Origin of the sequence: Kineococcus terrestris, assembly GCF_041020755.1 — a bacterium.
Taxonomy (GTDB): Bacteria; Actinomycetota; Actinomycetes; order Actinomycetales; family Kineococcaceae; genus Kineococcus; species Kineococcus terrestris.
Genome location: NZ_JBEUEI010000012.1, coordinates 1 through 113,796, shown reverse-complemented (window position 1 = coordinate 113,796; position 113,796 = coordinate 1). Strand labels below are relative to the sequence as shown.

At 77.0% G+C, this 113,796-nt stretch carries 106 protein-coding genes, 4 tRNA genes and 1 riboswitch; of the genes, 72 read left to right on the top strand and 38 right to left on the bottom strand.

The window, feature by feature from the left end:
- Nucleotides 1–1,202 (bottom strand): acyltransferase family protein (locus AB8M62_RS09495; protein WP_369069339.1); only part of this gene is annotated, 1,202 nt, incomplete at its 3' end.
- A 214-nt stretch (nt 1,203–1,416) separates the two neighbouring features.
- On the opposite strand from AB8M62_RS09495, the gene AB8M62_RS09490 reads away from it, so the two are divergent.
- Nucleotides 1,417–2,916: a SulP family inorganic anion transporter gene (locus AB8M62_RS09490; RefSeq protein WP_373694898.1), complete on the top strand. Its 1,500-nt coding sequence runs from the start codon at nt 1,417–1,419 to the stop codon at nt 2,914–2,916.
- A 22-nt stretch (nt 2,917–2,938) separates the two neighbouring features.
- Here the strand turns inward: AB8M62_RS09490 and AB8M62_RS09485 are convergent, their stop codons facing one another.
- Complete coding sequence (locus tag AB8M62_RS09485) at nt 2,939–4,357, bottom strand: hypothetical protein (protein WP_369069337.1); 1,419 nt, start codon at nt 4,355–4,357, stop codon at nt 2,939–2,941.
- A 384-nt stretch (nt 4,358–4,741) separates the two neighbouring features.
- Here AB8M62_RS09485 and AB8M62_RS09480 point away from each other — a divergent pair, with 384 nt between their 5' ends.
- Nucleotides 4,742–6,274: a Wzz/FepE/Etk N-terminal domain-containing protein gene (locus AB8M62_RS09480; protein ID WP_369069336.1), complete on the top strand. Its 1,533-nt coding sequence runs from the start codon at nt 4,742–4,744 to the stop codon at nt 6,272–6,274.
- A 98-nt stretch (nt 6,275–6,372) separates the two neighbouring features.
- Here the strand turns inward: AB8M62_RS09480 and AB8M62_RS09475 are convergent, their stop codons facing one another.
- Nucleotides 6,373–7,212, bottom strand: coding sequence for a glycosyltransferase family protein (locus AB8M62_RS09475; RefSeq protein WP_369054986.1), 840 nt, complete (start codon nt 7,210–7,212; stop codon nt 6,373–6,375).
- Nucleotides 7,213–7,631: 419 nt separating this feature from the next.
- On the opposite strand from AB8M62_RS09475, the gene AB8M62_RS09470 reads away from it, so the two are divergent.
- Both AB8M62_RS09470 and AB8M62_RS09465 read left to right on the top strand, forming a co-directional pair.
- Entirely contained in the window at nt 7,632–9,191 is a 1,560-nt protein-coding gene (locus AB8M62_RS09470) for a malectin domain-containing carbohydrate-binding protein (RefSeq protein WP_369069335.1), read from the top strand.
- Nucleotides 9,192–9,466: 275 nt separating this feature from the next.
- On the top strand, nt 9,467–10,579 hold the full coding sequence (locus AB8M62_RS09465; protein ID WP_369054983.1) for a glycosyltransferase: 1,113 nt from the start codon (nt 9,467–9,469) through the stop codon (nt 10,577–10,579).
- A 55-nt stretch (nt 10,580–10,634) separates the two neighbouring features.
- Here the strand turns inward: AB8M62_RS09465 and AB8M62_RS09460 are convergent, their stop codons facing one another.
- A complete protein-coding gene (locus tag AB8M62_RS09460) occupies nt 10,635–11,666 on the bottom strand; it encodes a glycosyltransferase family 2 protein (protein ID WP_369054981.1) in 1,032 nt (343 codons plus the stop codon).
- A gap of 273 nt (nt 11,667–11,939) precedes the next feature.
- Between AB8M62_RS09460 and AB8M62_RS09455 the strand changes: the two genes are divergently transcribed.
- The 14 genes from AB8M62_RS09455 (at nt 11,940) to AB8M62_RS09390 (ending at nt 26,943) form a co-directional block, all read left to right on the top strand.
- Nucleotides 11,940–13,136 carry a glycosyltransferase family 4 protein gene (locus tag AB8M62_RS09455; RefSeq protein ID WP_369054979.1) on the top strand — a complete coding sequence of 399 codons (1,197 nt, stop codon included), beginning with the start codon at nt 11,940–11,942 and terminating at the stop codon, nt 13,134–13,136.
- 221 nt (nt 13,137–13,357) lie between these two features.
- The gene (gene rfbF / locus AB8M62_RS09450; protein WP_369054978.1) at nt 13,358–14,170 is read left to right on the top strand and encodes a glucose-1-phosphate cytidylyltransferase; all 813 of its coding nucleotides are present in this window, start codon (nt 13,358–13,360) and stop codon (nt 14,168–14,170) included.
- Between the two features lie 25 nt (nt 14,171–14,195).
- Nucleotides 14,196–15,245: an NAD-dependent epimerase/dehydratase family protein gene (locus AB8M62_RS09445; protein WP_369054976.1), complete on the top strand. Its 1,050-nt coding sequence runs from the start codon at nt 14,196–14,198 to the stop codon at nt 15,243–15,245.
- Nucleotides 15,242–15,787 (top strand): dTDP-4-dehydrorhamnose 3,5-epimerase, encoded by a 546-nt coding sequence (rfbC, locus tag AB8M62_RS09440; protein WP_369069334.1) that lies wholly within the window; start codon nt 15,242–15,244, stop codon nt 15,785–15,787. Before AB8M62_RS09445 ends, rfbC begins: the two co-directional genes overlap by 4 nt.
- Complete coding sequence (locus AB8M62_RS09435) at nt 15,784–17,073, top strand: NAD(P)H-dependent oxidoreductase (RefSeq protein ID WP_369069333.1); 1,290 nt, start codon at nt 15,784–15,786, stop codon at nt 17,071–17,073. Before rfbC ends, AB8M62_RS09435 begins: the two co-directional genes overlap by 4 nt.
- Nucleotides 17,074–17,212: 139 nt before the next feature.
- A complete protein-coding gene (locus AB8M62_RS09430; protein ID WP_369069332.1) occupies nt 17,213–18,103 on the top strand; it encodes a Rossmann-like and DUF2520 domain-containing protein in 891 nt (296 codons plus the stop codon).
- Complete coding sequence (panC, locus tag AB8M62_RS09425; RefSeq protein ID WP_369054970.1) at nt 18,100–18,954, top strand: pantoate--beta-alanine ligase; 855 nt, start codon at nt 18,100–18,102, stop codon at nt 18,952–18,954. The genes AB8M62_RS09430 and panC overlap by 4 nt, the downstream gene beginning before the upstream one ends.
- A 117-nt stretch (nt 18,955–19,071) precedes the next feature.
- Complete coding sequence (gene lysS / locus AB8M62_RS09420) at nt 19,072–20,592, top strand: lysine--tRNA ligase (RefSeq protein WP_369055039.1); 1,521 nt, start codon at nt 19,072–19,074, stop codon at nt 20,590–20,592.
- A gap of 71 nt (nt 20,593–20,663) precedes the next feature.
- Complete coding sequence (locus AB8M62_RS09415; RefSeq protein ID WP_369054968.1) at nt 20,664–20,840, top strand: hypothetical protein; 177 nt, start codon at nt 20,664–20,666, stop codon at nt 20,838–20,840.
- Nucleotides 20,841–20,923: 83 nt separating this feature from the next.
- Entirely contained in the window at nt 20,924–21,313 is a 390-nt protein-coding gene (locus tag AB8M62_RS09410) for a histone-like nucleoid-structuring protein Lsr2 (RefSeq protein WP_369054966.1), read from the top strand.
- A 239-nt stretch (nt 21,314–21,552) separates the two neighbouring features.
- Entirely contained in the window at nt 21,553–22,557 is a 1,005-nt protein-coding gene (locus AB8M62_RS09405) for an ATP-binding cassette domain-containing protein (RefSeq protein ID WP_369054964.1), read from the top strand.
- Nucleotides 22,554–23,390 (top strand): ABC transporter permease, encoded by an 837-nt coding sequence (locus AB8M62_RS09400; RefSeq protein ID WP_369069331.1) that lies wholly within the window; start codon nt 22,554–22,556, stop codon nt 23,388–23,390. Before AB8M62_RS09405 ends, AB8M62_RS09400 begins: the two co-directional genes overlap by 4 nt.
- Before the next feature lie 359 nt (nt 23,391–23,749).
- Nucleotides 23,750–26,251: an ATP-dependent Clp protease ATP-binding subunit gene (locus AB8M62_RS09395; RefSeq protein WP_369054962.1), complete on the top strand. Its 2,502-nt coding sequence runs from the start codon at nt 23,750–23,752 to the stop codon at nt 26,249–26,251.
- A 140-nt stretch (nt 26,252–26,391) separates the two neighbouring features.
- Nucleotides 26,392–26,943: an amino-acid N-acetyltransferase gene (locus tag AB8M62_RS09390; RefSeq protein WP_369054961.1), complete on the top strand. Its 552-nt coding sequence runs from the start codon at nt 26,392–26,394 to the stop codon at nt 26,941–26,943.
- A 20-nt stretch (nt 26,944–26,963) separates the two neighbouring features.
- Here AB8M62_RS09390 and AB8M62_RS09385 read toward each other — a convergent pair whose 3' ends face one another.
- Nucleotides 26,964–27,932: an HhH-GPD family protein gene (locus tag AB8M62_RS09385; RefSeq protein ID WP_369054959.1), complete on the bottom strand. Its 969-nt coding sequence runs from the start codon at nt 27,930–27,932 to the stop codon at nt 26,964–26,966.
- A 320-nt stretch (nt 27,933–28,252) separates the two neighbouring features.
- Between AB8M62_RS09385 and AB8M62_RS09380 the strand changes: the two genes are divergently transcribed.
- The gene (locus AB8M62_RS09380; protein WP_369069330.1) at nt 28,253–28,957 is read left to right on the top strand and encodes a hypothetical protein; all 705 of its coding nucleotides are present in this window, start codon (nt 28,253–28,255) and stop codon (nt 28,955–28,957) included.
- Nucleotides 28,958–28,972: 15 nt separating this feature from the next.
- Here the strand turns inward: AB8M62_RS09380 and disA are convergent, their stop codons facing one another.
- From disA to AB8M62_RS09365, 3 genes are all read right to left on the bottom strand, one after another.
- Nucleotides 28,973–30,058, bottom strand: coding sequence for a DNA integrity scanning diadenylate cyclase DisA (disA, locus tag AB8M62_RS09375; RefSeq protein WP_369054955.1), 1,086 nt, complete (start codon nt 30,056–30,058; stop codon nt 28,973–28,975).
- Between the two features lie 97 nt (nt 30,059–30,155).
- On the bottom strand, nt 30,156–31,559 hold the full coding sequence (gene radA, locus AB8M62_RS09370; RefSeq protein WP_369054953.1) for a DNA repair protein RadA: 1,404 nt from the start codon (nt 31,557–31,559) through the stop codon (nt 30,156–30,158).
- 76 nt (nt 31,560–31,635) lie between these two features.
- Nucleotides 31,636–32,001, bottom strand: a complete 366-nt coding sequence (locus AB8M62_RS09365) for a hypothetical protein (protein ID WP_369054952.1) — start codon at nt 31,999–32,001, stop codon at nt 31,636–31,638.
- A 177-nt stretch (nt 32,002–32,178) separates the two neighbouring features.
- Between AB8M62_RS09365 and AB8M62_RS09360 the strand changes: the two genes are divergently transcribed.
- Nucleotides 32,179–33,372, top strand: a complete 1,194-nt coding sequence (locus AB8M62_RS09360) for a GGDEF domain-containing protein (RefSeq protein ID WP_369069329.1) — start codon at nt 32,179–32,181, stop codon at nt 33,370–33,372.
- Entirely contained in the window at nt 33,369–35,234 is a 1,866-nt protein-coding gene (locus AB8M62_RS09355) for a putative bifunctional diguanylate cyclase/phosphodiesterase (RefSeq protein WP_369069327.1), read from the top strand. Before AB8M62_RS09360 ends, AB8M62_RS09355 begins: the two co-directional genes overlap by 4 nt.
- On the opposite strand, the gene AB8M62_RS09350 is transcribed toward AB8M62_RS09355, so the two are convergent.
- Both AB8M62_RS09350 and AB8M62_RS09345 read right to left on the bottom strand, forming a co-directional pair.
- Complete coding sequence (locus AB8M62_RS09350) at nt 35,201–35,887, bottom strand: class I SAM-dependent methyltransferase (RefSeq protein ID WP_369069346.1); 687 nt, start codon at nt 35,885–35,887, stop codon at nt 35,201–35,203. The genes AB8M62_RS09355 and AB8M62_RS09350 overlap by 34 nt on opposite strands.
- A gap of 22 nt (nt 35,888–35,909) precedes the next feature.
- On the bottom strand, nt 35,910–36,785 hold the full coding sequence (locus tag AB8M62_RS09345) for a DUF3109 family protein (RefSeq protein WP_373694897.1): 876 nt from the start codon (nt 36,783–36,785) through the stop codon (nt 35,910–35,912).
- Nucleotides 36,786–36,869: 84 nt separating this feature from the next.
- Here AB8M62_RS09345 and AB8M62_RS09340 point away from each other — a divergent pair, with 84 nt between their 5' ends.
- From AB8M62_RS09340 to AB8M62_RS09315, 6 genes are all read left to right on the top strand, one after another.
- The gene (locus tag AB8M62_RS09340; protein ID WP_369054948.1) at nt 36,870–37,841 is read left to right on the top strand and encodes a Ppx/GppA family phosphatase; all 972 of its coding nucleotides are present in this window, start codon (nt 36,870–36,872) and stop codon (nt 37,839–37,841) included.
- 10 nt (nt 37,842–37,851) lie between these two features.
- Nucleotides 37,852–38,691 carry a sugar phosphate isomerase/epimerase family protein gene (locus AB8M62_RS09335; protein WP_369069326.1) on the top strand — a complete coding sequence of 280 codons (840 nt, stop codon included), beginning with the start codon at nt 37,852–37,854 and terminating at the stop codon, nt 38,689–38,691.
- Nucleotides 38,688–39,536 carry a pyrroline-5-carboxylate reductase gene (proC, locus tag AB8M62_RS09330; protein WP_369054945.1) on the top strand — a complete coding sequence of 283 codons (849 nt, stop codon included), beginning with the start codon at nt 38,688–38,690 and terminating at the stop codon, nt 39,534–39,536. The genes AB8M62_RS09335 and proC overlap by 4 nt, the downstream gene beginning before the upstream one ends.
- A gap of 211 nt (nt 39,537–39,747) precedes the next feature.
- On the top strand, nt 39,748–40,863 hold the full coding sequence (locus tag AB8M62_RS09325) for an acetoin utilization protein AcuC (RefSeq protein ID WP_369055033.1): 1,116 nt from the start codon (nt 39,748–39,750) through the stop codon (nt 40,861–40,863).
- A gap of 215 nt (nt 40,864–41,078) precedes the next feature.
- Entirely contained in the window at nt 41,079–41,279 is a 201-nt protein-coding gene (locus tag AB8M62_RS09320; protein WP_369054943.1) for a helix-turn-helix domain-containing protein, read from the top strand.
- A 144-nt stretch (nt 41,280–41,423) separates the two neighbouring features.
- Nucleotides 41,424–41,522: a 30S ribosomal protein bS22 gene (locus AB8M62_RS09315; protein WP_012085056.1), complete on the top strand. Its 99-nt coding sequence runs from the start codon at nt 41,424–41,426 to the stop codon at nt 41,520–41,522.
- A 95-nt stretch (nt 41,523–41,617) separates the two neighbouring features.
- Here the strand turns inward: AB8M62_RS09315 and AB8M62_RS09310 are convergent, their stop codons facing one another.
- A complete protein-coding gene (locus AB8M62_RS09310; RefSeq protein WP_369054942.1) occupies nt 41,618–42,478 on the bottom strand; it encodes an HAD family hydrolase in 861 nt (286 codons plus the stop codon).
- An 88-nt stretch (nt 42,479–42,566) separates the two neighbouring features.
- On the opposite strand from AB8M62_RS09310, the gene AB8M62_RS09305 reads away from it, so the two are divergent.
- The 6 genes from AB8M62_RS09305 (at nt 42,567) to hemB (ending at nt 49,132) form a co-directional block, all read left to right on the top strand.
- A complete protein-coding gene (locus AB8M62_RS09305; RefSeq protein WP_369054941.1) occupies nt 42,567–42,857 on the top strand; it encodes a glutaredoxin family protein in 291 nt (96 codons plus the stop codon).
- Nucleotides 42,858–43,099: 242 nt separating this feature from the next.
- Entirely contained in the window at nt 43,100–43,864 is a 765-nt protein-coding gene (locus AB8M62_RS09300) for a redox-sensing transcriptional repressor Rex (protein WP_373694900.1), read from the top strand.
- Nucleotides 43,865–45,196 (top strand): glutamyl-tRNA reductase, encoded by a 1,332-nt coding sequence (locus AB8M62_RS09295; RefSeq protein WP_369054939.1) that lies wholly within the window; start codon nt 43,865–43,867, stop codon nt 45,194–45,196. It begins immediately after the preceding gene.
- The gene (gene hemC / locus AB8M62_RS09290) at nt 45,193–46,275 is read left to right on the top strand and encodes a hydroxymethylbilane synthase (RefSeq protein ID WP_369054937.1); all 1,083 of its coding nucleotides are present in this window, start codon (nt 45,193–45,195) and stop codon (nt 46,273–46,275) included. Before AB8M62_RS09295 ends, hemC begins: the two co-directional genes overlap by 4 nt.
- Before the next feature lie 248 nt (nt 46,276–46,523).
- Nucleotides 46,524–48,101, top strand: a complete 1,578-nt coding sequence (locus AB8M62_RS09285; protein ID WP_373694899.1) for a bifunctional uroporphyrinogen-III C-methyltransferase/uroporphyrinogen-III synthase — start codon at nt 46,524–46,526, stop codon at nt 48,099–48,101.
- Nucleotides 48,101–49,132, top strand: a complete 1,032-nt coding sequence (gene hemB / locus AB8M62_RS09280) for a porphobilinogen synthase (RefSeq protein WP_369069325.1) — start codon at nt 48,101–48,103, stop codon at nt 49,130–49,132. The genes AB8M62_RS09285 and hemB overlap by 1 nt, the downstream gene beginning before the upstream one ends.
- A 7-nt stretch (nt 49,133–49,139) precedes the next feature.
- On the opposite strand, the gene AB8M62_RS09275 is transcribed toward hemB, so the two are convergent.
- Nucleotides 49,140–49,781 (bottom strand): TetR/AcrR family transcriptional regulator, encoded by a 642-nt coding sequence (locus AB8M62_RS09275; RefSeq protein WP_369069323.1) that lies wholly within the window; start codon nt 49,779–49,781, stop codon nt 49,140–49,142.
- Nucleotides 49,782–49,932: 151 nt separating this feature from the next.
- Here AB8M62_RS09275 and AB8M62_RS09270 point away from each other — a divergent pair, with 151 nt between their 5' ends.
- The gene (locus tag AB8M62_RS09270; RefSeq protein WP_373694896.1) at nt 49,933–50,862 is read left to right on the top strand and encodes an alpha/beta hydrolase family protein; all 930 of its coding nucleotides are present in this window, start codon (nt 49,933–49,935) and stop codon (nt 50,860–50,862) included.
- 71 nt (nt 50,863–50,933) lie between these two features.
- On the opposite strand, the gene AB8M62_RS09265 is transcribed toward AB8M62_RS09270, so the two are convergent.
- Nucleotides 50,934–51,212: a hypothetical protein gene (locus AB8M62_RS09265; RefSeq protein WP_369054932.1), complete on the bottom strand. Its 279-nt coding sequence runs from the start codon at nt 51,210–51,212 to the stop codon at nt 50,934–50,936.
- Nucleotides 51,213–51,416: 204 nt separating this feature from the next.
- Here AB8M62_RS09265 and hemL point away from each other — a divergent pair, with 204 nt between their 5' ends.
- From hemL to AB8M62_RS09230, 7 genes are read left to right on the top strand one after another with little or no spacing between them, the layout of a single operon-like run.
- Nucleotides 51,417–52,763: a glutamate-1-semialdehyde 2,1-aminomutase gene (hemL, locus tag AB8M62_RS09260; RefSeq protein ID WP_369054931.1), complete on the top strand. Its 1,347-nt coding sequence runs from the start codon at nt 51,417–51,419 to the stop codon at nt 52,761–52,763.
- Complete coding sequence (locus tag AB8M62_RS09255) at nt 52,760–53,401, top strand: histidine phosphatase family protein (protein ID WP_369054930.1); 642 nt, start codon at nt 52,760–52,762, stop codon at nt 53,399–53,401. The genes hemL and AB8M62_RS09255 overlap by 4 nt, the downstream gene beginning before the upstream one ends.
- A gap of 1 nt (nt 53,402) precedes the next feature.
- Entirely contained in the window at nt 53,403–54,020 is a 618-nt protein-coding gene (locus AB8M62_RS09250) for a TlpA disulfide reductase family protein (RefSeq protein WP_369054928.1), read from the top strand.
- Nucleotides 54,017–54,763 carry a cytochrome c biogenesis CcdA family protein gene (locus AB8M62_RS09245; RefSeq protein WP_369054926.1) on the top strand — a complete coding sequence of 249 codons (747 nt, stop codon included), beginning with the start codon at nt 54,017–54,019 and terminating at the stop codon, nt 54,761–54,763. The genes AB8M62_RS09250 and AB8M62_RS09245 overlap by 4 nt, the downstream gene beginning before the upstream one ends.
- Before the next feature lie 14 nt (nt 54,764–54,777).
- Nucleotides 54,778–56,655 (top strand): cytochrome c biogenesis protein ResB, encoded by a 1,878-nt coding sequence (gene resB, locus AB8M62_RS09240; protein WP_369054925.1) that lies wholly within the window; start codon nt 54,778–54,780, stop codon nt 56,653–56,655.
- Entirely contained in the window at nt 56,652–57,686 is a 1,035-nt protein-coding gene (gene ccsB / locus AB8M62_RS09235) for a c-type cytochrome biogenesis protein CcsB (RefSeq protein ID WP_369069322.1), read from the top strand. The genes resB and ccsB overlap by 4 nt, the downstream gene beginning before the upstream one ends.
- Nucleotide 57,687: 1 nt before the next feature.
- Nucleotides 57,688–57,957, top strand: coding sequence for a DUF4229 domain-containing protein (locus AB8M62_RS09230; protein ID WP_369054922.1), 270 nt, complete (start codon nt 57,688–57,690; stop codon nt 57,955–57,957).
- A gap of 9 nt (nt 57,958–57,966) precedes the next feature.
- Here AB8M62_RS09230 and AB8M62_RS09225 read toward each other — a convergent pair whose 3' ends face one another.
- The 4 genes from AB8M62_RS09225 to menE form a co-directional block, all read right to left on the bottom strand.
- The gene (locus tag AB8M62_RS09225) at nt 57,967–58,287 is read right to left on the bottom strand and encodes a hypothetical protein (RefSeq protein WP_369054921.1); all 321 of its coding nucleotides are present in this window, start codon (nt 58,285–58,287) and stop codon (nt 57,967–57,969) included.
- 58 nt (nt 58,288–58,345) lie between these two features.
- Complete coding sequence (locus AB8M62_RS09220; protein WP_369055024.1) at nt 58,346–59,242, bottom strand: 1,4-dihydroxy-2-naphthoate polyprenyltransferase; 897 nt, start codon at nt 59,240–59,242, stop codon at nt 58,346–58,348.
- Between the two features lie 189 nt (nt 59,243–59,431).
- A complete protein-coding gene (locus tag AB8M62_RS09215; protein ID WP_369069321.1) occupies nt 59,432–59,758 on the bottom strand; it encodes a PLD nuclease N-terminal domain-containing protein in 327 nt (108 codons plus the stop codon).
- A 44-nt stretch (nt 59,759–59,802) separates the two neighbouring features.
- Nucleotides 59,803–61,116 (bottom strand): o-succinylbenzoate--CoA ligase, encoded by a 1,314-nt coding sequence (gene menE / locus AB8M62_RS09210; protein WP_369055866.1) that lies wholly within the window; start codon nt 61,114–61,116, stop codon nt 59,803–59,805.
- 221 nt (nt 61,117–61,337) lie between these two features.
- On the opposite strand from menE, the gene AB8M62_RS09205 reads away from it, so the two are divergent.
- Together AB8M62_RS09205 and AB8M62_RS09200 are read left to right on the top strand one after the other, a co-directional pair.
- Entirely contained in the window at nt 61,338–63,716 is a 2,379-nt protein-coding gene (locus tag AB8M62_RS09205) for a putative bifunctional diguanylate cyclase/phosphodiesterase (protein WP_369069320.1), read from the top strand.
- A gap of 159 nt (nt 63,717–63,875) precedes the next feature.
- On the top strand, nt 63,876–65,408 hold the full coding sequence (locus AB8M62_RS09200; protein WP_369069319.1) for a putative bifunctional diguanylate cyclase/phosphodiesterase: 1,533 nt from the start codon (nt 63,876–63,878) through the stop codon (nt 65,406–65,408).
- 24 nt (nt 65,409–65,432) lie between these two features.
- Here the strand turns inward: AB8M62_RS09200 and AB8M62_RS09195 are convergent, their stop codons facing one another.
- Nucleotides 65,433–66,374, bottom strand: a complete 942-nt coding sequence (locus AB8M62_RS09195) for a 1,4-dihydroxy-2-naphthoyl-CoA synthase (protein ID WP_369069318.1) — start codon at nt 66,372–66,374, stop codon at nt 65,433–65,435.
- Nucleotides 66,375–66,509: 135 nt separating this feature from the next.
- On the opposite strand from AB8M62_RS09195, the gene AB8M62_RS09190 reads away from it, so the two are divergent.
- Nucleotides 66,510–68,405 carry an HD domain-containing phosphohydrolase gene (locus AB8M62_RS09190; RefSeq protein ID WP_369069316.1) on the top strand — a complete coding sequence of 632 codons (1,896 nt, stop codon included), beginning with the start codon at nt 66,510–66,512 and terminating at the stop codon, nt 68,403–68,405.
- Nucleotides 68,406–68,458: 53 nt separating this feature from the next.
- Here the strand turns inward: AB8M62_RS09190 and AB8M62_RS09185 are convergent, their stop codons facing one another.
- The 3 genes from AB8M62_RS09185 to AB8M62_RS09175 are packed head-to-tail and all read right to left on the bottom strand — an operon-like array spanning nt 68,459 to nt 72,048.
- Entirely contained in the window at nt 68,459–70,228 is a 1,770-nt protein-coding gene (locus AB8M62_RS09185; protein WP_369055871.1) for a DEAD/DEAH box helicase, read from the bottom strand.
- A gap of 27 nt (nt 70,229–70,255) precedes the next feature.
- On the bottom strand, nt 70,256–71,194 hold the full coding sequence (locus tag AB8M62_RS09180) for an AraC family transcriptional regulator (RefSeq protein WP_369069315.1): 939 nt from the start codon (nt 71,192–71,194) through the stop codon (nt 70,256–70,258).
- A gap of 38 nt (nt 71,195–71,232) precedes the next feature.
- Nucleotides 71,233–72,048 carry a Rossmann-fold NAD(P)-binding domain-containing protein gene (locus AB8M62_RS09175; RefSeq protein ID WP_369055873.1) on the bottom strand — a complete coding sequence of 272 codons (816 nt, stop codon included), beginning with the start codon at nt 72,046–72,048 and terminating at the stop codon, nt 71,233–71,235.
- A 150-nt stretch (nt 72,049–72,198) separates the two neighbouring features.
- On the opposite strand from AB8M62_RS09175, the gene AB8M62_RS09170 reads away from it, so the two are divergent.
- Nucleotides 72,199–72,588 (top strand): tautomerase family protein, encoded by a 390-nt coding sequence (locus tag AB8M62_RS09170; protein ID WP_369069314.1) that lies wholly within the window; start codon nt 72,199–72,201, stop codon nt 72,586–72,588.
- A gap of 47 nt (nt 72,589–72,635) precedes the next feature.
- A complete protein-coding gene (locus AB8M62_RS09165; protein ID WP_369055875.1) occupies nt 72,636–73,652 on the top strand; it encodes an o-succinylbenzoate synthase in 1,017 nt (338 codons plus the stop codon).
- 109 nt (nt 73,653–73,761) lie between these two features.
- On the opposite strand, the gene AB8M62_RS09160 is transcribed toward AB8M62_RS09165, so the two are convergent.
- Nucleotides 73,762–74,226, bottom strand: coding sequence for a PaaI family thioesterase (locus AB8M62_RS09160; protein WP_373694895.1), 465 nt, complete (start codon nt 74,224–74,226; stop codon nt 73,762–73,764).
- A gap of 74 nt (nt 74,227–74,300) precedes the next feature.
- On the opposite strand from AB8M62_RS09160, the gene menD reads away from it, so the two are divergent.
- The 4 genes from menD (at nt 74,301) to AB8M62_RS09140 (ending at nt 79,364) form a co-directional block, all read left to right on the top strand.
- Entirely contained in the window at nt 74,301–76,079 is a 1,779-nt protein-coding gene (menD, locus tag AB8M62_RS09155) for a 2-succinyl-5-enolpyruvyl-6-hydroxy-3-cyclohexene-1-carboxylic-acid synthase (protein ID WP_369069313.1), read from the top strand.
- 99 nt (nt 76,080–76,178) lie between these two features.
- Nucleotides 76,179–76,925, top strand: coding sequence for a demethylmenaquinone methyltransferase (locus AB8M62_RS09150; protein WP_369069312.1), 747 nt, complete (start codon nt 76,179–76,181; stop codon nt 76,923–76,925).
- Between the two features lie 97 nt (nt 76,926–77,022).
- On the top strand, nt 77,023–78,312 hold the full coding sequence (locus AB8M62_RS09145; protein WP_369055878.1) for a geranylgeranyl reductase family protein: 1,290 nt from the start codon (nt 77,023–77,025) through the stop codon (nt 78,310–78,312).
- Nucleotides 78,309–79,364 carry a polyprenyl synthetase family protein gene (locus AB8M62_RS09140; RefSeq protein ID WP_438822265.1) on the top strand — a complete coding sequence of 352 codons (1,056 nt, stop codon included), beginning with the start codon at nt 78,309–78,311 and terminating at the stop codon, nt 79,362–79,364. The genes AB8M62_RS09145 and AB8M62_RS09140 overlap by 4 nt, the downstream gene beginning before the upstream one ends.
- Before the next feature lie 27 nt (nt 79,365–79,391).
- On the opposite strand, the gene AB8M62_RS09135 is transcribed toward AB8M62_RS09140, so the two are convergent.
- The 5 genes from AB8M62_RS09135 to rarD all read right to left on the bottom strand — a co-directional run bounded on the left by AB8M62_RS09135 (nt 79,392) and on the right by rarD (nt 85,121).
- Nucleotides 79,392–80,192: an SDR family NAD(P)-dependent oxidoreductase gene (locus AB8M62_RS09135; protein ID WP_369069311.1), complete on the bottom strand. Its 801-nt coding sequence runs from the start codon at nt 80,190–80,192 to the stop codon at nt 79,392–79,394.
- 77 nt (nt 80,193–80,269) lie between these two features.
- Nucleotides 80,270–81,928: a methyl-accepting chemotaxis protein gene (locus AB8M62_RS09130; protein WP_369069310.1), complete on the bottom strand. Its 1,659-nt coding sequence runs from the start codon at nt 81,926–81,928 to the stop codon at nt 80,270–80,272.
- A 109-nt stretch (nt 81,929–82,037) separates the two neighbouring features.
- Entirely contained in the window at nt 82,038–83,072 is a 1,035-nt protein-coding gene (locus AB8M62_RS09125; RefSeq protein ID WP_369055881.1) for a DNA polymerase domain-containing protein, read from the bottom strand.
- Nucleotides 83,072–84,130, bottom strand: coding sequence for an ATP-dependent DNA ligase (locus AB8M62_RS09120; RefSeq protein ID WP_369069309.1), 1,059 nt, complete (start codon nt 84,128–84,130; stop codon nt 83,072–83,074). Before AB8M62_RS09120 ends, AB8M62_RS09125 begins: the two co-directional genes overlap by 1 nt.
- 4 nt (nt 84,131–84,134) lie before the next feature.
- Nucleotides 84,135–85,121 (bottom strand): EamA family transporter RarD, encoded by a 987-nt coding sequence (gene rarD / locus AB8M62_RS09115; RefSeq protein ID WP_369055883.1) that lies wholly within the window; start codon nt 85,119–85,121, stop codon nt 84,135–84,137.
- 198 nt (nt 85,122–85,319) lie between these two features.
- Between rarD and AB8M62_RS09110 the strand changes: the two genes are divergently transcribed.
- From AB8M62_RS09110 to AB8M62_RS09095, 4 genes are all read left to right on the top strand, one after another.
- The gene (locus tag AB8M62_RS09110) at nt 85,320–86,711 is read left to right on the top strand and encodes an FAD-dependent oxidoreductase (RefSeq protein WP_369055884.1); all 1,392 of its coding nucleotides are present in this window, start codon (nt 85,320–85,322) and stop codon (nt 86,709–86,711) included.
- A gap of 1 nt (nt 86,712) precedes the next feature.
- A complete protein-coding gene (locus tag AB8M62_RS09105) occupies nt 86,713–87,543 on the top strand; it encodes an electron transfer flavoprotein subunit beta/FixA family protein (protein ID WP_369069308.1) in 831 nt (276 codons plus the stop codon).
- Nucleotides 87,543–88,532, top strand: a complete 990-nt coding sequence (locus AB8M62_RS09100) for an electron transfer flavoprotein subunit alpha/FixB family protein (protein WP_369055886.1) — start codon at nt 87,543–87,545, stop codon at nt 88,530–88,532. The genes AB8M62_RS09105 and AB8M62_RS09100 overlap by 1 nt, the downstream gene beginning before the upstream one ends.
- Before the next feature lie 151 nt (nt 88,533–88,683).
- A complete protein-coding gene (locus tag AB8M62_RS09095; RefSeq protein WP_369069307.1) occupies nt 88,684–89,715 on the top strand; it encodes an ANTAR domain-containing protein in 1,032 nt (343 codons plus the stop codon).
- Nucleotides 89,716–89,743: 28 nt separating this feature from the next.
- On the opposite strand, the gene AB8M62_RS09090 is transcribed toward AB8M62_RS09095, so the two are convergent.
- Entirely contained in the window at nt 89,744–92,125 is a 2,382-nt protein-coding gene (locus AB8M62_RS09090) for a SpoIIE family protein phosphatase (RefSeq protein WP_369069306.1), read from the bottom strand.
- Between the two features lie 121 nt (nt 92,126–92,246).
- A riboswitch (SAM riboswitch) is annotated at nt 92,247–92,335 on the top strand.
- Between the two features lie 9 nt (nt 92,336–92,344).
- Between AB8M62_RS09090 and AB8M62_RS09085 the strand changes: the two genes are divergently transcribed.
- The 3 genes from AB8M62_RS09085 to htpX all read left to right on the top strand — a co-directional run bounded on the left by AB8M62_RS09085 (nt 92,345) and on the right by htpX (nt 96,061).
- The gene (locus tag AB8M62_RS09085; protein ID WP_369055889.1) at nt 92,345–93,673 is read left to right on the top strand and encodes an MFS transporter; all 1,329 of its coding nucleotides are present in this window, start codon (nt 92,345–92,347) and stop codon (nt 93,671–93,673) included.
- Nucleotides 93,670–95,052: an LLM class flavin-dependent oxidoreductase gene (locus tag AB8M62_RS09080; protein WP_369055890.1), complete on the top strand. Its 1,383-nt coding sequence runs from the start codon at nt 93,670–93,672 to the stop codon at nt 95,050–95,052. Before AB8M62_RS09085 ends, AB8M62_RS09080 begins: the two co-directional genes overlap by 4 nt.
- A gap of 127 nt (nt 95,053–95,179) precedes the next feature.
- On the top strand, nt 95,180–96,061 hold the full coding sequence (gene htpX / locus AB8M62_RS09075) for a zinc metalloprotease HtpX (RefSeq protein WP_369055891.1): 882 nt from the start codon (nt 95,180–95,182) through the stop codon (nt 96,059–96,061).
- 54 nt (nt 96,062–96,115) lie between these two features.
- On the opposite strand, the gene AB8M62_RS09070 is transcribed toward htpX, so the two are convergent.
- Both AB8M62_RS09070 and AB8M62_RS09065 read right to left on the bottom strand, forming a co-directional pair.
- A complete protein-coding gene (locus tag AB8M62_RS09070) occupies nt 96,116–97,126 on the bottom strand; it encodes an alpha/beta hydrolase family protein (protein ID WP_369069305.1) in 1,011 nt (336 codons plus the stop codon).
- A complete protein-coding gene (locus tag AB8M62_RS09065; RefSeq protein WP_369055893.1) occupies nt 97,123–97,614 on the bottom strand; it encodes a YajQ family cyclic di-GMP-binding protein in 492 nt (163 codons plus the stop codon). Before AB8M62_RS09065 ends, AB8M62_RS09070 begins: the two co-directional genes overlap by 4 nt.
- A gap of 148 nt (nt 97,615–97,762) precedes the next feature.
- Between AB8M62_RS09065 and AB8M62_RS09060 the strand changes: the two genes are divergently transcribed.
- From AB8M62_RS09060 to AB8M62_RS09025, 8 genes are all read left to right on the top strand, one after another.
- Nucleotides 97,763–97,844 (top strand) — tRNA-Tyr (locus tag AB8M62_RS09060).
- 84 nt (nt 97,845–97,928) lie between these two features.
- A tRNA-Thr gene (locus tag AB8M62_RS09055) sits at nt 97,929–98,000 on the top strand.
- A 29-nt stretch (nt 98,001–98,029) separates the two neighbouring features.
- A tRNA-Met gene (locus AB8M62_RS09050) sits at nt 98,030–98,102 on the top strand.
- A gap of 156 nt (nt 98,103–98,258) precedes the next feature.
- The gene (rpmG, locus tag AB8M62_RS09045; RefSeq protein ID WP_369055894.1) at nt 98,259–98,426 is read left to right on the top strand and encodes a 50S ribosomal protein L33; all 168 of its coding nucleotides are present in this window, start codon (nt 98,259–98,261) and stop codon (nt 98,424–98,426) included.
- 23 nt (nt 98,427–98,449) lie between these two features.
- Nucleotides 98,450–98,917 carry an FAS1-like dehydratase domain-containing protein gene (locus AB8M62_RS09040; RefSeq protein ID WP_369055895.1) on the top strand — a complete coding sequence of 156 codons (468 nt, stop codon included), beginning with the start codon at nt 98,450–98,452 and terminating at the stop codon, nt 98,915–98,917.
- Entirely contained in the window at nt 98,914–99,354 is a 441-nt protein-coding gene (locus tag AB8M62_RS09035) for a MaoC/PaaZ C-terminal domain-containing protein (RefSeq protein ID WP_369069303.1), read from the top strand. Before AB8M62_RS09040 ends, AB8M62_RS09035 begins: the two co-directional genes overlap by 4 nt.
- A complete protein-coding gene (locus AB8M62_RS09030; RefSeq protein WP_369055897.1) occupies nt 99,351–100,622 on the top strand; it encodes an MFS transporter in 1,272 nt (423 codons plus the stop codon). The genes AB8M62_RS09035 and AB8M62_RS09030 overlap by 4 nt, the downstream gene beginning before the upstream one ends.
- Before the next feature lie 34 nt (nt 100,623–100,656).
- Nucleotides 100,657–101,754 (top strand): UDP-N-acetylmuramate dehydrogenase, encoded by a 1,098-nt coding sequence (locus AB8M62_RS09025; protein WP_369069302.1) that lies wholly within the window; start codon nt 100,657–100,659, stop codon nt 101,752–101,754.
- On the opposite strand, the gene AB8M62_RS09020 is transcribed toward AB8M62_RS09025, so the two are convergent.
- The 8 genes from AB8M62_RS09020 to AB8M62_RS08985 form a co-directional block, all read right to left on the bottom strand.
- Complete coding sequence (locus tag AB8M62_RS09020; RefSeq protein ID WP_369069301.1) at nt 101,720–102,136, bottom strand: GntR family transcriptional regulator; 417 nt, start codon at nt 102,134–102,136, stop codon at nt 101,720–101,722. The two genes, AB8M62_RS09025 and AB8M62_RS09020, sit on opposite strands and share 35 nt — an antisense overlap.
- Nucleotides 102,133–103,074 (bottom strand): hypothetical protein, encoded by a 942-nt coding sequence (locus AB8M62_RS09015; RefSeq protein WP_369069300.1) that lies wholly within the window; start codon nt 103,072–103,074, stop codon nt 102,133–102,135. The genes AB8M62_RS09020 and AB8M62_RS09015 overlap by 4 nt, the downstream gene beginning before the upstream one ends.
- 109 nt (nt 103,075–103,183) lie before the next feature.
- On the bottom strand, nt 103,184–104,218 hold the full coding sequence (locus AB8M62_RS09010; protein WP_369069299.1) for an adenosine deaminase: 1,035 nt from the start codon (nt 104,216–104,218) through the stop codon (nt 103,184–103,186).
- Between the two features lie 67 nt (nt 104,219–104,285).
- The gene (locus AB8M62_RS09005) at nt 104,286–104,948 is read right to left on the bottom strand and encodes a response regulator transcription factor (protein WP_369055902.1); all 663 of its coding nucleotides are present in this window, start codon (nt 104,946–104,948) and stop codon (nt 104,286–104,288) included.
- Nucleotides 104,945–106,252 carry a sensor histidine kinase gene (locus AB8M62_RS09000; protein WP_369069298.1) on the bottom strand — a complete coding sequence of 436 codons (1,308 nt, stop codon included), beginning with the start codon at nt 106,250–106,252 and terminating at the stop codon, nt 104,945–104,947. The genes AB8M62_RS09005 and AB8M62_RS09000 overlap by 4 nt, the downstream gene beginning before the upstream one ends.
- On the bottom strand, nt 106,249–107,115 hold the full coding sequence (locus AB8M62_RS08995; RefSeq protein WP_369069297.1) for an ABC transporter permease: 867 nt from the start codon (nt 107,113–107,115) through the stop codon (nt 106,249–106,251). Before AB8M62_RS08995 ends, AB8M62_RS09000 begins: the two co-directional genes overlap by 4 nt.
- Nucleotides 107,112–108,059, bottom strand: coding sequence for an ABC transporter ATP-binding protein (locus tag AB8M62_RS08990; protein WP_369069296.1), 948 nt, complete (start codon nt 108,057–108,059; stop codon nt 107,112–107,114). The genes AB8M62_RS08995 and AB8M62_RS08990 overlap by 4 nt, the downstream gene beginning before the upstream one ends.
- Nucleotides 108,060–108,159: 100 nt before the next feature.
- Nucleotides 108,160–109,404, bottom strand: coding sequence for a pyridoxal phosphate-dependent aminotransferase (locus tag AB8M62_RS08985; protein WP_369055906.1), 1,245 nt, complete (start codon nt 109,402–109,404; stop codon nt 108,160–108,162).
- Nucleotides 109,405–109,531: 127 nt separating this feature from the next.
- On the opposite strand from AB8M62_RS08985, the gene AB8M62_RS08980 reads away from it, so the two are divergent.
- From AB8M62_RS08980 to rplL, 7 genes are all read left to right on the top strand, one after another.
- Nucleotides 109,532–109,604 (top strand) — tRNA-Trp (locus AB8M62_RS08980).
- A gap of 72 nt (nt 109,605–109,676) precedes the next feature.
- A complete protein-coding gene (gene secE, locus AB8M62_RS08975; RefSeq protein WP_369055907.1) occupies nt 109,677–109,910 on the top strand; it encodes a preprotein translocase subunit SecE in 234 nt (77 codons plus the stop codon).
- A gap of 64 nt (nt 109,911–109,974) precedes the next feature.
- Nucleotides 109,975–110,904 (top strand): transcription termination/antitermination protein NusG, encoded by a 930-nt coding sequence (gene nusG / locus AB8M62_RS08970; protein ID WP_373694894.1) that lies wholly within the window; start codon nt 109,975–109,977, stop codon nt 110,902–110,904.
- Between the two features lie 159 nt (nt 110,905–111,063).
- Entirely contained in the window at nt 111,064–111,495 is a 432-nt protein-coding gene (gene rplK, locus AB8M62_RS08965; protein ID WP_369055908.1) for a 50S ribosomal protein L11, read from the top strand.
- Nucleotides 111,496–111,610: 115 nt separating this feature from the next.
- Nucleotides 111,611–112,327: a 50S ribosomal protein L1 gene (rplA, locus tag AB8M62_RS08960; protein ID WP_369069294.1), complete on the top strand. Its 717-nt coding sequence runs from the start codon at nt 111,611–111,613 to the stop codon at nt 112,325–112,327.
- Nucleotides 112,328–112,607: 280 nt separating this feature from the next.
- The gene (gene rplJ, locus AB8M62_RS08955; RefSeq protein WP_369055910.1) at nt 112,608–113,177 is read left to right on the top strand and encodes a 50S ribosomal protein L10; all 570 of its coding nucleotides are present in this window, start codon (nt 112,608–112,610) and stop codon (nt 113,175–113,177) included.
- Nucleotides 113,178–113,249: 72 nt separating this feature from the next.
- Complete coding sequence (gene rplL / locus AB8M62_RS08950) at nt 113,250–113,639, top strand: 50S ribosomal protein L7/L12 (RefSeq protein ID WP_369055911.1); 390 nt, start codon at nt 113,250–113,252, stop codon at nt 113,637–113,639.
- Nucleotides 113,640–113,796: the final 157 nt, after the last annotated feature.

Here is a 113,796-nt window from a genome sequence, read left to right as displayed (position 1 = left end):
CCCCCCCCCCCCCCCCCCCCCCCCCCCCCCCCCCCCGCGCCGGGCGCCCCGCCCGCCCCCCCCCCCCCCCCCCCGCGGCCGATCCGGTCCAGGGCGCCCGGCAGCGGCCGGGTGACCCGGGGCGCGGACTTCATCCGCAGCGCCGGGGCCTCCACCAGCCACCAGGAGGCGGCGGCCACGGCGGCCGCGGTGGCCAGGACCACGACGACGACGGCGGCGACCGGCAGGTCCGCGACGGGCGTGCTGACCAGCAGCACGATCACCGGCCAGTGGTAGATGTACACGCCGTAGGACAGGTCCCAGCCCGGGTCCTGGCGCAGCGGCAGCTTCACCACGGCCAGCAGCACGAGGTAGGCGAACCCGAGGGCGCCGACCGCGCGGTAGTCCTCGAACAGCGCCAGCCCGCCGACGAGGGTCGCGGCGGCCGCGAGGGTCCACGGCCACGTCATGACGACGTGCCCGGAGAACAGGTGCGCCGCGGCGCCCAGGAGGAAGACGAACGTCAGGCGCAGCAGCAGCTCCTGGGGCACGAACCCGACCCCGAACTCCTCGGCGATCGTCGCCACCTGCAGCAGCCCCAGCAGCCCCAGGACGAGGACGGGCTTGCGCCGCAGGACCCCGACGACGCCGAGCGCGGCGACGATCCCGTAGCACAGGGCCTCGTAGAACAGCGTCCACAGGGCGCCGTTGGCGGTGCCGTCGCCGGGGGTGCCGGCGGGCAGGGCCTCGATGTCGAACTGGCGGATCAGCAGCGCCACGTTGTCCACGACGTAGTCGAGCGCGGAGCCGTCGCCGCGGTACACGGCCAACGCGCCACCACCGTTGAGGACGGAGGCCAGCGGGGCGAACACGGCGGCCGTCAGGACGAGGCAGACGTAGAACGCGGGCGCGATGCGCAGGAAGCGGTGCCACAGGTAGCGGCGCAGCGAGGCCAGCCGCAGGAAGCTGGCGGTGACGAGGAAGCCGCTGACGACGAAGAACCCGTCGACGGCCAGGTCGCCCAGCAGGGTCTCGCCCAGCTGCGGCTGCCAGCCGCGGGCCAGTTCCGTGGTGTGGGTGACCGCGACGGTGGCGGCCAGCAGCAGCCGCAGCACCGTCAGGCTGTTCGAGCGCGGGTCGAAGAGGTCGGCCAGCGTGCGCCCGCCCCGGCGGGCGACCGCGGCGGCCGTCGTGGTCGCCGTGACCCCGGGACCCGTCCCCACCGGCGCCCCGGTCCCACCGTCGCTTGCGCGCACCACCCGGTGCGCCCGACCGCCTGCCACACGACCCCCCTGGTCCGTCACCCGCCGAACCGTACCCTCACGTGAGGGTAGAGTTCGAGCAGGAGCCGCACGAGGTGGGAACCGGTGGGCGGCCCACCACCCACCCGGCAGGGGTCGCTCAGGGCCCCGAGAGCAGGAACGGCGGACAGCGCCCGTGACCAACCCCGAAGTGCCGACGCTCCTGCGTCCTCCCCGGCCTCGCGACCGGCCGGCGTGGCTGTCGCCGCGCGTGCTGCGCACCGAGGTCCTGGCGGGCCTGGTCGTGGCGCTGGCCCTGATCCCCGAGGCGATCTCCTTCTCGATCATCGCCGGGGTCGACCCGCGGGTGGGGCTGTTCGCCTCCTTCACGATGGCCGTCTCCATCGCCTTCCTGGGCGGGCGCCCGGCCATGATCTCCGCCGCCACCGGGGCCGTCGCGCTCGTCGTGGCCCCCCTGGTGCGCGAGCACGGCCTGCAGCACCTCATCGCCACCGTCCTGCTCGCCGGCGTCCTCCAGATCGCGCTCGGCCTGCTCGGGGTCGCTCGGCTGATGCGGTTCATCCCGCGCAGCGTGATGGTCGGCTTCGTCAACGCCCTGGCCATCCTGATCCTCACCGCGCAGCTGCCCTACCTGCGGGACGTGCCGTGGACGGTCTACGCGATGGTCGCCGCCGGTATCGCGATCATGGTGTTCCTGCCGAAGCTGACGACGGTGGTGCCCGCGCCGCTGGTCGCGATCGTGCTGCTCACGGGCGTGACGGTCCTGGCCGGGCTCGTCCTGCCGGACGTGGCCGACCAGGGCGAGCTGCCCGACAGCCTGCCGGTGCTCGTGTGGCCGGACGTGCCGCTGACGCTGGACACCCTGTCGATCATCGCCCCCTACGCGGTGGGGGTGGCCCTGGTCGGGCTGATGGAGTCGCTGATGACGGCCAAGCTCGTCGACGACATCACCGACACCCGCTCGAGCGGGACCCGCGAGGCGTGGGGGCAGGGCGCGGCCAACGTCATCACCGGCTTCTTCGGCGGGATGGGCGGCTGCGCGATGATCGGCCAGACGATGATCAACGTGCGGTCCGGGGCGCGGACCCGGCTGTCGACTTTCCTGGCCGGCACGTTCCTGCTCGTCCTCGTCGTGGGCCTCGGCGACGTGGTGGGCACCATCCCGATGGCCGCGCTGGTGGCCGTCATGGTGATGGTCTGCGTGGGGACCTTCGACTGGCACTCGGTGCGCCCGGCGACGCTGCGGCGCATGCCCCGCAGCGAGACCGCCGTCATGCTCTCGACGGTCGCGGTGACGGTGTGGACGCACAACCTGGCCTACGGCGTCATCACCGGTGTCCTGGTCGCCGCGCTGCTGTTCGCCCGCCGGGTCGCGCACCTGGTCGAGGTGACCAGCGCGGTCGACGCGGCCGGGGTGAAGACCTACGCGGTGACCGGCTCGCTGTTCTTCGCCTCCAGCAACGACCTCGTGCACCGGTTCGACCACGCCGGCGACCCCGAGCACGTGGTGATCGACCTGAGCGGAGCGCACGTGTGGGACGCCTCCACCGTCGCCGCCCTCGACGCGATCACCACGAAGTACGCGGCCAGGGGCAAGGACGTCCGCATCGAGGGCCTGAACGCCGCGAGCGCCGAGCGCTACGACCGCCTGGCCGGGCACCTGCCCACGCACTGACCCCGCGGCGAGCGGGAGGGCGTCAGGCCCCGCCGCGCCCGTTCGGGTCGGCCGGGGCCACGGTGACGCGCACCTGCGCCGCCTCGGCGACCTCGCGCGCGTGGTCCTCGGCGGCGCTGCGGGCGCTGGCCCGGCGCTCGTCGTCCAGGTCGCGCTCGAAGCGGTACCCGATGAACAGCGAGCACAGCGGCAGCAGCACGTAGAGCACCTGCGGCTGCAGCAGGGCGCCGGTCAACACGGCGTTGGCGAACAGGCCCGACCACGCCAGCGTGGGCGAGGGCGAGCGCCGGGCGATCGCCAGCACCGCGAACGTCGCGAACAGGACCGTGGCCGGGATGCCGTACTCCAGGACGAGCTTGGCGATCCCGGAGAAGTTGATGGGCAGCCCGGTCGCGCCGAAGATCTGGTCGGCCAGCTGGTCGGCCCAGCCGGCGCCGGCGCCCCACAGCGTGGTGAGGGGGTCGGTGGCCCACGTGCCGAGGATCTGCTCGTAGGGCTGGACGAAGCGCAGGCTGCCGCTGGAGTTGTCCACGGACGCCTCGTCGGTGCGCGAGGCGATGATGGCCCCGAACGGCGTGGCCAGCGCCACGAGCCCGCCGACGACGGCGGCCACGACGATGCGCGCGGTCCACACCCCGCCGCGGCGCAGGGCCAGCAGCACCACGCCGAAGGCGACGTACAGCAGCCCGGTGCCGGAGATGCAGCAGATCATCGCGGCGCCCAGGACGACGGCGCGCAGCAGGCTGGCGCGGCGCACGAGGCTGGACAGCAGCGCCAGCGCGAGGAACTGCGCGAAGATCGACGGCTCGAGGAAGACGAAGGCGTTGGCCCGGTAGACCGAGGCGCCGTACTCGATCGGGTTGGACGTGTTGTAGCCCAGGAACAGGAAGCTGGACGGCACCCAGCTCAGCAGGTAGTCGCGGTAGGCCCACACCCCGGCGACCTGGGCGAGCGTCTGCGCGATGCCGATGCCGGCGAAGACGAGCATGAGCGCCTCGAACCGCGCCAGGACGCGCGGGTACAGGTGCTGGCGCGCCGGGTGCAGCGTGAAGGCGAACGCGACCCAGATGACCGGCAGGTAGACCAGCGACGTGACGGCGCCGACGCCCTCGCTGACGAGGACGATCCCGGCCGCGAGGAAGCAGACCGCCATCGCCACGACGAACACCCGCATCGCGGGCGCGTTCTCCACGACGTCGCCGTGGTAGAGCAGGAAGGCGATCCCGGCGATCGTCACCAGGACGCTGACCGACAGCAGCGGCCCGACCGGCACGGCGAAGCGCTGCAGCACCGTGATGGACAGCAGGACCGCCGTGACGACCGCCATCACGCGCCGGTCGGCGACGGTGCTGGCGCGCAGGCCGCCGTCGGGGTCGCCGGCGGACGTGGCGGCGGACGTGGCGGCGGGGACGGCGCTGGGCCTCTTCGGGGCGATCGGCACGCGGCTGCTCCGGTGGTCGGTCCGTGGGTCCCGGCGGACGGGTGGTCGGGTGCGGACGGGCGGGTGGAGATCGGGTGCACGCTGGTCGCGGGCGTCGCCGCCGGCCGTCCTCGCGTGCCATCGTAGGTGCGCCGGAGGGCCCCGGCGGGGCCCTGGACGGAACCTCCACCAGAACGGTCGACGGTGCGTGACCGCACCACCCGATCAGCGTCACGACCTGCTGCTCCGAGCGGGTCACGCTGCGCGTCCGGGGGGTTCGTCGTGGCCCGGGGCGCGGTCCCCGGTGGGATGATGACGCGGGACCGTCCGTCGACACCGGGCGGACGGCAGGGTGCTCGCGCACCCGGGGGGGACCAGAGGGAGAGGCCTGTGGCGGAGACGCGGATGGGACCGGAACGGCACGGCACGGGCGTCTGGGGCGCCGTGTTCCGGCACCGCTGGAAGGTGCTGGCCGTGGCCGTCGTGCTGGCGCTCGCCGGCTACTTCGGGGCGGGGGCGCTGCTGACGCCGAGCTACACGGCGACGGCGACGATCACCCTGTCCAAGGACCGCCCGTTCGACCCGACGGCGTCGGGCAACCAGGGCGCGCAGCTGGGCGACCCGACGCGGTGGGCCTCGCTGCAGGCGGCGATCGTGGAGTCCAGCACCGTGCTGAGCGCGGCGCAGAACCCCGTCGAGGTGCCGGCCACGGCCGACGAGCCCGCCACCACCGTGCAGGTGCCCGCCACCGAGGCGGACGACTTCCGCGCCGGCCTGACGGTCGAGGCGCAGACGGAGACGAACCAGGTGTTCGTCACCGCCACCGGCACCACCCCGCAGAACGCCGCCGACACGGCCGACGCCATCGCCTACGCCTACCAGGCGCAGGTCCTGGCGCAGGTCACCGCGGCGCGCGACGCGGCCCTGGCGACCGTGCCGGAGACGACCGCCGCGACCGACGCGGCGACGGCCGCCTCCAACGCGCAGCAGGTCCAGCAGATCAACCTGGCGGCCTCCTCGTACGGCTCGGGCGTCGCGAGCATCGACTCGGCCCGCGTGCCCACCTCGCCGTCGCCGCCGTACCCGTGGCAGCTCGGCCTCGTCGGCGGGGTGGTGGGCCTGCTGGCCGCCGCCGGCGCCGTCGCCTGGGGCGCGCACCTGAAGCAGCGCGTCACGGCCCCGCCGCTGACGGGCGTGGCCGAGCTGGCCCGCTGGGGCTCGCTGCCCACCCCGCGCTCGCTGACCGACCCGCTGAGCGGGCCCAGCCGCAGCGCCGGCGTGGTCCTGGTCGGCCTGCAGCACCTCGGCCACCTGCGCACCCCGCGCCTGGAGGTCGGCTCGGTGCTGGTCACGGCCGCCTCCGGCAGCGCGGGCGCCCTGGCCACCGGCCTGGCGGCCTCGGCCGCCCGCGCCGGGCGCCGCGTCGTCCTCGTGGACGCCGACGAGCAGGGCAGCCGCCTGGCCCCGTTCGGCGCCCCCGTCGAGGAGGGGCTGCCGCAGACCCTGCCCGAGCGCCGCTGGGGCGACGAGGTCCGCCCGTGGGTCATCGGCGGCGGCGCCGTCGTCGGGGTGCTCCCGCTGGACGCCCGCTCGCTGCAGCCGCACGTCGTGGGCGCGGGGGTGCGCACCCTCGTCGAGGCCGGCTACCTGGTGATCTTCGTGGGCGGCTCGGTGGTCTCCAGCCCGGTGGCGTTCGCCGTCGCCGGCGAGGTCGACGCCGTCCTCGTGCAGGTGGAGGCCGACCCGCGCGCCGAGGTCGTCAGCAAGACCCTGGCCCAGCTGTCCATCGCCGCCCCGGCCGTGGTGGCGCAGGTCGTCGTCGGGGACACCTCGGGCGGCTCGGGCGGCGACGCCCGGCCCGCGCAGGGCTCGCCGGCCCGCCCGGTGGTCTCCTCCGCCCAGCCCGACCCCGAGGTCGCGGCCTCCCGGCGCGGCTGACCCCGCGCCCCACGAGGAACGGCGCCCCACCCGCACGGGTGGGGCGCCGTTCGTCGTCCCGGGGCCGGTGCGCGCCCGGCGCGGCGTCGGGCGCGGCGTCAGGCGAGGGCGCCCGCGGCCCAGCGCCGGGTGCTCTCCGCCAGCTGCGCCCAGTCGCCGGGGGCCACCCAGCCCTCCTCGCCGTGCGTGGCCAGCACGGGCCGCGCGCCCAGCAGCGCGCGCCGCCGCGCGGGCCGGCGCAGCGCGGCCCGCGCGTCCACCGCCAGGCGCAGCGCCGCCAGGTAGCCGTGCCGGGCCGCGGCCACGTGCGCCGGCACGGGGTCGTCGGTGGGGTGGTGCACGACGAGGTCGCGCACCGAGAACCGGGGTCGGCCGGCCAGGGTCATGCAGGTGGTGACGTCGAAGTCGCCGCCGGACCACGCGCACAGCGCCAGCAGGCGCTCGTCCTGGCGCAGCGCCCCGGCCCGGGCGGCGAAGGTGCTCGTCGTGCTCTCGATCCGCTCCCAGCGCTGCGGCGCGCCCGGCTCGTCGGGCGCCGGACCGTACGGGGCGAGGTAGTCCGCGTCGGGGTGCGAGCGCGCGGCCGCGACCAGCTCCACGAGGGCGTCCGGGCGCCACAGGTAGTCGTCCTCGGCGAGGAGGACGAGGTCGCCGGCCGGCCACTCCCGCCGCCGCGGCAGCGAGACGGCGTGCAGGTAGCTGCGCCGGTTGTCGCCGGCGCTGATCGTCACCAGGTCGCCCCACGCGCGCGCCAGCGCCGTCGTCGCCGGGTCCAGCGGCCCGTCGCCCAGGACGACGAGCTCGACGTCCAGGCCCTCGCCGCGGGCGCGCTCGACCGCGCGCAGGAACGACTGCAGCGCGACCTCCTTGGAGTACCACTCCGGGCGCCCCTTGGCGTTCTCGCCGCCGTGCGTGCGGTAGACGGCGTGCAGTCGCACGGTCCCCCCTGCGTCGGTGTCGCTGGTGCCGGTGGCCGGCGGGACCGGTGCGGGCCCGCCGCGGCGGGGCACTGGCGCCCCGCTCGGTCGGAGGTTACCGGTGCGGGCACGGTCCGGGGAGGTGCTGTCACCGTGCGTGCGCGCTCCTCGTGCGGCGGTCACCCGATCGGCGCAACCCGACCCGCGCTCGTCACGGCCCGTGGAGACCGGGGGAGTTCATCGCGCGCGGTGGCCGCCGCGTTACAGGTTCCGCGCCGTTCCGGCTCAAGGCCCTCGGGGACCTCCCCGAGAACTCCTGCAGCACCCCAGTGGACTTCCGCACCACCAGAACGCTTCCCGAACCACCCCGGACGACCGCACCGGGACCGCCGCGCGCCGCAGCGCGCAGCGTCCCCCCACCTGCGAACGAGGTCACCCCCATGCGCGCCACCACCAGGTTCCTGCTGTCCGCCACCGCCGTCGCCGTCGCCACCGCCGGCCTGACCACCGCCGGCGCCGCCTCCGCGTCGGCCAACGGCACGACCGTGCGCGTCAGCACGCAGAAGAGCGCCGTGACGGACGCCGCCGGGAACACGTGGTCCGCCGGCACCGGCTTCACCGGCGGGTACCAGGTGCCCTCGGTCACCGCGAACGACATCCGCGGCACCGCCGACGACCGCCTGTACCAGTCGGAGCACTGGGGCATGAGCGCCTGGCGCGCGCAGGTGCCGAACGGCACCTACGACGTGACGCTGAAGATGGCCGAGACGTACTTCGGCGCGAAGGGCGCCCGGGTGTTCTCCGTCACCGCCGAGGGCGCGCGGGTCGTCACCGACCTGGACCTGTTCGCCGTCGCGGGCAAGGACACCGCCGTGGACCGCACGTTCCGCGTCACCGTCGCCGACGGCTCGCTGGACCTCGGGTTCTCCGCCACCCGCAACCACGCCAAGGTCGGTGCGGTGCAGGTCGTCCCGGTCACGACCGGTGCCGTCGTGCAGAACCCCCGGCCCGTGAGCCCGTCCCCGGCGCCCGCCCCCGTCGTGCCGGCGCCCGCCCCGGCTCCGGCTCCCGCCCCGGTCCCGGCTCCCGCCCCGGCCCCCGCGCCCGCCCCGGCTCCCGCCACGGCCGGCCCGTGGAAGTCCGGCGCCTCCGGCGTCGGTGTCGCCTCCGGAGCGTTCGGCGCCTGGCGCGGCTCGCAGGTGGGCATCGCCGCGACGTGGTCGGACAACAACACCTCCGCCGCGAACTTCTGGCAGCTGGACCGCGGCGCCGAGTACGGCAGCTGGACCGGCGACCTCGACGTCGCGGTCGGCGCGTTCGACCGCGGCGAGAGCTGGTCGGCCGCCGCCCGCGGTGCGTACGACGCCCGCTGGCGCGCCTCGCTGACCACGCTGCGCACGAAGTGGGGCAACCGCCCCGGCACCGTCCACATCCGCTTCGCGCACGAGATGAACGGCAACTGGTACCCGTGGAGCGTGAACGCGGGCAACGCGCAGGAGTTCGTCGCGGCGTGGAAGCGCTACCGCGCGCTGCAGAAGGAGGTCTTCCCGGGCGCCAAGCTGGTCTTCAACGTCAACCGCGAGTCCGTCGGCTCGAACGTCGACTGGCGCAAGACCTTCCCGGGCACGCAGTTCGTCGACGTGATGGGCGTCGACTACTACAACCAGTACCCGTACGCGGGTGACGCGGCGACGTTCGCCTCCTCCCTGCAGCAGGTCGACGGCTTCGGCGCCCCCAAGGGCCTGGCCCAGCACCTGGCCTTCGCCAAGAGCGTCGGGCTGCCGCTGTCGGTCTCGGAGTGGTCCGGCAACGCCGACAACGGCGACTCGCCCGCGTTCGTCCAGGGCATGTTCGACTTCTTCCGCGCCAACGGCGGCACCGGTGCGGGCAAGCTGCTGTACGAGGTGCAGTTCAACTGCGACATCGACGCCAAGCGCTGGCTGCTGACCGAGGGCACCCGCATGCCGAAGTCCGCCGCCAAGTACCGCGAGCTGTTCTGAGCCCCGCCGCGCGCGAGCGCACCCGCTGACCGGACCCCGGTCGCGACCTCCCGGTCGCGGCCGGGGTCCTCGCCGTCCACGACTGTGAGTCACGATGGCGGTACTGACCGTGAGATGCGGGCCTGGAGAACCCCGACGGCGCACCCGCGAGGTGCTGCGACTTCCCCGCCGCGTGCCCCCGCGGGTACTGTCGGTGCCGATCCGTGCGGCCGGGGGGTGCGCGGACGTGGACGCAGACCGGGCGCCCGGCGCGCCAGCACCCGTGGGGGGAACCGATGACCGTTGCACGGTCCGCGCTCGCCGTCGCCCTGGCGACGTCCACCGCCGTGGGGCACCTCGTGTACCCCGTGGCCCTGCACCTGGCCGCCCGGGCCAAGCGCCCGCCGCAGGTCGAGGCCCCGCCGCAGTGGCCGGGCGTCACCGTGCTGGTGCCGGCGTACCTGGAGCGCGGCGTCATCGCCGCCAAGGTCGACAACGTCCGCAAGAACGGCTACCAGGGCGAGCTGGAGGTCCTCGTGGTCGCCGACGGCGACCCCGCGACCGCCGACGCGGCCCGCGCCGCCGGTGCGCGCGTGCTGCTGCTGGCCGAGCGCGGCGGCAAGTCGCAGGCCCTCAACGCCGGCGTGCGCGCGGCCACCCACGACCTCGTCGTCATCAGCGACGCGAACTCCGAGCTGGAGTACGACGCCATCGCCTACCTCGTCTCCGCGCTGCTCGCGCCCGGCACGGGCGCCGTGGCGGGGGAGAAGCTCGAGGGCGAGGGCGGTGAGCTGGCCTACTGGCGCTTCGAGAGCTGGATCAAGCGCAACGAGGCGCGCCTGGGCACCACGCTCGGGCTCGACGGCGGCCTGTGCGCCGTCCGGCGCGAGGCGTGGGAGCCGATCCCCGCGGACATCTCCAACGACGACTTCTGGGTCGCCCTCGACGTCATGGACCGCGGCTGGTCGGTGGCCTACGAGCCGCGCGCGCTGATGACCGAGCCGTCCATCGGCTCGATCGACCTGTCCTGGGAGCGCAAGACGCGCGTGCTGGGCGGCGGCCTGTGGGTCATGTGGCGCAAGAAGCACCTGCTCTCGCCCGCCCGCGGCCTCGTCAGCGCCGAGCTGTGGGGCCACAAGCTGTGGCGCTCCACCCTGGGACCGCTCAGCCACGTCGCCCTGCTGGGGCTGGCCGCCGGCTCGGCCCGGCGCAGCCGCACCGCGCAGGTGTTCCTCGCCGGGCACGCCGTCGCCGCGGCCGCGCTCGTGGCGCAGGAGAAGGGCCGCCGCGTGCCGCTGCCCGGCCGCGTGGCCGCGCAGGTGCTGTACCTGCAGGTCGTCGCCGTGGGCGGGATGCGCCGCTTCCTGCGCGGCGACCGCGTCCTGAAGTGGGACAAGCCCGCCCGCTGACCGCGCGCCCGCGGCCCCGGCGCTGCGCCGGGGCCGCGGGCGGTCCCGCTGCCCGTCAGGGCACGCGCGGGGAGCGCTCCATGACGACCTTGCCGGCCACGCTGGCGCGGCCCGTGGTCACGCCCTTGACGTAGGCCCAGTGCTGGCTGGCGCGGTCGCTCTGGCGCAGCACCGTGCGCTGCGCGGCGCGCACGGCGTACCCGGCGGCCAGCGCCGTCGTCAGCAGCCGGTGCGAGGGCCCGCCGTGGTGGCGGGCCAGGTAGCGCGACATCGCCGCCCCGCGCAGCCGCAGCATCTCCAGCGACGGCGCGCCGGACCCCCCGGCGGCGTGCGGCACGAGGACGTCGGTGCGCAGCTTCTCGTGCAGCCCGTGCTCGCGGGCGGCGCGCCCGAAGGCCATGTCCTCGTTGTAGACGTAGAACTCCTCGTCGAAACCGCCCAGCTCGACGAAGGTGCTGCGGCGCACCGCCATGCACGCGCCGGTCGTCCAGTCGACGGTGAGGTCCTCGCCCGGGCGGGGCTTGGCGTACAGGCCGGCGCGCGGCATCAGCTTGTGCAGGCCCGCGGAGTGCACGAGGGCCCGGCGCACGGTGGGCTCCCACCCGCCCACGCCCAGCTCGACGTGCCCGTCGACGCCCACCATCGTCGCCGCGCTGGCCGCGCAGGACGGGTCGTCGGCGACGTCGGCGAGGATCTGCGCGAACGCGGCGACGGTCGGGCGGGAGTCGGGGTTGCCGAACACCACGAACTCGTGGGTGCTGCTGCGCGCGCCCATGTTGGCCGCGCGGGCGAAACCCTTGCCGCCGCCGGAGTCCACGTAGCGCCCCCGCGGGCGCGCCTCGACGACGGCGCGCACGCCGTCGGCGTCGCACGCGTTGTCCACGACGACCACGGGCAGCTGCTCGGGCAGCCCGGCCAGCAGCTCGCGCAGCTGGTGGGCGCTCTTGTAGCTGACCAGGACCAGTTCCGCGTCGAAGCTGCGGGCCGGGTCCGCGGGGTGGCGCACGCGCCCGTCCGCGGTCACCGGACCGGGTGCTCCCCCGGCTCCGTCGTCCGTCGCCGCGTCGACCCGCACGTCCACCGTCACGTCTCCCCCGTCTCCACGGCGGGCGGACCCGTTCCCCCCGGTCTCGCCCGCGCCGCGTGTCGTGTGTCACGCCCAGGATAGGTGCACGGCGGCGCGCGGCGGGGGAGTTGTCCCGCCCGTCGCCCGGGCGTCACCCGCACGGGGGCCGTCCGGGTGACGGGGGCGAGCGCCCGTGCACGTCCGGTCCACCCGGGCTCCGCTGCGGGGCCGCGCCGCGCGGCGGTCTGGTAGAGAGGGGCCGACCGCGGGACGTTCGAGGGGGGACCGGAGCGCATGGCGCCGGAGCAGCAGGAGCAGCAGGAGCAGCAGCGGGCGGCGGGGGGCCGCCGGGCCTGGGTGGTGCTCAAGCAGCTGCCCGCGCGCACCGACTCCGGGGGCCGGCAGCGCTCGCGCGCCGTCCTGGACGCCTACGCGCAGGTGTTCGACGACGTGCAGGTGACCGGGTTCGACGAGTGGCCGGACTGGCGCGAGCAGCTGCCCGCCCACGTGACGGTGCACCACGTCGGCTCGCCGTCGCCGCGACCGGGCGCGGTGCTGCGCGCGTCGGCGTTCGCGGGCAAGTGGTTCTCCCCGGCGCTGCACGCCCTGCTGCGGCGCGAGCTGCGTCCCGGGGACGTGCTGCACGTGGACTTCCCGCAGATGGCCGTCAACGTGCCGGCCGGCGTCGCGGTGGACGTGCTGGACCTGCACAACGTGGAGGCCGACCTGCTGGAGCGGCGGCTGCGCACCGAGCGCCCGGTGCTGGGCCGCCTGCTGGCCCCCGAGGTCGAGCGGTTCCGCCGGTACGAGGTGACCGCCGCGCGCCGGGCCCGGCACGTCACCGCCTGCAGCCGCCGCGACCAGGAGGTGCTGCGCGCCAACGGCGTGGAGACGGTGCTCGTGCCCAACGGGGTGACGGCCGCGGGCCGCGCGCCGCAGCCGGCGCCGGGGCTGGGCCGCGCGCTGTTCGTGGGGGCCGCCGACTACGGCCCGAACAAGCAGGCGCTGCGCTGGTTCCTGGACGAGGTGTGGCCCCTGGTGCACGAGCGCGAGCCGCGGGCGCGGTTCACCGCCGTGGGCCGCAACCTGGCGCAGGTGCACCCGCGCGAGTCGGGGGAGCCGGAGGGCGTGGAGTTCCGCTCCGACGTGCCGAGCGTGGACCCGTTCTACGCCGAGGCCGACGTGTGCGTGGTGCCGCTGCTGTCCGGCGGCGGGACGAAGATCAAGCTCGTCGAGGCGCTGAGCCGGGGGCGGGCGGTGCTGACGACGTCGCTGGGGCTGGAGGGGCTGGAGGGGCACCGCGACGTCGTGGAGGTCGCCGACGGGGCGCAGGAGTTCGCCGACGCCCTGGCCGCGCTGCTGGGCGACCCGGCCCGGGCCGCGGAGCTGGGCCGCCGGGCCGCCGAGCGGGTCGCGCAGAGCGGATCGGTGTCCTGGCAGGACGCGATGACTCCGCTGCGTGACCTCCTGGTTTCCCTGCGTCAGAACTGAGGTGCGGGCGGGCCGATGTCCGCCCGAAGGAGTGAAGTTAACGCTCCGTGATCAGTGTGCTGTAGTAACGTCGCAGCGCACCCGGACGCCGGTGGCAGCGCGGTTCGTGGGGGGTCGCGCCGCCGCTCCAGACGTCCACCCGTGCCCCGTCCGGGGCCGGGCAGCGTCGTGCGCCCCCCACGTGTCGATGACCGACGACTCGATCAGTGAGGGAAGTGCCGATGAGCACGCAGACGCCCGTGTCCGAGATCCCCGTGGTCATCCTCTGCGGAGGCATGGGCACCCGGCTGCGCGAGGCCAGCGAGAAGCTGCCCAAGCCGCTGGTCGACATCGGCGGCCGGCCGATCCTGTGGCACATCATGAAGCTCTACAGCGCGCACGGCTTCCGCAAGTTCGTGCTGTGCCTGGGCTACAAGTCCGACATGATCAAGCGGTACTTCCTGGACTACCGCCTCAACGCCGGCGACTTCACGCTGAACCTGTCCTCGCAGGAGGCCCCCACCTACCACGCCGACGGCGTGCAGGAGGACTGGGAGATCACCTTCGTCGAGACGGGCCTGACCACCGCCACCGCGGCCCGCATCAAGCGCGTCGAGCAGCACCTGACCGCCGACAGGTTCGTCCTGACCTACGGCGACGGCCTCGGCGACGTCGACATCGCCAAGACGCTGCGCGACCACGAGGCCGGCGGCCGCCTGGCCACCGTCACCGCGGTGCACCCCAGCTCGCGCTACGGCGAGATGCACGTCACCGGTGACACCGTCACCGAGTTCAACGAGAAGCCGACCCTGGCCGACGGCTGGGTCAACGGCGGGTTCTTCGTCTTCGACCGCGCGTTCGCGGACAAGTACCTCGAGGACGACCCGGACATGATGCTGGAGCAGAAGCCGCTGCAGACCGTCGCCCGCGACGGCCAGCTGACCGTCTCCAAGCACGAGGGCTACTGGCTGGGCATGGACACCTTCCGCGAGTGGACCGAGTTCAACAAGCTCTGGGACTCCGGCCAGGCGCCGTGGAAGATCTGGGAAGACTGAGGACCGAGGGAACCGGAGAACACCCGTGAAGATCGTCGTCACCGGCACCGAGGGCTACCTCGGCTGCCTGCTCGCCCCGACCCTGCTCGACGCCGGCCACTCGGTCGTCGGCATCGACACCGGCTACTACCGCAACGGCTGGCTCTACAACGGCGCCACGGCGTCCGTGGAGACCCTGGCCAAGGACATCCGCCACGTCACCGAGGCCGACCTGGCCGGTGCCGACGCCGTCGTCCACATGGCCGAGCTGTCCAACGACCCGCTGGGCGAGCTCATCCCCGACGTCACGTTCACCGTGAACCACAAGGGGTCCGTGCGCCTGGCCGAGACCGCCAAGCGCGCCGGCGTGCAGCGCTTCGTCTACATGTCCAGCTGCTCCGTGTACGGCGTGGCCGAGGACACCGTCGACGAGACCTCGCCGGTGAACCCGCAGACCGCCTACGCCGAGTGCAAGGCGCTCGTCGAGCGCGACGTCGCCCCGCTGGCCGACGACGACTTCTCGCCGACGTTCATGCGCAACGCGACGGCCTACGGCGCCTCCCCGCGCCAGCGCTTCGACATCGTGCTGAACAACCTCGCGGGTCTCGCCTACACCACCGGCAAGATCGCCATGACGTCCGACGGCTCCCCGTGGCGCCCGCTCGTGCACGGCCTGGACATCGCCAAGTCGATCCGCGCCGTGCTCGACGCCCCGCGCGAGGCGGTCCACAACCAGGTGTTCAACGTGGGCGACTCCAAGCAGGTCTACCGCGTGCGCGAGATCGCCGAGGCGGTCGGCCGCGCGCTGCCCGAGGCGCAGATCACCTTCGGCCAGAGCAACGGCGACAACCGCAGCTACAAGGTGAACTTCGACAAGATCCACGACTCGCTGCCCGGTTTCTCCTGCGACTGGGACGCCGACAAGGGCGCCGCCCAGCTCGTCGAGGTGTTCCGCGCCATCGACCTGGACGAGGCGACGTTCACCGGCCGCGGGCACACCCGCCTCAAGCAGCTGGAGCACCTCATCCGCACGGGGCAGCTCGACAAGGACCTGTTCTGGCGCAAGTTCGCCGGCTCGGAGGGCGTGGGCGCGTGAGGATCAGCACCACCGCGATCGAGGGCGTCGCGATCGTCGACCTCGAGGAGCGCGCCGACGAGCGCGGCTTCTTCGCCCGCACGTTCTGCCGCGATGAGTTCGAGGCGGCCGGGCTCGTGCCCGCCGTCGAGCAGTGCAACCTGTCGTACAACCACCTGGCGGGCACGCTGCGCGGCATGCACACCCAGGTCGACCCCGCCCCCGAGGCCAAGCTGGTGCGCTGCACCGCCGGCGCGATCCAGGACGTCATCGTCGACCTGCGCGCCGGCTCGCCCACGTACCTGCAGCACGTGGCCGTCGAGCTGACCGCGGAGAACCGGCGCGCCCTGTACGTGCCGCCGTACTTCGCGCACGGCTACCTCACGCTGACCGACGGCGCCGAGGTCGTGTACCAGGTGAGCCAGAAGTACACCCCGGGCACCGAGCGCGGCCTGCGCTGGGACGACCCGGACCTGGCGCTGCCGTGGGCGCGCGACGTCGCCGTCATCAGCGAGAAGGACCAGAGCTGGACGCTGCTGGCCGACGGGGCGGTGCTGTCGTGATCATCGTCGACAGCGCGCTGAAGCAGCGCCAGGCCGAGGGCCGCCCGATCCGCGTCGCGCTGGTCGGCGCCGGGTTCATGGGCCGCGGCGTCGTCAACCAGGTCGTGAACTCCGTGCCCGGCATGGAGCTCGTCGCCATCGCCAACCGCACCGTGTCCAAGGCCCGCGACGCCTACGAGCAGGCCGGGCTGAGCGGCGTGGTCGAGGCGGACGACGCCGCGGGCGTCGACCGCGCCATCGCCCAGGGGCACCCCGTCGTCTCCGCCAGCTACGAGGCCGTCGTGGACGCCGGGCAGGTCGAGGCCGTCGTCGAGGCCACCGGCAACACCGAGTACGGCGCCCACGTCGTCGTGCGGGCCATCGAGGCCGGCAAGCACGTCGTGCTGCTGAACGCCGAGGTCGACGGCACCGCCGGCCTCGCGCTGCGCACCCGCGCCGAGAAGGCCGGCGTCGTCTACACCGGCGCCGACGGCGACCAGCCCGGCGTGCAGATGAACCTCCTGCGGTTCGTGCGCTCCATCGGCGTCACGCCGCTGGTGGCCGGCAACATCAAGGGCCTGCAGGACGAGTACCGCAACCCCACCACCCAGGAGGGTTTCGCGAGGAAGTGGGGCCAGGACCCGTACATGGTGACGAGCTTCGCCGACGGCACGAAGGTGTCGTTCGAGCAGGCCCTCGTCGCCAACGCGGCCGGGTTCACCGTGGAGCGGCGCGGCATGCGCGGCGCCGACCACCACGGCCACGTCGACGAGCTGACCGGGAAGTACGACGTCGAGCAGCTGAAGGAGCTCGGCGGCGTCGTCGACTACGTCGTCGGCTCCAAGCCGGGCCCGGGCGTGTACGTCCTCGGCACCCACGACGACCCGAAGCAGCAGCACTACCTCAACCTCTACAAGCTGGGCGAGGGACCGCTGTACTCCTTCTACACGCCGTACCACCTGTGCCACTTCGAGGTGCCGCTGACCGTGGCCCGCGCGGTCCTGTTCGCCGACGCGGCGATCGTGCCCTCGGACCGCGTGCACGTCGAGGTCGTCACCACGGCCAAGACCGACCTCGCGGCCGGCGAGGAGATCGACCGCCTCGGCGGGTACGACACCTACGGCGTGGCCGAGCGCTACGACGTCACGAAGGCGCAGGGCCTGCTGCCGATGGGCGTCGCCGAGGGCTGCGTCCTCAAGCGCGACGTGAAGAAGGACCAGGTCCTCACCTACGACGACGTCGTCCTGCCGCAGGGCCGGCTCATCGACGCCCTGCGCGTCGAGCAGGCCGCCATCCTCGGCGACTGAGGGACCGCACGACCCCGAACCCGTCGTGATCTCGCCCGAGTCACACGCCCGCCCGGCCGGTCCTCCCGGTCTGCTAGGGATGGCGTGTGACTCGGTGCAAGATCACGGCGGGTTCTCTCGTCAGCGGCCGGTGCGCCCCGTGAGCGCGGGCGCGGCGGGGCGGCTGGACGTGGCGGTGGTCGGGGCCGGGCGGGTCGGCCCGGTCCTGGGGGCGGTGCTGCGCGCGGCGCAGCACCGCGTCGTCGCGGTCGTCGCCCGCAGCCTCGACGCCGCCGACCGCGTCGAGGCGCTGCTGCCCGGTGTCCCGCTGACCACCGACCCGGCCGCCGCGGCCGCCGCCGACCTCGTGCTGCTCGCCGTCCCCGACGACGAGCTGCCGGGCGTCGCCGCCGGCCTGGCCGCGCACGCGCGCCCCGGGCAGCTCGTCGCCCACACGTGCGGGCGGCACGGCACCGGCGTCCTCGCACCGCTGGCCGCGGCCGGGGCGCTGACGATGGCGCTGCACCCGGCCATGACGTTCACCGGCACCTCGCTGGACGTGCCGCGCCTGTCCGGCTGCGCCGTCGCCGTCACCGTCGCGCCCGTCCTCGTCCCCGTCGCCGAGGCGCTCGTGCGCGAGTGGGGCGCCGTGCCCGTCCACGTCGCCGAGGACGACCGCCCGCTGTACCACGCGGCCCTCGCGCACGGCGCGAACCACCTCGTCACCCTCGTGCAGCAGGCCCTCGACGCCGCCCGCGGCGCCGTCGGCGACGAGGCCGCCACCGTGCTGCGCCCCCTGCTGACCGCCGCCCTCGACAACGCGCTGACCGCCCCCGGCACCGCCCTGACCGGGCCGGTGGCCCGCGGCGACGCCGGGACGGTGGCCGCCCACCTGGCCGTCCTGCGCGAGCGCGCCGGCGCCACCACCGCGGCCACCTACGCGCAGCTGGCCGGGGCGGCGCTCGAGCGGCTGAGGGCCTCCGGCAGGGTGGGCGCGGCGCCGGCGCAGGCCGTCGCCGCCGCGCTCGCCGAGAGGAACCCCGCCCCGTGACCCAGCTCGTCGTCGCCCGCACCCGGGCCGAGCTCGCCGCCGCCCGCGACGCCCTGCCCGGGCCCGTCGCCGTCGTCATGACGATGGGCGCCCTGCACGCCGGGCACGCCGAGCTGGTCCGCCGCGCCCGCGAGCGCGCCGCCTCCGTGCTGGTCACGGTGTTCCTCAACCCGCTGCAGTTCGGACCCGGCGAGGACCTGGCCCGCTACCCGCGCACCCTGGACGCCGACCTGGAGCTGGCCGCCGGCTGCGGCGCCGACGTCGTGTTCGCCCCCGGCCCCGACGTCGTCTACCCCGACGGCGACCCGCTGGTGCGGATCAGCGCGGGCCCGCTGGGCCAGGTGCTGGAGGGCGCCAGCCGCCCCGGCCACTTCGACGGCGTCCTCACCGTCGTGACCAAGCTGCTGCACCTGACCCGCGCCGACCTCGCGTTCTTCGGGCAGAAGGACGCCCAGCAGCTGCTGCTGGTGCGCCGCACGGTCCGCGACCTCGACCTGGGCGTCGAGGTCGTCGCCGTGCCGACCGTGCGCGAGGAGGACGGCCTGGCGCTGTCCAGCCGCAACCGCTACCTCACCCCCTTCGACCGCGAGGTCGCCCTCGTGCTGGGCCGCGCCCTGCGCGCGGGGGAGGCCGCCGCCCCCGAGGGGCCCAGCGCCGTGCGCCGCGCGGCCCGCGACGTGCTGGTGCGCGAACCCGCCGCCCGCGTGGACTACCTGGCCCTCGTCGACCCGGCGACGCTGGCCGACGTCCCCGAGCACCACCGCGGCGAGGCGCTGCTGGCGCTCGCCGCGCGCGTCGGCTCCACCCGCCTCATCGACAACGTCCCGCTCGTCGTCGGCCGCCCCGGCTGAACCCCCCGGCCGGAGCGCCCGGTGCGCCGGACCACCCGTCCGGACGGTCCCGCGCGGTCGGGGGCGCCGGTGGCGCGCGGATAGCCTGGGACCGTGAGCGAGACGCAGGCCGGCACGGTGGACGCGGACGACGTCGGGCACGTCGAGGACCTCGAGGAGTTCGGGGACCTGCCCGAGCAGGTGCTGGTCCGCCGCGCCAAGCGCGACCGGATCCTCGCCGAGGGCGGTGAGGCGTACCCCGTCGCGGTGCCCCGCACGACGACGCTGGCGCAGGTGCGCGAGCGCCACGCGGACCTGGCCCCCGGCGAGGAGACCGACGACCTCGTCGGCGTCACCGGCCGCGTGGTGTTCCTGCGCGGCACCGGGAAGCTGGCGTTCGCCACCCTGCAGGAGGGCGACGGCACCCGGCTGCAGGCGATGGTGTCGCTGGCCGGCGTGGGCGAGGAGGCGCTGGCCGCGTGGAAGGCCGACGTGGACCTCGGCGACCTGGTGTTCGTGCACGGGCGGGTCGTGGCCTCCAAGCGCGGCGAGCTGTCGGTGATGGCCGACTCCTGGCGGATGGCCGCCAAGGCGCTGCGGCCGCTGCCGGTCCTGCACAAGGAGCTGTCGGAGGAGAGCCGCGTCCGCCAGCGCTACGTCGACCTCGTCGTGCGCGACGCGGCCCGCGCGAACGTGCGCGCCCGCTCGGCGGTCGTGCGCTCGCTGCGCCGCACCCTGGAGGACCGCGGGTTCCTCGAGGTGGAGACGCCGATGCTGCAGACGCTGCACGGCGGGGCGTCCGCGCGCCCGTTCGCCACGCGCTCCAACGCCTTCGACACCGACCTGTACCTGCGCATCGCGCCCGAGCTGTTCCTCAAGCGCTGCGTCGTCGGCGGCATCGAGAAGGTCTTCGAGATCAACCGCAACTTCCGCAACGAGGGCGCGGACTCCACGCACTCGCCCGAGTTCGCGATGCTCGAGGCCTACGAGGCGTGGGGGGACTACGACAGCATCGGCGAGCTGACCCGCTCCCTGGTGCAGACCGCCGCGCAGGAGGCGTTCGGCACGCAGGTCGTCACGCTCGCCGACGGCGAGGAGTACGACCTGGGCGGGGAGTGGACGAGCCTGTCCATGTACCCGTCGCTGTCGCAGGCCCTCGGCGAGGAGGTCACGCCGGACACCCCGCGCGAGCACCTGCTCGCGGTCGCCGAGCGCCTCGGCGTGGCCGTCGACGTCCCGCGCGCCACCCGCGGAAAGCTCGTGGAAGAACTCTGGGAACACCTCGTGGCCGATTCCCTGCACGCGCCGACGTTCGTGCGCGACTTCCCCGTGGAAACGTCCCCGCTGGTGCGCGCGCACCGCTCGGTGCCGGGCGTGGTGGAGAAGTGGGACCTGTACGTGCGCGGTTTCGAGCTGGCCACCGGGTATTCCGAGCTGGTCGACCCGGTGGTGCAGCGCGAGCGGTTCACCGAGCAGGCCCGGCTGGCCGCCCTCGGCGACGACGAGGCCATGCGCATCGACGAGGACTTCCTGCGCGCGCAGGAGCACGGCATGCCGCCCACCGGGGGGATGGGCATGGGCGTCGACCGCCTGCTGATGGCCCTGACCGGCCTGGGCATCCGCGAGACGATCCTCTTCCCGCTGGTCAAGCCGCGCTGAACCGGGCCGGGGGCGGCCGGGTGCAGCCCGGTGCGGCGGGGGCGGACGGTGGGCGGACGTACCCTGGTGGGGTGGACGCGATCGCCGCACTGCTGCCCTCGGTGGGCCTGCTCGTGCTCTTCATCCTCCTGATGCGCTCCATCCTGCACGCCGACCGCCGGGAACGGCGGGCCGCGGCGCGCGCCGAGGCCGAGCACCGCGCGGCCACCGGCGCGGAAAAGGCCCAGGACTCCTCCGGCGCTTCCTGAGCGCCTTTTTGACAACGCCCCCGGGGTGCAGCACGATCGCGCCCGGAAGACGTCGGGAACGGGTGGTCGGAAGGGTGCGGGAAATGGCGCAGAAGGTCCAGGTGCTCCTGGTGGACGACATCGACGGCGGGGAGGCGGCGGAAACGGTCTCGTTCGCCCTCGACGGCGTCAACTACGAGATCGACCTGTCCGACGAGCACGCCTCCGCGCTGCGCGACGCCTTCGCGCCGTGGGTGGGCCACGCCCGCCGGGTCGGCGCCCGCACCGGCGGCCGCCGCGGCTCCGGCTCCTCCTCGTCCTCCTCCTCCACGTCGTCGTCCTCCTCCTCGTCCTCGCGGGCGTCGAAGAGCTCCGACGGCCCCTCCCGCGACACCGGTGCCGTGCGCGCCTGGGCGAAGGAGAACGGCTACACGGTCTCCGAGCGCGGCCGCATCTCCTCCGAGGTCCTCGAGGCGTACGACGCCGCTCACTGAGGCCCCGCCGGGGGCCGCCGAGGTCCCCGCGCCGCACCCGGCGCCCCGCGCGCACCGCGCACCGACGGCTCCCCCGCTCCGGCGGGGGAGCCGTCCGTCGTCCGGGGGTCGTGCGCGCGGCGGGCGCGGGCGCACCGCTCGGCCGACCCCGCCGCCACCGCACGGCGGACGCGGGCCCGCCGGGGCGCCGACAGGCTGGGGGCCGTCGTCAGCAGCCCGCCCGCCGTGAGGAGCAGCTCGTGATCGAAGCCAGAGGCCTGCGCAAGGTCTACGGCCGCAAGACAGCCGTGCACGACCTCAGCTTCACCGTCCGCCCCGGCATCGTCACCGGCTTCCTGGGCCCCAACGGCTCCGGCAAGTCCACGACCATGCGGATGGTCCTCGGCCTGGACCGCCCCACCGCCGGTCAGGTCCTCGTCGACGGCCGGCCCTTCGCCCAGCACCGCGCCCCGCTGTCCAGCGTGGGCGCCCTGCTGGACGCCAAGGCCGTCCACACCGGCCGCTCGGCCCTGAACCACCTGCGCGCGATGGCCGCCACCGCCGGCATCGGCCGCGCCCGCGTCGACGAGGTCATCGACCTGGTGGGTCTGCGCGAGGTCGCCGCCAAGCGCGCCGGCGGCTTCTCCCTCGGCATGGGCCAGCGCCTCGGCATCGCCTCCGCGCTGCTGGGCGACCCCGCCAACGTCATGTTCGACGAGCCGGTCAACGGCCTCGACCCCGACGGCATCCTGTGGATCCGCAACCTCATGAAGTCCCTGGCCGCCGAGGGCCGCTCGGTCTTCGTCTCCTCGCACCTGATGAGCGAGATGGCGCTGACCGCGGACCACCTCGTCGTCATCGGCAGGGGCCGGCTCATCGCCGACGAGAGCGTGCAGGCCTTCGTCGACCGCGTGCGCCCCCGCGGCGTCACCGTCCGCTCCCCGCAGGTCGCCCAGCTGACCGACCTCGTGCGCGACGCCGGCGGCGAGCTGGTCGCCACCGGCGACGGCGCCTTCGAGGTGCGCGGGCTGTCCGCCGAGCGGATCGGCGACGAGGCCCTGCGCCGCGGGGTCGCCGTCCACGAGCTGCACACCGTGCGCGCCTCCCTGGAGGAGGCCTTCATGCAGCTGACCGCCGACGCCGTCGAGTACGCCGCGCACGCCGGGCCGGGCGCCGGCCCGGTGCTCGACCTGCCCGCCGACCGCCCCGCCGGCCCCGCCCCGTCCACCCGTGAGCAGCGAGAGACCCAGGAGGTGTCCCGGTGAGCACGCCCGTCGTCGACCGGCCGTCCCCGCAGTACCGGCCCGTCGAGCACCGCGTCAGCGCCGCGGGGCTCCTGCGCGCCGAGTGGATCAAGTTCTGGAGCGTGCGCTCCGTCGCCTGGACGATGGTCGCCGCCGTCGTGGCGATCGTCGGCCTCGGCGTCCTGCTGTCGTGGGCGCTGCGCGACGTCCTCGCCGACCCGCAGGCCGGCCCGGCGGTGGCCGCCCAGGGCGTCGACGCCACCGCCGCCAGCCTGCAGGGCGCCCAGATGGCCTGGCTGATCGTGGCCGCCGTCGGCGTCATCGTCGTCGCCGGGGAGTACTCCACCGGCATGGTCCGCACCTCGTTCACGACCGCTCCCCGGCGGCTGGGCGTGCTGGCCGCCAAGGCCGCCGTCCTCGCCGTCTCCGTGCTCGTCGTCACGGGCGTCTCGGTGCTCGCGGCCTTCCTGCTGGGGCAGGCCGTCCTGGGGGAGCGGGGCGCCTCGCTCGGCGACGACGGAGTGGCCCGGGCGCTCGTCGGCAACGTGCTCGTGCTCGTCGGCTTCGCCCTGGCCGGGCTGGCCGTCGGCGCGCTGATGCGCAACACCGCCGGCGCCGTCTGCACCGTCCTGGCCGCGATCTTCGTGGTGCCGCTGCTGCTCATGGCGGTGCCGGAGTCCTGGGGCGGCGACACCCTGCGCGAGTACTGGTTCTCCAACGCGCCGACCAACCTCACGACCGTCTCCGAGGTCCCCTCCTACCTGGACGCCTGGGCGGGCACCGGCGTCTTCGCCGCCTGGGTGCTGGTCCTGCTGGCCCTCGGCGCGCTGGTGCTCAAGCGCCGCGACGTCTGAGGTCCCGCGCGCCGGCCCGCCCCGCTCGAGCGCGGGGCGGGCCGGCGCGCTCGTCCGGGTCGCGGGGGGCGCCGGGCGGGCGCACGGGTCGCCGGAGGGGAGCGACCCGCGCGGCCGCCCGCCCGGGGCACCGCCCCGTGAGCGGCGCGCCACGGGGCGACACGCCGCTACGCCATGGGCGAACGACCTGGTGGAACAGCGCCGCCCGGGCGCAGGTTGGTCAGGTCAGCGGGGCCGGGGAGGCTCACGTCCGCGGCCGAGGCGCCGATGGGAGTGAACCTGTCCGACCCCGGGACTAGCATCGGAGTGGTCCGCTGGGGGAGCGCCCCCTGGACCCGACCACCCGCGAGGAGCGCCGCATGTTCGAGAGGTTCACCGACCGCGCCCGACGGGTCGTCGTCCTGGCCCAAGAAGAGGCCCGGATGCTCAACCACAACTACATCGGGACCGAGCACATCCTGCTCGGCCTGATCCACGAGGGCGAGGGCGTCGCGGCCAAGGCCCTGGAGTCGCTGGGCATCTCCCTGGACGCGGTCCGCGAGCAGGTCCAGGAGATCATCGGCCAGGGCCAGCAGGCCCCGTCCGGTCACATCCCCTTCACCCCCCGCGCCAAGAAGGTGCTGGAGCTGTCGCTGCGCGAGGCGCTGCAGCTCGGGCACAACTACATCGGGACCGAGCACATCCTGCTGGGCCTCATCCGCGAGGGCGAGGGCGTCGCCGCCCAGGTCCTCGTCAAGCTGGGCGCCGACCTCAACCGGGTCCGCCAGCAGGTCATCCAGCTGCTGTCCGGCTACCAGGGCAAGGAGCCCGCCACGGCCGGCGGCCCGCAGGAGGGCACCCCCTCGGGCTCGCTCGTCCTCGACCAGTTCGGGCGCAACCTCACGCAGGCCGCCCGCGAGGGAAAGCTCGACCCGGTCATCGGGCGCGAGCCGCAGGTCGAGCGCGTCATGCAGGTCCTGTCGCGGCGCACCAAGAACAACCCGATCCTCATCGGCGAGCCGGGCGTCGGCAAGACCGCCGTCGTCGAGGGCCTGGCCCAGGCCGTCGTGCGCGGCGAGGTGCCCGAGACCCTCAAGGACAAGCAGATCTACACCCTCGACCTCGGCGCGCTGGTGGCGGGCTCCCGCTACCGCGGCGACTTCGAGGAGCGGCTGCGCAAGGTCCTCAAGGAGATCCGCACCCGCGGCGACATCATCCTGTTCATCGACGAGATCCACACCCTCGTCGGGGCCGGTGCCGCCGAGGGCGCCATCGACGCCGCCAGCATCCTCAAGCCCATGCTGGCCCGCGGCGAGCTGCAGACCATCGGCGCCACCACGCTGGACGAGTACCGCAAGCACATCGAGAAGGACCCGGCCCTGGAGCGGCGCTTCCAGCCCATCCAGGTCCCCGAGCCCAACCTCGCCCACGCCATCGAGATCCTCAAGGGCCTGCGCGACCGGTACGAGGCGCACCACCGCGTCTCCATCACCGACTCCGCCCTCGTGGCGGCCGCGACCCTGGCCGACCGCTACGTCAACGACCGCTACCTGCCCGACAAGGCGATCGACCTGATCGACGAGGCGGGCGCCCGGCTGCGCATCCGCCGCATGACCGCTCCGCCGGACCTGCGCGAGTTCGACGAGCGCATCGCCGACGTGCGCCGCGAGAAGGAGAGCGCGATCGACGCGCAGGACTTCGAGAAGGCCGCGTCGCTGCGCGACAAGGAGAAGAAGCTCCTGGCGCAGAAGGGCGAGCGCGAGAAGCAGTGGAAGGCCGGCGACATGGACGTGATCGCCGAGGTCGACGAGGAGCTGATCGCGGAGGTCCTGGCCACCGCCACCGGCATCCCGGTCGTCCGGCTCACCGAGGAGGAGTCCTCGCGCCTGCTCAACATGGAGGCCGAGCTCCACAAGCGCGTCATCGGCCAGAACGACGCGATCCGCGCCCTGTCCCAGGCCATCCGGCGCACCCGGGCCGGCCTGAAGGACCCCAAGCGCCCCGGCGGCTCCTTCATCTTCGCCGGCCCCACCGGCGTCGGGAAGACCGAGCTGGCCAAGGCGCTGGCGGAGTTCCTCTTCGGCGAGGAGGACGCGCTCATCCAGCTCGACATGAGCGAGTTCTCCGAGAAGCACACCGTCTCGCGGCTGTTCGGCTCCCCGCCCGGCTACGTCGGGTACGAGGAGGGCGGCCAGCTGACGGAGAAGGTGCGCCGCAAGCCGTTCTCGGTCGTCCTCTTCGACGAGGTCGAGAAGGCCCACCCGGACATCTTCAACTCGCTGCTGCAGATCCTCGAGGACGGCCGCCTGACCGACTCGCAGGGCCGCACGGTGGACTTCAAGAACACCGTGATCATCATGACCACCAACCTGGGGACGCGGGACATCTCCAAGGGCGTGGCCACCGGCTTCGCGGCCGGCGCCGGGGCGGGTCAGACCAACTACGAGCGGATGAAGGCCAAGGTCAACGAGGAGCTCAAGCAGCACTTCCGGCCCGAGTTCCTCAACCGCGTCGACGACATGGTCGTCTTCCCGCAGCTGACGCAGGAGGAGATCGTCCAGATCGTCGACCTCATGCTCGCCCGCGTCGACGAGCGCCTGAAGGACAAGGACATGGGCATCGAGCTGACGCCCGCGGCCAAGGTCCTGCTGGCGACCAAGGGCTACGACCCGGTGCTGGGCGCCCGGCCGCTGCGCCGGACCATCCAGCGCGACATCGAGGACGTCCTGTCCGAGAAGATCCTGTTCGGCGACCTCAAGGCCGGCCAGATCGTCTCGGTGGACGTCACCGGCGAGGGCCCGGACGCGTCCTTCACCTTCGAGGGCACCTCGAAGGAGGACCTGCCGGTCACCGTCCCGATCGGCGGGGACGACGCCCGCTGACCCGCTGAGCGCACGACGGCCCGGCACCCGCGACCGCGGGTGCCGGGCCGTCGCTCGTCCGGGCGCGTCCGGGACGTGATGGGGCGTCCCGGGGACGTCCCGCGCTGCCCGCTGCCGCCTCCTCTGCCAGGATCACGCGGGTGGCACCACCAGCGGCACCGGGGGCAGCGCCCGTGCGGGTGCGCCCCGCGCGCACGGCCGACGTGCCGGGCATCCGGGACCTCGTCGAGACCTACGCGCGCGAGCGCATCCTGCTCGGCAAGGAGCTGATCACCCTCTACGAGGCGGTGCAGGAGTTCGTCGTCGCCGAGGAGGACGCGCCCGGCGGACCCCGCCTCGTCGGCTGCGGGGCCGTGCACGTGCTCTGGGAGGACCTCGCCGAGGTGCGCACCCTGGCCGTGGACCGCAGCGTCCGCGGCCGCGGGGTCGGGCACCTGCTGCTGGAGGCGCTGCTGCGCCGCGCCGACGACCTCGGGGTGACGCGGCTGTTCTGCCTGACCTTCGAGACGGCCTTCTTCGCCGCCCACGGCTTCACCGAGATCGACGGGACCCCCGTCGCCCCGGACGTCTACGCCGAGATGCTGCGCTCGCACGACGAGGGCGTCGCGGAGTTCCTCGACCTGGCCCGCGTGAAGCCCAACACCCTCGGCAACAGCCGGATGCTGCGCGTCGTGCCCGCCGCGGGGGGCTGACCGCCGTCCCGGCGCGGGGCTCAGGAGCGGGGCAGCGAGAAGGTCCCGTCCTCCAGCGGCTCCACGAGGCCGTCGGCGACCAGTCCGTCCAGGCAGCGGGCGCGCTGGGCCGCGTCGGACGTCCACGCCGCGGCGAGCGCCGCCGCGTCCACCGGCCCGTCGGCCTCGCGCAGCACCGCCAGCAGCCGCCCGCGCACCTGCCGGTCGGTGCCCGCCCACGCCTGCGCCCGTCGCGCCGGGCCCTCGTGCTCCGGCCGGCCCGCCGCCACCCACGCGCACCGCGCCAGCAGCGGGCAGGCGGGGCAGCGGGGGGAGCGGGCCGTGCACACCAGGGCGCCCAGCTCCATGACGGCCACCGCCCACCGGGCCGCGGTGGCCTCCTCGTCGGGCACCAGCGCCTCCGCGAGCCGGGACTCGGCCGCCGTCAGCACCGGTGCCGGCTCGGCGGCACCGGTCACCGCGCGGGCCTGCACGCGGCGGACGTTGGTGTCCACGACCGCGTGCCGGCGCCCGAAGGCGAAGGAGGCCACCGCCGCGGCCGTGTAGGCGCCGACGCCGGGCAGCGCCAGCAGGGCGGCGTGGTCGTCCGGCACCCGCCCGCCGTGCCGCTCCACCAGGGCCGTCGCGGCCGCGTGCAGGCGCAGCGCCCGCCGCGGGTAGCCCAGCCGCCCCCACGCGCGCACCGCCTCCCCGGGAGGGTCGGCGGCCAGCGCCGCAGGCTCCGGCCAGCGCTCCAGCCACTCCCGCCAGACGGGCAGGACGCGCACCACGGGCGTCTGCTGGAGCATCACCTCGCTGACCAGGACGCCCCACGGCGTGCGGTCGGGACCGCGCCAGGGCAGGTCGCGCGCGTGGGCGGCGTACCAGTCGAGGACGTCGGTGCGCAGGCCCTCGGCGTCGGTGCCCGGCGGCAGCCCCGGCGAGGGGGTGCTGGCGCGACGGGAGGCGGGTGCGGCGGCGCGGCGTGCGTCGGGGGAGGGGCGGGTCATGACGTCACGGAGTATGCGCCAGGCCCCGACCGCGCCCGCCGCCTCCTCGCTGCTCCCCGTCCTGCACTCCCCGGCCCCGGACCCCCGGGCCTCCCGTGATCTTGCTGGTGGTCCCAGCGAGATCGCGGTGATCACGGATGGTCGGACGTTCACGCATCCATGATCACCGCGGTGGTGGACGGGGGTGGTGGACGGGGAGTGGGGGGTGGGGGACGGCGAGTGACCGGGGTCGGCCGGGGTGCGTCCGAGGGGTCCGCGCCGGCCGGGGCGCGCGGCGTGGCTGCCCCGCGGGCCCGGACGGGCCGCCTACGGTCGGCGGGGTGAGCAGCCTGGTCAACCCCGTCGGGCCGGAGGGGCGCGGTGTCTACTGGCGCCGGCGCCTCGTCGCGGTCCTCGTCCTCGCCCTCCTCGTCGCCGGCGTCGTCGCCGGCGTGCGGGCGCTGACCGGCCCGGAGGACTCGCAGGCCGCCGAGCGCCTGGACCCCGCGCGCACCCAGCCCACCCTCACCCCCGCGGGCGACCCCGGCGCCTCACCCACCGCCGGCGCCGGGGAGACCTCCACGGCGTCTCCCACCGACGAGGCCACCGACGGGGCGGGCGAGGCCGACGAGGCCCCCGTGCAGCCGTGCGCCCCCGCGGGGCTGGCCGTCTCGCTGACCTCCAGCGCCGTCTCCTTCGGCCCGCAGGAGAGCCCGCGCATCAACCTCGTCGTGCAGAACACCGGCGACGTCCCCTGCACCGCCGAGATCGGCTCGGCCACCCGCACCTTCAGCATCAGCGACGCGGCCGGCGCGCAGGTGTGGAGCAGCGCCGACTGCGAGGGCGAGACCGGCTCGCAGGTCTACGAGCTGGCCCCCGCGGGCGCCGAGGGCTCCTCCCGGGCGATGGGGATGACGTGGTCGCGCCAGCGCTCCGCGCCCGGCTGCCCCGGCGACCAGCCGCGCGCCGAGGCCGGTCAGTACAGCGTGACCGCCACCTGGGACGGCGTCAGCGCCACCCCGGTGTCGTTCACGCTGCTGGACTGAGCAGACCGCGCCCGCTCAGACGTAGCGCTCGAGGATCGAGGACTCCGCCAGCCGCGACAGGCCCTCGCGCACCGCCCGGGCGCGCTGCTCGCCCACGCCGTCGACCGTCATCAGGTCGTCGATGCTGGCGGCCAGGAGCTTCTGCAGGTCCCCGAACTGGTCCACGAGGCGCTCGACGATCGCGCCGGGCAGGCGCGGCACCCGGTGCAGCAGGCGGAAGCCCTTCGGGCTGACCGCGGAGTCCAGGGAGTCCCCGCCCACGGAGAAGCCCAGCACCCGCGCCACCTGCGTCAGGTCCACCAGCTCGCTGGAGCCCAGCGCCGCCAGGTCCTCCAGGACCGCCTCCAGCGGCCCCTCGTGGCGGGTGGCCTCCAGGTAGTCGCGCACGACGAGCTCGCGGTCGGGGCCGACGCCGCCGATCAGCTCGTCCAGCTGCAGGGACAGCAGGCGCCCGTCGACGCCCAGCTCCACGACGTAGCCGGAGATCTCGTCGGCGATGCGGCGCACCATCTCGATGCGCTGCACCACCGAGCACACGTCGCGGACCGTCACCAGGTCCTCGATCTCCAGGGCCGACAGCGTCCCGGTCACCTCGTCCAGGCGCGCGCGGTAGCGCTCCAGCGTCGCCAGCGCCTGGTTGGCGCGGCCGAGGATCGCGTCGGAGCCCTCCAGCACGTACCGGCGGGCGCCCACGTAGACGGCGACGATGCGCATGGACTGCGACACGGAGATGACGGGGTAGCCGGTCTGCTTGGCCACCCGCTCGGCCGTGCGGTGCCGCGTGCCGGACTCGGAGGTCTCGATGGAGGAGTCCGGGACCAGCTGCACGGCCGCCCGCAGGATGCGCGAGACGTCCCGGTCGCAGACGATCGCGCCGTCCATCTTCGCCAGCTCGCGCAGGCGCGTGGCCGAGAACTCCACGTCCAGGGCGAAGCCGCCGGTGGACAGGGCGTCCACGGTGCGGTCCATGCCGAGCACGATGAGCGCGCCCGTGCGCCCGCGCAGGATGCGCTCCAGCCCGTCGCGCAGCTCGGTGCCGGGGGCGAGCACCGCCAGCGTGGCGCGCAGGACCTCCTCGGGCGTGCGGTCGGCAGTCGCCACCGGTCCCCCTCCGTACGTCGTCGAGGGCGGAGTCTATCGACGACGCGCGCCCCGTCAGGAGCGGTGCGCTGCCGGCGGCGTGCCCGGGCGGCGCCCGTCAGCCCCGGCCGCGCTCCTCGCGCGGCAGCAGCCCGGCGATGGCGACGGCCTCGGCGAGGCTGCCGACCTCGTGCACGCGCAGCCCCGCGGGCCCGCCGCCGGAGGGCAGGGAACCGACGGGCACGACGGCGCTGCGGAAGCCCAGCCGCGCCGCCTCCGACAGCCGGCGCGGCACGCCGGTGACCCGGCGCACCTCCCCGGCCAGGCCCACCTCGCCGAAGGCGACCAGACCCTCCGGCAGCGGGCGGTCGGCCACAGCGCTGACCACGGCCAGCGCCGCGCCCAGGTCCACCGACGGCTCGGTCAGCCGGACCCCGCCGACGGTGGCGACGTAGGTGTCGCGCTGGGCCAGGCTCACGCCCAGGCGCCGCTGCAGCACCGCCAGCAGCATCGCCACGCGCCCGGACTCCAGGCCGTTGGTCACCCGGCGCGCCGACCCGGCGGCCGTCTCCGTGGCCACCAGGGCCTGCAGCTCGGCCAGCAGCGGGCGGCGGCCCTCCAGCGTCACGGTGATGCAGGTGCCCGGCACCCGCTCGGTCGTGGAGGAGACGAACAGCCCGCTGGGGTCGGGCAGCCCCTCGATGCCGTCCTCGGACAGGTCGAAGCAGCCGACCTCGTCGGTGGGGCCGTAGCGGTTCTTCACCGCCCGCAGCAGCCGCAGCCGCGAGTGGCGCTCGCCCTCGAACTGGCAGACCACGTCCACCAGGTGCTCCAGGGTGCGCGGGCCGGCGATGGAGCCGTCCTTGGTGACGTGCCCGACGAGCAGGGTGGCCATCCCGCGGCGCTTGGCGACCGCGATGAGGGCGGCGGCGACCTCGCGCACCTGCGAGACGCCGCCCGCGGCGCCCTCGACCTCCGCCGAGGCGACCGTCTGCACCGAGTCCACGACCAGCAGGTCCGGCGAGGAGGCCTCGACGTGCCCGAGGACGGTGGCCAGGTCCGTCTCGGAGGCCAGCAGCAGGCGGGGCCGCAGCGCACCGATGCGCTCGGCCCGCAGCCGCACCTGCGCGGCGGACTCCTCCGCCGTCACGTACAGGACGGTGCGCCCGGCGCCGGCGGCGCGGGAGGCGGCGTCCAGCAGCAGGGTGGACTTGCCGACGCCCGGCTCCCCGGCCATGAGCACGACCGCGCCGGGGACGAGGCCGCCGCCGAGCACGCGGTCCAGCTCGTCCACGCCCGTCGGGGTCGCCCGGGCGGCCTCGACGTCGACCTCGGCGATGGGGCGGGCGGCCTGGCGGACCACCGCGGGCGCCGTCGTCCGCGCGGCCGCCGGGGCGCCGACCTCCTCGACGGTGCCCCAGGCCTGGCACTCCCCGCAGCGGCCGACCCACTTCGCCGTCTGCCACCCGCACTCGGCGCAGCGGTAGCCGGGGCGGGCGCGGACGGGGGTCTTCGAGGGCATGCCGGCACGCTAGACGGCGCCCCCGACACGACCCCCGCGGCGCCCCGCGGGGACCGCGGTCAGCGGCTCAGCGCGGTCACTGGCCGTACAGCGTCTTCATGGTCGTCATGAGGATGCCCAGGGTGGCGAAGACGAAGCTCGGCACGAAGGCCAGGATCGCCGCGCCGATGCTGCCGCTCTTGCGGTACAGCAGGTACGCCGACAGCACCATGATCAGCGAGCCGACGAGGGTGAAGGCCAGCCCGACGCCGATGCGCCCCACGGGCGCCGCCTCGTACGGGTCGGAGCCCAGCAGGAGGAGCGGGACGACGGCGGCCAGGAAGATGCCGACGACCCAGATCAGCAGGGCGACGACGACCCCGCCGCTCGGCCTGCCCCAGCGGATCGGCGCGAGGGCCCGCTGCTCCTGGTCGTGGGCCGGCGGGCGCTGCTGCGTGCTCATGGGCACATCATCCACGCAGGAGCTCCCCGGGAGCGACCCCGGGTCGGCGCGCCGACGGCGTCCGGACGGCCGGTGGCACGACGCTGCGTCGTCGCGCGTGCGTGTCCGGTGATCCGACCGGGTGGTCCTGCCGCCCCGGGCTGCGGCGGCGACCGGCGCGGGCCGAGGGACAGGGGTGTGAGCGCACGCAGCACGGCCGGCGGGTGGTGGGCCGCCCGCACGAGCGACCTGCGGCGCCTGCCCGGCGACGAGGAGCGCGCCTACCGCGAGCACGCCGCCGCCGAGCGCGCCCGCAGCTTCGCGCCGACCGCGCTGCTGGGCCTGGCCCTGTTCGACGCGTACGCGCTCGTCGACGTCCTGCTCGCCCCGCAGGTGGCCGCCCTGTCCGCCGCCCTGCGCCTGGGGGTGGTCACGCCCTTCGCCCTCGCCGGCCTCCTGCTGCGCCGCCGGCACCTGGCCCGCCGCCCCGCCAGCCGCGTCGACGGGCCGTTCGTGGCCGCCTGCGCCGTCCTGAGCGTGCTGGTCCTGGGCGTCGTGCAGCGCCAGGACCCCGCCGCCCTCGACGGCGGCTACCTGCTGGGCGTGCAGGTCATCACGCTGTTCTACGTCGTCCTCGTGCGCAGCGACGTGCGCCAGGCCGCCCTCGTGGTCGCCTCGCTGCTCGCCGCCGTCGCCGCGGTCCTGGGCACCGGCGCCGACCCGCTGTGGCTGCGGGTGTCCGTGGCCGTGCCCGTCGTCGTCTGCGGCGCCTTCGGCCTCGTCATGGCCGCCGACGTGGAGGCCGGCGCGCGCCGGGCGTTCCGGGCGGTGCGGCGCGAGCGGGCGCTGGCCGCGGAGCTGGCCGCCGCCAACGCCCTGCTGGCCCGCGACGCGGGGGCCGACGCCCTGACGGGCGTCCTGAACCGCCGCGGCCTCGAGGACGCGCTGGAGCGCCTCGACGGCGCCCCGTGCGGCGTCCTCATGGTCGACGTCGACCACTTCAAGGCCTTCAACGACCGCGCCGGGCACCAGGCCGGCGACGAGTGCCTGCGCCGCGTCGCGGGCGCCGTCGCCACGGCCCTGCGCCCCGGCGACGTCGTCGCCCGCTACGGCGGGGAGGAGTTCGCGGTCCTGCTGCCGGGGGCGGGCGCCGTTGAGGCGCTGGCCGTGGCCCGGCGCGTGCGCGCGGCCGTGGCCGCCCTCGGGCTGGCGCACCCCGCGCGCCCGGACGGGCGGGAGGTCGTCACCGTCAGCGTGGGCGCCGCCCGCGCGGCGGGCGCGCGCGCCGGGCTCGGCGCCGCCGACGCCGCGCTGTACGAGGCCAAGGCCGCCGGCCGCGACGCGGTGCGGCTGGGCACGGGCGCCGGGGCGGTGGCCCGATGGGCCTCGTGAGCACCGGGCCGGGCGCGCCGGGAGGCGTGGGCGGCGCCTGGCTCCGGCACCGCCAGCGCCGGCTGCTGCGCGGGGCCGGGGCCGTGTCGGGGGCCGTGTACGAGGCGCTGGCCCGCGAGGCCACCGACGTCGTCCTGGTCACCGACGTGGCGGGGGTCGTGCGGTTCGCCTCCCCGGCGGTGGTCCGCGCCCTGGGCGTGCGGCCCGAGGACCTGCTGGGCCGCGACTGCTTCGACTGGATCGACCCGCGCGACGCGCCCGCCGTGCGCGCCCGGATCGCCGGGGCCGTGGCCGGGAGCACCGCGGCCGGCGAGCACCGGATCCGCACCTCCACCGGCACCCGCTGGGTGGAGGTGCGCTTCAGCGACGCCCGCGCCGTGCCCGGCGTCGGCGGCGTCGTGTGGAACTGCCGCGACGTCACGCGGGCCCGCGAGCAGGCCGACGCGCTGCGCGCGGCCGCCCACACCGACGCCCTGACCGGGCTGACCAACCGCCGCCGCCTCGTCCAGCTCGTCGCCGAGGCCGCCACCGCCGCCGGCCCGCTGCGCCGCGACCTGGGCCTGGTGCTGCTGAACCTCGACGGCCTCAAGCTCGTCAACGACTCCCTGGGGCACCGTTGCGGCGACGAGGTCGTGCGCACCGCGGCCCGGCGGCTGCGCCCCCTGCTGGGGCCCGCGGACGTCCTGGCCCGCCTGGACGGCGACGAGTTCGTCCTGCTGCACCGCGCGGAGGTGCAGGAGGACCCCGAGGGCCCGGAACCGGCCGCGGAGCGGCTGCGCCGCGAGGTGGAGCGGCTGGCCGCCCGCGCGCTGCGGGAGGTGGCCCGTCCCGTGGAGCTGCAGGGGCGCCCCACGGTGGTCACGGCCAGCGCCGGCACGGCCGTCGCGCCCGCCGCGGCCACCGGCACGCCCGACGGCGAGGAGGTGGCCAGCGGCCTGCTGCGCGAGGCGGACGTCGCGCTGCGCGAGGCCAAGCAGCGCGGCGGGGCGCGCGCCGTCGCCTTCCGCCCCGGCCTGCGCGAGGCCGCCTCGCAGCGCGAGGCGCTGGCCGCCGACCTGCGCTCGGCGGTCGAGCGGGGGCAGGTGCGCGTGGAGTACCAGCCGCAGGTCGACCTGGCCACGGGCCGCGTGGTGGGCCTGGAGGCGCTGGCCCGCTGGCACCACCCCGCGCGGGGCCTCGTGCCGCCGGGCGTCTTCGTGCCCGTGGCCGAGGAGACGGGGTCGGTGCTGGACATCGGCCGGCACGTCCTGGCGCGGGCGCTGCGCGACCTGCGGCACCTGGACGCGGCCACCGGCAGGACGGACCTGGAGGTCGGCGTCAACGTGTCCGGCCGGCAGCTGGCCGACCCCTCGCTGGTGGAGACGGTCCTGGAGCAGCTGCGGGCCTCGGGCACGGCACCGCACCGCCTGGTGCTGGAGGTGACCGAGAGCGCGCTGGTCACCGACCTCGACGCCGGCAGCGACGTGCTGCGGCGCCTGCGCGAGCAGGGGGTGCGCGTGGCGCTGGACGACTTCGGGACGGGCTGGTCGTCGCTGTCCTACCTGCGCCGGCTGCCCGTGGACGTCCTGAAGATCGACAAGTCGTTCGTGGACGACCACGGCGACCGGGCCGCGGTGGCGCTGCTGGGCGGCATCGCGTCGCTGAGCAGCGCGCTGGACCTGCTGACGGTCGCCGAGGGCGTGGAGGACGAGGCGGCCGCCGCGGCGGTGCGGGCGGCGGGCTGCGGGTGGGGCCAGGGGTACCTGTGGGCGCGGCCGATGCCGCTGGAGCGGGTCGTCGAGCACCTGCTCGCCGAGGACGCGCCGGCGTCCGCGGCCGGTGCGGGCGCTCAGAACCGCTTGGAGCGCACCACCACGGCGTAGTCGACGCGCAGGCCCTCGTGCTCGGCGAGGAGCTCGGCGGCCAGCCGGGGGCCGAACTCGATGCGCGCGACCGCCTCCAGGTCCTCGCGCCGCTCGAACTCCCACGCCACGTCCAGGCTCGTGCGCTCCCACCCGCGGCGGGCGAAGAAGCGGTCCACGGCCAGCTGGTCCCAGCCGGGCACCGTGCGGGAGAACCAGCGGCCGACGGTCGAGCGCGAGGCGTCGTTGTCGACGACGAACGCGGCGCCGCCGCGGCGCACGACGCGGTCCAGCTCGGCCAGGCCCGGCTCGCAGCCGGGCCCGAAGAAGTACGCCCACCGGGCGTGCACGACGTCGACGCTCGCGTCGGGCAGCGGCAGGGCCGCGGCGCTGCCGTGCAGGACGCGCACACCGGGCAGCCCCGCGACGCGCGCCAGCGCGCGGCGCAGCAGCGGCGGGTGCGGCTCGACGCCCGTGACGGTGCGGGCGGTGACCGCGAAGCGCGGCAGGTGGAAGCCGGTGCCGCAGCCGACGTCCAGGACGTCGGCGCCGGCCCAGTCGCGCACGGCGCGCACGGCCTCCTCGACGCGCCCGCCGCGGTCCACGGCGAGGTTCTCGAGCTCGTAGACGTCGGGGTGCTCCCACACGTTCGGGCTGGGCACCACCCCCGGCAGGCTCACCGCACCCTCACGACCGTCACCGGGGGGCGCCGGCCGGGTGCACGGTCAGCGGCAGCAGCCGCCGGTGCGCGGTGGTGCGCCCGGAGCGGGCCAGCAGCCCCTCGCAGTGCCGGGCCAGCTCCTCGAAGGCGCCGTCGCCGACCATCTCGCGCAGCTCCGGCTCCATGCTGCGGAACACCGGCCGCTCGCCGACGTGGGCCAGCGGGCTGCCGGTGCAGTACCAGTCCAGGTCGTGCCCGCCCTCGCCCCAGCCGCGGCGGTCGTACTCGGCGATCGTCACCTCCAGGTACTCGGTGCCGTCGCCGCGGGCCACGGTGCGGTAGGAGCGCTTCAGCGGCAGCTGCCAGCACACGTCCGGCTTGAGCGTCAGCGGCTCCACGCCCTCGTTCAGGGCCAGCAGGTGCAGCGCGCAGCCGGCGCCGGCGGCGAAGCCGGGGCGGTTGGCGAAGACGCAGCCGCCGTCCACGACGCGGGTCTTCAGCGCGCCGTCCTCCTCCTCCGTCCAGCTGTCCGGGCCGCGCCCGTCGGCCTCGTGCTGCCAGGTGGAGGCGTCCAGGCGCTCCACGGCCGCGGCCACCCGCTCGTGGTCGGCGGGCTCGGTGAAGTGCGCGCCCAGCGCGCAGCAGCCCACGTCGGGGGAGCCCGCGTCCACGCCCCGGCAGCCGCGCCCGAACACGCACGTCCAGTCCGACGTCAGCCACGTCAGGTCGCAGCGGTAGACGGTGTCCGCGGCCGCGTAGGGGTCCTCGGCCACGTCGCCCGGCTCGGGGAACTCCACCCACAGCCGGGGGCCCTCCAGCGGGACCTCGACGGGCTCGACGGGCTCGACGGGCTCGGGCGGGCCGGCCGGCGCGGGACGGGCGCCGGGAGCGGGGGCGGGACGCGCTGGCACCCGACGAGGGTAGGCCGGGGCGGGCCGGGGGCGGGCGCGGTGGGAGCGCGCGGGCGGCCCGGTGCCGCCCGGTACGGTTCCCGGATGCGCTTGGGCGTTCTGGACGTCGGCTCCAACACGGTCCACTTCCTCGTCGTCGACGCCCACCCCGGTGCCCACCCGATGCCGGTGTCCTCGGTGCGCTCCCTGGTGCGCCTGGCCGAGCACCTGGACGACGCGGGCGCGCTGCGCCCCGAGGGCGTGGACGCGCTGACGCGCGCGGTGGAGGAGTCGGTGCGGGCCTCCGAGGACGCCGGCGTCGAGGAGTGCCTGTCGTTCGCCACCTCGGCGGTGCGCGACGCCGTCAACGGCCAGGAGGTCCTCGACGGCATCGCCGAGCGCACGGGCGTGCGGCTGGAGGTGCTGCCCGGCCGCTCGGAGGCGGACCTGACGTTCCTGGCGGTGCGCCGCTGGTACGGCTGGTCGGCCGGGCGGCTGCTCGTGCTGGACATCGGCGGCGGCTCGCTGGAGATCGCCGTCGGGCTGGACGAGGTGCCCGACGTGTCGGTGTCGCTGCCGCTGGGCGCGGGCCGGCTGACGCGCGACCGCCTGCCGGGGGACCCGCCGAAGCCCGAGGCCGTGCGCGAGGCGCGCCGGTACGTGCGCCAGCGCATCGGCGCGGCGGTGCGCGACGTGGCCCGCGCGGGCGAGCCGGACCTCGTCGTCGTCACCAGCAAGACGTTCCGCAGCCTGGCCCGCCTGACCGGCGCCGCGCCCAGCGCCGAGGGCCCGCGGGTGCGGCGCACCCTGCGGCTGGACAAGCTCGCGCCCTGGGTGCCGAAGCTGGCGACGATGAAGGCCAAGGCCCGCCAGGACCTGCCGGGCGTCTCGGTCGAGCGCGCGCCGCAGCTGCTGGCGGGGGCGCTCGTGGCCGAGGCCGCGTTCGAGCTGCTGGGCGTCGAGGAGGCGCTGGTGGGCCCGTGGGCGCTGCGCGAGGGCCTCATCCTGCGCCGGCTGGACGCCATCGGCGCCGAGCAGGCACCCGTGCGCGAGCGCACCGGCGCGGGTCGGGCCTAGCGTGGACCCCGTGCACCCCGTCCAGCCCGCAGCGGGGGGTCGTCCCCCGGTGGGGCTGTCCACCTCCTGCTCCTACCCCGAGTCGACGACCGCGGCCTTCGAGATCGCCGGGCGGCTCGGCTACGACGGCGTCGAGGTCATGGTGTGGACGGACCCCGTCAGCCAGGACGCGGGCGCGCTGCGCCGCCTCGTGGAGCACTACGGGGTGCCCGTGCTGTCGGTGCACGCGCCGACGCTGCTGCTGACGCAGCGCATCTGGGGCCGCGGGGACCCGTGGGGCAAGGTGGAGAAGAGCTGCGAGATGGCCGCCGAGCTGGGCGCCGGCACGGTCGTCGTGCACCCGCCGTTCCGCTGGCAGCGCGAGTACGCGGCCGGGTTCGTGGAGGGCGTGCGGGCGCTGGAGGCCAGCACGGGCGTGGTGCTGGCGGTGGAGAACATGTTCCCGTGGCGCGCGCGCGGCCGGGAGGTCGTGGCGTACGCGCCCGGCTGGGACCCCACGCACGTCGGCTACGACCACCTGACGCTGGACCTGTCGCACGCGGCGACGTCCGGCCGGGACTCCCTGGAGCTGACCCGCGCGTTCGGCGAGCGCCTGGCGCACGTGCACCTGTGCGACGGGTCCGGCTCGGTGAAGGACGAGCACCTGGTGCCCGGGGACGGCGCGCAGCCGTGCGCGGAGGTCCTGCAGCACCTGGCGGCCACCGGGTTCACCGGCGCGGTCGTCGCCGAGGTCAACACGCGCCGGGCCCGCGGCCGGGCCGCCCGCGAGCACGAGCTGGCCCGCGCGCTGGCCTTCGCCCGCGAGCACCTGGCGGCCCCGGCCACCACCGGTCCCGGGGCGGGCGCGTGAGCGCCGGGCCCGCGGGCGGGGGAACGCTCGCCCTGGTCGGCGCGGGCGTCATGGGCCAGACGCTGCTGGGCGGGCTGCTGCGCGCGGGCCGGGACCCGGGCAGCGTGCTGGTGGTCGACCGCCGCGCCGGGCGCGCGCGCGAGCTGCACGAGCGCTTCGGCGTGCGGGTCGTGGACGCCGGGGTCGGCGCGGGCGGCGGGGAGGGCGTGGCCGCCGTGCGCGCGGCGGACACCGTCGTCGTGGCCGTCAAGCCGCAGGACATGGCCGAGCTGCTGGACGCCCTGGCCCCGCACCTGCGCGAGGACGTGCTGCTGGTGTCGCTGGCGGCCGGGGTGACGACAGCGGCGGTCGAGGCGCGGCTGCGGCCGGGCACGGCGGTCGTGCGGGTCATGCCGAACACGCCGTCGCTGGTGGACGAGGGGATGGCGGGCCTGGCGGGCGGCTCGTCCGTCTCGGACGAGGACCTGGCCACGGCCGAGCAGCTGATGCGCTCGTGCGGGCGCGCGGTGGTGCTGCCCGAGAAGCACCTGGACGCCGTGACGGCGCTGTCCGGGTCGGGCCCGGCGTACGTCTTCTACGTGGTGGAGGCGATGGTCGAGGCGGGCGTCCTGCTGGGGCTGCCGCGGGCCACCGCCACCGAGCTGGTGGTGCAGACCGTCGTGGGGGCCGGGGCGATGCTGCGCGAGACGGGCCAGCACCCCACGGTGCTGCGCGAGCAGGTCACCTCCCCGGCGGGCACGACGGCCGCGGCGCTGCGCCAGCTGGACGACTCCGGGGTGCGGGCGGCGCTGGTGTCGGCCGTGGAGGCGGCGTGGGCGCGCTCGCGGCAGCTGTCGGGGGACTGACGGTGGCGGGGCGCGCGGGCTGTCCGGGGGCGGGCGCGGTGGGTAGCGTGCGCGCATGCGTCCCGCCGGCCAGGTCGTGACCCCTCCCGAGGGGCCCGCCGCGGCGGACCCGCGGACCGCCGCGGCCGGCCCCCCGGCCCCGGCGCCGGACGCGGTGCGGGTCGTGTGGGACCCGGTGTTCAACCAGTACGACTTCGGCCGCTGGCACCCGATGGCGCCCGTGCGCCTGGACCTGACGGCCCGCCTGTGCGAGGAGCTGGGCCTGTTCGCCCGCGAGGGCGTCGAGGTGGTCAGCGCCCGCCCGGCCTCCGACGAGCTGTTGCTGCGGGTGCACGAGCCGGACTACGTGCGCGCGGTGCAGGCGGCCTCGGCGGACCCGCGGGTGGCCGAGCCGGTGTTCGGGCTGGGCACCGAGGACGACCCGGCCTTCCCGGGGATGCACGAGGCCGCGGCCCGCATCGTGGGCGCCTCGGTCGACCTGGGGCTGGCGCTGCTGCGCGGCGAGGCGGCGCACGGGGTGAACTTCTGCGGCGGCATGCACCACGCCAAACCCGGCTGCGCGAGCGGGTTCTGCGTCTACAACGACGCCGCGGTGGCGATGCGCGCGATGCTCGACGCGGGGGCCGAGCGCGTGGCCTACGTGGACCTGGACGTGCACCACGGCGACGGCACCGAGGCGGTCTTCTGGGACGACCCGCGGGTGCTGACGATCAGCGTGCACGAGTCGGGCACGACCCTGTTCCCCGGCACGGGCTACGCCGACGAGCTGGGCGGGCCGGACGCGCTGGGCTCCGCGGTGAACCTGGCGCTGCCGGCGGGGGTGCGCGACGGGGACTGGCTGCGGGCGGTGCACGCGGTCGTGCCGCAGCTGGTGCGGGCGTTCGCGCCGGACGTGCTGGTCACCCAGCACGGCTGCGACACCCACGCGCTGGACCCGCTGGGCCACTTCGCCGTCTCGGTGGACGCCCAGCGCGCGGTGGCGCGCTCGATGCACGAGCTGGCGCACGAGGCCGCGGGCGGGCGGTGGCTGGCGCTGGGCGGCGGCGGGTACGAGGTGGTGGACGTGGTGCCGCGCACCTGGGCGCACCTGGTCGCGGAGGCGTCGCGGCAGCCGCTGGACCCGGCGACGCCGGTGCCGGAGGGCTGGCGCCGCTACGTGGAGGAGCTGACGGGCCGGCCGGGACCGGCGTCGATGACGGACGGTGGCAGCGCCACCTGGACGGGCTGGGAGTCCGGCTACGACCCGGACGCCGCGGTGGACCGGGCGGTGCTCGCGACGCGGCGGGCGGCGTTCCCGCTGCACGGGCTGGACCCCGAGTTCGACTGACGAGGTCCACTGAGCGTCACCGCCCCGGGCGCCGTCGTCGCGGTGCGTGAGGTCCTTGCACCCGCCAGATAGGTGACTGTCGGTAGTGATTTGGACACGGAGATCTTCCACGGGGGTCACTCCTGCCCCTATGGTGGAGGTGTGAACGCGCCCCGACCGGGCCGGCCGGTCCGGACGGCGGGCCGCCGGTGCGCGACTGAGGGGTGTGCGTGGTGATGCCTGAGGACCGCCCGCTGTCCGACGTCCGCTTCCTGACCGTGGCGGAGGTGGCGTCGATGATGCGCGTGTCGAAGATGACGGTCTACCGGCTCGTCCACAGCGGTGAGCTGCCCGCCGTGCGCGTCGGCCGCTCCTTCCGCGTCCCCGAGGACGCCGTCCACGAGTACCTGCGCCAGTCCTTCATCGACACCGCCTGAGCCGGCACCGCCCGAGCCGCCCGGGCCCCGAGAGGGCGCGCGGGCGCCGGGGCCCGCCGCGGCCGGTAGACTCCCGTGCGGTTCGCCGCGTCGCAGCGGCGCGAGCAGGCACCGCGAGAAGACCGTCGAGTGAGCGAGGACCCCTTGGGCTCTGTCATCAAGAAGCGTCGCAAGCGCATGGCGAAGAAGAAGCACCGCAAGCTCCTGCGGCGCACGCGCCACCAGCGCCGCAACAAGAAGTGAGCTGACACCGGCTCCACCGCGAGGGCGGGTCCCCGGCCGGGGACCCGCCCTCGTCGCGTCCGGGGCCGGGGCGCCCCAGCGCGCCTCAGCGCGCCTCAGCGCCGGCGCAGCAGCCCCGTCACCGCGACCGCCACCGCGACGGCGCCCGCCCCGGCCGTCCAGCGCGCCGTGCGCCGCCAGTTGCGGAAGTCGTGCACGGGCCAGCCGCGCTCGCGCGCGTACCGGCGCAGCGCCGCGTCCGGGTTGACCGCCGCCGGGTGCCCGACCGCCCGCAGCAGCGGCAGGTCGTTGGCGGAGTCGGAGTAGGCCGCGCAGCGGCGCAGGTCCCAGCCGCGCCGCGCGGCCAGCGAGCGCGCGGCGTCCGCCTTGGCGGGCCCGTGCAGCGGCTCCCCGACGAGGCGGCCCGTGTAGACGCCGTCGACGCTCTCGGCGACCGTGCCCAGCGCACCCGTCAGCCCCAGCCGCCGGGCGATCGGCTCGGCCAGCTCCACGGGGGCGGCCGTCACCATCCACACCGGCACGCCCGCCGCCAGGTGCCGCTCGGCCAGCGCGCGGGTGCCCGGGCGCACCTTGGCGCCCACGTGCAGGTCGTACACGTCCTCGCCGATGCCGCGGACCTCGGCCACCTCGCGGCCGGCGACGAACGCCAGGCCGAGCTGCCGGGCCTCCAGCAGGTGCCCGTGGTGCTCCCCGCGCAGCGCGAAGTGCAGCGCCCGGCGGGTGAAGGTGCGCAGCTGGGCGCGGGAGAAGAAGCCCCGCGCGGCCAGCTCGCGGGCGAAGTAGAACATCGACGCCCCGCGCACCAGCGTGCCGTCGAGGTCGAAGAACGCGGCGTCCAGCGCGGCGGGCGGGACGGGGGCGTCGGCGGCGGGCGGTTGCGGGGAGGGGGCGCCGCTCCCGGTCGCGGGGTCCGCGCGGGGAGTCGTCGGGGGGCCTGCCGCCGGTGGCACCGCCATGGGCGTCATCGTAGGTGCTGACGGGTGCGGTCCGTCCGGCGCGGGCGGGCCGCCGGTGCGCCCGCGCGGCGGGCGGGGAGGAGCAGCGGTGGCGCGGGACGCGACGGGGAGCGGCGGGGACGGGGTCCGGGTGGTGCTCGTCACCCGCGCGGGCTGCCACCTGTGCGAGGAGGGGCGCGCCGTCCTGGCCCGCGCGGCGGCCGCGCGCGGCACGGCGTGGGCCGAGGTGGACGTGGACGCCGACCCGGAGCTGCTGCGCCGCTACGGCGAGCAGGTGCCGGTGCTGCTGGTGGACGGCGAGCCGCGCGACGCGGGGCGCCTGGACGAGGGCCGGGTGGCCGCCGCGCTGGCCGGCCGGCGCTGGTGGCGCCGCCGCTGAGCGCCGCGCGCCCGCCCGAGCCCGGAGGGTGAGGGCAGGCTCACCTCACCCGGCCGGCGGGGATCGCCGCAGCTCAGCGGCCCGCGAGACCCTCGTCACCCGGGGCCCCGTGACTTTGTGCGCACGTTCACAAACGCCTACGCTGGACGCGCACGATTGCCCATCCGCTCATCACGAGGGTGCCAGGTCTGACCGCTGTGGACGACGACGAGGTGACCCGGCCGAGCCTGGCCGGGGACGGTCTGACGGCCGCCGTGCAGCGGGCCGTGGCCGAGCGGGCGGCCGGCGCGGGCGACGTGCCCGAGGCCACCGTCGCGCGGCTGCCCCTGTACCTCAGCGCGCTGTCCGCCTTCGCCGACGCCGGCCTGCGCACCGTCTCCTCCGAGGCGCTGGCCCAGGCCGCCGGCGTCGGCTCCGCCAAGCTGCGCAAGGACCTGTCCCACCTGGGCAGCTACGGCACCCGCGGCGTCGGCTACGAGGTCGCCGAGCTGCACCGGCACATCGCCGACCGCCTCGGGCTGGCGACCCGCTGGCACGTCGTCATCGTCGGCATCGGCAACCTCGGGCACGCCCTGGCCGGCTACGCCGGGTTCGCCTCCCGCGGCTTCAGCGTCGCCGGCCTGTTCGACGACTCCCCGGCCGTGGTCGGCGAGGTCGTCAGCGGGCTGCGCGTGCGCCCCGTGGCCGACCTGGCCGCCGTCGTGCGCGAGGTCGCCGCCACCGGCGGCGCCGTCATCGGCGTCCTGGCCGTGCCCGCCGCCCAGGCGCAGGGCGTGTGCGACCGCATGGTCGCCGCCGGCGTCACGAGCGTCCTGAACTTCGCCCCCGCCGTCCTGCGCGTGCCCGAGGGCGTGGACGTGCGGGGCGTGGACCTGGCCTCCGAGCTGCAGATCCTCGCCTTCCACGCGCAGCGCAAGTCGTCCCCGCGCCCGGCGGGCCCGCCGTCCCAGGACGGCGGGCGCCGGCGGGCGCCCGCAACCGCACCGCTCGTCGGGGAGGTGGTCTGAGTGGCGCTCCTGGTCGTGGGCATGTCCCACCGCACGGCGTCCCTGGAGGTCCTGGAGAGGGCCACGATCGACCCGGAGGCCGTGCCGCGCGTCGTGGCCGAGCTGACGGCCTCCCCGCACGTGGAGGAGGCGTTCGTCCTCTCCACCTGCAACCGCGTCGAGCTGTACTGCGACGTCAGCCGCTTCCACGGCGGTGTCGCCGACGTCGGCGCGCTGCTGGGCCGCCGCGTCGGCGTGCCGCTGGAGGACCTCGGCGACCAGATGTACGTCCACTACGAGGACGCCGGCGTCGAGCACCTGTTCCGCGTCGCCTGCGGGCTGGACTCGATGGCGGTGGGCGAGAGCCAGATCCTCGGCCAGCTGCGCGGCGCCCTGCGCGACCTGCACACCGGCGACGGCGCGGGCGGGCAGCTGGACCGCCTGCTCCAGCACGCCCTGCGGGTCGGCAAGCGCGCCCACAGCGAGACCACGCTGGACGCCGCCGGCGCCTCCCTCGTCGACGCGGCCCTGGCCCGCGCCCACGAGGCCGTCGGCGGGCTGGACGGCCGCCGCGTCCTCGTCGTCGGCGCCGGCGCCATGAGCGCCCTCGTCGCCACCACCGTGGCCCGGCTCGTGCCGACCGCCGAGGTCGTCGTGGCCAACCGCACCCCCGAGCGCGCCGAGCGGCTGGCCGCGGCCGTCGGCGGGCGCGCCGTCGGGCTGGACGCCCTGCGCCGCGAGGTGGCCGCCGCCGACCTCGTCCTCAGCTGCACCGGCGCCGTCGGGCACGTCCTGGACGTCGCCCTCGTCGCCAGCGCCCTGCTGGACCGCCCGCAGCGGCCGCTGTTCCTGGCCGACCTGGCCCTGCCGCGCGACGTGGACCCCGAGGTCGCCACGCTGCCCGGCGCGCACCTGGCCGACCTGGAGGTCCTGGGCGCCGACCTGGCCGGCACCGCCGTCTCCGACGACCTGCGCGCCGTGCGGGCCATCGTCGCCGAGGAGGTCGCCGCGCACGCCGCGTCGCTGCGCGCCGCCGACGTCGCCCCCACCGTGGTGGCCCTGCGCGCGCAGGCCCGGCACGTCGTGGACGCCGAGATGGCGCGCCTGGCCGGGCGCGTGGACCTGGCCGAGGACGTGCGCGCCGAGGTCGACCGCACCGTGCACCGCATCGTGGAGAAGCTGCTGCACACCCCGACCGTGCGCGTGAAGGAGCTCAGCGCCGCCCCCGGCGGCGGCGGGTACGCGGCCGCGCTGCGCGCCCTGTTCGACCTGGAGGTCGGCGCGGCCGGCGGCGCGCGCGGCGACGCGCCCCTGTCGGGCACCGTCGCCGAGGCCGTGGGGAGGGTCCCGTGACGACCGCCGCCACCACCGCGTCCACCGGGTCCACCGGCGCGGGCGTTCTGCGCCTGGGCACGCGCCGCAGCGCGCTGGCCACCACCCAGAGCGGGTGGGTGGCCGACCTGCTGCGCGCCGCCGGGCACGAGGTCGAGCTCGTCGAGGTCACCACCCACGGCGACGTCTCCCGCGAGCCGCTGGCCCGCATCGGCGGCACCGGCGTGTTCGTCTCCGCGCTGCGCGACGCCCTGCACGCGCGCCGCGTGGACCTCGCCGTCCACTCCCTCAAGGACCTGCCCACGGCCCCCGCCGACGGGCTGGTCCTGGCCGCCGTGCCCGAGCGCGAGGACCCGCGCGACGTCCTCGTCGCCGCGGGCGGGCGCACCCTGGCGCAGCTGCCCCGCGGCGCGCGGGTGGGCACCGGCTCCCCGCGCCGGGCGGCGCTGCTGCGCGACCTGCGCCCCGACCTGGACGTCGTGGCCGTGCGCGGCAACGTCGACACGCGCCTGCGCCTGGTCGCCGACGGGCGGGTCGACGCCGTCGTCCTGGCCGCGGCGGGCCTGAACCGGCTCGGCCGCCTGGACGAGGCCACCGACCTGCTGGACCCGGACGTCGTCGTGCCCGCCCCCGGTCAGGGCGCCCTGGCCGTGGAGTGCCGGGCCGGCGACGAGGCCGTCCTCGCGGCCCTGGCGCCGCTGGACGCGCCGGCCGCGCGGCGGGCGGTCGCCGCCGAGCGGCGCGTCCTCGCCGCGCTGGAGGCCGGCTGCTCGGCGCCCGTCGGCGCGCACGCCCGCGTCCGCGGCGGCGAGCTGCACCTGACAGTCGCCGTGGGCGCCGCCCCGCAGGACCCGGACGGCGTCGACGGCGCGGACGTCCCCGGCGCTGGCGGTGCGCCCGCGCCGCTGCTGCGCCGGGAGGTCAGCGCCCCCGCCGGCACCGAGGAGGAGGCCGCCGCGCTCGGCGAGCGCGTGGCCCGCGAGCTGCTCGCGGGTCCCCTCCGCGGCGGCCTCCGACCCCCCGCCGCCACGGCGGCACCCCCCCAGGACCACCCCCAGGACGCGACGCGTCCTCGTCAGGACACGGAGAGTGGCTCGTGAGCACGACGACCAACAGCCCGGTGATCGACGGGGCGGCCGACGCCCCGGCGGTGCTCGCCACGGACGCCCCGCAGGTCGCCGTGCTCACCGGGCCCACCGCCGGGCCCACCGCCGGGCCCACCGCCGAGGCGGACCCGGTGCCCGCGGCCCCGCTGCAGGCGCCCGCGGAGGCGGCCCCCGCTGCGGTCCGCGCGCCGCGCCGCTCGCGGGCGGCCGGCGCGTCGTCGGCCTCCCGCGCCGCGGCGCCGCTGGGCCACGTGTCCTTCGTGGGCGCCGGCCCCGGCGACCCCGGCCTGCTGACCGTCCGCGCGGCCGAGCTGCTCGGCACGGCCGACGTCGTCGTCCTCGACCAGGCCAGCCGCGAGGACCTCGTGGCCCGCTACGGCCGCGACGGCGTCGAGGTCCTCGACGCCGGCTTCGGCGACGACGGGCAGCCGCTGACCCGCGCCGCGCGCGCCAAGCTGGTCGTCAAGGCCGCCAAGGGCGGCGGCCGGGTCGTGCGCCTCATGGACGGCGACCCGTCCACCTTCACGAGCCTGCCCGACGAGATCGCCGCGCTGCGCAAGGCCGGCGGCGCCTTCGACGTCGTGCCCGGCGTCTCGGCCGTCACCGCGGTCCCCACCTACGCCGGGGTGCCCGTCACCACGGCCGGCACGACCAGCGTGCACGTCGTCAGCCCCGGCGGGCGCGCGGTGGACTGGACCCGGCACGCCGACCCGGCCAGCACCGTCGTGGTCCTCGGCACGGGCGACGACATCGCCGCGGCCGCCGCGGGTCTGCTGGCCGCCGGCCGCGAGCCGGGCACCCCGATCGCCCTCACCTCGCACGGCACGACGACCGTGCAGTCGACGACCACGACGACGCTGGGCGAGGTGGAGCCGCTGGCCACCGCCATCGACGGCTCGCCCACCACGGCCGTCATCGGCGAGGTCGTGGCCCTGCGCGAGCAGGCGTCCTGGTACGAGACGAAGCCGCTGTTCGGCTGGCGCGTCCTCGTGCCGCGCACCAAGCAGCAGGCCGGCGGGATCACCGCGTCGCTGGCCGAGCACGGCGCCACCGCCGAGGTCGTCCCGACGATCTCGGTCGAGCCGCCGCGCACGCCGCAGCAGATGGAGAAGGCCGTCAAGGGCCTGGTCACCGGCCGCTACGAGTGGATCGGGTTCACCTCCGTCAACGCCGTGCGCGCGGTGCGGGAGAAGTTCACCGAGTACGGCCTGGACGCCCGCGCGTTCAGCGGCCTGAAGGTCGCCGCCGTGGGCGGGGTCACCGCGGACGCGCTGCGCGACTGGGGCATCGAGCCGGACCTCGTGCCCACGGGCGAGCAGTCGGCCACGGGCCTGCTGGAGGCGTGGCCGCCCTACGACGACGTCCTGGACCCCATCAACCGGGTGTTCCTGCCGCGCGCCGACATCGCCACCGACACCCTCGTGGCGGGTCTGCAGGAGAACGGCTGGGAGGTCGACGACGTGACGGCCTACCGCACGGTGCGCGCCGCCCCGCCGGCCGCGCCGGTGCGCGACGCCATCAAGACGGGCGCCTTCGACGCGGTCGTCTTCACCTCCAGCTCCACGGTGCGCAACCTCGTCGGCATCGCCGGCAAGCCGCACCCCTCGACGGTGGTGGCCTGCATCGGCCCGGCCACCGCCAAGACCGCCGAGGAGCACGGCCTGCGCGTGGACGTGCTGGCCGCCGAGCCGTCCGCCGACGCCCTCGTGGAGGCGCTGGCCGCCTACGGGCAGGGGCTGCGGGTCAGCGCCGCCGAGGCGGGCGAGCCGGTGCTGCGCCCCAGCCAGAAGAAGTCGTCCGCGCGCCGGCGGGCCCGCTGATGAGCGTCCCCGCGGGAGTGCCCGGACCGGCCGCCGGGCCGCGCCCGGCGGTCGGGCCGCTGGCGGTGCGCCCGCGGCGGCTGCGTTCCACCCCGGCCGTGCGCCGGCTGGTCACGGACGTGCGCCTGCACCCGTCGGACCTCGTCCTGCCGATGTTCGTGCGCGAGGGGATCGACGAGCCGCGGCCGGTGCGCACCCTGCCGGGCGTCGTGCAGCACACCCGCGCCTCGCTCGTGGCCGCCGCGCGCGAGGCCGTCGCCGCGGGCCTGGGCGGGATCATGCTGTTCGGGGTGCCCGAGCGGCGCGACGCCCTCGGCTCCGGCGCCGACGACCCCGACGGGATCCTCAACGTCGCCCTGGCCGACGTGCGCGAGGCGGTGGGCGACGACCTCGTCGTCATGGCCGACCTGTGCCTGGACGAGTTCACCGACCACGGCCACTGCGGCGTCCTGGACGCCCGCGGCCGCGTCGACAACGACGCCACGCTGGAGCGTTACGCCTCGATGGCGCTGGCCCAGGCGCGCGCCGGCGCCCACGTGCTGGGCCCCAGCGGGATGATGGACGGGCAGGTCGGGCACCTGCGCGCCGTCCTGGACGCCGCCGGCCGCGACGACGTGCTGCTGCTGGCGTACGCGGTGAAGTACGCCTCGGCGTTCTACGGCCCGTTCCGCGAGGCCGTGGACTCCCAGCTGACCGGCGACCGGCGCACCTACCAGCAGGACCCGGCCGCGGCCGTGTCCGAGGCGCTGCGCGAGGTCCGCCTGGACCTGGCCGAGGGCGCCGACCTGGTGATGGTCAAGCCGGGCCTGCCGTACCTGGACGTGCTGCGCGCGGTCGCCGACGTCGCCGACGTGCCGGTCGCGGCCTACCAGGTCTCCGGCGAGTACGCGATGGTCGAGTTCGCCGCGCAGGCGGGGGCGGTGGACCGCGACCGGGTGGCGCTGGAGTCGCTGCTGGCGCTGCGCCGCGCCGGCGCGCAGGTGCTGCTGACGTACTGGGCGCTGGAGGCCGCGCAGCGCTGGCTGGGCTGAGCCCGGGTCAGCCCCAGGTGCGCCGCTGGGCCTCCAGGCCGCGCACGAACAGCTCGAAGGCGGCGTCGACCCGCTCGGCGTCGCCCGTGAGCAGCCGGTCCACCGCGAGCCCGCGCATCGTCGACAGCGCCAGCGTGGCCAGGGGACCGGCGGCCTCCTCGGGGCAGCCCTCGCGCACGAGGCCCTCGCGCACCAGGGCGGTGCGCTCGCGCACGGAGCGGCGCACGGCGAGGGCGGTCTCCCCCTCGCCGTAGAGGGCGGTGCCGGTGATCGCGATGAACAGGCGCACGGCGCGCTGGCCCGGATCGGTCGTGGCGTGGCGCCACAGCGCCCGCAGCGGCCCCCCGGGCGGGTCGCCGGCGACGAGGCCGGGGGCGCTGAAGGCCCGGTCGAGGACCTCGGCGACGACCTCGGCGACCAGCTGCTCGCGGCTGGCGAAGTGGTGCAGCAGCGCGGCGTGGCTCACGCCCGCCGAGCGCGCCAGCACGCGCAGCGACAGCCCCTCCAGACCGTGCTCCAGGACGTGCTCGGTGGCCGCGCGCAGCAGCTCCTCGCGGCGGTGCCGGTAGCGCAGGCGGCGGCCGTCGACGCGCTGCGCCCCAGCGGGTCCCGGCTCCTCGCCGGTGCCGTCGCGCGCGCCGTCGTCCACCCGCGGAGGGTAGCGGGACGGGTTCGCCCGAATTGCTTGACCACTCGGTCAGCCAACACTACGGTCCTCAGCTGCCGGGACCCACGACCTCGACCCCGTCGCAGCGCACCGCCGCGCGCGGGACCGGCCCCACCCCCTTCGAGGAGACGACGTGACGACCTCCGCGCCGGCCCCCGCCGCCCGCCAGACCCCCACCGCCCCGGCCGCCCCCCGCGGGCGCCACCGCCTGCGCGCCGCCCTCGCGGCCGCCGCCCTCGCCGCCGCCCTGCCGTTCACCGGCGCGAGCGCGGCCCACGCCGCCGACAACCCCTACGAGCGCGGTCCCGCGCCGACCACGGCCAGCGTCGAGGCCACCCGCGGCTCCTTCGCCGTCTCGACCACGACCGTCTCCAGCTACACCGCGCGCGGCTTCGGCGGCGGCACGATCTACTACCCGACCTCGACGACGGCCGGCACCTTCGGCGGCGTCGTCGTCGCCCCCGGCTACACCGCCACCCAGTCGAGCATGTCGTGGCTGGGCCCGCGCCTGGCCTCGCAGGGCTTCGTCGTCTTCACCATCGACACCCTCAGCCGCTACGACCAGCCGGCCTCCCGCGGCCGGCAGATCCAGGCCGCCCTCGACTACCTGACCGGCTCCAGCAGCGTGCGCGCGCGGGTGGACCGCAACCGCCTGGGCGTCATCGGGCACTCGATGGGCGGCGGCGGCGCGCTGGAGGCCGTCAAGGCCAACCCGGCCATCCGCGCGGCCGTCCCGCTGACGCCGTGGAACACCGACAAGACGTGGCCGGAGGTCACCACGCCGACCCTGCTGGTCGGCGCGGAGGACGACTCGGTGGCGCCGGTGTCCTCGCACGCCGAGCCCTTCTACTCGACCGTGCCCGCCTCCACCCGCAAGGCGTACCTGGAGCTGCGCGGCGCGAGCCACTTCGCGCCCAACTCCTCCAACACGACGATCGCCAAGTACACGATCAGCTGGCTCAAGCGCTTCGTCGACGAGGACGTGCGCTACTCGCAGTTCCTGTGCCCGGCGCCCGCGCCCAGCACCGCGATCCTCGAGTACCGCTCCACCTGCCCGTACTGACGGGCGTGGCCGGGGGTCGGCGGGCGGGTGCCCGCCGGCCCCCGGCGTACGGGACGTCGCCCCCGCCCGGCTCAGGGGGCGGTGTGCACCGCCCGGAAGCCGTCGTCGTCGCGCCGCACGCGCCACACGCGCACGTCCTTGCCGCCGGGGGAGCCGTCCTTCTCGAAGACCCGCACGGCGCCGTCGACGGCCGTGCCGAGGCCGACGACCTCGTGGCCGAGCGCGCCGCGCGAGAGCCGGAAGACCGTCTCCCCGGTGAAGTCGTCCAGGTCGCGGGGCGGGCGCCCGCCCACCTCCTCGACGACGTAGTCCTCACCGGACACGACAGGGTCGCTGCGCAGCGTGCTCATGGTTGAACTCCCGCGATCGCGTGGCACCGGGGCCGACCGGCCCGGGCAGCAGCGAGTGTCCGGCACGGCCGGGGCGCGCGCCAGGGTCCGCGGGGACCGGTCGCGCGTCCGCTCGCGCCGCACCGCCGTGACGTCTGTCACGACGCTGCGTCGTAGACGCCCCTCGGGCGGGCGCACCCCGCGGGGCTTGCGACACTTGACCCCGTGACAGCGTCGACGCCCACCCCGGCGAGCCCGGCTCCCGCCGCCTCCGAGGCCCTGTTCGAGCGGGCCGGACGGGTGATCCCCGGCGGCGTCAACTCGCCCGTGCGGGCCTTCCGCGCCGTGGGCGGCACCCCCCGCTTCACCGCCAGCGCCCGCGGCCCGTACCTGACGGACGCCGACGGCCGCGAGTACGTGGACCTCATCTGCTCGTGGGGCCCGATGATCCTGGGCCACGCCCACCCCGACGTGCTGGCCGCGGTGCGCGCCGCCGCCGAGCGCGGCTTCTCCTACGGCACGCCCACCGAGCGCGAGGTGGAGCTGGCCGAGGAGATCGTCGCCCGCGTCGGCCCGGTCGAGCAGGTGCGCCTGGTCAGCTCCGGCACCGAGGCCACGATGAGCGCGGTCCGCCTGGCCCGCGGGTTCACCGGCCGCCCCGTCGTCGTGAAGTTCGCCGGGCACTACCACGGCCACGTCGACTCCCTGCTGGCCTCGGCCGGCTCGGGGCTGGCGACGTTCGCGCTGCCCGACACCCCCGGCGTCACGGGCGCCTCGGCGGCCGACACCCTCGTCCTGCCCTACAACGACCCGGCCGCGCTGGCGGAGGTCTTCGCCGCGCACGGGGACCGGATCGCCTGCGTCATCGTCGAGGCCGCCGCCGGCAACATGGGCGTCGTCCCGCCCGCGCCGGGGTTCACCGCCGAGCTGCGCCGCGTCACCCGCGAGCACGGCGCCCTGCTGATCACCGACGAGGTGATGACGGGCTTCCGCGTCTCGGCGGCCGGCTGGTGGGGGTACGAGGGGCTGGGCGCCGAGCACGCCCCGGACCTCATGACGTTCGGCAAGGTCATGGGCGGCGGGTTCCCCGCCGCCGCGTTCGGCGGGCGCGCCGAGGTCATGGCCCACCTGGCGCCGGCCGGGCCCGTCTACCAGGCGGGCACCCTGTCGGGGAACCCCGTCGCCACCGCGGCCGGGCTGGCGACGCTGCGCGGCTGCACCCCGCAGGTGTACGCGGCCGTCGAGCGCGCCGCCGCCACCGTGCGCGACGCGGCGAGCGCGGCGCTGGTCGCGGAGGGCGTGCCGCACCTGGTGAACACCGCCGGGTCGATGTTCAGCGTGTTCTTCACCGGCCTGGACGAGGTCCGCGACTACGACCAGGCCCGGCAGCAGGACCTCGGCGCGTTCCGCGCGTTCTTCCACGCGATGCTCGAGCGCGGCGTGCACCTGCCGCCCAGCGCGTACGAGGCGTGGTTCCTGTCCGCCAGCCACGACGACGCGGCGCTGGACCGGGTGCTGGACGCCCTGCCGCACGCCGCGCGCGCGGCCGCCGCCGGGGCGGGCTCGCTGTGAGCGGGCGCACCGTCGTCCACCTCGTGCGGCACGGCGAGGTCCACAACCCCGAGCGCGTCCTGTACGGCCGGCTGCCCGGCTACCGGCTGTCCGAGCGCGGGCAGGCGATGGCCGCCCGCCTGGGCCTGCACTTCTCCGTGCGCGACGTCGCCTCGGTGACGGCCTCCCCGCTGCAGCGCGCGCAGGAGACGGCCGCGCCGATCGCCCGCGGCCTGGGGCTGCCGCTGGGCACCGAGCCGCGGATCGTCGAGGCCGGCAACTCCTTCGAGGGCCGCCGCATCGGCTCCGGACCCGGCTCGCTGCGCGACCCGCGGGTGTGGCCGCGGCTGTGGAACCCGCTGCGCCCGAGCTGGGGCGAGCCGTACACCGAGCAGGTGGCGCGGATGACCGCCGTCGTGCGCGACGTGCGCGACGCGTTCCCCGGCCGCGAGTCCGTGCTCGTCAGCCACCAGCTGCCCGTGTGGCTGACGCGGCTGCGCGCCGAGGGCCGCCCGCTGGCGCACGACCCGCGCCGGCGCCAGTGCGCCCTGGCCTCGATCACGTCGCTGGAGTTCTCCGGCCGCCGCCTCGTCGCCGTCTCCTACAGCGAGCCGTGCGCCGACCTGCTGGTGGGCGCCGACCCGGTCCCGGGGGCCTGACGTGGCCGTCCGCCGTCCCGTCCGCGCCCTGGCCGCCGCCGCCGCGGCGATCGCCCTGCTCGCCGGCTGCGGCAGCGACGACGGCCTGCCCGCCGCCGGCGGCGACCTCGGCTACGTGCAGGGCGACGGCACGTGGGTGGAGACCCCGCCCGAGGCGCGCAGCGTCGTCGTGGAGTTCTCCGGCACCGGCATCGACGGCGAGACGATCGACCTGGCCGACCTGCGCGGCGACGTCGTCGTGCTCAACACGTGGTTCGCCGACTGCGCGCCGTGCCGCGAGGAGGCGCCGACGCTGGAGGCCGTCGCGCAGGAGTACGCCGACCGCGGCGTGCGCGTCGTCGGCATCAACACCCGGGACACGGCCGCGCGGGCGCGCGCCTTCACCGAGCGCTTCGGCGTGACCTTCCCCAGCGTCCTGGACGAGGACGGCTCGGCGATGCTCGCGCTGCGCGGGGTCGCCCCCCGCGCCACCCCCACGACCGTCGTGCTGGACGCGCAGGGCCGGGTGGCCGGGCAGGTGTCCGGCGTGGCGGAGCGCTCCATCCTCACCGGCCTCGTGGACGGCGCCCTGGGCGACGGGCCCGGCGCCGGAGGAGAGCCGGAGGGGGCGCCGGCGTGACGGGTGACCTGCAGCAGACCGTCGTGGCGGGGCCGCTGCTGCTGGCGGTGCCGCTGGCGGTGCTGGCGGGGCTCGTCTCGTTCCTGTCCCCGTGCGTGCTGCCGCTGGTGCCCGGCTTCCTCGGCTACGTCACCGGCCTGACCGGGGAGGACCTGGAGCGGCAGCGGCGCGGGCGGATGGTCGCCGGGGCCCTGCTGTTCGTCCTGGGGTTCTCGACCGTCTTCGTCCTCATCAACTTCACCGCCGGCAGCCTCGGCTACGCGCTGCAGGCGAACACCCTCGTCCTGCAGCGCGTGCTCGGCGTCCTCGTCGTCGCGATGGGCGTCCTGGTGCTGGCCTCGCCGCTGTGGGCGCAGCGGGAGTTCCGGATCCGGTGGCGCCCGCCCGCCGGTCTGGTCGGCGCCCCCCTGCTCGGCCTGGTGTTCGGGCTCAGCTGGGGCCCGTGCGTCGGCCCGATCTTCGCCGCGATCGTCGCCCTCGGCTGGCAGAGCGGCACCGCGGGCCGCTCCACGGGCCTCGCGGTCGCCTACTGCCTGGGCCTCGGCCTGCCGTTCGTCCTGCTGGCCCTCGGCTTCGCGCGCGGCATGCGAGTGCTGTCGGTGCTGCGGCGGCACCGCGGGGCCGTCAACCGCGCCGGCGGCGTCCTGCTCGTCGTCATCGGCGTCCTGCTCGTCACGGACGCCTTCACCTGGTTCACCTCCCTGCTCTCCGGCCCGATCGCCTCCTTCGAGACGGTCCTCTAGGCGGACACCCACCCATGGCACACGACACGACCCGCGACGGGTCCCACCTCGACGACCTGCGCGACGGCTACCGCGACGGGGGCCCCGGCGGCGCCGCGTCCCGCCCGGCCGGCTCCTCGCGCTCCGGCTCCGCGGGCTCCAGCACCGCGGCGGCGCCGCTGCGCCCGGGGGAGTTCCTGCGCTACTGCTGGCGGCAGCTGACGAGCATGCGCGTGGCGCTGTTCCTGCTGATGCTGCTGGCGGTCGCGGCCGTGCCCGGCTCGACGTTCCCGCAGCGCGGCACCGACCCGGCGGGCGTGGCGCAGTTCGTCCTGGACCACCCCACGGCGGGCCCGTGGCTGGACCGGCTTCAGTTCTTCGACGTCTACAGCTCCGTCTGGTTCTCCGCCGTCTACCTGCTGCTGTTCGTCTCCCTCGTCGGCTGCGTGCTGCCGCGCGCGGGCGTGCACTGGCGGGCGCTGCGCTCGCGGCCCCCGCGCACCCCGGCGCGCCTGTCGCGGCTGCCGGAGCACCGCGAGGCCGAGCTGGCCGCCGACCCGGCGACGGCGCTGGGCGCGGCGCGCGCGGCCCTGGGCCGCCGCTTCCGCGTCGACGTGCGCCCCGACGGCGGCGACGGCGCGTCCGGCGGGTCCGTGGCCGCCGAGCGCGGGCACCACCGCGAGAGCGGCAACCTGCTGTTCCACCTGTCGCTGGTCGGGCTGCTGCTGGCCGTGGCGACCAGCGCCCTGTTCTCCTACTCCGGCCAGCGGCTGGTCACCGAGGGCGAGTCCTTCGTCGGCACGACCAGCGACTGGGACAGCTTCGAGTCCGGCGTGTGGGCCGACCAGGGCGACATCCCCCCGTTCGCGCTGACGCTGGAGCGGATGACGGTGGGCTTCGAGGCGCAGCAGACCTCCCAGATCGGCCAGCCGCGCCAGTTCGCCGCCGACGTCCTGCTGACCGACGAGCCGGGCGCCGAGCCGCGCGCGGAGACCGTGCGCGTCAACCACCCCGCCGTCGTGGACGGCGCGCAGGTGTCGCTGTCCGGCAACGGCTACGCGCTGCGGCTGACCTACCGCGACGGCGCGGGAGACGTCGTGGCCGACGGCGCGGTGCCGTTCCTGCCGCAGACCGCCAACTACGACTCCACGGGCGTGCTGAAGGTCCCCGACGCGGTGGACGCCGACGGCGAGCCCGTCCAGGTGGGCCTGCAGGGCGTCTTCCTGCCGGCCGCGACGGTCGGCTCCGACGGCGCGCCCGTGTCCGGCTTCCCCGACCTGGCCAACCCGGTGCTCGTGATGACCGCGTGGACCGGCGACCTGGGCCTGGACGACGGCCGGCCGCAGAACGTCTACGAGCTCGACGACAGCGGCCTGACCCGCGTGCTCGACGACGCCGGGCAGCCGGTGGCGCTGCAGATGCAGCCCGGCGACGTCGCGGAGCTGCCCGGCGGTCTGGGCACCCTCACCTTCGAGGGCGTGCAGCGCTTCGCCTCCTTCGACGTGCGGTACACCCCCGGCCAGCACGCCGCGCTCGCGTTCTCGCTGCTGGCCACGGCCGGGCTGGTGATGTCGCTGTTCCTGCCGCGCCGGCGCCTGTGGGTGCGGGTCGTCCCGGCCGCCGGCGGCGGCTCGCGCGTGGAGGTGGCCGGGCTGTCGCGCGGCAGCGACGCCGGGCTGGGCGACGAGGTCGACGGGGTCCTGCGGCGGCTGCGCCGGGAGCTGGGCGAACCCGTCCCGGACGAGGCCGGCCCGGACGAGCCGGAGGACGGGGACGTGACCCCGTCGGGGGACGCCCCCGCGGTGGGGGACGATGGGGACGGCGCGCCGCGGCGCGCCGGACGAGGGGCCGCGGACGCGGCCAGGGTCCCGGGGGGCACCGGGACCGACGGACGGCCTGAGGAGACGGCGTGAGCGTCGACGAGAACATCGCGGGGATCAGCAACGTCCTGCTGTACGCGGCGATGGCCGCGTACCTGTTCGCCATGACGGCCTACGCCGCCGACCTCGCCGAGAGCGGCAAGGTGGTCAAGGCCCGCCGCGGCGAGCCGGCCGCCCGGCGCGCCGGCGGCCAGCGCGGCGCGTCGGCAGGGTCGGCAGGGTCGGCGGGCGGGCGGGTGGCCGCACCCCCGGCCCCGCCGGTGCGGGTGCCGCGCGGGCGCCGCCGCGCCGCCGCGGTCGGCACGTCGCTGTTCGTGCTGGCGACCCTGTTCCACCTCGGCTCCGTCGTGGCCCGCGGCCTGTCGGTGCACCGGGTGCCGTGGGGCAACATGTTCGAGTTCGCCCTCACCGGCACGCTCGTGGTGTCGCTGGCCTACCTCGTCGTCGTGCTGCGCGCCCACCTCGGCGCGCCCGGCGCGGGCCGCGACGCCCGCTACCTGGGCGTCTTCGTCGCCGGGCCCGTGCTGGCCACCCTCGGGATCGCGCTGCGCACCTTCTACGTCGAGGCCGCCCAGCTCGTCCCCGCCCTGGACAGCTACTGGCTCGTCATCCACGTCTTCGTCGCGATCCTGGCCAGCGCCCTGTCGACCGTCGGCTTCTCCGCCACGGTCCTGCAGCTGGTGCAGGAGAAGCGCGAGCGCTCGCGGGCGGCCGGCCGCGTGCCCGGCGGCGCGTTCATGGACGCCCTGCCCTCCTCGGTGGAGCTGGAGCGCACGGCGTTCCGCCTGTACGCGGTGGGCTTCGTCATGTGGACGTTCACGCTCATCGCGGGCGCCGTGTGGGCGCAGGTGGCGTGGAACCGCTACTGGGGCTGGGACTCCAAGGAGGTGTGGACGTTCGTCATCTGGGTCGTCTACGCCGCCTACCTGCACGCGCGGGCGACCCGCGGCTGGGACGGCCGCCGCGCCGCCTGGCTGGCCTGCGCCGCCTTCGCCTGCATCCTGTTCAACTACCTCGTGGTGAACATCTTCTTCCCCGGTCTCCACTCGTACGCGGGGGTGTGACGTGTTCGTGGCGTTCCGCTACTCGGTGCTCCGGCTGAGCATCTTCGTCGGGTCCCTGCTGCTGCTGTACCTGCTGGGCGCGCGCGGCTGGCTGGCCCTGGGCCTGGCGGCGGTGGTCTCGGTGCTGCTGTCGCTGGTGCTGCTGCGCAAGCAGCGCGACGCGATGGCCGCCGAGGTGCAGCGCCGCGTGGACGCGCGCGTCCAGGGCGGCGGCCGGCGCTCGCGCTTCGAGCGCGGGCTGCGCGAGGACGAGGACGCCGAGGACCGCTGAGGGGTCCCCTCAGCGCAGGGGCAGGTCGCGCAGCAGCTCGGGGCGCTCGCGCTCCAGGGCCGCGAGGTCGATGAGCGCGGGCAGGACGGCCGCGCGGCCGCCGGCGGGGTCGTCGCCCGGCCCGGCGTCGTCGCGCTCGGCCCGGTCCAGGGCGGCGGCCAGCACCTCCAGCACCCGGCGCACGAGGACGGGCTCCTCGGCGGCCGTCACGTCCAGGCGCGCCAGCAGCTCCTCGTCGGCGGTGACGACGTGCTCGCTGCTGCCCGTCGCCGTCGTGAGCACCGCCGCGTAGCGGTGCGCGCCGTCCGCCCGGACCTCGACCTCCGTCACGGCGCGCAGCCTACGGCCGCGCGGGCCCGCCGGCGGGCGGACGCGCTCGCCGGACCGCTCACAGGGCCAGGCCGAGCGCCAGCAGCGCCCCGGTCACCAGCTCCAGCTGCCCGGTGCGCTGCAGGACGGGCACGAGGTCGCGCCCGCGGGCCCCGCCGAGCACGGTGCGCACGGGCGGCACCGCGGGGACGACGGCCAGCAGGACCAGCAGCGCCCACGGGTGCCGCGGCGCGCACGCCAGGGCCGCGGCGAGCGCGCCGGCGACGGTCCCCGCGTACAGCAGGCGGGTGCGCTCCTCGCCCAGGCGCACGGCCAGCGTCCGCTTGCCGGCCACGGCGTCGGTGGGCACGTCGCGCAGGTTGTTGGCCAGCAGGATCGCCACGGCCAGCAGCCCCACGCAGACCGCGCCGGCCACCGCGACGCCGCTGACCCGCCCGGCCTGCACGTACGTGGTGCCCAGGACGGCGACGAGGCCGAAGAAGACGAAGACGAACACCTCGCCCAGCCCGGCGTAGCCGTAGGGGCGCTTGCCGCCGGTGTAGTACCAGGCGGCGGCGATGCTGGCGGCGCCCACGAGCAGCAGCCACCACGCCTCGGCCAGGGCGACGACGGCCAGACCGGCCAGCGCCGCCACGGCGAAGCAGCTGAAGGCCGCGTCGCGCACGTGCCGCGGCTCGGCGGCGCCCGAGCCGACGAGGCGGAAGGGCCCGACCCGGTCGGCGTCGGTGCCGCGCACGCCGTCGGAGTAGTCGTTGGCGTAGTTGACGCCCACCTGCAGGGCCAGGGCGACGACGAGGGAGAGGACGGCGGTGCTCCAGCGCACGCCGTCCAGGGCCGCGGCGGCGCCCGTGCCCACGAGGACGGGGGTCAGCGCGGCGGGCAGCGTGCGGGGGCGGGCCCCGGCCAGCCACTGCCGCGCGCTCGCCCGGCGCCGGGTCGGCGGCGTGGAGGGCAGCTCGCTCAGCGGGACGGTCCCGGGCGCCCCGGGGTCGGCGGCGTCGGTCGAGGGGCCGGTCGAGGGGTCGGGCGGGGGGTCAGCGGGCTGCGGCACGGCGGACCACTGTGCCAACGACGGCGCGCCGGTGCCCGCCCGGGTCCCGGGCGGGCACCGGCGCGCGCCCGGTCGTCGGCCGGCCGGGGCCGGTCAGCGCGGCGGCTGCTCGCGCAGGCGCCGCAGGAAGTCCTCGTCGTCGTCGGGGCCGCGCGGTGGCGCCGAGGGCGAGCCGCCCGGGCCGCCGTAGCCGCGCCCGCCCCCGCGGCCGCCGCCACCGCCGTGCCCGCCGGGCGGCAGGGGGCGGCCGGCGACGAGGTAGGCCGCCGGCCCGACGATCGGCACGAAGACCACCAGGAGCACCCAGGCCCACCGGGGGAACATCCGCACCTCGGCGTCCCGGGACTGGGCGATGTCGAACAGCGAGTAGACGGCCAGTGCCAGGGGAACCAGCACGGCCAGGGCGCGAAGCACGGTCATCCCTCCCACTGCCGCCGGCCGGTCGGACGCCGGCGGCCGGTCCGTCACCTGCTGGACGACCGGGCGTCGCCCGCGGTTCCCAGTCTCGCACCGGGAGCGGCCGCCAGCGCGCGGAGCGCGGAGCGGTCCGGCTTGCCCGGACCGCGCAGCGGCAGCTCCTCCAGCAGCAGCAGCCGGCGGGGGGCCGCGTGGGCGCCCAGGCGCGCGCGGACCGCCTCGCGCAGCTCCTCCAGGGAGCAGCCGCGCGCCGCGGGGACGACGACCGCGACCACCGCCTGCCCCCACTCCGGGTCGGGGACGCCGACGACGGCGACCTCGCGCACCCCCGGGTGCTCGGCCAGGACGGCCTCCACGGCGGCGGGGGCGACCTTGAGGCCGCCCGTGACGACGACGTCGTCGACGCGGCCGAGGACGTCGACGCGGCCGTCGGCGCCGAGCGCGGCGGTGTCGTCGGTGCGGAAGGCGCGACCGGCCGCGGTGCGGGTGAACGCCGGGTCGCCGGGGCGGCCGCGGTAGCCGCGGGCGACCACGGGCCCGGACAGCACCAGCCGCCCCGCCCCGCCGGGCTCGGCGGACGGTTCGAGCGAGGCGACGACGCCGTCCAGGGGCACGCCGTCGTAGACGCAGCCGCCGCACGTCTCCGAGGAGCCGTAGGTGGTCACGACGCGCACGCCGGCGGCGCGGGCGCGCTCCAGCAGCACCGGCGGGGTGGCGGCCGCGCCGACGAGGACGGCCGCGCAGGAGGCCAGGGCGGCGCGCGCCTCCCGGCCCTCCGCCCCGCCGGCGTCGAGCAGCCGGGCCAGCTGGGTGGGCACGAGGGACGTCAGCAGCCGGCGGCCCGTGGCGCGCGCGACGGCGGCGGTGAAGGCGCGGGCGGTGAAGCCGTCGCGCAGGTCCGCGACGACGGGCTCGGTGCCCGCGCGCACCGAGCGCAGCAGGACCTGCAGACCGGCGACGTGGTGGCCCGGCAGCGCCAGCAGCCACTGCTCGCCGCCGCCGAGACCGCTGCCGGGACCGCCGCCCCCGAGCCGGGCGGCCGTCGCGGCCGCGGACGCGCGCAGGGCCCCGGCGCTGAGCAGGGCGGGCTTGGGGACGCCGGTGGAGCCGGAGGTGGCGACGACGACCGCGGTGGGGTCGGCGGGGTCGTCCTCGTCGGGGGCCAGCGGCTCGCCGGCCCCGACGGCGGGGTGCGGGGCGTGGTCGGCGGCGTGCGGGTGCAGGGCGTCGCCGCGCCCGTCGAGGGCTCCGGCGAGCGCGGGCAGCAGCCGCAGGACGCCCTCGCCGGCGGGCACGGGCAGCGGGGCGACGCGCCGGGCCGCGGGACCCGCGGGACGGTCGGCGGGGTGCGGGCGGGCCACGCCAGGAGGGTAGGCCGCCCGCCGGTGCCCCTCCCGCCCCGTCCGCCCCTGCTGTCACGGCCTGTCAGGATTGCTCCACGCAGGGGAGCGGCAAGCAGGCGATCGGGTGAAGCAGGTCCGCCGATCGGGCGGTCCGGGCACCCTGGTGGTCGATGGAGCGTGACCGCGCATGATCGGAGTGTCAGGATGACGCTGCTCGCGCGCTCGTGGGGGAGGTGACGATGAGCACAGGGGTCCGGGTCGAGCGCCCGCTCGGCGGCATCGTGTTCGACGCCGTCGTGGCGGCCGCGGCCGTCCTCGTCGCGGTCCACGCCGTCGTCCGCTTCGCCTCCGGCGCCGGCGTCGCCGAGCTGCGCGACCTCGGCCTGTGCCTGCTCGTCGGGCTGCCGCTGACCCACCTGCTGACCCGCTTCCCCTTCCAGCTGAGCATCCGCCACGCCGGGGTCGAGGTGCAGTTCGACGTCGGCGTCCTCGTCTTCCTGCTGTGCTCCACCACGCCCCGGACGGCCGTCCTGGCGTGGGTGCTGTGCGTGCTGCCCACCCAGCTGCTGCAGCGGCGCCGGTGGGTCAGCCGCGTCTTCAACGCCTCCATCGGCGTCCTCTTCGCCCCCGTGGCCCTCTTCGTGCTCGACCGGCTCGGCGCGGGCGGCCGCGCCCCCGACGGGCAGTTCCAGGCCGTGCGCCTGGACCACGGGCCCGAGGAGGTCCTCGCCGTCCTCGTCGCCGTCGCCGCCGTCTTCTGCGTCGACACCCTCGTCTCCGCGGTCTCCGTGGCCCTGCACGAGGGCACCACCGTGCGCAGCGAGCTGTCCGACTTCGGGGCCTGGCTCAGCGGCGGCACCGCCGTCGCCGTCGGCGGCCTCGGCTACCTCGGCGGGCTCGTGGAGGCGCTCGTCAGCCCGCTGGCCGCGGTGCTGCTCGTCATCCCGCTGGTCGTCACGATGATCGCCACCAAGGCCATGCGCCAGACCCGCGACGTCGCCCGCCGCACCGAGGCGCTCTTCGAGGCCGCCACCGCCCTGCACACCCAGGGCCGGCGCGCCGACCTGGCGCGCGCCCTGCAGAAGCACGCCCGCATGGTCGCCGGCAGCCCGGCCGCCACCGTGCGCTCCGTCGGCCCCGCCGAGGACGAGATCGGCGTGCCGGTCGTCGCCGGCGACGGCGTCGTCCTGCACATCACCGCCCCCAAGCAGCGCGACCCCGCCCACCGCGCCTCCGACGAGAAGGCCCTGGAGGCGCTCGCCAGCGTCGGCGAGGCCGCGTTCTTCCGGGTCAGCGCCAGCGAGGAGATGCACGGCCTGGCCCGCCGCGACGTCGTCACCGGCCTGCCCAACCGCCTGCAGTTCGCCGAGCAGCTGGGGCGCGCCCTCGACCGCGCCCGCGAGACCGGCGCCCTGGAGCGCCTCGTCGTCCTCTACCTCGACCTCGACGGCTTCAAGGGCGTCAACGACCGCTTCGGGCACGAGGCCGGCGACGAGCTGCTGCGCGTGGTCGGCCAGCGCCTGCGCGACACCCTGCGCGAGGGCAGCACCGTCGCCCGCCTCGGCGGCGACGAGTTCGCCGTCCTGCTGCCCGAGTGCACCGACTCCGAGGGGCTGTGCCGGCGGGTGCTGGCCGCGCTGCGCGTGGAGGTGCGCATGCGCGGGCACGTGCTGCGCGTGCAGGGCAGCATCGGCCTGTCCCGCGCCCGCCCCGGCGACGACGTCGGCACCCTGCTGCGCAACGCCGACACCGCCATGTACCGGGCCAAGGCCACCGGCAAGAACCGCTGGGTGGAGTTCCGCCCCGAGCTGCTGGAGGAGGAGATCGCCCGGCTGCAGGTCATCGAGGACCTGCAGCAGGCGCCCGCCGAGGCGTTCGTCGTGCACTACCAGCCGATCGTCGACCTGCGCAGCTCCGAGGTCGTCGGGCTGGAGGCCCTCGTGCGCTGGCGCCGCGACCGCGGCGGCAGCGTCGAGCCGCTCGTGGGCCCGGAGGAGTTCATCGGCCTGGCCGAGCGCTCGGGCACCGTCGTCGGCATCGGCGACGCCGTGCTGCGCACCGTCGCCCGCGACGCGGCCGTCCTGCAGGCGCGCGCCGGCCGGCCCCTGGACCTCATGGTCAACGTCTCGCCCGTGCAGCTGCGCCACCCCGACTTCGCCGCCCGGGTGGCGGGGGCGGTGCGCCAGACCGGCGCCAGCGGCTGCCGGCTGCACCTGGAGATGACCGAGAGCGTCATGATCGACGACGACAGCGCCGACGTGCTGCGCGACCTGGCCGAGACGGGCGCCCAGCTGACGATCGACGACTTCGGCACCGGGTTCTCCTCGCTCGGCTACCTGCGCCACCGGCCGTTCAGCTCGTTCAAGATCGACCGCAGCTTCGTGCGGGACATCGCCACCGAGCCCACCGCCCGCGCCCTCGTGGAGGGCATGGTGAAGATGGGCCAGGCCCTGGACCTCGCCGTCGTCGCCGAGGGCGTCGAGCACCCCGAGCAGGCCGAGATCCTGCGCGGCATCGGCTGCGGGCTGGCGCAGGGGCACCTGTACTGCACGCCGCGGCCGCTGGAGGACCTGCAGGACACCGTCCTGGCCCGCGCGGCGCGGCCCCTCACCGCCTGACGGCCCCGGCCCACCCCCGGGCGGGGGACGGCCGGAGGGGTGACGCGGTTGGACCGAGCGGGCGGTCGCCCCTCCGGCGCGTCAAGGGCGGGACCGGCCGGGACGACGTGTGCTGCATCGTCCCGGCAGCCCGCCGGGCCCGGCGCGCAGGAGGTCCGCGTGCTGCTCCTGCCCGCCCACCCGTCGTTCCCGCTGCCCGAGGGCGTCGACCTCGGCTGCCTGCTCCTGCTGCTGCTGCTGGGCGCCGCCGCCGGCGTCCTGCTCGCCGGCACCGCGGCCGCCGCCGTCGTCGCGCTGCACCGCGCCCGCCGCGGCCGCCCCCGCACCGCCGGCGGCGCCCGCGACGGCGGTGCGGTGGACCGGCTGACCGGCCTGCCCACCGGGGGCGCCTTCGCCGCGGCCGTCGCCACCGCCCTGGACGGGGACGGGGACGCGGACGGGGACGCGGACGAGCCCGGGCCTCCCGGCGGCGCCGAGGTGGCCGTCGTCCACCTGGCCCTGGACGGCTTCCGGGAGGTCAACCTCGCGCACGGGCGCCCCGCCGGCGACGCCGTGCTCGCCGAGGTCGCCCGCCGCCTGCGGACCGGGGTGCGCGGCGGCGACGTGACCGCCCGCCTCGGCGGCGACGAGTTCGCCGTCCTGCTGCACGACGCCGAGGGCGCCGACCGCGCCGCCACCCGCCTGCTGGAGCTGCTCGCCGCGCCGGTCGCCCTGGAGGGCCCGGGAGCCGGTCCGGGAGCCGCCGCCGTCGCGCTCACCGCCAGCGCCGGCGTCGCCACCGGCGGGCGGCCGGCCCGCGAGCTCCTCGCCGCCGCCGAGCGGGCCCTGCGCGCGGCCAAGGACGCCGGCGGCGGCTGCGCCCGCCGCTGGGACGCGGCCGCCGAGCGCGAGCGCGCCGCCGAGGGCGCCGCCGCCGAGCGCCTGCGCCGCGGCATCGACGACGGCGAGCTGGAGGTGCACTACCAGCCGTGCGTCGACGTGGACTCCCGCGTCGTCAGCGGCGTGGAGTGCCTCGTGCGCTGGCGCCGCGACGGCGAGCTCGTCCCGCCGGACGCGTTCGTCGGCCTGGCCGAGCGGCACGGCCTGGTCGCCGACCTGGGCCGCGAGGTGCTGGCCCAGGCCGTGCGCGACGCGCCGCTGCTGGCCGCCGCCGCCGGGCACGACGTCGTCGTCGCCGTCAACGTCTCCGCCCCGCAGCTGCGCGACCCGGCCCTCGTGCCCGCCGTGCGCCGGGCCGTGGCCGAGCTGGCCCCCCGCCGGCTGGTCCTGGAGATGACCGAGAGCGTCCTGGTCGCCGAGGACGACCACACCACCGCCGTGCTGGAGGCCCTCGTGGAGGCCGGCGCGCACCTGTGCGTCGACGACTTCGGCACCGGCTACGCGACGCTGGCCTACCTGCGCCGCCGGCCGTTCACCGCCTTCAAGGTCGACCGCTCCTACGTGCGGGAGATCGAGACCGACGCCCGCACCCGCGCCCTCGTCGAGGGGCTAGTGCTGCTGGCCGCCGCGACCGGCATGGGCCTGGTCGCCGAGGGCGTGGAGACCCCCGAGCAGGCGCGGCTGCTGCACGGCATGGGTGCCCCCACCCAGCAGGGGTTCCTGCACGCGCGGCCCGAGCCGCTCGCCGGGGCGCTGTGGACGATCCGCCGGCTGGCCCGCGAGCTGCGCGAGGCGCCCGCGTCCGTGGCCTGAGCCGCGTCACCCGGGCGCGGCTCCTCAGAAGTACCAGGGGAAGCGGCTCCAGTCCGGCTCCCGCTTCTCCAGGAACGCGTCGCGGCCCTCCACGGCCTCGTCGGTCATGTACGCCAGGCGCGTGGCCTCGCCCGCGAACACCTGCTGGCCGACCATCCCGTCGTCCGCGGCGTTGAAGGCGAACTTCAGCATCCGCTGCGCGGTGGGGGACTTGCCGTTGACCGCGGCCGCCCACGCCAGCGCCGTCTCCTCCAGCTGCGCGTGCGGCACCACCTCGTTGACCATGCCCATCGCGTGCGCCTGCTGCGCCGTGTACGGGCGGCCGAGGAAGAACACCTCGCGGGCGAACTTCTGCCCCACCTGCCGGGCCAGGTACGCCGAGCCGTAGCCGGCGTCGAAGGAGCCGACGTCGGCGTCGGTCTGCTTGAAGCGGGCGTGCTCGGCGCTGGCCAGCGTCAGGTCCGCGACCACGTGCAGGGAGTGCCCGCCGCCGGCGGCCCACCCGGGCACCACGGCGATGACGACCTTCGGCATGAACCGGATGAGCCGCTGCACCTCCAGCACGTGCAGCCGCCCGCCCTCGGCGGCCGCGCGCGCCGCGTCCACCGTGTCGGCGGTCTCCCCCCCGGCGTACTGGTAGCCCGAGCGCCCCCGCACCCGCTGGTCGCCGCCGGAGCAGAACGCCCACCCGCCGTCCTTCGGGCTCGGCCCGTTGCCCGTCAGCAGCACGCAGCCCACGTCGGGCGTGCGGCGGGCGTGGTCCAGCGTCCGGTGCAGCTCGTCGACCGTGCCCGGGCGGAACGCGTTGCGCACCTGCGGCCGGTCGAAGGCGATGCGCACCGTCCCGCGCTCCGGGCCCGGGCGCACGCACCGGTGGTACGTGACGTCGGTGAGGTCGGCGAACCCCGGCACCTCCTCCCACGCGGAGGGGTCGAACGTCTCGCTCACACCGTCCAGGGCTGCCACGCCGCGACCCTAGGACGGTCGCGCACCGGCGGGCCTGCCGGGGCGTGCTCCGTCCGGGGCAGCGGTGTCCCCCGGCCGGGTGACCTCCCGCGCCCGCCGCTCCAGCGGGGTCGTGCGCCGGTCGAACCGTCCCGGGTGAGCACGGGACCCACCCAGAACTACGGGCCGGCGGCGGGGACGACGTGGCGCCCCCGGCCCGTCCTGGCCGCCGCCGTGCGCGCCACCGCCACCCTCGGGCCCCTGCTGTTCGCGCTGGCCGTCGGCGCCGCCGCCTCGCGCTGGCTGCCCGCCGAGCGCACCGGGCTGCCCCCGGCGCTGTGGCTCGTGCTGGTGGCGACCGCCTCCTCCCTGGTGCTCGTCGTCTGCGCGCGCTGGCTGCGGCGCCTGCTGCCCCTGTCCGCGCTGCTGCGCCTGAGCCTGGTCCTGCCCGACCGGGTCCCCAGCCGCTTCGAGGTCGCCCGCCGCACCTGGTCCCCGGCCGCCCTGGAGGGTCCCGGCACCGGCGCGCGGGACGGCGTCGGCGCCCGGCTGACCGCCCTCGTGGGGGCGCTCGCCGAGCACGACGCGCGCACCCGCGCCCACGGCGAGCGCGTCCAGGCGTACGCGGCGCTCATCGGCCGCGAGCTCGGGCTGGCCGACGAGGACGTCGACCGGCTCAGCTGGGCGGCCCTGCTGCACGACGTGGGCAAGGTCCACGTGCCGGTCGAGGTCATCAACAAGGACGGGCGGCCCACTGCGCAGGAGTGGGCGGCCCTGCAGCAGCACCCCTGCCACGGCGGGCGGCTGGTCGAGCCGCTGCGCGGCTGGCTGGGGCCGTGGCTGGACGGCGTCGAGCAGCACCACGAGCGCTGGGACGGCGGCGGCTACCCGGCCGGCCTGGCCGGCGGGCGGATCTCCCTGGCGGCGCGCGTCATCGCCGTCGCGGACACCTACGACGTCATCACCTCCGCCCGCTCCTACAAGAAGCCGATGCCTGCCGAGCAGGCCCGCGCGGAGATCACCCGCTGCGCCGGCACCCAGTTCGACCCCGAGGTCGTGCGCGCCTTCCTCGCCGTCGGCATCGGCCGGCTGCGCCTGGTGGCGGGCCCCGCCGCCCTGCTGGCCGCCCTGCCGGGGGTGGGCGCCGCCCCCGCCCAGGCCCTCTCGGGCGCCGCGGCCGTCGCCCAGACGGCCGGGGGCCAGGTGCTGGCCGCCGTGCTCACCGCCGGGGTCGGCGCCGGCACCGGGCTCGCCGCCACCGAGGCGCTGGCCGCGCCCGCGGGCGCGGCGGTCCGCGACGGGTCCGCCGCCGTGGTCGCCGCGGCCCCGGGCCGGGACGACCCGGCGACGGGGGCGGGCGCCGTCCGCACCGCGACGCCCGCGCCCACCGCACCGCCCGCCCCGGACGGCGTGCGGGCGACGGTCGCGACGGACGCGGCGCAGCCGGCCGCCGCGGGGCCGTCGCCGGCCGTCGTGGAGCCGTCGACCGGCGCCGCCGGTCCCGCGGCGGTCGACGAGCCCGCGGACCCCGCCGGGGCCGCCCCGGACGGGACCGCCGCGCCGTCCGCGCGGAGCCGTCCGGACCCGCGACCCGCTCCGCGCGCGCCGGGCCGGGCGCCGCGCCCGACCGCGACGGCGACCCCGGGTCCCGGCAGGGCGGCGACCGCGGGTCCGGGCAGGGCGGCGACGCCGGGTCCGGCGCCGACCAGGGGTCCGGGCACGGCGCCTCCCGCACCCCCGCCCGCCGCGCCGGGGCCGCCCGCGCGTCCGGCTCCGGCACCACCCGCGCGTCCGGCTCCGGCGCCGCCCGCGCCTCCGGCACCGGCGCCGCCCGCGGCCCCGCGTCCGGACCTGCCACCGCCCGCGCGGCCGGCCCCGCCCGCAGCACCGCCCGCGGCGCCGGCCCCCGCACCGCCGGCCCCGGCGCCCGCACCGTCCGCGCGCCCGGCGCCGGCGCCGCCCGCCGGGCCGGTCGCCGCTCCCGCGCCCCCGCGCGCGGACGACTGCCACCGCCACGGCGGCGGTGAGGACCGGGACGACGACCGCTGCTGAGGGCGTCGCGGCGCGGTCACCGGTCCGCCGGACCGGGCGGGCGGCTCGTCCCGCTAGGACGGGTCGGCCGCCCGGTCGGCGCCGCCCGCCCGCGGCCCGCGGCCCGCGGGCCGGTCGCGGCGCACGGTCGGGCGCTTGCCGCGCAGCGTGGCCCCCCGCAGACCGCGGATGACCTCCTCGGCGCGGTCGGCGGGCACCTCCACCAGCGAGAACCGCTCGGCGATCTCGATGGCGCCCACGTCCCGGCCCGTCAGGGACGACTCCCCGGCGATGGCGCCGACGAGGTCCTGCGGGCGCACGCCCGCGCTGCGCCCCATCCCGACGAACAGGCGCGCCACCGGGCCGGAGTCCCCGCGGCGCCCCGCCGGACCGCGCCCCCGGCCCCGTCCGTCGGGCCCGCCCGACCTGGCCGGGCCGGTGGCGGGGCGCTCCTGCGGGATGTCCTCCTCGTCGCCGTCGGGACCGCCCGTGGCCTCGTGCGCGAGCTTCACCGCCGCCAGGGCGACCTGCACCAGGTCGAACTCGTCGCCCAGCGCCTCCACGACGCCGCGGAAGCGGTCCAGGTCGTCGGTCAGCAGGCTCTCGCGCAGCGCCGCCCGCGTCAGCTCCAGGCGGCGGGCGTGCAGGTCGGCGACCGTGGGCAGCGCCTGCACGGCGATGCGCTGGCCCGTGACCCGCTCGATCGTCTTGAGCATCCGGTGCTCGCGGGAGTCCGCCAGGGTGATCGCCACCCCCTCGCGGCCGGCGCGCCCCACCCGCCCGATGCGGTGCACGTACGACTCCGGCGCGCTGGGGACGTCGTAGTTGACGACGTGGCTCAGGTGCTCCACGTCCAGGCCGCGCGCGGCGACGTCCGTGGCCACCAGCAGGTCCGCGGTCTGCGCCCGCAGCCGGCCCAGCACCTTCTCGCGCTGGTCCTGGCCCATCCCGCCGTGCAGGGCCTCGGCCCGGTAGCCGCGCCCGTTCAGGCTCTCGGTGACGGTGTCCACCTGCTCGCGGGTGCGGCAGAACACCAGCGCCGCCGTGGGCGCCTCCACGTCCAGCACCCGGCCCAGCGCGGCCGTCTTGTGCGCGCGCGGCACCAGGTAGGCGCTCTGGCGCACCCGCGGCACCTCCCCGGTGGCCAGGGGCGCGCTCTCGACCTGCACCCGCACCGGCTCGCGCAGGTGCCGGCGCGCCAGCGCCGCGGTGCGCGCCGGCATCGTCGCCGAGAACAGCACCGTCTGCCGGTCCTCGGGCGTCGCGTCCAGGATCGCCTCGATGTCCTCGACGAAGCCCATGTCGAGCATCTCGTCGGCCTCGTCGAGCACGACGGTCCGCAGCGCCGACAGGTCCAGCGCGCCGCGCCCCAGCAGGTCCAGCGCGCGCCCGGGCGTGGCCACGACGACGTCCGTGCCGCGCGCCAGCGAGCGCAGCTGCTGCCCCACGGGGGTCCCGCCGTACACGGGCAGCACGCGCACCGACAGCTCGCGGCCGTACTTGTAGACCGCCTCGGACACCTGCACCGCCAGCTCGCGGGTCGGCGCCAGCACCAGGGCGGTGGGGGTGCCGGGCCGCTCCTCCAGCGGGGCCAGGACCTGCAGCAGCGGCAGCGCGTACGCCGCGGTCTTGCCGGTGCCCGTGGCGGCCAGCCCGACGACGTCCCGCCCGGCCAGCAGCGGCGGGACGGCCTCGCGCTGGATCGGCGTGGCCTCCTCGTAGCCGAGCGCCGTCAGGGGGCGCAGCAGCTCCTCGCGCAGGGCCAGCTCGGCGAAGGCCGTGCCGTCCTGCTCCCGGTCGTCCGGGGTCGGGTCGCCGGGGGCCTGGTCGTCCGGTGCGCTCATGCGGCGAGTGTGCCCGGGCCGCGCACCTCAGCGGGGCCCGGGCGTCCCGCGCCCCCGCCCCGCCCGGTAGGCGCTCGGGCTGGTGCCGTAGCGCCGGGCGAACGCGGCGCTGAAGCTGAACGGGGTGGCGTACCCCACCTCGCGGGCCACGCCGGCCAGCGTGCGCTCCGGGTCGGCCAGCAGCAGGTCCGCGGCGAGCGCGAGCCGCGCGTGCGTCAGCCACGTCGTCGGCGGCACCCCGACGGCCGCGGTGAACCGCCGGGTCAGGGCCGAGCGGGACAGCCCGGCCCGCCGGGCCAGCAGCGCGACCGTCCACCCCCGCGCCGGGTCGGCGTGCACGAGGTCGAGCACGGCGCGCACCGCCGGGTCGGTGACGGTGCCGGCGGGTCCCGCGCCCGCCGCGGCGGGCAGAGCGCGCAGCGCCGCGACGAGCAGCAGGTCCAGGAGCCGGTCCAGCACGCCCTCCTGCCCCGCCGCCTCGCGCTGCACCTCCCGCGCCAGCAGCGCCAGCAGGTCCGGGTCCGGGCCGGGCACGACGACGGCCCCGGGCAGCGTGGCCAGCAGCACCCGCCCGACCTCGCCGCGGCTGCGGAAGGTGCCCACCACGAGGCGGTCGGGGCCCGCGGGGTCGTTGCCCCACGTGCGCACCCCCCGCGTCCACGGGGCCAGGTCGCGCCCGTCCGCGGCCGCGCACGACTGCCCGGCGCCGACGACGGCCCGGGGCGCGGCGCCGGGGGAGTCCGCCAGGACGTACTCCTCGGTGCCGCGCACCAGCAGCACGTCGCCCGGGGCCATCGGCACCGACCCGGACGCCGTCGTCGCCCAGGCCGAGCCGGCCGTGAGCGCCACCACCGACAGCGGCGCCTCGTCGAGCACGCGCACCGACCACGGGGCGGACATGACGACCTGCAGGACGAACGCGCCCCGCGCGCGGGGGCCGTCCAGCGCGGCCGCGAGGTGCTCCACGCCCCGACGCTAGGCCCCGCGCGGACCGCGGGCCGCGGTCACGGCGCCACCGGGGCGGGCGACCAGACGCCCGTGGCCGCGGTCGCGGTCGCGTAGTCGGCGAAGTCCCGGGGCGGGCGGCCCAGGACCCGCTCCACGTCCCCCGTGGGGGCGGCGTTGCGGCCGTCGAGGACGAGGGCGAACAGGTCGGCGAGCTCGGCGGGCAGGCCCTGCGCGACGAGCTCGGCGGCGCAGGCGTCCCGGGTCGACGGGACGTAGCGGACCTCGTGACCGCTCGCGCGGGTCAGCTCCGCGGCGACGTCGGCGAAGCTCAGCGGCCGGGGCCCGGACAGCTCCAGCACCGCGCCGCGGTGGCGCCCGCCGAGCAGCACCTCCACGGCCACGTCGGCGACGTCGTCGGCGTCGACGAAGGGCTCGACCGCGTCGGCGGCGGGCAGCGCGAGGGTCCCCGACCGCACGGCGGGCAGCAGGAAGTGCTCGGAGAAGTCCTGCGCGAACCAGTTGCAGCGCAGCACCGTCAGCGCCGGGCCGGACGCCCGCACGGCCTCCTCGGCCGCCGCGGCGCCCTCCTCGCCGCGCCCGGACAGGAGCACCAGGTGCTCCACCCCCTCGGCGCGCGCCGCGGCGGCGAACGCCCCGAGCAGCGATGGCACCCCGGGCAGGGCCAGGTCGGGGTGGAAGGCGACGTAGGCGCTGCGGGTGCCGGCCAGGACCGGGCCCCACGTCGCGCGCTCGTGCCAGTCGAAGCGCGGGGTGCCGCGGCGCGAGCCGACGCGGACGCCGGCGCCGCGGGCGAGCAGGCGGGCGGTGACGCGGCGACCGGTCGTGCCGGTGCCGCCGAGGACGGTGATCACGTGAGCCTCCAGGGGTCGTGGGCCGGTGCTCCCAGTCGACCCGCGCGGCGCCGGCCGGACCATGCCGCCGCGGCGCGCGGGCATGCGCGGACGGCGCACGACCCTCCCCGGATGTGTCAGTATGTCCTGACAAATCACCCGGAGGTTGCCGTGCCCCTGCTCCGCTTCGACCTCGTCGCCGGCCGCACGCCCGAACAGCTGCGCGCCCTGCTCGACGCCGCCCACGCCGCCGTCCTGGACGCCTTCGAGGTGCCCGCCGGCGACCGCTACCAGGTCGTCCACCAGCACCCCGCCCACGAGCTCGTCGTCGAGGACACCGGCCTCGGCATCACCCGCAGCCGCGACGTCGTGCTCCTGCAGGTCACCAGCCGCCCCCGCCCGGTGGAGCAGAAGCAGCGGTTCCTGCACCTGCTCACCGAGAACCTGCGGCGCGCGTGCGGCACCGACCCCGCGGACGTCGTCGTCTCCGTCGTGGAGAACTCCGACGCCGACTGGTCCTTCGGCCACGGCCGCGCCCAGTTCCTCACCGGCGAGCTCTGAGACCGGCCCCGGCCGCGCCCCGGCGGCCGCCGGGGCAGGCTGGGCGCGTGCTGCCCCCGCTGGCCGACCTGCTCGACGCCGCCCGCGTCGTGCGCCTGCCCCTGCGCCGCCGCTTCCGCGGCGTCACCGAGCGCGAGGCGCTGCTGCTGCGCGGCCCCGCCGGGTGGGGGGAGTTCTCCCCGTTCCTCGAGTACGCCCCCGCCGAGGCCGCCCGCTGGCTGCCCGCCGCCGTCGAGGCCGCCTGGACCGGGTTCCCGCCCGCCCGCCGCGACCGCGTCGAGGTCAACGCCACCGTGCCCGCCGTCGCCGCCGACGACGTGCCCGCCGTCCTGGCCCGCTACCCCGGCTGCCGCACCGCCAAGGTCAAGGTCGCCGAGCCCGGGCAGGAGCTCGCCGACGACGTCGCCCGCGTGCGGGCCGTGCGCGAGGTGCTCGGCCCGGACGGGCGCGTGCGCGTGGACGCCAACGCCGCCTGGGACGTCGACGCCGCCGAGCGGGCCCTCGTCGCGCTCGCCGGGGCCGCCGGCGGGCTGGAGTACGCCGAGCAGCCGTGCGCGGGCCTGGAGGAGATGGCCGCGCTGCGCCGCCGCCTCGCCCGCGCCGGCGTCCCCGTGCCGCTGGCCGCCGACGAGAGCGTGCGCAAGGCCGAGGACCCGCTGCGCGTGGCCGGGCTGGAGGCCGCCGACGTCGTCGTCGTCAAGGTCGCCCCCCTGGGCGGGGTGCGGCCCGCGCTGGAGGTCGCCGCCGCCTGCGGGCTGCCCGTCGTCGTCTCCAGCGCCCTGGACACCTCCGTCGGCCTCGCCGCGGGCGTCGCGCTCGCGGCCGCGCTGCCGGACCTGCCGCACGCCTGCGGGCTGGGCACCGCCGCGCTGCTGGCCGCCGACGTGCGCCCCGACCCGCTGCTGCCCGCGGGCGGCGCCCTGTCCGTCGCGGCCGCGCTGCCCGGCGGCGCCGCGAGCGCCGACGACGCCCTCGTCGACGCCGCCCGCGCCCTCCCCGGGCGCGAGCGCTGGTGGCGCGAGCGCCTGGCCGCCTGCCACGCCCTCCTCACCGCCGCCCCCTGACCCCCGCCACCCCCCACCCCTCCGTGATCTTGCTGGGAAACCCTGCAAGATCACGGGAGCGTCCGCCGCGCACGCGTCCGTGATCACGACGGGGGAGGGGAGGACGGGGTCAGGGGGTGCGGGGGCGGACGAGGTTCGTGATCCGGGCCGTGCACAGGCGCCGGCCGGCGTCGTCGGTGAGGACGACCTCGTGGCTGCACAGCGTCCGGCCCAGCGAGATGGCCGTCGCCACCCCCGTCACCAGGCCCGAGGTCGCCGAGCGGTGGTGGGTGGCGTTGATGTCCGTGCCGACGGCGACGGCGTCCGGCCACACGTGCAGCATCGCCCCGATCGAGCCGAGCGTCTCCGCCAGCACGCAGCTGGCCCCGCCGTGCAGCAGCCCCGTCACCTGGGTGTTGCCCTCCACCGGCATGGTCCCCACCAGCCGCTGCGCGGTGCCCTCCAGGACGCGGATGCCCATCCGCTCCACCAGGGCGCCCGAGGGCAGCTGCCCGAGCAGGTCCCGCACGCCCAGGGGGGCCGCGGGGGCCTCGGGGGGGACGGTCGACGGCGTGGCGGGTGTGGGATCGGTCACGACGGGAGGTTCCCACGCCCCGTCCGGCCCTCCTCGGGCGGCGGGCACCCCCGTGGGGGGGAGACGATGAGGCGGTGTCCACGGATGAGGCGGTGAGCGCGCCGAACCCCTCCACCGCGCTGGCGACCACCGTCGTCGACGCGCTGGTCGCTCTCGGCCTGCGCCACCTCGTCCTCTCGCCCGGCTCGCGCAGCGCGCCGCTGGCCTACGCCGCCGCGGCCGCCGACCGCGCCGGCCGGCTGCAGCTGCACGTGCGCGTCGACGAGCGCGCCGCCGGCTTCCTGGCCCTGGGCCTGGCCCGCGGCGGCGCCCGCGGGGGCGACCGCGACGCGGGACCGCCCCTGGTGGCCGTGGTGACCACGAGCGGCACCGCGGTGGCGAACCTGCACCCGGCGGTCCTGGAGGCCCACCACGCCGGCGTCCCGCTGGTGGTGCTGTCCGCGGACCGCCCGCACGAGCTGCGCGGCTCGGGCGCCAGCCAGACCGCCGACGCGCAGGCGCGGATGTTCCTGCCGTCGGTGCGCTTCTCCGCCGACGTGCCCGCCCCGACGGACCCGCGGCGGCAGGCCCCGGCGTGGCGCTCGGTGGTCTCCCGCGCGGCGGCCGCGGCCCGCGGGGCGCGCGGCGGCTCCCCGGGCCCGGTGCACCTGGACATCGCCTTCGCCGACCCGCTGGTCCCCGACGGCCCCGTGGACGCCGGCCCCTCGGCGGACCGGCGCGGCCTGACCCGCGTCGTGGCGCCCGCCCCGGCCGCGCCCGTGCTGCTGGAGCGGGGGCTGCCGACGGTGGTCCTGGCCGGCGACGCCCCCGACCCCGCGCTGGGGCTCGCGGCGCGCGAGCTGGCCGAGGCCGCCGGCTGGCCGCTGCTGGCCGAGCCCGGCTCGGGCGCGCGCAGCGGCCCGGCGGCCGTCGGCCCGTACCGGGTGCTGCTGGAGGCCGAGGACGCGCAGGGCCCGCTGGGCGCGGCGGTCGAGCGGGTCGTCGTCTTCGGCCACCCCACCCTGTCCCGGCCGGTCGCGCGGCTGCTGGCGCGCGACGACGTCGAGCTCGTCGTCGTCAGCCCCGGAGGCACGTGGTCGGACGCGGGGTTCCGGGCCGGCGCGGTCGTGCCCGCGGCGCGGGTGGCCGGGCCGGCCACCGCCGCGGAGGCCGAGCTGGCCGGGCGCTGGGCGCGCGCGGGCAAGCTGGCCCGCGAGGCCGTCGACGCCGTCCTGGACGGCGGCGCGGACGAGAGCGGGCGGGAGCTGCCCGACGACGGGCTGAGCGGTCCGTGGGCTGCCCGCGAGACGGTCGCCGCGTGCGCGGCGGACGGCGCGGCGCTGGTCGTGGCCGCCAGCAACCCGGTGCGCGACGTCGACCTGGCCGCGCACCCGGCCGAGGTGCCCACGACGGCCAACCGCGGCCTGGCGGGCATCGACGGGACGCTGTCGACGGCCTCCGGGGTGGCGCTGGCGCGCGGCGGCCCGGCCCGCGTGCTCGTGGGGGACCTGGCGTTCCTGCACGACGCCAACGCGCTGCTGCTGGGCCGCGACGAGCCGCGCCCGGACCTGACCGTCGTCCTCGTCAACGACGACGGCGGCGGGATCTTCGAGACGCTGGAGCACGCGACGGCGGTGCCGCGCGACGTCTTCGAGCGCGTCGTGGCCACCCCGCACGGGGTGGACGTGGCGTCCCTGTGCGCCGCGCACGGCGTCCCGCACACCGCCCCGGCCACGCGCGCGCAGGCCCTGGCGGCGCTGCGGGCGCGCCCGGCGGGCCTGCGGGTGGTGGAGCTGCGGGTGGACCGGTCGCTGGTGCGCCCGCGGGTGGAGCGGATCGCCGCCGCGGTGCGCGCGGCCGTCGCGGCGGGCTGAGGGGTGGCCGTGGACGACGTCGCGCACGAGGCGCGGACGGCTCCCGGAGCCGCTGCGCCCGCCCGGGCGCCGCGCGGTCCCGGCTGGGACGATGGAGCGGTGACCGAGCCCGTGTCCCACCCGCAGTCCCGCCCGCCCTCCCGCCCGCGGGAGCTCGCCGACCTGTCCAAGCGGCCGCGGCAGGTGTCGGCGATGTTCGACGGGGTCGCCGAGCGCTACGACGTCACCAACGACGTCCTCTCCGCCGGGCAGGACCGCCTGTGGCGGCGGGCCGTGGTGCGGGCCGTGGACGCGCGGCCGGGCGAGCGGGTGCTGGACCTCGCGGCGGGCACGGGCACCTCCAGCGAGCCGTTCGCCGACCGCGGCGTGCACGTGGTGCCGTGCGACTTCTCCCTGGGCATGGTCCGCACCGGCAAGCGCCGCCGCCCCGACCTGCCGTTCGTGGCCGGCGACGCGACGCGGCTGCCGTTCGCCGACGGCGTCTTCGACGCGGTGACGATCTCCTTCGGGCTGCGCAACGTCGTCGACGTGGACCGGGCGCTGCGCGAGACGGCGCGGGTGACCCGCCCGGGCGGGCGGCTGGTGGTGTGCGAGTTCTCCACCCCGCCGAACCGCCTGGTGCGCGGCGCGTACGGCGTGTACCTGCGCCGCGGCCTGCCGCGGGTGGCGCGCCTGGTCAGCTCCCACGACGGCGCCTACGGCTACCTGGCGGAGTCGATCGGGGCGTGGCCGGCGCAGCCGGAGCTGGCGCGGCGGGTGGCCGCGGCCGGCTGGGAGCGGGTGGCCTGGCGGGACCTGTCCGCGGGCGTGGTCGCCCTGCACCGGGGGGTGCGGGCGGCGAACTAGACTCCCGGGACTTCGTGAAAGTCTTCACGAACCGTCGTCACCAACCGACGCGGGCCGCCGCAGGGGCGCCCGCCAGCCGAGGACCGGAGGACCGCAGGTGCAGCCTGGAGGCGCGGGGGAGCGCACGGCCGACGTGCTCGTCGTGGGCGCCGGCCCCGCGGGGTCGACGGTCGCGCGCCACCTGGCCGACGCCGGGCGCCGCGTCGTCGTCCTGGAGAAGTCCGCCTTCCCGCGGGAGAAGGTGTGCGGCGACGCCCTGACCCCGCGCGCCGTGCAGGAGCTGCGCGCCCTCGGGGTGCCCACGCCGCGCGAGGAGGGCTGGCTGCCCAACCGGGGCCTGCGCCTGCTCGGCGGCGGTGTGCGGCTGCAGGTGCCCTGGCCGGACCTGGCCGACGCCCCCGACCACGGCGTCGTGCACACCCGCGCCCGCTTCGACGAGGCGCTGGCCCGCCACGCGCAGGCCGGCGGCGCGCAGCTGCACGAGCTGACCAGCGTGACCGGCCCGGTCGTGGACGAGCGCACCGGCCAGGTCGTCGGCGTGCGCGCGCGCCCCGTCGACGAGCGCGGCCGCAAGGCCGGCGAGGAGACCGTCTGGCGCGCCCCCGTGGTCGTGGCCGCCGACGGCGTGGGCGGGCGCCTGGGCCTGGCGCTGGGCCTGCACCGGCGCGAGGACCGCCCGCTGGGCGTGGCCGTGCGCACCTACTTCCGCTCCCCGCGCCACGACGACGACTGGCTGGAGAGCTGGCTGGAGCTGCACGACCCGGCGACGGGGACGCTGCTGCCCGGCTACGGCTGGGTGTTCGGCGTGGGCGACGGCACCTCCAACGTGGGCCTGGGCGTGCTGGGCGGGGACGTCGGCACGGTCGACCACCGCGAGCTGCTGCGCCGCTGGCTGGCGGGGATGCCCGCCGAGCACCGCTTCGTGGAGGAGGAGCAGGTCGGCCCGGTGCGCGGGGCGGCCCTGCCGATGGCCTTCAACCGCACCCCCCACTACACGCGCGGGTTGCTGCTGGTCGGCGACGCCGGCGGCATGGTCAACCCGTTCAACGGCGAGGGCATCGCCTACGCGATGCGCTCGGCGCGCCTGGCGGCCGAGGTCGTCGACCGCGCCCTGGACGCCGGTGACGAGCGCGCCCGCGAGCGCGCCCTGCACGGCTACCCGGCCGCGGTTCGCGCGGACCTGGGCGGGTACTACACGCTGGGCCGCGTGTTCGTCTCGCTCATCGGCCACCCGGAGGTCATGCGGGTGGCGACGCGCTACGGGATGCCCCGCCCGGGGCTGATGAAGCTCGTCGTCAAGCTGCTGGCCAACCTGGCCGACCCCACCTCGCGGGACGCCTCCGACCGGCTCGTGGTGGCCCTGAGCCGTCTGGCGCCGGCCTCGTGAGCGCCGCGGGCGCCGCGGGCGCCGGCACGAGCGTCCCCACCGGCCCGGCGCACCGGTCGGTGGCGATGCCGACGAGCGACCCCGCGCTGGAGACCGCGCTGCGCGAGGGCCTGGACGACGTGGAGGCGCTGCTGGCCGACGCGGTCGGCACGACCGACCCGCTGGCCGACGCCGCGGCCCGGCACCTGGTGCGCGCCGGCGGCAAGCGGGTGCGCCCGCTGCTGACGCTGCTGGCCTCCCACCTGGGCGACCCGTCGCGCCCGGAGGTCGTGCGCGCCGCCGTCGTCGTGGAGCTGACGCACCTGGCCTCGCTGTACCACGACGACGTCATGGACTCCGCGCCCACGCGCCGCGGCGCGCCCGCCGCGCACGTGGTGTGGGGCAACAGCGTGGCGATCCTCACCGGCGACCTGCTGTTCGCCCGCGCCTCCAACGTGGTGGCCGAGCTGGGCCCGGAGGCCGTGCGCATCCAGGCGTCCACGTTCGAGCGCCTGTGCCTGGGGCAGCTGCGCGAGACGGTCGGCCCGCAGCCGGGCGAGGACCCCGTCGAGCACCACCTGGGGGTGCTGCGCGACAAGACGGCCTCGCTGATCGCCACGGCCGGCCGCTTCGGCGCCCTGTTCGGCGGCGCCCCGCCGGCCGCGGTGGAGGCGATGGTCCGCTACGGCGAGGACGTCGGGGTGGCCTTCCAGCTGGCCGACGACGTCCTGGACCTGACCAGCGACACCGAGGACTCCGGCAAGCGCCCCGGCACGGACCTGCGCGAGGGGGTGCCGACGCTGCCGGTGCTGCTGGCGCGGCGGGCCGCCGCCGCCGGCGACGTCGCGGCCGGCGCGCTGGTGGGGCTGCTGGACTCCGGGCGCCTGGACGAGGACGCGGTGCTGGCCGAGGCGGTGGACCGGCTGCGCGAGCACCCGGCGACCGCGGCGGCCCGGCGCGCGGCGCGCGAGTGGGCCGAGCGCGCCACGGGGCACCTGGTGGCGGTGCCGGCCGGCGCGGCCCGCGACGCCCTGGCCGCCTACGCCGCGACGGTCGCCGACCGGGTGGGCTGAGCCCCCCGGGCGGTGCCCCAGGCGGCCTCAGCGCCGCCCGCGGCGGGTGGTCACCACCTTGCTCAGCAGCGCCGTCACGCGGCGCGGGGCGAAGCGCGGGGCGGCGGCCGTCACCTTGTTCAGCGGGCCGTCCACGACGGTCGGCCCGCTGCCGTCCAGGGCCCCCATCGCGGTGGCGACCACGTCGGTGGCGGTGCGCCGCGGCAGGTCGCCGACGCTGTCCTGGCCGGCGGTGTCGAAGAACGGCGTCTCGGTCGGCCCCGGGCACACCGCGAGGACCCGCACGCCGGTGCGCCGGTTCTCCACCCACAGCGCCTCGGTGAAGGACAGCACGAACGCCTTCGTCGCCGCGTAGACGGCCATGTTGGGGACCGGCTGGAACGCCGCGGTGCTGGCGACGTTGAGGACCACACCGGAGCGGCGGTCCACCATCCCCGGCAGCAGCCGCGCCGTCAGGTCCACCAGGGCCGTGCAGTTGACCTGCACCTGGGACACGAGCCGGTCCACACCGGTGTCCCGCGCGGCCCCGGCCACCGGCCCGGACAGCGCGAAGCCGGCGTTGTTGACGAGCACGTCCACGGTGACGCCCAGCCGCTCGACCTCGGCCACGACGCGCGCGCCGGCGCCCGGCTCGGCCAGGTCGGCGGTCACGACGTCGACGCGGCGGCCGTGCGCGGCGCCCAGCCGCTCGGCCAGCGCCCGCAGCCGGTCACCGCTGCGGGCCACGACGACCAGGTCGGCGCCGCGGGCGGCCAGCTCGGCGGCCAGGTGCTCGCCGATGCCCGTGCTGGCGCCGGTGACGAGCGCGGTGCGGCCGTGGAAGTGCATCGGGGGTCCTCCTGGGGGCGTGCCGGCCCCGCGCCGCCGGTGCGGTCGCGGGGCCGCCAGCCTCCCAGCCGGGCGGTTCAGACCCGGAAGCGGCCCACCAGGGCGCTGAGCTCCTGCGCCATCCGGGACAGCTCGGCGGTCGCGGCGCGCGCGCCGTCCACGCCCTCGCGGGTGGTGGCCGCGGCCCCGGCGATGGTGGTGATGCCGCGGGCGATGTCGGCGGTGCCGGCGGCGGCCTCGGACACGCTGCGGCTCATCTCGGCCGTGGTGGCGCTCTGCTCCTCCACCGCGGAGGCGATGGTGGTCTGGAAGCCGGAGATCTCCCCGACGACCTCGGCGATGTCGGCGATGGCGCGCACGGCCTCGGCGGTGTCGGCCTGGATGGAGGCCACCCGCGAGGTGATGTCCTCGGTGGCGCGGGCCGTCTGCGCGGACAGCTCCTTGACCTCGCCGGCCACGACGGCGAAGCCCTTGCCGGCGTCCCCGGCGCGCGCGGCCTCGATGGTGGCGTTGAGCGCCAGCAGGTTGGTCTGCTCGGCGATGGCGGTGATGGCGCGCACGACGTCGCCGATCTGCTGGGAGCTGTCGCCCAGGCGGGCGACGGTGGCGCTGGTGCGGTCGGCCAGCGCGGCGGCCCGCTCGGCCACCCCGGAGGCGTCGGCCGCGCCGGCGGCGATGTCGCGGATCGCGGCCTGCATCTCCTCCGCGCCCTGGGCGACGGTGCCGACGCTGCCGGAGACCTGCCCGGCCACGTCGGCGGCCGTGCGGACCTGCTCGGCGGTCTGGGCGGCGGCGCCGCTGATCCGCTCGGCGCTGCCGGTCAGCTGGGTGGAGGCCGCGGCCAGCGACTGCGCGGAGGCGACGACGGCGCCCACGGTGCCGCGCACGCCCTCCTGGGCGCGGGCCAGGGCGTCGGCCATCTGCGCGACCTCGTCGCGCCCGCGCACGTCGGCGGTGGCGGTCAGGTCGCCGGCGGCCATGGCCTCCAGGGAGGCGGACACGGTGCGCAGGGGCCGCACGAGCAGGCGGGTGACGTGCGCGCCGATGGCCACGGCCAGCGCCAGCCCGGCCAGCAGGACGCCGAGGACCGTCAGGCGGGTGGAGCGGGCGACGTCGGCGGCGTGGGCGGCCTCGCCGGCGGCGTCGGCCTCCTGCGCGACCTCGACGCGGTCCAGCGCGTCGGCCAGGTCGCTGATGACGGGCTGGGCCACGTCGGCGGTCACGCGCCCCCACTCGGCGGCGTCCCCGGCGTCGGAGGCGGGCAGCAGCTGCGCGTCGCGGATCTCGCGCCAGGTGTCCCAGCCGTCGACGAACGCCTGCCAGTCGGCGGCACCGGCGGCCTCGGCGCCGACGACGGCCTCGTAGCGGGCGGCCCAGTCGTCCAGCTCGGCGTCGCTGTCGACGATCTTCTGCGCGTACTCGGCCTTGGCCTCCGCGCCCGGCACGGCCGCGTGCTGGGCGACGAGCATCCGCGTCTTGATCTCCTCCTGGTGCACGCGGCCCAGGGCGACGAGGGCGGTCACGTCGTGCCCGGACAGGTGCGCGGAGACGGCGGAGGTGCGTTCGAGGGCGACGACGGCGGTGGCGCCGACCGCGACGGCCACGAGCGAGGCCGCGCCGACGGCGGCGGCGACCTTGCGGCCCACGGGCTGGTCGGCGAACCAGCCGGCGGACGGCCGGGCGCCGGAGCTGCCGGCGGCGGTCGCTGCGGTGGTCGTGCGGGCGGTGCTCGGCATGGCGAGTCCTCGGGCGGCGTCGGTGCGGCGGGGCGCCGGCGGGTCCGGCGTCCCCTCCCATCGGCGCGCGCGGGCGCCGCCTTGAGCCGTCCGGGCGGGGCGGGAGGGGTCAGCCCGCCGGGTCGCGCCGGGCCCGCGAGGGCTGCACGCGCGGCGGCTCGCCGGGCACCTTCGGGTAGTTGGGCGGGTAGGGCAGGTCGCCCAGCCCGGCGGCCGCGTCGCGGTCGGCCAGCTCCAGCAGCGCGTCCAGCGGCGCGGGCGAGCGGGCGCCCGCCCACGGGTCGCCGACGGCGGCCAGCCGGGCGGGCACGGTGAGCAGGGTGAAGTCGTCGGGCGCGCAGCCGTCCGCCAGCTCCTGCCACGTCACGGGCGCCGAGACGGTCGCGCGGGCGGTGGGGCGCAGCGACCACGCGGCGGCGATCGTGCGGTCGCGGGCGTTCTGGTTGTAGTCGACGAACACCGCCCGCCCGCGCTCCTCCTTCCACCACGCCGTCGTGACGAGCCCGCCGGCGCGCCGCTCCAGCTCGCGGGCCAGCGCGATGCCCGCGCGGCGCACCGCGGTGAAGTCCCACCGCGGCTCCAGCGGCACGAGGACGTGCAGGCCCCGCCCGCCGGAGGTCTTCACCAGGCCCGTCAGCCCCAGCTCGGCCAGCAGCGGGCGCAGGTGCTCCAGCGCCACCTCGCGCGCCTCGCGGAACCCGGTGCCCGGCTGCGGGTCAAGGTCCACGCGCAGCTCGTCGGGGTGCTCCACGTCGGGGGCGGTGCACGGCCACGGGTGGAAGGTGATCGTCGACTGCTGCACGGCCCACACGAGGTCGGCGGCCTGCCGCGGGCGCAGGACGTCGGCGGTGCGCCCGGAGGGGAACGCCACCCGCACCGCCGCCACGTGCTCCGGCGCGCCGCGCGGCAGGCGCTTGGAGTAGACCTCCTCGCCCTCCACGCCGTCGGGGAAGCGCTGCAGGTGCACGGGCCGGTCGCGCACGGCGTCCAGCAGGGCGGGCGCGACGGCCAGGTAGTGGTCCACGACGGCGCGCTTGGTGCCCCGCTCGCCCAGCGCCGGGAAGTACGGCTTGCCCGGGCTGGTCAGCCGCACCGGGACGCCGTCGACGTCGACCTCCTGCGCCGGGGGCCGCGCGGTCGCCATCAGCGGGCCCCCGCTCCGGTCAGCACGTCCGCCAGGGAGTACCGGGCGGGCACGTCGAGCTGGTCCAGCGCGCAGCCGGCGGGGTCCCGGTCGGGCCGGGCGCGCAGGAAGCGCGGGGAGTGCCGGAACCGCGAGCCCTCCAGCTGGTCGTACTCGACCTCCCACACGAGCTCCTGGCGCACCGGCACCCAGGAGGTGTCCCGGCGCGCGTTCCACCGGTTCGGCTCCCCGGTTGTGCGCACGTCCTCGCCCAGCCGCAGCGCGGACAGCTCCGCCAGCAGCTCGGCGCGCCGGGCGGTGGTGAAGGCCGTCACCGCGCCCACCCCGCGCACCTCCTCGCCGACCCGCAGCCCCAGCAGCACCGAGCCGACCCCCGGCAGGCTCCTGTGCTCGCGGTAGCCGACGACGACGCACTCGGCGGTGCGCCGGTGCTTGACCTTCGTCATCACCCGCTGCCCGGGCGCGTAGGGGGCGTCCAGCGGCTTGGCGACGACGCCGTCCAGGCCGGCGCCCTCGAAGAGCGCGAACCAGCGGGCGGCCACGTCCTCGGCCAGCGTGGCGCGGGTGACGCGGACGACGGGCCCGCTGCCGGACAGCTCGCGCGCGAGCCTCTTCCGCCGCCGCACCGTCGGCTCCCCGGTGAGGTCCTCGTCGCCGACGGCGAGCAGGTCGAAGGCCACGAGCAGCGCCGGCTGCTCCCGCGACAGCGTCTCGACGCGGCTGGCGGCGGGGTGCACGCGCTGGGACAGCAGCTCCCAGTCCAGCCGGTCGCCGCCCGCGCCGTCGTCCCGGCCGGGCACGACCAGCTCGCCGTCCACGACGCAGCGCGCTGGCAGCTCGGCCAGCGCCCCGGCCACGACCTCGGGGAAGTAGCGGGTCAGCGGCTTGCCGCCGCGCGAGCCGAGGACGACCTCGTCGCCGTCGCGGAACAGCAGGCAGCGGAAGCCGTCCCACTTCGGCTCGTACAGCCACGCCGGCTCCCCGTCCGGCTGGGCGGGCACCCGGTCCGCGGCCCGCGACAGCATCGGCTCCACGGGCGGTCGCACCGGCAGGTCCACGCGCTCACTGTGCCGGAGGGACCCCCGCCGCGGTACCCGCGCGCGCGCTCCGGCGCCCCCGGGAGGCGGTGCGCAGGGCGTCGCTGGTCAGCACCAGCAGCGCCACCCACACCAGCGCGAACCCGACCCACTGCGAGGCGGGCATCCGCTCGCCCAGCGCCAGGCCGGCCAGGAACTGCAGGACGGGCGTCAGGTACTGCAGCAGCCCGATGAGCGTCAGCGGCACCCGTCCGGCGGCCACCGCGAACAGCAGCAGCGGCACGACCGTGGTGACGCCCAGCAGCGCCATCAGCGCGGTGTGCAGGGGCCCGTGGCCGGTGAACGTCGAGGCGCCGCCCGCGCCGATGACCGCCAGCGCGGCCGCCGCCGGCAGGGCCAGCACGACCGTCTCCACCGACAGGCCGGTCAGGGCGTCCACCCGCCCGGCGGGCGAGCGCGCCAGGCGGTTCTTCAGCAGCCCGTACGTGGCGAAGGACCCCGCCAGGGTCAGCGCCACCCACGGCAGCCGGCCCAGGTCGGCGGTGATGACGACGACCGCGACGGCGCCGACCGCCACGGCGGCCCACTGCGCGCGCCGCAGCCGCTCGCGCAGCACGAGGACGCCGAGCAGCACGGTCACCAGCGGGTTGACGAAGTACCCCAGGGCCGCCTCCAGGACGTGCCCGGTGGTCGCGGCCCACGCGTACACGCCCCAGTTGAGCGCGATGGCCGCGGCCGCCACGGACAGCGGGCCCAGGAGGGCGGGGGTGCGCAGCACGCGCACGACGGGACCCCAGCGGCGCAGCGCCGTCAGGAGGACCGCGCACACCAGCAGCGCCCACAGCACCCGGTGGGCCAGGACCTCCACGGCGCCCGCGGGCACGAGGGCGGCGAAGTAGAAGGGGAAGGCGCCCCACAGGGCGTAGGAGGCGAAGCCGGCGAGGACGCCGGTGCGGTCGGCGCCCGCCAGGGGTGACGCGGGGGAGGGCGTGGAGGAGGCGGGGGACGGCACCGGCGGATCCTCGCAGCACCTCCACGCCCGCCCGCACCCCGCTCGGCGGGTGGTCGCGGCCCGGCGCGTTAGGCTTGCCTTCGGAGGCCGGGGCTCCTGCGTGGGCCGCCCGGTGAGCACGACCGGCTGCGCGGAGCACGAGCGAGCACGCTCCCGCCGGCCGCCCTGTCGATCCCCTGACGGAAGGCGATCCACCCTGTGAGCAGCGCGAACGGCGACCGTCCCCTGCGCGTGGCCATCGTCGGCGCCGGGCCGGCCGGCATCTACGCGGCGGACATCCTGTCCAAGGCCGACGTCGAGACGAGCATCGACCTCTTCGAGCGGCTGCCCGCCCCGTACGGCCTCGTGCGCTACGGCGTCGCGCCCGACCACCCCCGCATCAAGCAGATCGTCGTCGCCCTGCACAAGGTGCTGAGCCGCGGGGACGTCCGGCTGCTGTCGAACGTGGACTTCGGCACTGACATCACGCTGGAGGAGGTGCAGCGCCACTACGACGCGGTGGTCTTCTCCACGGGCGCCATCGAGGACGCGCCGCTGGCCGTGCCGGGCGTGGACCTGCCGGAGAGCTTCGGCGCCGCGGACTTCGTCTCCTGGTACGACGGGCACCCCGACTACCCGCGCGAGTGGCCGCTGGAGGCCTCCAGCGTCGCGGTGCTCGGCGCCGGCAACGTCGCCCTGGACGTGGCGCGCATGCTCGCCAAGCACGCCGACGACCTGCTGCCCACGGAGATCCCGGACAACGTCTACCAGGGCCTGAAGGCGTCCAAGGTCACCGACGTGCACGTCTTCGCCCGCCGCGGCCCGGCCCAGGCGAAGTTCTCGCCGCTGGAGCTGCGCGAGCTGGGCCACGTCCGCGACGTCGACGTGCTCGTGGACCCGGAGGACTTCGACTTCGACGCCGGCTCCGAGGCGGCCATCGCCTCCTCCAACCAGACCAAGCAGGTCGTCAAGACGCTGACGGACTGGGCGGTGCGCGAGTCGGCCGGCACGGCCTCGCGCCGCATCCACCTGCACTTCCTGCACGCCCCGCAGGAGATCGTCGGCCGCGACGGGCACGTGGTGGGCCTGCGCACCGAGCGCACCCGCCTGACGGGCGACGGCGGTGTCGAGGGCACCGGCGAGGTCCACGAGTGGGACGTGCAGGCCGTCTACCGGGCGGTCGGCTACTTCGGCTCCCCGCTGCCGGGCGTGCCGTTCGACGCCGTCAAGGGTGTCATCAGCAACCACGAGGGCCGCGTCGTGTCCCCCGAGGGCGAGCAGGTCCCGGGCCTGTACTGCACGGGCTGGATCAAGCGCGGGCCCGTCGGTCTCATCGGCCACACCAAGTCCGACGCCTCCGAGACGGTGCGCCACCTCGTCGCCGACGCGGCCGGCCTGCCGCGCGCCACCGCGCCGGACCCGGACGCGGTCGTGGACTTCCTGCGCGCCAAGGGCGTGGACGTCCTGACGTGGGACGACTGGGAGGTCCTGGACGCCTACGAGCGGGCGCTGGGCGAGGCCCAGGGCCGCGAGCGCGTCAAGGTCGTCCCCCGCGAGGACATGGTCCGCTACTCGCGCGAGGTCCTCGCCGACGCGGGCGCCGGGGCCTGAGGTGCGCGTCGTCGTCTGCGTCAAGCACGTCCCGGACATCCAGTCCGCGCGGTCCTTCCGCCCCGACGGCCTGCTGGCCCGCGGCGGGGAGGACGACACCCTCAACGAGCTGGACGAGGACGCCCTGGAGGCGGGTCTGCGCCTGGTCGAGGCGCACCCGCCGGCCGGGGGCGCCCCGCCGCACGACGTCACCGTCCTGACGGTGGGCCCGGCCGCGGCCGTGGACGCGCTGCGTCGCGGTCTGGCGATGGGCGCGACCACGGCCGTGCACGTCGCCGACGAGGCGGTCGCCGGCTCCGACGCCCTGGCCACCGCCCGGGTGCTGGCCGCGGCCGTGCGCCACCTGCACGCGCAGGAGCCGGTGGACGTCGTCGTGGCCGGCATGGCCGGGCTGGACGGGCTGACCTCGCTGGTGCCGGCGGCGCTGGCCGCGGAGCTGGACTGGCCGCAGCTGACGCTCGTCGACCGGGTCGACGTGGCCGACGGGCCGGACGGCCGGACCGTGTCCGTGCGCCGCGAGACCTCCGCCGACGTGGAGGAGCTGACCGCGCCCGCCCCGGTGGTCCTCAGCGTCACCGACCAGGCGTTCCGCGCCCGCTTCCCGGCCTTCAAGGGCATCCTGGCCGCCCGCAAGGCGCCCGTGACGGTGCTGGACCTGGCCGCGCTGGGCGTGGACGGCGCCTCCGTCGGCCTGGACGGCTCGACGACCCGCGTGCTGGAGGCCGCGCCCCGCCCGCAGCGGCCCGGGCGCGTCGTCGTCACCGACACGGCCGACACGGACGCCGTGGTCCGCGACCTCGCGGACTACCTGGCTGCGAAGGGGTTCGCGTGATGGACGTCCTCGTCCTGCTGGACCACCACCCGGCCCGCGAGGGGTCCGCGCCGCGGTCCACCGCCGCCGAGCTGCTCACCCTGGCTCGCGAGCTGGCCGGGGACCCCGGCGCCGTGCACGCGGCGTGGGTGGGCGACGACGGGCACGGGGCGGCCGCCGAGCTGGCCGCCGCCCACGGCGCCGACCACCTGCACCTGGTGCACGTCGAGGGCGCCGACGACCGCCTGACGGCCTCGGTGACCGACGCGCTGCGCGCCGTGCTGGCCGCCCACCCCGCGCCGCTGGTCCTGCTGGCCTCCACCTTCGAGGGCAAGGAGGCCGCCGCCCGCCTGGCCGTGCAGGAGCGCGGCGGGGTCGTCACGGACGCCACGACCGTCGAGGTCGCCGACGGGCGCGTCGTCGCCGGCAAGGCCGTGCTGGCCGGTTCGTGGGCCACCCGCTGCGCCGTGACCGGCGAGCTGGCCGTCGTCACCGTCAAGCCGCACGCGCTGCGCGCGGCACCCGTGGCGCGGCCCTCGCAGCCGCAGCGGCACGAGCACCGCGTCGAGGCGTCCGCGGCGGCGCGCGCCGTCACCGTCGTCTCGCGCGCGCCGCGGCCCACCTCGGACCGACCCTCGCTGGCCGAGGCGGAGGTCGTCGTCGTGGGCGGGCGCGGCACCAACGGCGACTTCGCCCCCCTGGAGGAGCTCGCCGACGTCCTCGGCGGGGCCGTGGGCGCGACCCGCGTGGCCACCGACGAGGGCTGGATCGGGCACGAGGCGCAGGTCGGGCAGACCGGCGTCACGATCAGCCCGCGCCTGTACGTGGGGGCGGGCGTGTCCGGCGCGGTGCACCACCGCGGCGGCATGGACGCCTCGGTGACGGTCGTCGCCGTCAACGAGGACGCCGACGCCCCGATCTTCGAGTTCGCCGACTACGGCGTGGTGGGCGACCTCACCGAGGTCGTCCCGGCGCTGAGCGCCGAGCTGCGCCGCCGCCGCTCGTCCTGACGCAGCCCCGGTCCCGGCACCGCCCGCGGGGGTGGCGCCGGGACCGGGTGCGGGGCCAGGATGGCCGCGGGCGCACCCCGCCCGGGTACAGCAGCGTGCTCGACCGCCGACCGCTGCCCACGGGCCGCGGTCGCCGCACCTGGAGCCCCCCGTGTCCCGCACCCGCCCCCCGCTCGACCTGCCGACCGGCACCTACGTCGCCGACCTGCCCGGCGGCCGCTGGTGGTGGTCCGCCGGCACGAACGCCGTGCACGGCGGCGAGCGCCGCTGGACGGCGCTGAGCGCCGACCGCGTCCGCGACCTGTACGGCCCGGCCGGCTGGCAGCACCTGCTGGCCGCCGTCCGCTCCTGCGCGCTGCACGGGGAGCCGTTCGCCGTGCAGGTGCCCGTGCTGACCGACCCCGGCCCCGCCGCGCACCCCGCCGCCCCCGAGGCCGCTGCCGCCGCCCCCCGCGCGGTGGTGGTGACCGGGGCCGCCGACCCGGAGCGGCCGGGCACGCCGCTGCGGCGGGTGCGCGGGCACGTCGTCGACGTCTCCGCGGCCACCGACGGGTGGATCGGCCAGCGCGTGCAGGAGCAGCTCGAGGTGGCCCTGGCCTCGCGCACCCTCATCGACCAGGCCAAGGGGGCGCTGATGCTCGCCTACGGCGTGGACGCCGAGGAGGCCTTCGGCCTGCTGAAGTGGTACTCGATGCACAGCCAGGTCAAGCTCGCCGTGCTCGCCCAGCGCCTCGTGGACCTCGTCTCGCGCACGAGCGTCCTGCCCGCCGGGGCGCACGGGCGCGTCGACGACCTGCTCGACCGCGCCCTGGCCGCCGGGGAGGGCGGTCGCGACGGGGGCGCCGCCGGCGGACCGGGGGAGGACCTCGTCGTCGAGGGCCCCCGCCCCTGCGACGCCGGGCGGCTGCTGACGGTGCGCGGCGAGGTGGACCTGCTGACCGCGCGCCGGTTCGCGGCCGCCGTGGGGACCGCCGAGGCGCAGGCCGCCCCGCCCGAGCGCGTGGTCGTGGACCTGACGGGCGTGGACTACCTCGGCTCGGCCGCCGTGTCGGTGCTGACGGCCGCCGACCGCCGCTGCCGCCGCGCCGGCACGCCCCTGACCGTGGTTCTCGACCGCGACTGCGACGTGCGCGACGCCACCGGGCTCGGCGCGCTGGACGTGCGCGCGGGGGTGCCCGGCTGACGCGCTGACGAGCCGGGCGCGGCCGCCCTCACGGCTCGCGGGGCAGGGCGACGAGGTCCAGCACGAGGGCGGCGGTGGTGCCGTCGGGCGCGCGCAGCGCCAGGGCGCCCGCGCCCACGGCGTCGCGCACCGCCCACAGGGCCCGCACCCCCGCGCTGGCCAGGTGCGTCACCCCGGCCAGGTCCACCCGCAGGGGGACGGCGCCGTGCCGGCCCGCGCGCAGCAGCTCCTCCTGCAGCAGGGGCGCCGACTCCAGGTCCACCGGCCCGCGCACGCGCACCGGCACGGGCGCGCCCGGCCCGCCCGCCGGCAGGACCCGCACCGCCAGGACGCCGTCGTCGCGGGCCCCGCCGTCGTCCTCCCCGGCGTCCTCCCCGGCGTCCTCGCCGTCCCGCCCGCCGGGGTCGCGCTGGTCCACGTCGGCGCCCAGCACCCGCCGCACGCGCACCGTCGTGCCCTCCCCGCCGCCGTCCCCGCCGCCGTCCCCGCCGCCGTCCCCGCCGCGGTCGACCCGGACGCTGCCGGCGGCGCCCACCATCACCAGGCCGCGGCCGCGGTCGCCGGGGTGGGCGTCCGCGGGCCGCCACCGCCCGTCGTCGCGCACCTCCAGCACCGCGGCGCCGTCGTCCTCCAGCCGCGCCCGCACCTCCACCCGCCCCGCCGGGGCGCCGCGGTAGGCGTGCTCCACGGCGTTGGTGACGGCCTCCCCGGCGGCCAGCGCGAGCAGCCGCCGGTCCCGCGAGCCGGCCCCGGCCGCCGCCAGCCAGGCCGCCACCTCCCGCCGCAGCCGGCGCACGGACGACGGCACCGCCGGCCCGCCGCACCGCAGCGGGGCCACGGGCGGGCGGGGGCGCACCGCGAGCACCGTCGCGTCGTCCTGGACCGCGCCGTCGAGCAGGGCGGTGACCACGTCGTCGACGACGGCACCGGCCGCGCGCCCGGGCGGGGCGGCCGCGCGCGCGGCGGCGGCCGCCAGGGCCTCCAGGCGCTGCGGCAGGGGCGTGCCGCGCCGCTCGACGAGCCCGTCGGTGTGCAGCAGGAGCAGCTCGCCGGGCGCCAGCCGGTCCACGGCCGTGGGCGGCAGCGCGCCGGGGGCCGTCAGCGAGGACGTCAGCGGCCCGGCGCCGCCCGCGGGCAGCCGCCGGACCCCGCCCGGGCCGGCCACCAGCGGCGGCGGGTGGCCCAGCACGGCGTGCTCCACCTCGCCCGTGGCCGGGTCGAGGACCGCCGCGCACACCGTGGCCGCCGACGCGCCCGGCACCCGGGCGGCGGTGCGCGCGAGCGCGGCCAGCGCGACCGGCAGCGCGTCGCCGTCGGCCAGCCGCTGCTCCAGCACGGCGCGCAGCTGCCCCATGACGGCCGAGGCGGTCACCCCGTGCCCGACGACGTCGCCCACGACGAGCGCCAGCCGCCCGTCCGGCCGCACGAGGGCGCTGAACCAGTCCCCGCCCGCGCGGGCCCCGTCCCCGCCGGCGACGAGGTAGCGGGCGGCCGTCTCCGCGCGCGGCAGCACCGGCAGGCTCCCGGGCAGCAGCGCCCGCTGCAGCTGCCGGGCCACCTCGCGGGCGCGCGCGCAACGCTCGCGGACGGCGCGCTCCTCGCGCTCGCGCACCAGGCACAGGTAGGCGCGCGGCACGACGTCGGCGAGCAGGTCCAGCTCGTCCTCGCGCCAGCGCCGCCCGGCCGCGGCCCGCACCCGCAGCAGGAACACCCACCGCCCGCCCGTGACGAACGGCACGAGGACGTCGCCGCCCTCGACGAGCACCCGCCCCGCGCGCAGCCGCGCGGCGGGGCCGGGCCCGGGCGGGTCGTCGCCGGTCGCGCCGCCGGGCTCGTCGGCCACCACCTCCAGCACCGGCCCGGCCGCGCCGCCGCCGGGCTCCACCGCCCACGCGGTGACGCGGTCGGCGCCGGTGTGCGCGGCGACGCGGCGCGCGATGCCGCGCAGGGCCGCCAGCCCGAACTCCTCGCGCGCGAAGTCCTCCCCGACGGCCGCGAGGACGGCCGCGGCCTCCTCGCGGCGGCGGTGGTCGGTCACGTCGGGGTTGGCGCCCGTCAGGCCGAGGAAGTCGCCGTCGGCGGAGAAGCGGGGGGCCGCCTGCGTCTCGACCCAGCGCCACTGCCCGTCGGCGCGGCGCACCCGCACCTGCGCGCGGAACCCGCGCCGCTGCGCCGTGGCCTCGTCGAACTCCCGCAGGTAGGCGTCCGCGTCGTCGGGGTGGCAGATCGAGCGCCACGACGTCCCGGCCATCCGCTCCGGCGTGGTGCCGAAGAACTCCAGGCAGGCGCGGTTGACGAACGTGCAGCGCCCGGCCGCGTCGGTCGTCCAGATCGTCAGGTCGACGCTGTCGGCGGTGGCGCGGAACAGGGCGAGGGCCTCCTCGGCGCCGAGATCGCCCCCGCTGTGCACGGCGCGAGCCTCCCGCCGCGCCCGCGCCGCCGCAACAGCCCCGCCGCGACAGCCCGCCGTGACGCGCCGTGACGAGCGCCGCGCGTTGCGCGCTCCCGCGGCGATGGCCTAGCGTTCCCGGCGGCCATCCAGAGCGACCGAGAGACCTGGCTCGTCGACGTCGCAGCAACCACCCGCGAGGGACGGTGCTACCGCCAGGACCGATGGGAGACACCTGCTGTGAGCACCGCCCCCGCGCCCTCGCGCGCCCTGCCCGCCCCCGACGTCGCGCGCCGCCGCGCGGCCCTCGGCTCCTTCGTCGGCACCACGATCGAGTGGTACGACTACTACCTCTACGGCACGGCGGCCGCCCTCGTCCTGGGCCCGCTGTTCTTCCCGCAGTCCAGCACCGCGGCCGGCACGGTCGCGGCCTTCGCCACCTACGCGGTGGGCTTCGTGGCCCGCCCGCTGGGCGGCGCGGTCGCCGGCCACCTGGGCGACCGGGTGGGCCGCAAGGTCGTCCTCGTGGCGGCGCTGCTGCTCATGGGCGTGTCCACCACGCTCATCGGCCTGCTGCCCACCTACGCGCAGATCGGCGTGTGGGCGCCGGTGCTGCTGACCACGGCCCGGCTGCTGCAGGGCTTCTCCGCGGGCGGGGAGTGGGGCGGCGCGGTCCTGCTGTCCGTGGAGCACGCCCCGCCGGGCCGGCGCGGCCTGTACGGCGCCGTGCCGCAGATGGGCTCGGCGGCCGGCATGGTGCTGGCCAGCGGCGGCTTCTGGCTGACGCGCACGCTGCTGGACGACGAGCAGTTCTTCTCCTGGGGCTGGCGGGTGCCGTTCCTGGTCAGCGCCGTCCTCGTCGTCGTCGGCCTGCTCATCCGGCTGAAGGTCACCGAGTCGCCCGCGTTCCGCGCGGTGCGCGAGGCCGGGGAGGTCGCCCGCCAGCCGGTCGTGGAGGTGCTGCGCCGCAACCCGCGCGGCGTCCTGCTGACGACGGGCATGCGGCTGGGCCAGAACGGCGGCTACGTCCTCTACACGGTGTTCGCGCTGAACTACCTGACCAACCAGGTGCGCGAGGACGGCGCGGACGTCGGCCTGCTCGCGGTCCTCGTCGCCTCCGTCGTCAGCCTGGCCGCGACCCCGCTGTGGGGCCGGCTGTCGGACCGGGTGGGCCGCAAGCCGGTGTACCTGTTCGGCGCCGTGCTGACCGCGGTGTTCACCGTCCCGGCGTTCTGGCTGTTCGACACCGGGGCGGGCCTGCTCATCGGCGCGGCCGTCGTCGTGGCCGTCAACCTCGGCCACGACAGCATGTACGGCTCGCAGGGCGCGTTCTTCGCCGAGCAGTTCGACGAGCGCACCCGCTACAGCGGCGCCTCGCTGGGCTACTCGATCGGCGCGGTCCTCGGCGGCGGGCTGACCCCGCTGATCGCCGCCGCGCTGCTGGCCGCCGGCGGCGGGTCGCCGTGGCTGGTCGCCGGGTACCTGAGCCTGCTGGCGGTGCTGACGGCCGTCTCGGCGGCCGCCGCCCGCGAGACCGCGTTCGCGCCGCTGGCCGGGAGCGAGCGGTGAGCAGCACCCCCGCCGGGCGCGGCCCGCTGCGCCTGAACGCCTTCGCGATGGCCTGCGTCGGCCACCAGGCCGCCGGGCTGTGGGCGCGGCCGGAGGACCGCAGCGCCGACTACCGCACGCTGGAGCACTGGACGTCCCTGGCGCGGCTGCTGGAGCGCGGCGGGTTCGAGTCGCTGTTCCTGGCCGACGTCCTCGGCGTCTACGACGTGCACGGCGGCTCGCGCGACGCCGCCGTGCGCGCGGCCGCCCAGGTGCCCGTCAACGACCCGCTGGGCGCGGTCTCGGCGATGGCGGCGGTCACGTCGACGCTGGGCTTCGGGCTGACGGTCACGACGACCTACGAGCAGCCGTACTCCCTGGCGCGGCGGCTGACGACGCTGGACCACCTCACCGGCGGGCGGGTGGCGTGGAACGTCGTCACCGGCTACCTGGACTCCGCGGCCCGCAACCTCGGCTTCACCGCGCAGGTCGCCCACGACGAGCGCTACGAGGTCGCCGAGGAGTACCTGGAGGTCTGCTACAAGCTGTGGGAGGGCTCCTGGGAGGACGGCGCGGTCGTGCGCGACGCCGAGCGCGGCGTCTTCGCCGACCCGGCCAAGGTCCACGACATCGCCCACCACGGCCGGTACTTCGACGTGCCCGGCGCCTTCCTGTGCGAGCCGTCGCCGCAGCGCACCCCGGTCGTCTTCCAGGCGGGCTCGTCCCCGCGCGGGCAGCGCTTCGCCGGCACCCACGCCGAGGCCGTCTTCGTCATCGGCCCCACCGCGCGGCACGTGCGCCGCTCGGTGGACGCGCTGCGCGAGCAGGTCGAGCGGGCCGGCCGCGACCCGCGCGCGGTGCGGGTCTTCGCCGGGCTGACCGTCGTGGTGCGCCCGGACGACGCGGAGGCAGCGGCCCTGCTGGCCGACTACCGCGAGCGCGCCAGCCGGGAGGGGGCGCTGGCCCTGTTCGGCGGGTGGACGGGCGTGGACCTGGCCGGCCTCGCCCCGGACGAGCCGCTGCAGCACGTGACCACGGACGCGAACCGCTCGGCGCTGGCGAGCTTCACCCAGGACCCCGAACGCACCTGGACGGTCGACGACCTGGCCCGCTTCGTCGCCGTGGGCGGGCGCGGGCCGGTGCTGGCCGGCTCACCGGCCACCGTCGCCGACGCGCTGGAGGAGTTCGCCGACGTCGCCGACGTGGACGGCTTCAACCTCATGTACGCGACGATGCCGGGCACCTTCGCCGACGTCGTGGACCACCTCGTGCCCGAGCTGGAGCGTCGCGGGCGGCTGGCGCCCCGGCCCGCGGCGGGCACGACCCTGCGCGAGCGGCTGGGCACGGGCGAGGGTCCGCGCCTGGCGGCCGCGCACCCGGGCGCGCGCCACCGGCGCTGAGCCGTCCGGGCCCTCCGCGCCGCCTCGCCGGAACGCCTCCCCCCGGCGGCGCGTTGCACCGGTGCGCCCGGGCAGCCGTCCCGCCGGGCGCCGCGTCGTCCGGGGCGGAGCCGAGGGAGGGGCCGGGTTGCACCGCCACCACAACGGTCTCAAGACCGCCGCGCTCTTCGGGGCCATCTGGGCCGTCCTGCTGCTGCTGGGCTGGGTGCTGGCCAGCTCGTTCCGGGCACCGGTCTTCCTGCTCGTCTTCGCCGTCCTCGGCGTGGTCACCACCGCCTACGGCTACTGGAACTCCGACAAGCTGGCGATCCGCGCCATGCGCGCGCGCCCGGTCTCCGAGGCCGAGCAGCCGGCCATGTACCGGATCGTGCGGGAGCTGTCGAACCGCGCGCAGCAGCCGATGCCGCGCCTGTACGTGTCCCCGACGATGGCCCCGAACGCCTTCGCGACGGGCCGCAACCCCGACAACGCGGCCGTGTGCTGCACCGAGGGCATCCTGCAGATGCTCGACGAGCGCGAGCTGCGCGGTGTCCTCGGGCACGAGCTCATGCACGTCTACAACCGCGACATCCTCACCTCCTCGGTGGCCGCGGCCGTCGCCGGTCTCATCACCTCGATCGCCCAGTTCGGGATGTTCTTCGGGGCCTTCGGCGGCGGGGGCCGCGACGGCGAGCGCGGCAACCCGGTCGCCGTGCTGCTGCTGTCGCTGGCCGCGCCGATGGCCGCCACGCTCATCCAGCTGGCCATCAGCCGCACCCGCGAGTACGACGCCGACGAGGACGGCGCGAAGCTGACGGGCGACCCGCTGGCGCTGGCCTCGGCGCTGCGCAAGCTGGAGATGGGCACCCGGCAGCTGCCGCTGCCGCCCGAGCGCGAGCTGGTCAACTCCAGCCACCTGATGATCGCCAACCCGTTCCGCGGCGGCGGCGTGTCGCGGATGTTCGCCACCCACCCGCCGATGGCCGAGCGCATCGCCCGCCTGGAGGGGCTGGCCGGCTACCGCCGCTGAGCCGCCCCACCGCCCGACCCGCGCCCGCCCGGTTCACCGGGCGGGCGCGCGCGGTCAGGCGCCCCGCGCCTCCAGCTGCGCGGTGACCCAGTCGCGCACCGTGCCCCAGGTCTCCTCGCCGACGTACAGCGGGTCGACGTGGGTGCCGCCCTCGAAGAGGGTCAGCTCCACCGCGTCCCCGGCGGCGCTGGCCGCGTCGGCGAACTCCTGCGTCTGCGAGACGGGCACGGTGTCGTCGGCGGTGCCGTGCACCACGCGCAGGGGCACCCCCAGCGGCACCAGCCGGGTGGGGTCGCCGAGGGCGTAGTGCTGGTCCACGACGGCGGCGGGCCCGCCGAAGACGGCGACGACGTTCGGGTCGCCGGGCTCGCCGCCCAGGGCCGTGGGGTGCAGCACCCCGGACATCGACGCGGCCACGACGGGCACGACCCGCGGGCCGGAACCGGGGGCCCCCTCGGGCAGCCGCGGCCGGGCCGCGGCCCACAGCGCCAGGTGCCCGCCCGCGGAGTGCCCCACGACGGCGGTGCGCTCCAGCGGCAGGCCGTGCTGGGCGGCGGCCTCGGCGGCCATGTCCACGGCCGTGGCCACGTCGGTGAACGTCCCCGTCCAGCCGCCCCCCTCGTCGTCGTAGCCGCGGTAGTCGGCGTTGAGGACGGGCCAGCCGCGGCCGACGAGGTCGGCCACGTGCAGGTTGAGGTTGCGCCGGTCGGTGCGCGCCATGTAGCCGCCGCCGTGGACGAGGACGACGATCGCCTCGCGCCGCCCGTCGGCCGGCAGCCACAGGTCGGACACCTGCCGCGGGTGGTCGCCGAAGCGGTACTCGCTGCGCTGGGACTCGCTCAGCCCCTCGGGGACGAACGGCTCCTCGGTCTCCGTGGGCGTCGGCTCGGGCGCCGGCCCGGTCTCCGTGGGCGTCGGCGTCGGCTCCGGGGTGGTCGGTGCCGGTGCCTGCTCCCCGCCCGAGCACGCGGCCAGCGCGCCCGCCCCGCCCAGCGCCGCGAGGCCGAGGAGCGCGCGCCGGGTGGGGGCGGGGCCGGTCCGGGCCGCGGGGGAGGGGCGGCTCACCGGTAGTTGACGAACTGCAGCGCCACGTCCAGGTCGGCGCCCTTGAGGAGCGCGATGACCTCCTGCAGGTCGTCGCGGCTCTTGGAGGACACGCGCATCTCGTCCCCGGTGACCTGCGTCTTGACGCCCTTGGGGCCCTGGTCGCGCACGAGCTTGCCGATCTTCTTGGCGACGTCCTGCTCCAGGCCCTCCTTGAGGGTGGCGGTGATCCGGTACTCCTTGCCGGAGGCCGCCGGCTCGGAGGTGTCCAGCGCCTTCAGCGACACCCCGCGCTTGATCAGCTTCGTCTGCAGGACGTCGAGCACCGCGGTGACGCGCTCCTCGCTGTTGGCCGCCATGAGGATCGTGTCCCCGCTCCAGCGCACCGAGGCGTCCACGCCCTTGAAGTCGTAGCGCTGCGACAGCTCCTTCGCCGCCTGGTTGAGCGCGTTGTCGACCTCCTGCCGGTCCACCTTGCTGACGACGTCGAACGACGACTCGCTGGCCACGGACGGTTCCCCCTCGGTGCTGCCTGGTGCTGACTGGTGCTGCCTGGACGGTGCTGCTGCGGCGTGCTCGCACCCGGTGCGCGGCCGGTGTGACCGCACCCCCGGGACCTTGCTATCCTCTCACTCGTCCCCGGCACGCCGGGGGCATGGCGGGTTGCCCGAGCGGCCAAAGGGAGCGGACTGTAAATCCGCCGGCATTGCCTTCGTTGGTTCGAATCCATCACCCGCCACGTCGCGAGGCGCGACCCGGGTCCGGTCAACGGGCCCGGGTCGCGGCGTGTAGGCTCGCCCTCACGCCGCGCAGCGCGGCGAGTGCCCCGATAGCTCAGTGGTAGAGCACTTCCTTGGTAAGGAAGAGGTCTCGAGTTCAATCCTCGATCGGGGCTCGCAGCACGCCCGCGCGCAGGGCGTGCACGGCGGAGTAGCTCAGTTGGTAGAGCAAGCGGCTCATAATCGCTGTGTCGTCGGTTCAAGTCCGGCCTCCGCTACGCGAGACGTGCGAGCGGTCGTCCCCCGTGGGCGGCCGCTCGTTCCGCGTGCCGGGTGGCCGCCGCACGGGCGTACCCTGGACGGCAGACCGCGGCGCACCGCCGAGCTCTCGCGAGCGCCGCCCGCTGGACCGAGAACGAGAGAGGCACCCCGCCGTGGCCAAGACCACCGACGTCCGCCCGAAGATCACCATGGCTTGCACCGAGTGCAAGGAGCGGAACTACATCACCAAGAAGAACCGGCGCAACGACCCCGACCGGCTCGACCTGGCGAAGTTCTGCCCCCGCTGCGGGCGCAAGACCACCCACCGCGAGACCCGCTGACCCAGCGCGCAGCAGGCGGCACCGTGAGCCCCTCGAACCCCGTCACCGTCGACGAGTCCTTCCAGGGGCGGGTGTACCCCGTGGGCCCGGCCGTGTCGGTCACCGCCGACGCGGTCCGGGCCTTCGCGCGCGCCGTGCGCGCCGGGCACCCGGCCCACCACGACGCCGCGGCCGCGCGCGCCCTCGGGCACGCCGACGTCGTCGCGCCGCCCACCTTCGCCGTCGTGCTCGCCCAGCGCGCCGACGCGCAGTTCGTGCAGGACCCGGCCGCGGGCGTGGACTTCTCCCGCGTCGTCCACGGCGAGCAGACCTTCACCCACCACCGCCCGATCGTGGCCGGGGACGAGGTCGTCGCCCAGCTGCACGTGGACCGCGTGCGCGTCGTGGCGGGCAACGCGATGGTCACCACGCGCAGCGAGCTGCGCACCGCCGCCGGCGAGCCGGTGTGCACCGCCGTGTCCACCCTCGTCGTCCGCGGAGCCGACTCGTGAGCCAGCCCCCCACCGGCGCCCGCCGCTTCGACGACGTGGCCGTCGGAGACGAGCTGCCCGAGGTCGAGCACGCGCTCACCCGCGACGACCTCGTCGCCTACGCCGACGCCAGCGGCGACCAGAACCCCATCCACCAGGACGAGGCCGCCGCGCGCGCCGTCGGCCTGCCCGACGTCATCGCCCACGGCATGCTGACGATGGGCCTGGCCGGCTCGGCCGTCGAGGACTGGGCGGGCGACCCGGGCGCCGTCGTCTCCTTCGGCACCAAGTTCACCCAGCCCGTCGTCGTGCCCGCCGGCGCCGCCGCGGCCGTGCGGGTGGCCGGCCGGGTCAGCGCCCGCGACGAGGACGCCCGCACCGCCACGGTGGAGCTGACCGTCACCAGCGCGGGCGTGAAGGTCCTGGGCCGCGCCCGCGCCGTCGTGCGCCTGCCGTGACCGGGCCCGTCCCCGGCCCCGCGGTCCCCGCGCCCCGCGCGGCGGGCCCCGACCGGGCCGTCCTGCGCGCGCGCACGGCCGTCTACGCCGCCTTCACCCTCAACGGGTTCGCGTTCTCCACCTGGATCTCGCGCATCCCGACGGTCCGCGAGGACCTGGGCCTGAGCAACAGCCAGCTCAGCCTCCTGCTGCTGGCGCTGTCGGTGGGCTCGGTGGTCACGATGCCGCTGGCCGGCCTGGTCGTCATGCGCCTGGGGCGCGTGCGCACGGTCACCGCCGGCGTCCTCGCCGTCGCCACCGGGCTGCTGACGGTCGCCGTGGGCGTCGACGTCGTCGGCAGCGCCGCCCTCGTGGCCGCCGGCCTGTTCGTCCAGGGCGCCGGCACGGCCGCCTGGGACGTGGCGATGAACGTCGAGGGCGCCGCCGTCGAGCGCCGCCTCGGCCGCTCGATCATGTCCCGCTTCCACGCCGGGTTCAGCTTCGGCACCGTGGCCGCCGCCGGCCTCGGCGTGCTGCTGCTGCGCTTGGGCGTGCCCACGTGGGCGCACCTGGGGACGCTGGCCGTCCTCGTCCTGGCCGCCACGCTCGTGGCCGTGCGCGGCTTCCTCGCCGCGCCCCCGGCCCCCGAGCCGGGGCAGGAGGAGCCGCGCGGCCTGGCGCTGCGCGACGCCTGGCGCGAGCCGCGCACGCTGCTGCTGGGCGTCATGGTCCTGTGCATGGCCTTCGTGGAGGGCACCGCCAACGACTGGCTGGCCCTGGGGCTGGTCGACGGCTACGGCGCCTCCCACGACACGGGCGTCGCCGGCTTCGCCGTCTTCGTCGTCTTCATGACGGTCGGGCGGCTGCTGGGCCCGGTCCTGCTGGGCGTGGTGAGCCGGGTCGCGGCCCTGCGCGCCTGCGCCGCCCTGGCCGTCGTCGGCGTCCTCGTGGTGGTCCTGGCCCCCTCGCTGCCCGTCGCGCTCCTCGGCGCGGCCGCCTGGGGCGTGGGCGCCGCGCTCGGCTTCCCGCTGGGCATGTCCGCGGCCGCCGACGACGAGGCCGGCGCCGCCGCCCGCGTCAGCGTCGTCTCCTCCGTCGGGTACGCGGCCTTCCTGGCCGGGCCGCCGCTGCTGGGCTTCCTCGCCGACCACGTCGACGTCCTGACCGCCCTGCTGGCCGCCGCCGCGGCCTCCGCGGTCGCGCTGGCGCTGTCCAGCACGGCCCGCCCGCCGGCCGGCGCCGTGACCGTGGGCTCGGCCCCGCCCGCCCGCGTCCCCGACGCCCCCTGACCCGACGTCCCCTGACCCGCCCGGGAGGCCGACCGTGACCGCTGCGCCGACCGACGTCGCCATCGCCCCGCTGACCACCCTGCGCGTGGGCGGCCCGGCCCGCCGGGTGGTCGAGGCCCGCACCGCCGACGAGCTCGTCGCGGCCGTCGCCGCCGCCGACGGGGCCGGCGAGCCGCTGCTGCTGGTCGCCGGCGGCTCCAACCTGCTGGTCGCCGACGAGGGCTTCGACGGCACCGTCGTGCGCGTGGCCACCACCGGGGTGCGGCTGGAGTCCGAGGACGCCTGCGGCGGCGCCGTGGTCACCGTCGCGGCGGGGGAGAGCTGGGACGGCTTCGTCGCGCGCGCCGTGGCGAACGGCTGGACGGGCGTGGAGGCGCTGTCCGGGATCCCCGGCACGGTGGGCGCCACCCCCGTGCAGAACGTCGGCGCCTACGGCCAGGACGTCTCGCAGACCCTCGCCGCCGTGCGCACGTGGGACCGCGTCGAGCGGCGGCAGCGCACCTTCGCCGGCGCCGACCTGCGCTTCGGCTACCGCACCTCGCGGCTGAAGGCCGAGCGGGTGGCGCTGGCGGGCAGCCACGCCGAGAGCCGCTACGTCGTGCTGGAGGTGCAGTTCCAGTTCCGGCTGTCCGACGCCTCCGCCCCGGTCGCCTACCCGGAGCTGGCCCGCCGCCTCGGCGTCGAGGTGGGCGACCGCGTGCCGTCGGCCGACGTGCGCCGCGCGGTGCTGGAGCTGCGCCGCGGCAAGGGCATGGTCTGGGACCCCGCCGACCTGTCCGACCACGACACCTGGAGCGCCGGCTCCTTCTTCACCAACCCCGTGCTGCCCGCCGAGCGCGCGGACGCCCTGCCGGCCGAGGCGCCCCGCTTCCCCGCGGGCACGGACGAGGAGGGCCGGCCGCTGGTCAAGACGTCCGCGGCCTGGCTCATCGAGCGGGCCGGCTTCGGCCGCGGCCACGGCGCGCCCGGCCCGGCGGCCCTGTCGACCAAGCACGCGCTGGCCCTGACGAACCGCGGCGGGGCGAGCGCGGCGGACCTGCTGGCGCTGGCCCGCGAGGTCGCCGCCGGGGTGCGCGAGCGCTTCGGCGTCGAGCTGGTCAACGAGCCGGTGCTCGTCGGCTGCTCGCTGTGAGCGGGGCGCGGGACCGGGCGCGCGCCAGGGCTCCGCGCACGACGTCGAGGACGTCCTCCTCGTCCATCCCCGCCTGCAGGGCCCGCTCGACGAACCCCTCGGCGGCCCAGCGCACGTCGTCCTCCACGGGCGGGGCGGTGGCGGTGACGACGGTGCCGGTGCGCCGCCGCGAGGCGACGACCCCCGCGGTCTCCAGCTCGCGGTAGGCGCGCTGCACCGTGCCCAGGGCCAGGCCGAGGTCGGCCGCCAGCGCCCGCGCCGCGGGCAGCCGGTCGCCCGCGCGCAGGGCGCCGGTGGCCACGAGGGTGCTCACCTGCCGGCGCAGCTGCTCGTAGACGGGCACGGCCGAGGCCGTGTCGACGGTGACGGACAGCTCGCTCACGCGCGCACCGGCTCGCCGGGCGCGGGCTCGCCGGGCGCGGGGCGCAGCCCGGGGGCGGGCAGGGCCAGGACGAGGACGCCCGCCAGCGCGGCGAGCAGCCCGGCCACCGCGGCCACCACGCCGCCGACCTGCCACAGCGGGTCGCCGGCGACGACGGTCCACACCCCGTCGACGGCGTAGCTGCCGCCGGTGACCCGGGCGGCCGCCTCGCCGCCGACGACGAGCAGCGCCCCCGCGGTCCCGAGCAGGGCGCTGAGGGTGACGCGCAGGACGCGGTGCACGGCGGCGGTGCGCAGCAGCGCGTCGGTGGTGGCGTCGGCGCCGGGCACGGCCGGGCGCCGCACCAGGCCGCGCACGACGAGGGCCGTCACCGACGCGAGCACGACGGCGGCGGCCGCGACCGGGCCGGCGTAGAACGCGCCGGGGAAGGCCCCGGCGCTGGACCCGAGGACCCCGTCGGGGGAGGTCCACGAGACCGAACGGCCCGTGCCGTCGGCCAGGGCGGTACCGAGCGCGCAGACCAGCAGCAGGCCGGCCGCCGCGGCGGTGGTGGCCTGCGCCAGGACCCGGGGGGCGTGCTCGCGCACGGTGCGCGGGACCAGCCGGGCGGTGCGCACGGCCGAGGCGCGCCGGGGCCGGTGCAGCGCGGCGCCCGCGGCGCTGACGAGGGCGTGCGCGGTGGCCGCCACGAGCGGGACGGTCGCCACCACCTGCGTGCCCCCCAGCCACGTCAGGCGCAGCGACGTCCCGGCGAGCAGGACGGCCGCGGTCACCGCGAGCGCCACCACCGCGACGAGCGCGGCGTGCCGACGGGCCGCGGCCACCGCCGGGTCCAGCCGGGCGGCCGGCACGCGCCGGGCCAGGACGACGACCGCGGCGACGGTGGCGGCGACCAGCAGGAGCAGGAGCGGGACGACGAGGAGCAGACCGGCGAACACGGGCGGACCTCCGGTGCGGGAGCACCGGGGTGCTCAATGACATGACTCATTGAGTCAATCACGCCGCGGCCGGGGCGTCGAGCCCTCCGCGCCGTCTCACCCGACCAGCTCACCCGTCCGCGGGAGCCGCCAGCCACCCGTCCACCGCCGCCAGCAGCTCCCGCCGCACGTCCGCCGGCGCCCGCGAGGCGCTGATCGAGGAGCGCGCCAGCGCCGCCAGCCCCGCGTCGTCCAGGCCGTGGTCCTCGCGGGCGCTGCGGTACTGCGCCGCCAGCCGCGGGCCGAACAGCAGCGGGTCGTCCGCCCCCAGCGCCACCCGCGCCCCGGCGTCCAGCAGCGTCCGCAGCGGCACGCTGCCCAGGTCGTGGGCCACCCCCAGCGACACGTTGCTGGTCGGGCACACCTCCAGCGCCACCCCCGCGGCCACCACGCGCTCCAGGACGGCGGGGTCCTCGGCGCTGCGCACGCCGTGCCCCAGCCGGTCCGGGCGCAGCGCGTCGAGGGTGTGCGCGACGTGGCCGGCCCCCAGCAGCTCCCCGGAGTGCGGCACGCACGCCAGCCCCGCCCGGCGGGCGATGTCGAACGCCGCGGCGAAGTCGGCGGTCGTGCCCGCCCGCTCGTCGTTGGACAGCCCGAAGCCCACGACCGTGCCCGGCCCCTCGCCCGCGTACCGGGCGGCCAGCCGGGCCAGGGCCCGCGCGTCCAGCGGGTGCCGGGTCCGGCTGGCCGCCACGACGACCGCCACGGCCGTCGGCGTCGTGGCGCTGGCCTCCCGCGCCGCGTCGAGCACCACCTCCAGCGCCGGGACGGTGCCGCCCAGGTGCGCGCCGTACGTGGTGGGGTCGACCTGCAGCTCCAGCCAGCGCGAGCCCTCCGCGGCGTCGTCCTGCGCGGCCTCCAGGACGACCCGCCGCATGTCGTCCGCGGTGCGCACGCACGAGCGCGCCGCGTCGTACAGCCGCTGGAAGCGGAACCAGCCGCGCACGTCCGGCGACAGCGACAGCACGCGCCGCCCGTCCAGGGCCGGCGGCAGCCGCACCCCGTGCTCGGCGGCCAGCTCCCGCAGCGTCGCCGGGCGCATCGAGCCCGTGAAGTGCAGGTGCAGGTGGGCCTTCGGCAGCGTCTCCACGGGACGGTGGTGCACGCTGCGTGAGTCTGCCAGGGCTGCGAGTGACGTCCACGGGTGACGAGCCGGGGGAGCGGTGGCGCCCTCAGCGCTCCCCGGGGCGCGGCAGCAGCCCGCGCTCCATCGCCACCGTCACCGCGTGCGTGCGGTCGTCCACCCCGAGCTTGGCGAACGCCCGCAGCAGGTGGGTCTTGACCGTCGCCTCGCCGATGAACAGCCGCCGGCCCACCTCGGCGTTCGTGGCGCCCTCGGCCACCGCGGCCAGCACCTGCACCTCCCGCGGGGTCAGCGCCTCCGGCGCCGGCTCGCGCAGGCGCGCCACCAGCCGCGCCGCCACCGGCGGGGCCAGGACCGTCTCCCCGCGCGCCGCCGAGCGCACCGCGTCCAGCAGCTGCGGCAGCGGGGTGTCCTTGAGCAGGTAGCCCGTCGCCCCGGCCTCCACCGCGCGCACGATGTCGGCGTCCGTCTCGTACGTGGTCAGCACCAGCACGTGCACGCCCGGGTGCTCGCGGCGCACCCGCTCGGTCGCGCCGGCGCCGTCCAGCCGCGGCATCCGCAGGTCCATGAGCACCACGTCCGGGCGCAGCCGCGCCACCTGCTCGACGGCCTCCAGCCCGTCGGCGGCCGTGCCGACCACCTCGATCCCGTCGGCGGCGGCCAGCAGCGCCTCCAGCCCGCCGCGCACGACGGGGTGGTCGTCGGCCACCAGCACGCGCACCGCGGCCCGCGCCCCGGCCGGCGCGCTCACGCCCCGCCCCCCGCGCTCCCGGCGGGTGCCGCTGGTGCCCCTGGTGCCCCTGGTGCCACCGCCGCGGCCGCCGCGCCGGCGGGCACCCGCACCCGCAGCACCGTCCCGCCGCCGGGGGCGCCGCCCACGTCGAAGCGGCCGCCGGCCTCCTCCACCCGCCGGCGCGTGCCCGCCAGGCCGTAGCCGCGCCCGCCCTCCTCCGCGCCGGGCGGCAGGCCCACCCCGTCGTCGACGACCTCCAGCACCACCCCGTCGGCGCCTGCGCACAGCCGCACCCGCGCCCGGGTGGCCCGCGCGTGCCGGCGCACGTTGCCCAGCGCCTCCTGCGCCGCGCGCAGCAGCACCACCTCGCCGGGCCTCCCCAGCCCGCCCAGCCCGCCCAGCCCGCCCTGCGCGCCGCCGTCCCGCGCGTCCACCTCCACCTGCACGTCCACCGCCACCCCGCTCTCCCGCGACACCCGCTCCGCCAGCCGGCGCAGCGCCTGCTCCAGCCCGCCGTCGCTCAGCGCCACCGGCGTCATCGCGGCCACGAGGGTGCGCGCCTCGGCCAGCCCCTCGCGGGCCGCGTCCTCCACCTGCCCCAGCCGCTCGCGCACGGCCGCCGGGTCGTCGGCGACCGCGCCCGCCGAGCGGGCCAGCAGCAGGACGCTCGTGAACCCCTGCGCGAGGGTGTCGTGGATGTCGCGGGCCAGCCGCGCCCGCTCCTCGGCCACCCCGGCGGCGTGGTGGGCCTCCGCCAGCTGCGCCCGGGCCGCCTCCAGCTGCGCGATGAGCTCGGCGCGCTCCTGGCTCTGGTCGATGATCTTGGAGATCCACACGCCCAGCGCGCAGCTGAACAGGACGCTGACGCCCAGCGAGGTCGCCACCCCCGGCGCGCGCGCCAGCGACCCGTACCCGGCGACCAGGCCCGCGCTGGCGCTGACCGCCAGCGCCAGCGTCCAGGCCACGCCCTCGCGGGTGGTCTCCGACAGCAGCCACACCTGCGGGAAGCCCAGGAACAGCAGGAAGCTCAGCTCCGGCTGGCCCGCGAACGCCGCGCCCAGCCCCAGCACGAGCACCACCAGGTAGGGGCGGCCGGTACCGCGCTCGGTGGCGCTGCGCGCGCCGCGCAGCACGTACGCCAGCGCCACCGCGGCCACGGCGGCCGCCGCCAGCGCCCGGCGCTCGCCCGGCACGACCACCAGCACGACGACGGCGATGCCGAGCATCACCGCCGCCGCCACGTGCCAGCCGACGATCGAGCGCACCCACCACGAGGCGCCGTCCGCGCGGGCGTCGCGGACCCCCGCCGCCGGGGCGCTCACACGTCCCGCCGGGACCAGCGGAACGTCCGCAGGCACACCACGAGACCCACGAGCGCCCAGGCCGCCAGGACGAGCGCCCCGGTACCCAGCTCCCAGCTGCCGCCCGGCTCGGCGGCCACCGCCGACTCCGGCAGGAAGGCCGCCCGCATGCCCTGCGCCATCCACTTCAGCGGGAACAGCTCGGCGACGCTGCGCATCCACTCCGGCAGCGAGCCGTAGACGAAGAAGACGCCGGAGACGAACTGCAGCACCAGGACCAGCGGGGTGATCACCGCGTTGGCCGAGGCGCCGCTGCGCGGCAGCGCGGAGGCGGCGATCCCCAGCACGCACCCGGCGACCGTGCCCAGGGCGAACACCCACGCGAAGCGCAGCCAGTGCTCGGCGTCCGCGGGCAGCGGCACGTCGTAGGCCAGGCGCGCCACCGCGAGCAGCAGCACCATCTGCGCCAGCGAGCTGACCAGGACCGCGCCCACCTTGCCCAGCACGTAGGCGCTCACCGGCACGGGCATGCCCCGCAGCCGCTTCAGGGTGCCGTCCTCGCGCTCGCGGGCGATGGTCACCGCGAGGTTCTGGAAGCTCGTCAGGACGATCGCGGTGGCCGCGATGCCGGCCAGGAAGTAGCGGGCGAACGGCGTGCCGTCGGGCAGCTCCTGGTCGCCGAAGACCGCCCCGAAGATCACCATCATGAGCACGGGGTAGGCGAAGACGAAGACGACGGCGTCGCGCTCGCGGGAGCTGGTCAGCAGCTCCAGGCGCACGCGGGCCAGCGCCAGCCGCGCCGTGGACGGGCGCCGCCGGGCCGGTGCGCGCCCCGCGGCCGGGACGCCGCCGGGCGTGGTGCCCGTGGTGCTGGTGCTGCTCACCGGGACCTCCTCGGGGTGGGAGCGGGGGCGGGGGTGTCGGTGGTCTCGTCGGCGGCGGCGCCGGCGGAGTCCAGCAGCGCGAGGTAGGCGTCCTCCAGCGTGGGGCGGCGCACCTGCAGGCCGGGCACCTCGCCGTCCACCAGCAGGCCGGGGCGCTCCAGCAGCGAGCGCACGAGGGCCGTGGGCGCCGCGGTGACCTCCTCGCGCGGGCGGCCGTCCTCGGTCCAGCTCACGACGGCGCCCAGGCTCGCGCGCCCGCCGAGGTGGTCCGGCGGGGCGACCTCCAGCAGCCGCCCGCGCGCCACGACGCCGACGCGGTCGGCCAGCTGGGCGGCCTCGTCGAGGTAGTGGGTGGTCAGCAGGACGGTCGTGCCGTCGGCGCGCAGCGCGCGCACGAGGTCGTGGAACTGCCGGCGGGCCTCGGGGTCGAAGCCCGTGGTGGGCTCGTCGAGGAACAGCAGCTCGGGGCGCCCGAGGATGCCCAGGGCGACGTCGAGCCGGCGCCGCTGCCCGCCGGACAGGGCCCGCACCCGGGTGCGGCGCTGCCCGGTCAGCCCGACGGCCTCCACGACCTCGTCGGGGTCGCGGGGGTCGGCGTGGTAGACGGCGAAGTGCCGCACGACCTCCTGCACGGACAGGTCGGCGGCGTCGGTGGCGCTCTGCAGGACGATGCCCGTGCGCGCGCGCCAGTCCAGGCCGGCGGTGGCCGGGTCCTCGCCGAGGACCTGCACCTCCCCGGCGGTGCGGGAGCGGTGGCCCTCCAGGACCTCCACGGTGGTGGTCTTGCCGGCCCCGTTGGGGCCCAGCAGGGCGAAGCACTCCCCGCGCTCGACGTCGAGGTCGAGGCCGTCCACGGCCAGGTGGCCGGTGACGGGGTGCCCGTAGCGCTTGACGAGGCCGCGGACCCGCACGGCGGGACCCGCGGCGGTGGTCGCTGTGCTCATGCCCCCGAGCGTGCCCCGCGCGGGGCCCCGGCGGCACCACCACGGGTCGGGCGCCGGCGTCCACCGGCCGGTGGACGCCGGCGGGTCGTCGCGGCTGCGCTCAGGAGACCTCGGCCAGCAGCCGCTGCAGGCGCCCGACGCCCTCGACGAGGTCCTCGTCGGCCAGGGCGTACGACAGCCGCAGGAAGCCGCTGGGGCCGAACGCCTCGCCGGGCACGACGGCCACCTCGGCCTCGGTGAGCACGATCTCCGCGAGCGCCGCGGAGGAGGTGATCTCCCGCCCGCGCAGGGTCCTGCCGATGAGCTGCTGCACGGAGGGGTAGGCGTAGAAGGCGCCCTGCGGCAGGGGGCACTCGACGCCGGGGATCTCCGAGAGCATCGAGACGATGGTGCGCCGGCGCCGGTCGAAGGCCTCGCGCATGCGGGCGACGGCGTCCAGCCCGCCCGTCAGGGCCGCCACGGCGGCGCGCTGGGAGACGTTGGCGACGTTCGAGGTCAGGTGCGACTGCAGGTTGCCCACGCCCTTGACGACGTCGGCCGGCCCGACGAGCCAGCCGACCCGCCAGCCGGTCATGGCGTACGTCTTGGCGACGCCGTTGAGCACGACGCAGGTGTCGGCCAGCTCGGGCACCTCCACCGGCACCGAGGCCGCGCGGGCGCCGTCGTAGACGAGGTGCTCGTAGATCTCGTCGGAGACCACCCAGACGCCGTGCTCGAGGGCCCAGCGGCCGATGGCGCGGACCTCCTCGGGCGGGTAGACCGCGCCGGTGGGGTTGGAGGGGGAGTTGAACAGCAGCACCTTGGTGCGCGGCGTGCGGGCGGCCTCGAGCTGCTCGACGCTGACGCGGTAGCCCTGCTCGGGGCCGGCGAAGACCTCCACGGCGGTGCCGCCGGCCAGCCGGACGGCCTCGGGGTAGGTCGTCCAGTACGGGGCGGGCAGCAGCACCTCGTCGCCCGGGTCGAGCAGGGCGGCGAAGACCTCGTAGACGGCCTGCTTGCCGCCGTTGGTGACCAGGACCTGCGAGGGGGAGACCTCCCAGCCGGAGTCGCGCAGCGTCTTGGCGGCGATGGCCTCGCGCAGGACGGGCAGGCCCCCGGCGGGGGTGTAGCGGTGGTTGGCGGGGTCCTGGCAGGCGGCCGCGGCCGCCTCGACGACGTCGGCGGGGGTGGGGAAGTCGGGCTCGCCGGCGCCGAAGCCGATGACCGGGCGCCCGGCCGCCTTGAGCGCCTTGGCCTTCGCGTCGACCGCCAGCGTGGCGGACTCGGCGATGCCGGCGACGCGGGCGGAGACGCGGCGGCGCGCCGGGGTCGCGGGCGGGGCTGCGGAGGAGCTCGCGGCGGTCATGCGCCCATCCTGTCACCGGGCCCGGTGCCGGGCTGGTTCGACGGGAGGCGCCGTCCTCGCCTACAGTGGCCGGGCGGCGGCTCGTTCCGCCGTGGTGACGCGCGCCCCCGGGCGCTCGGAGCCGCACAGGGCAGTGGCGCAATTGGTAGCGCACCGGTCTCCAAAACCGGCGGTTGTGGGTTCGAGTCCCTCCTGCCCTGCGAGCACCACCGGCGTCCGCCGAGGACGCGTCCGCACGACGAGCACCGGCGACGGTGAGGGGCAGGGTCCACGTGAGCCAGACGACGAAGGCGCAGGCGGAGCCCGCCGACGCCCGGAAGCGCACGGGGGTCCTGCTCTTCCTGCGCCAGGTCGTCGAGGAGCTGCGCAAGGTCGTCTGGCCCACCCGCAAGGACCTCGTCAGCTACACGGGCGTCGTCCTGGTCTTCGTGTCGGTGATGATGCTCTTCGTGTCTGCGCTGGACTACGGCATCGGCCGGCTCGTCCTGCTGGTGTTCGGGTCCTGACGGACACGCCGCGGGCCCTCCGGCCCGTCCGTCTCCCGATCATCTGAGGAAGCAGGTCAGCACCGTGTCCGAGCAGTGGGGACCCTCCGTCGGTCAGCGTTCGTCCGACCACGACGCCCAGCCCGACGACGTGTTCGCCGCGCTCACCGGCTACAGCGGCGAGGACGTGCGCGCCGACCACGCCGCCGACGCCGAGGCGGCGGACGAGCAGGCGGCCGACACCCCGGACGTGCCGGTCGCGGACGCGCTGGGCGCCGTCGAGGGCGACGAGCCGGGCGACCTGGGCGACGCGGACCCGCTGGCGGACGTCGCGGCCGACCCCGCCCAGGAGGTCACCGACGAGGACGTGGCCGCCGCCGCGACGGCCGGCGCCGACGACGACGACGTCGACGAGGCCGAGGAGTTCCGCAAGAAGCTGCGGCGCATGCCCGGCGACTGGTACGTCGTGCACAGCTACGCGGGCTACGAGAACCGCGTGAAGACCAACCTCGAGACCCGCATCACCAGCCTCAACATGGAGGACTACATCTTCCAGGTCGAGGTGCCGATGGAGGAGGTCGTCGAGGTCAAGAACGGCCAGCGCAAGAACGTGCGCCGCGTGCGCATCCCCGGCTACGTCCTGGTCCGGATGGACCTGACCGACGAGTCGTGGGGCGCGGTGCGCCACACCCCGGGCGTGACGGGCTTCGTGGGCAACACCCACCAGCCGGTGCCGCTGTCGACCGACGAGGTCTTCTCCATGCTGGCCCCCTCGCTGCAGCCCAAGCCGAAGGCGGGCGCCGAGGGCGGCGCCGGGGCGGCGGCCGCCCCCGCGGCCAAGGTCGTGGACTTCGAGGTCGGCGAGTCCGTCACCGTCATGGAGGGCCCCTTCGAGACGCTGCCGGCGACGATCTCCGAGATCGCCCCCGAGCGCCAGAAGGTCACCGTGCTGGTCTCGATCTTCGGCCGCGAGACGCCCGTGGAGCTCAGCTTCAACCAGGTCGCCAAGATCTGAGGCGTCCCGCCCCGCGCGAGCCCCGGCCCCTCCGGCCGGGGCTCGCCGCGCGTCCGGCGCCACCGCGCGCGCCGCGTAGACTGGACGACGGCCTCAACCCGTCGTCGCCCGATCCGCGGGCACCGATAAGGCCGCCCACCGCTACCGAGAGGACCGACCGTGCCCCCCAAGAAGAAGGTCGCCGGGCTCATCAAGCTCCAGATCAAGGCCGGTCAGGCCACTCCCGCCCCGCCGATCGGCCCCGCGCTCGGTCAGCACGGCGTGAACATCATGGAGTTCTGCAAGGCGTACAACGCGCAGACCGAGGCCCAGCGCGGCAACGTCGTCCCCGTCGAGATCACGGTCTACGAGGACCGCTCGTTCACCTTCATCACCAAGACGCCGCCGGCCGCCGAGCTGATCAAGAAGGCCGCGGGCGTGGAGAAGGGCTCCGGGGAGCCGCACGTGAAGAAGGTCGCCTCGCTGACGACCGCGCAGGTGCGCGAGATCGCCGAGACGAAGCTGCAGGACCTCAACGCCAAGGACGTCGACATGGCGGCCCGCATCATCGCCGGCACCGCCCGGTCGATGGGCATCACCGTCCAGGACTGACCCCTCCGGGGCGTCCGCACCGGACGCCCCGCCCGCGCGCCCGACCGGGCGCGCGGGCTGTGGCAGGGCCGCGCGCGGCCCGACGACCACGACTCCACCACCACGAGGAGAGACCGTGAAGCGCAGCAAGGCCTACCGCGCCGCCGTCGAGAAGATCGACGGCGACGCCCTGTACAGCCCGGTCGAGGCCGTCCGCCTCGCCCGCGAGACCTCGACGACCAAGTACGACGCGACCGTGGAGGTCGCGTTCCGCCTCGGCGTCGACCCGCGCAAGGCGGACCAGATGGTCCGCGGCACCGTGAACCTGCCGCACGGCACCGGCAAGACCGCCCGCGTGCTGGTCTTCGCCGTGGGTGAGCGCGCCGCGCAGGCCGAGGCCGCCGGCGCCGACATCGTCGGCGGCGACGAGCTCATCGACGAGGTCTCCAAGGGCCGCCTGGACTTCGACGCCGCCGTGGCGACGCCGGACCTCATGGGCAAGGTCGGCCGCCTGGGCAAGGTGCTGGGCCCCCGCGGCCTGATGCCGAACCCGAAGACGGGCACCGTGACCATGGACGTCGCGAAGGCCGTCACGGAGATCAAGGGCGGCAAGATCGAGTTCCGCACCGACAAGCACGCCAACCTGCACTTCGTCATCGGCAAGGTGTCCTTCGACGAGCGCCAGCTGGTCGAGAACTACGCGGCCGCCCTGGACGAGGTGCTGCGGCTGAAGCCGTCGGCGTCCAAGGGCCGCTACCTGAAGAAGGCGACCATCTCCACCACGATGGGCCCGGGCGTCCCGGTCGACCCCGCGGCCACCCGCGGTGTCGCCGAGGAGCTCACCACCGCCTGAGCCGTCCGGCTCCCGGTCGAGGGGGTGGTCCGTCCGCGCGAGCGGCGGGCCGCCCCCTCGCCGCGTCCGGGGCACCCCGCGCGGGCGTGTAGGCTGGTGGTACCGAAGACCGCCGGTCGCCGCCCCCGGGTGGCAGAAGGTCCCGTTCCACGGGCGACCTGCGCAGGTGAGCTCAGCATCAGCCCCGGCCCCGCCGGGACCGACGCCCCGCGCGCCTGCGCCGGGGCGTTTCGTGCGTCCGGGCCCGATCGGCTTCCCCGAGATCGAGGAAGGAGGGCCCATGGCACGGGCTGACAAGGCAGCCGCGGTGAAGGAGATCCGCACGCTGCTCACCGAGTCCAACGCTGCGGTGCTCACCGAGTACCGGGGGTTGTCCGTCGCGCAGCTCACGCAGCTGCGCCGGGCGCTGGGTCCTGACACGACCTACGCGGTCCTGAAGAACACGCTGGCCACCATCGCGGCGAAGGAGGCCGGTGTCACGGCCTTCGAGGGGCAGCTCGTCGGCCCCACCGCCATCGCCTTCGTCGGGGGAGACCCCGTCGAGGCGGCCAAGGGCCTGCGCGACTTCGCCCGGACCAACCCCCAGCTGGTCGTCAAGGGCGGGCTGCTCGACGGGCGCGCCATCAGCGCGGCCGACGTCACGGCCCTCGCGGACCTCGAGTCCCGCGAGGTCCTGCTCGCCAAGGTCGCGGGCGTCCTCAAGGCGTCCCAGGCCAAGGCGGCCGCGCTGTTCCAGGCGCCGCTGTCCAAGACGGTCCGCACCGTGGAAGCGCTGCGGGAGAAGCAGGCCGCGGGCGCGCCCGCGGCCGAGGCCTCCGAGGCCCCCGCGGCCGAGACCGCGGACGCCTGAGCGTCCGCTCCCACCCCTCGGCCCGCGGGACCTCCGCGGCCGGACACCCCTGATCAGGAAGGACGCCACACCATGGCGAAGCTCAGCACCGACGAGCTGCTCGACGCGTTCAAGGAGCTCACCCTCATCGAGCTCTCCGACTTCGTGAAGAAGTTCGAGGAGACCTTCGACGTCACCGCCGCCGCCCCCGTGGCCGTGGCCGCCGCTGGTGGCGCCGCTGGTGGCGCCGCCGCCGAGGCCGAGGAGGAGAAGGACGAGTTCGACGTCATCCTCGAGGCCGCCGGCGACAAGAAGATCGGCGTCATCAAGGAGGTCCGCGGCCTGACCTCGCTCGGCCTCAAGGAGGCCAAGGACCTCGTCGACGGCGCCCCCAAGCCCGTCCTCGAGAAGGTCAACAAGGAGACCGCGGAGAAGGCCAAGGCCGCCCTGGAGGGCGCCGGCGCCACCGTCACCCTCAAGTGACCTCCCGCCGGGGCCCGCAGCCGCGGGTCCCGGCACCTCCGCCGAGGGGGGGTCGGGCTGCGGGGGCGGGGGGCCCGCCGGCGGGCGGCGGCCCGGGGGGGGGGCGGGGGGGGGGGGGGGGGGGGGGGGGTGGGGGGGGTGGGGGGGGGGGGGGGGG

Coding starts and splice junctions, on each gene's coding strand:
- AB8M62_RS09480 (WP_369069336.1), top strand. CDS start 4,742: ATGGGACCGGAACGGCACGGCACGGGCGTCTGGGGCGCCGTGTTCCGG.
- AB8M62_RS09470 (WP_369069335.1), top strand. CDS start 7,632: ATGCGCGCCACCACCAGGTTCCTGCTGTCCGCCACCGCCGTCGCCGTC.
- AB8M62_RS09465 (WP_369054983.1), top strand. CDS start 9,467: ATGACCGTTGCACGGTCCGCGCTCGCCGTCGCCCTGGCGACGTCCACC.
- AB8M62_RS09455 (WP_369054979.1), top strand. CDS start 11,940: ATGGCGCCGGAGCAGCAGGAGCAGCAGGAGCAGCAGCGGGCGGCGGGG.
- rfbF (WP_369054978.1), top strand. CDS start 13,358: ATGAGCACGCAGACGCCCGTGTCCGAGATCCCCGTGGTCATCCTCTGC.
- AB8M62_RS09410 (WP_369054966.1), top strand. CDS start 20,924: ATGGCGCAGAAGGTCCAGGTGCTCCTGGTGGACGACATCGACGGCGGG.
- AB8M62_RS09395 (WP_369054962.1), top strand. CDS start 23,750: ATGTTCGAGAGGTTCACCGACCGCGCCCGACGGGTCGTCGTCCTGGCC.
- AB8M62_RS09385 (WP_369054959.1), bottom strand. CDS start 27,932: ATGACCCGCCCCTCCCCCGACGCACGCCGCGCCGCCGCACCCGCCTCC.
- radA (WP_369054953.1), bottom strand. CDS start 31,559: ATGCCCTCGAAGACCCCCGTCCGCGCCCGCCCCGGCTACCGCTGCGCC.
- AB8M62_RS09365 (WP_369054952.1), bottom strand. CDS start 32,001: ATGAGCACGCAGCAGCGCCCGCCGGCCCACGACCAGGAGCAGCGGGCC.
- AB8M62_RS09340 (WP_369054948.1), top strand. CDS start 36,870: ATGCGCTTGGGCGTTCTGGACGTCGGCTCCAACACGGTCCACTTCCTC.
- AB8M62_RS09325 (WP_369055033.1), top strand. CDS start 39,748: ATGGCGCCCGTGCGCCTGGACCTGACGGCCCGCCTGTGCGAGGAGCTG.
- AB8M62_RS09320 (WP_369054943.1), top strand. CDS start 41,079: ATGCCTGAGGACCGCCCGCTGTCCGACGTCCGCTTCCTGACCGTGGCG.
- AB8M62_RS09310 (WP_369054942.1), bottom strand. CDS start 42,478: ATGGCGGTGCCACCGGCGGCAGGCCCCCCGACGACTCCCCGCGCGGAC.
- hemB (WP_369069325.1), top strand. CDS start 48,101: ATGAGCGTCCCCGCGGGAGTGCCCGGACCGGCCGCCGGGCCGCGCCCG.
- AB8M62_RS09265 (WP_369054932.1), bottom strand. CDS start 51,212: ATGAGCACGCTGCGCAGCGACCCTGTCGTGTCCGGTGAGGACTACGTC.
- resB (WP_369054925.1), top strand. CDS start 54,778: ATGGCACACGACACGACCCGCGACGGGTCCCACCTCGACGACCTGCGC.
- AB8M62_RS09215 (WP_369069321.1), bottom strand. CDS start 59,758: ATGACCGTGCTTCGCGCCCTGGCCGTGCTGGTTCCCCTGGCACTGGCC.
- AB8M62_RS09205 (WP_369069320.1), top strand. CDS start 61,338: ATGAGCACAGGGGTCCGGGTCGAGCGCCCGCTCGGCGGCATCGTGTTC.
- AB8M62_RS09185 (WP_369055871.1), bottom strand. CDS start 70,228: ATGAGCGCACCGGACGACCAGGCCCCCGGCGACCCGACCCCGGACGAC.
- AB8M62_RS09135 (WP_369069311.1), bottom strand. CDS start 80,192: ATGCACTTCCACGGCCGCACCGCGCTCGTCACCGGCGCCAGCACGGGC.
- AB8M62_RS09130 (WP_369069310.1), bottom strand. CDS start 81,928: ATGCCGAGCACCGCCCGCACGACCACCGCAGCGACCGCCGCCGGCAGC.
- AB8M62_RS09125 (WP_369055881.1), bottom strand. CDS start 83,072: ATGGCGACCGCGCGGCCCCCGGCGCAGGAGGTCGACGTCGACGGCGTC.
- AB8M62_RS09100 (WP_369055886.1), top strand. CDS start 87,543: ATGGACGTCCTCGTCCTGCTGGACCACCACCCGGCCCGCGAGGGGTCC.
- AB8M62_RS08990 (WP_369069296.1), bottom strand. CDS start 108,059: ATGAGCACAGCGACCACCGCCGCGGGTCCCGCCGTGCGGGTCCGCGGC.
- AB8M62_RS08985 (WP_369055906.1), bottom strand. CDS start 109,404: ATGACCGCCGCGAGCTCCTCCGCAGCCCCGCCCGCGACCCCGGCGCGC.
- rplJ (WP_369055910.1), top strand. CDS start 112,608: ATGGCACGGGCTGACAAGGCAGCCGCGGTGAAGGAGATCCGCACGCTG.
- rplL (WP_369055911.1), top strand. CDS start 113,250: ATGGCGAAGCTCAGCACCGACGAGCTGCTCGACGCGTTCAAGGAGCTC.